This is a genomic window from Rhodococcus sp. AZ1, from assembly GCF_054979605.1.
This window is the reverse complement of the sequence record NZ_JBUEQF010000005.1, coordinates 1-115,343: the sequence shown is the minus strand read 5'-3', so window position 1 is coordinate 115,343 and position 115,343 is coordinate 1. Positions and strand designations below refer to the sequence as shown.

Sequence of the window (115,343 nt, the reverse complement as noted above, 5' to 3'; positions counted from 1 at the left end):
CGGTGGTCACCGCCGTTTCACGGGGACGCTCTTAACTATCAAGCGACAGTTACCCGGCGGCGATGGGGCCACGCGGGACCGATCGTCCTGGTTGGCAGGACAGACACGCTCGGAGCAACCATGAGCCACGCCGTACTACCACCGTCACCGGACTCGAACGACCTCGCAGAGTTCGGGTACGAGCAGCAACTGCACCGCAAACTCGGCAAGTTCGCCTCGTTCGCCGCCGGCTTCTCGTTCGTCTCGATCCTGACGACCATCTTCCAACTGTTCGGCCTGGGATTCTCCTTCGCCGGCCCGGCGTTCTTCTGGACGTGGCCACTGGTGTTCCTGGGTCAGTTCATGGTGGCGCTGTGCTTCGCCGAACTCGCCGCGCGTTATCCGATCTCGGGAGCCATCTATCAGTGGTCGCGGCGTCTCGGCGGTGAGGTGGTCGGCTGGTTCGCCGGCTGGTTCATGATCATCGCCCAGATCGTCACCGCCTCCGCCGCCGCGATCGCCCTGCAGGTGGTTCTGCCCAATGTCTGGAGCGGCTTTCAGGTGATCGGCACCGACACCGCCCTGACCTCCTCCGACGGTGCCACCAACGCCGTGCTGCTCGGCACCGTGCTGCTGGTGGTCACCACCACCATCAACTCCATCGGAGTGGACTGGATGGCACGCATCAACTCCATCGGCGTCACGTGCGAGATCGTCGGCGTGATCGCGGTGATCGGCGTCCTGTTCACCGCTGCGGTCCGTGGGCCGGACGTGGTGCTCGACACCGGTGGCGCCGCCGTCGACAGCACCTACATCAACGCCTGGGTGATCTCGGCGCTCATGGCCGCCTACGTGATGGTGGGTTTCGGCTCCGCCGGTGAACTCGCCGAGGAGACCCGCAACCCGCGACGCGTCGCACCGCGCACCATTCGCCTGGCGCTGTCGGTGTCCGCCCTCGGAGGTGGACTGATGATCCTCGGCGCGCTGATGGCCGCACCGAGCCTGACCGACGGCGAACTCGCCACCCGCGGACTGCCCTACGTGCTCGACGCCGTGCTGTCCTCGCCGTGGGGAACGCTGCTGCTCATCGACGTCGCGATCGCGGTACTCATCTGCACCCTCGCCATTCAGACGGCGGCGTCGCGGCTGATGTTCTCGATGGCACGCGATGGTCGTCTGCCCGCCTCGAAGCTGCTCGGCACCGTCAACCGCACCACGGGAACACCGATCGCCCCCGCGATCATCATCGGGGTCGGCTGCGTGCTGGTACTGGTGGTCAACGTCGGCAACTCGGCGATCTTCACCACGCTCTCGAGCGTGTGCATCGTGCTGATCTACCTCGCATACATGATGGTGACCGTTCCGATGCTGGTACAGCGATTCCGGGGATGGCCGCCGCAGACCTCCACGGTGGACTCCGACGGTAAGCCGCTGTTCGGACTCGGATGGATCGGGTTGCCCGTCAACATCATCGCCGTCGTCTACGGGGCGCTGATGGTGGTCAACCTCTCGTGGCCGCGCGCGGAGATCTTCGACCCGGCCGGTGACATGCCCCTTCTGCGGTGGTCGGCGCCCATCACCGTCGCGGTCGTCGTCGCCGTGGGCATCGCCTGCTTCCCCCGCGGGAGGACACACCCCAATCCCGTGTCCCCCGTCATGACGAGCGCGACCTCGTGACCGCGCCGGGCGATGCCGGGACGGCGACGACGGCGGCGGCTCGTGAGCACGCCCGAGCGCAGGCGCGGGCGATCACCGACTCGATGCCCGTCGTTCCGGCCTCGGCCTGGCCGCACCCGGTGGACGGGGTGGAGGCCGCAGATCTGCTGTGGGCCGAGACGGTGCCCGGCGGTCGCTACACCACCAGGGTGATCGGTCGGGGTACGCGAATCCGATTGCGGGACAGGGACGGATCGGCGTGTGCACATCTGCTCCTGCACCGAGCCGAGGCACCGTGGGAACGTCTGAATGCCGCCGACACGGTCAAGGTCCCCTGGCAGGCGTACATGGGGGTCGGGCACCCGCTGCTGTCGGACCAGGGGCGGGTGCTGGCCACCATCGTTGCCGATTCCTCCGGACACCACGACGCCCTGTGTGGCACCACCACCGCGGCCGCCAATGCCGAGAAGTACGGGGATGCAACAGTGTTCGGGGCGGCACCGTCCGGACGGGAGCTGCTGATCCTGGGTGCACTGAAGAACGGACTCGGCCCCCGCGACGTGCCGCCCAGCGTGAGCTTCTTCCACGGGGTCCGCGTCGACCCCGACGGGTCCCTGCGCAGCACGGGCTCCGCCGGGCCGGGCGCCGCCGTCGACCTGCTGGTGCACCTGCCCGTCGTGGTCACCATCGCCAACACCGCGCACCCGCTCGATCCGTCGCCCACCTTCGCCACCACCTCGCTCGAGGTGTTCGCCTGGGCGGCGGCGGACGAGTTGACCCGGCTCGACAGATCCGATCCCGAGTACGACCGCGCCGTCGCCAACACCGACGACGCCTGGAACGCCGCACGGAGTACACCATGACCACGTTCGCCGAGACCGCGTCGGCCGCCGAGATCGCCTGCGTGCCGGGTGAGGTGATCACGGACGAGATCGCCGTCGCCCGCGGCCCCTGGTCGGACGTGGTGGCCGCGGGGGACGTGCTCACCATCGTCGACCTGATGGGCAACCAGGCCGTGGACACCCTGCTCTTCGGAGCGGCCGATCACGGTGTCCGCTACAGCGCTCCCGCCACCGTCGTGGGGCAGGGCAACATCTTCCTGACCACCGGATCGGTTCTGCGCGACAGCGACTCGGGTGCCATGGCCACCATCGTCGCCGACGAGGTGGGCAATCACGACACCCTCGGCGGCGCGTGCTCGCAGGAGTCGAACACCCTGCGATACGGCCACCACACCGCCCACCAGCACGCCTGCGTGGAGAACTTCCTCATCGAGGGTGCGCGGTGGGGTCTGGGGAAGGCCGACATGGTCTCCAACATCAACTTCTTCATGAACGTGCCGGTGGATGCGGACGGCACACTCGGCATCGTGGACGGGCTGTCCGCCCCGGGTAAGCGCCTGGCGCTGCGTGCGGAGATCGACCTACTGGTCCTGGTGTCGAACTGCCCGCAGATCAACAACCCCTGCAACGGATTCGACCCCACGGCCGTGCGCATGATCGTCACCCGGCCCGCAGCGTCATGACCGCCGAACGCGCTCGGGGAGCCACCGTCACCGTTCTGCGGCCCGGCATGCTCACCACCGTCCAGGACTGGCCGGGCCGCACCGGGTACTGGCAGGTGGGTGTGCCGCCGTCGGGCCCGATGGACGATCTGTCGCTGCGCCTGATCAACGTCGCGGTCGGTAACGATCAGAGCGCCCCCGGGCTCGAGACCACGATGGCGGGACCGGCGCTGCGGTTCGACGCCGACACGGTGGTGTGCGTGGGCGGTGCGCCGGCGCGGGTGTGCGTGGACGGCACGGTGGTTGCACAGTGGCGGCCGGTGCTGGTGCGCGCGGGATCGGTTCTCGACGTCGGTGCCGTCACCGGCCCCGGTCTGCGCATGTACGTCGCGGTGCGGGGTGGGTTCGACGTGCCTGCCTACCTCGGCAGCGCCGCCACCTTCACGCTCGGGCGCTTCGGCGGACACCACGGTCGTGTGCTGGAGGAGAACGACGAGCTGATCGTCGGCGACGACTCGGGATGCTCGGCGCCGCAGGCGGTTCCGTCCGAGCACGTTCCCGCGATGGTCACCGAGTGGGACCTCGCCGTCACCGAGGGTCCGCACGGGGCGCCGGAGTTCTTCACCCGCGCCGACATCGACACCGTGCTCTCGCACCGATACCAGGTGCACTTCAACTCCGATCGCACCGGTGTGCGCCTGATCGGACCCAGGCCGGACTGGGCGCGTGGCGACGGCGGCGAGGCGGGGCTGCACCCGTCGAACATCCACGACACCGCGTACTCGGTCGGTGCGCTGGACTTCACCGGCGACACCCCTATCCTGCTCGGCCCCGACGGTCCCAGCCTCGGCGGCTTCGTCTGTCCTGTCACCGTGTTGTCCGCGGACCGGTGGAAGCTCGGGCAGCTGCGACCCGGCGACACCGTCCGCTTCGTCGCCGTGGCCGCCGCGGCGGTGGCGTCGAGGAACAGCCTCGACATCAGCCGTCGGGCCGCGTCGCCGATGGTGCTCTCCGCCGGTGGGGACGGCGACGACGGGGTGATCGCACGGCGTGAGGGTGCCACGGAGGTCACCTACCGGCGCAGCGGTGACGACAACATCCTCGTCGAATACGGCTCCATGACACTCGATCTCGCGCTGCGCGCCCGCGCGCACGCCCTGCACCGGCGGCTCGAGGAGGCGGCGCCCCGCGGACTCGTCGACCTCACGCCGGGTATCCGATCCCTCCAGGTCAAGGTCGACCCCGACGTGCTGCCGACGGCGACGGTGATGGGTCTGCTCACCGAGATCGAGGACGATCTGCCCGACACGTCGGAACTGGTGGTGCCCTCGCGGCAGGTGCGGCTGCCGCTCTCGTGGGACGACCCGTCCACCCGCGAGGCGACCGAGCGGTACATGCACGGGGTCCGCGCGGACGCGCCGTGGTGTCCGTGGAACATCGAGTTCATTCGTCGGATCAACGGGCTCGCCTCGCCCGACGAGGTGTACCGCACCGTCCACGACGCCGAGTACATGGTGCTCGGGCTCGGCGACGTGTACCTGGGTGCTCCGGTGGCCACCCCGCTCGATCCACGTCACCGGTTGGTGACCACCAAGTACAACCCCGCCCGCACGTGGACGCCCGAGAACGCCGTCGGTATCGGCGGTGCCTATCTGTGCATCTACGGCATGGAAGGGCCGGGTGGGTACCAGTTCGTCGGACGCACCACCCAGGTGTGGAGTCATCGGTTCCCCGAACCGTCCGGACCTTTCGAGGACGGCACGCCCTGGCTGCTGCGGTTCTTCGACCGGATCAGCTGGTACCCGGTCTCCACCGAGGAACTGTCGGACCTGCGCGCCGATCTGGCCGCCGGGCGCGGCGGGGGCGTCGAGATCACCGAGGGACGCTTCTCCCTGGCCGAGCACCAGCGCTTCCTCGCCGACAATTCCGGTTCCATCGCCGGCTTCCGGTCCCAGCAGGCTGCCGCGTTCGGCGCCGAGCGGGCCGCATGGTCGGCGGCGGGGGAGTTCGCGATCACCGAGCAGGCCTCGTGAGCAGCGTCGAGGCCGGTGGGCCCGCGCACAGCGCTGCAGCGAGGGTGAGCCGGGCGTACCGGGCCATCGAGGCCGCCGCGCGCCCCGAGGTGTGGATCACCCTGCGCGACGAGGCGGACGCACTCGCCGACGCCCGAGGAGTCGACGGCAAGCCCACCGACGCCGACCTTCCCCTGCGCGGGCTGGTGATCGCCGTCAAGGACAACATCGACGTGGCCGGACTGCCCACCACCGCCGCGTGCCCCGAGTTTGCGTACACCCCCGCCGCGCACGCGACGGCCGTGGCGCGACTGATCCAGGCCGGTGCGGTGGTGATCGGCAAGACGAACCTCGACCAGTTCGCCACCGGCCTCGTCGGCACCCGCAGTCCCTACGGCGCCGTGCGGCACGCGGTGCACCCGGACCGTGTGTCGGGTGGATCGAGTTCGGGGTCGGCCACCGCCGTGGCCCTCGGGCTGGTGGACGCGGCGCTCGGCACCGACACCGCCGGCTCCGGGCGCGTACCCGCGGCGCTCGCGGGGCTCGTGGGCATCAAGCCGACGCTGGGGCTCGTTCCCACCACCGGCGTCGTCCCGGCCTGCGTGGACTACGACGCCGTCACCGTGTTCGCCGCCGATCCGGCGCTCGCCGCGCGCATCGCGACGGTGCTGATCGGGCCGGATGCCGCAGATCCGCGCTCACGCTCCTGGCCGGCGGACACACCCCTCGCCGCTCCCGAGCGCCCTCGCGTGCTGGTGCCGACGGCGGAGAATCTCACCGCGCTGTGCCCGTCGTACCGGGATGCGTTCGCGCGGACCGTCGCCGGTCTCGTCGATCGGGGGATCGACCACGTGGTGGTCGACATCTCGGTGTTGCTCGATGCGGCGACACTGCTCTACGACGGTGCCCTGGTGGCTCAGCGCTACAGCGCCGTCGGTGCGTTCCTCGACACCGAGCCCGCGGGTGCGGACCCCACGGTGTCGGCGATCGTGCGTTCGGCGCGCACCCCCGCCGCCCATCGGTACGTCGACGACCTGTCCACCCTCGCCGTCGCCCGCGCGCACGTCGCGGCACTGCTGACCGATGCCGACGCGCTGCTGCTGCCCACCACCACCGAGCACCCCACCATCGCGGCGGTGCAGGCCGACCCGGTCTCGATCAACCGGCGGATGGGCACGTACACAAACTTCTGCAACCTGCTCGACCTCGCCGCCGTCGCGGTGCCCGGTGCCCCGACGGCGGCGGGTGATCCCTTCGGGGTCATGGTGGTCGGGGCGGCCTTCGGCGACCAGGTGTGCCTCGACATCGCAGTCCGCGTGTGTGCCGCGGCGGAACCGGGCTCGATGCCCTCGCCCGACGCGCTCGGTTCGGGGCCGACGCTGACCGACCTCGGAACCGACGTGCTGGTGGTCGGGGCCCACCTACGCGGGTTCCCGCTCGCGGGGCAACTGGTCGAACGGTCTGCGCGACCGCTCGGGCCCGTGCGGACCTCGGATGCGTACCGGCTCGTCGACCTGCACACCACCCCACCCAAACCCGGCCTCGTGCGGTTCGAGCCGGGGGAAGGGGCGCCCATCGACGGCGAGCTGTACCGGATGGCCCCGGCGCACCTGGGCACGTTCCTCGCGGCACTCCCGGAGCCGATGGGCCTGGGCCCCGTCGAACTCGAGGACGGCCGGTGGGTGGTCGGATTCTGCTGCGCCCGTGCCGCATCGGAGAAGGGCACCGACATCACCGAGTACGGCGGATGGCGTCGATACCGGCAGAGCGCCGCAGACGGGTAGACGGCACAGCGCTGCAGACGGCACAGCGTAGGTTCGGGGACGTGAGTTTCTCCGAGCCGAATCGCCCGGCGGCCGAGCCGAACCCCCTGGCAGCCGAGCCGAACCCCCTGGCAGCACTGGCGAGCTGGCCGGTGACGGCGGCGGCCGGAGCCGTCGTCGGTGCGTTCGAGGCCGACTTCGGTGACGGCGACACCGTGTACGACCTCGCGTCGGTGACCAAGCTGCTCACCGCGTATGCGGCGCTGGTCGCGGTGGAGGAGGGCGCGATCGACCTCGACGGCCCGGCCGGCCCGCCCGGTTCGACGGTGCGGCACCTGCTGGCCCACGCGTCGGGTCTGGCGTTCGAGGATCGCGCGGTGGTCACCGGCGTCGGCACGCAGCGCATCTATTCCAGTGCCGGATTCGAGGTGGTGGCCGAGACCATCGAGGAGGCTACCGGGATTCGGTTCGCCGACTATCTGGCCGAGTCGGTGCTCGACCCGCTGGTGATGACATCCACCGACCTGCCGGGATCGCCCGGTCATGGTGCCCGCTCGACCGTGGTCGACCTCACCCGCTTCGCCCGCGAGTTGCTCGCGCCCACGCTGATCCATCCGTCGACGCTCGCCGAGGCCACCACCGTGCAGTTCCCCGGCCTCGACGGCTTCGTCCCCGGTTACGGGCGACACCGCCCCAACGACTGGGGACTGGGTTTCGAGGTTCGGGATTCGAAGTCACCGCACTGGACCGGGACGCAGAACTCCGCCGCCACCGTCGGACACTTCGGGCAGGCCGGGACCTTCCTGTGGGTGGACCCGGCTGTCGCCACCGCGTGCGTGGTGCTGACCGATCGCCCGTTCGGCGCATGGGCGAAACCGCTGTGGCCTGCGCTCGGCGACGCCGTCGTCACCGCCGCCCGTGCTCGCGTCGGTTGACGACACGCCGATTCGGCATCACGAGTTTCTTCCGTGACTGGTGTAACAGGCGTATCTCGAGGCACACTGGTACCAGAACGCGGCATTCGGCACGGACATGAGGTCGTTGGGGAAGACGTCCCTCGTCCACGCTGGAGGAAGCTGTGCCCACAACCAACCAGTTCGCCGACATGACGTCGGGCGTGGTGTACGTTCACGCCTGCCCCGCGGCGCTGTGCCCGCACATCGAGTGGGCTCTGTCCGACGCTCTCGACTGCCGCGCAGACCTCAAGTGGACCGCCCAACCCGCCCACGACGGCCAACTGCGCGCCACCACCAACTGGAGCGGACCCGTGGGCACCGCCGGCCGGCTCGCCTCGGTCCTGCGGTCGTGGCAGACGCTGCACTTCGAGGTCACCGAGGACCCCAGCGACGGTGTCGACGGCGAACGCTTCTCCCACGTCCCCGGACTCGGCCTCTGGCACGCGATCACCGGTGCCAACGGTGACGTGGTGGTCGGTGAACAACGTCTGCGTGCCCTCCTCGACCGCGCCCAAGCCGGCCCCGGCGCCCTGACCACCGAACTTCACCACGCGCTCGGCACGGCGTGGGACACCGCCCTCGAACCCTTCCGCCTCGGCGGCGCGGGAGCCGAGGTCACCTGGCTCCGCCGTCACGTCAGCTGACGAACACCAGTCCGTCCGCGGGGGCGGTCAGCGGACGTCGAGGCGCTCGCGTCGCGCGACCACAGCGGTGAGGATCGCGATGGCGACGATCCACCCGGCCGACACCGGGCCGGTTCCCCAGCCGAGCCCGTCGTGCTTGCTGTCGGCTAGCCAGTCCGCTGCTGACGCACCCAGCGGACGGGTGAGGACGTAGGCGATCCAGAAGGCGGCCACCGGGTTCAGGCCGACGCGCCAGCCGAGCAGGGGCACGCAGATGGCGGCGGCGAAGAAGATCGTCGAGCCGAGGTACCCGAGCCGCAGTGAGGTGGCAGTCCAATCGCCGACCGCGGTGCCGAGTGCGAAGGTGGCGCAGACCGTCGCCCAGTAGTACAGCTCGGCACGTCGAGTGGTGATGTCGTGGACGTCCAGGGACCGAGTGTCGCGGCGCCACGCCGCCAGCACCGCCGCCACGGCGAGCGCGAACACAACGCTACTGACCACGTAGGGCACACCGACGGTATGGATGACGTCGGCGACGACGGTTCCGAACACGCTGACCATCGCCACCGCGAGCCAGTACTTCCCGGCGCTGAACGATCGAGCCCGCAGAACGACTACGAACGCTGCGACGAAGGCGATCAGGATCAGTCCACCGGCGATAGGCAGCGGCAGGTGCGTTCCGAGGAAGTCCGACAGCGTTTCGCCCATCCCCGTGGTCAATACCTTGATCACCCAGAACACGGCGGTTACCGCAGGCACGCGAAGCCACACTTGTCGGTTGGGCTCATCGGTCGGAGTCGCACGGGCAGCGGCGTACGATTCGTCAGGCCTGGCAGTCACAGGCGCAATGGTGCCGCACCCCCGCTGAGAGAACGCTGAAGGCCGGTGACGTCGCGGTTGCGGCCCGCACCGCTGTGCTGATCCGAGCCGACGGCTGTGCTGGCCCGAGCCGACGGTAGGGAGCAGACGGTGCGGATCCTGGTCATCGACGACGACGCGAACGGTGCAGAGACCGTGCGCCGCACCCTGGTCTCCGAGGGGTGGGTGGTCGATGTCGCCCATGACGGCGACGTCGGCTTCCTGCACGCGCTGCACGGCAGCTACCAGGCCATCGTGTGCGACATCATGATGCCCGGGTTGAACGGGTACGAGGTGGTCCGACGTCTGCGCGCCGAGCGGGTGTGGACCCCGGTGCTGATGTTGACCGCCAAGGACGGTGACTACGACCAGATCGACGCGTTCGACCTCGGCGCGGACGACTACCTGATCAAGCCGTTCTCGGTCGAGGTCCTCGTCGCGCGGCTGCGGGCGTTGATCCGCCGGGGCGCACCCGAGCGCCCGGTGGTGCTCACCGCGGGGTCGCTGACGATGGATCCGGCGGCGCACGTGGTGCACAGGCGTGGTCAGGAGGTGTCGCTGACACCGAGGGAATTCAGTGTGCTCGAGTTCCTGCTGCGTCACGTCGGGGTCGCAGTCACCAAGAACGACATCCTCGATGCCGTATGGGACAGCAGCTTCGACGGCGATCTCAACGTCGTCGAGGTCTACATCGGGTACTTACGCAAACGCGTCGATCGCCCGTTCGGATGTGCGTCCATCGAAACCGTTCGGGGGATCGGGTACCGACTAGTTGCCGTCGACTGAGGGTGTACCGCCCTCGTCCGTGTCGCGGCGAGACGTCGGAATGGTGATGGTCACGGCAGCTCCGCCGGTGGCCGGGGCCTCGGCGATGGTCACCGCTCCGCCGTGCGCGCGGACGATCTCGTCGACGATCGCCAGGCCAAGCCCGGACCCGCCGGAGCTGCGGCGTCGATCCGGGTCGAGGCGCACGAACCGGTCGAGGACTCGCTCGCGGTCCGCCTCCGGTATTCCCGGCCCGTCATCGGCGATTGTCACCACGCACGCGCCCGTCGACTCCACGGCGTGGACTGCGATGTCGATGCTCGAACGCGCGTGGCGCAGTGCGTTGTCGGCGATGTTTCGGATGGCCCGGACCAGTTTGTCGCGATCTGCGTACACCTGCACGGCATCGATGTGCGCGGTCACCGCAATCGAGCCCAGGCGCGTCATTCGCTGGGCTTCGTCGGCAACGATGTCATCGATGTCGACCACGCTGCGTCGCAACGGAATCCCGCGCTCGTCGGCCCGGGCGAGAATGAGCAGGTCGTCGACCATCGCCTGCAGCCGTGTGGCTTCGGGGTGGAGAATCGTCTCGATCGTGGCGTGATCGATGGCCTCACCCTTCACGCGTGCCAGGTCGAGTAGTCCCACCAGGGTGACCAGGGGGCTGCGCAATTCATGGGATGCGTCCCCGACGAAACGGAGTTGGGCCTCGCTCGACGCCTGCAGGCGCTGCAGCATGTGGTTCATCGTTGTTGCGAGTCTGTCGATCTCGTCCCCGCTGCGCGGTTCTGAGACGCGTCGACTCAGGTCACTGCTGCTGATCGCGGCCACCTCGGTTCGGATCCGCTCGACCGGTCGGAGCGCACGTCCGACGAAGAAGTACGTGGAGGCGGCCAACAGTACGAGGATCACCGGGAACACCGACGCGAACAGGACCGCCACGGTGACCACGACGCCCGTGATCGGACCCTCGGCGGCCGCCACCGCAACGGTGACCGGGCCTGCCGGGCCGGCGACGCCGAGAACGGAGACGCGGTACTCGGTCGGATCGGCATCGATGGTGGCGCCGTCGAGGGTGGACGTCGTATCGGGCGGTACCGGGCGGCTGAGTGGTCCCGCGCGTCCGCCCGCGGTGGCGGCGATGACCTGGCCGTCAGCGCCGATGATCTGAATGACGTCGATGTCCTTCGAGGTCGTCAGCGATGACGGGTCGACGGTGCCTGCCGAGTCGGTGCGCACGATGGTTGCAAGTTCGGCGGCGCGAGCAGAGTTGGTGGCGTCGGCGGAGTCGAGCAGAGACGTGTGCAGAACCAGCAGCATGATCCCGGCTGCGCCGGCCAGCGCCGCGGCAAGCAGCACCGTCGCGAGGATCGTGAGGCGAACCCGCACCCCGGCGGTCGACCGCCGCAGCCACGCGAAGGCTGTCCGCAGGCGGGGTGTCACCGCCCAAGCCTAGGCACCTCGACCCCCGAACGCCCGTACCCAATGTCACATTGGGTCACCGGGGGTGACCCAATGTGACATTGGGTACGGCGTGCAGGGCTTCTGTCTACGCGACAGTGCGATCGCGGTGCTGCCACACTCGACCCCATGGTGTGCAGCACTCCAGGTATCCACGATCCCGGCGCCTCGGGGTGACGACGCGCGAGGTGCTCACTCTCCTCGTGGGAGGGGGAGTGCTGCTCGGGATCACAGTCGGCGTGCTCGGCCTCTACCGGGTACCGATGAGCTGGGCCGCCACTCGCGCAGTGGCACGCGCTGCTGTCCAGCTCGCGTTCATTGCCGTGGTCCTGCGTGGCGCCATCACCTCGACCTGGGGATCTGCCGCGATTGTCGGCATCATGTTCACCGTCGCTGCGGTCACTGCATACCGGCGCATCGCGACTCTCGATCGCGCACTCTGGGCGGCGTTGCTCGGCTGCGCTGCAGGTGCGTCCACGGTGATCGCAGTGATCGTCGGAGGCGGGGTTCTCACCCGGGATCTGCGCACTCTCATCGCAGTCTCCGGGATCATCATCGGTGGCTGCATGACTGCGGTCACCCTGACCGGGCGCCATCTCGGGGAGGCACTGATCCGCCGACGCGATGAGATCGAAGGTTGGCTGGCCATCGGTGCCACACCGGTCAGGGCGCTGCGCGACGTCGCCCGCCGCGCCACCTCCGAGGCGCTGATCCCTGGCCTCGACCAGACGCGCACAGTGGGTCTGGTGGCGTTGCCCGGGGCATTCGTGGGTGCTCTCCTGGCCGGAGCCGACACCGCTGCCGCAGCACAGTTTCAGTTCGTCGTCCTCACCGGATTGATCTGCGCGCAGTCCATCACCGCCGTCGTGACCGCGATGGTACTGACCTCGACCCCTAACCTGACCCTGCCCGCCCGGCCTCGATGAACCTGCCTCCGCCCATCCAGACCCCCGAACGGCCGTACCCAATGTCACATTGGGTCACCAGGGGTGACCCAATGTGACATTGGGTACGGGTTGGAGCGACCTCCGGGCCGGGCGGGCCGGCAGGGGATCAGTATTTTCCGAAGGCGAGGGCGACGTTGTGGCCGCCGAAGCCGAAGGAGTTGTTGAGGGCGTACTGGTAGTTGCCCGGTCGAGCCTGGCCTGCTACGACGTCGAGGTCGATCTCGGGATCCATGTTCTCCAGGTTCAGGGTGGGCGGGCTGATGCCCTCCTTGAGAGCCTGAACGGTCAGAACGGATTCGAGTGCACCAACGGCGCCGATGGAGTGGCCCAGCGCGGACTTCGGTGCGTACACCGCCGCGTGGGTGCCGACGGCCGCGTTGATCGCCTTCGCCTCCGCGACGTCGCCGATGCTGGTTCCGGTCGCGTGAGCGTTGACGTAGCTGATGTCGTTCTTGGTCAGCCCGGCGGTCTCGATCGCGCGCTTCATTGCCCTCGCGGCGCCGGTGCCGTCGGGGTCGGGTGCCACGAGGTGGAACCCGTCCGAGGTGATACCGGCTCCGAGCAGGCGACCGAGGATCGTGGCGCCGCGCGCGACGGCGTGGTCCTCGGCCTCGAGAACCAGCAGCGCACCGGCCTCACCGAAGACGAAGCCGTCGCGGTCACGGTCGAACGGACGCGAGGCGCCCGCCGGATCGTCGTTGCGCATGCTCATCGCGCGCATGATGGAGAAGCACGCGATCGGGATGGCCTCGATGGCGCCCTCGGTGCCACCGGCCACGATCATGTCGGCGTCGCCCATGACGATCGAACGCCAAGCGTGCGCCAACGCTTCGGATCCGGATGCACAGGCGGAGATCGGTGTGATGACGCCGGCGCGTGCGCCGATGTGCAGGCCCACCACCGCCGACGGGCCGTTCGGCATGGTCATCTGCACCGCGAGTGGGGACACCTTGCGGTAGCCCCCCTCTTCCATCTTGTCGATGGTCTCCTTGATGATCTCGGCACCGCCGAGCCCGGTTCCGATGCACACCCCGAGGCGGTCGAGATCGACATCGGGGCTACCGATGCTCTCCCACAGACCCTTGCCCATGGTGAAGGCGAGCTGCTGGACGTAGCTCATCCGGCGCTTCTCGATGCGGCTGAGCAGCTCACCGGGCGGCGTGACCAGGTGCCCGCCGATGCGCACGGGGAGGTCGTAGCGCGAGACGAACTCGTCGTGCAGCTCGGTGATTCCACTCTTGCCGGCGAGGAGGCCCTGCCAGGTTTCTTCGATGGTGCCCGCAATCGAGGTCGTTGCGGTCATACCGGTGATCACGACGCTGCGGAAGCCGCCGTTCGCAGTCGTCGGAGCGGTCACGGGGTCTGTCGCTCGGCTTCGATACGCGCCCTGATCGCCTCGGCCGCCTCGGGGTTCTCGGCTTCGAGCTTCTGGATGTAGGCGACGGCGTCACCGACGGTGCGCAGACCGGCGAGATCCTCGTCGGGGATCTTCACGCCGTACTTGTCCTCGGTCTGGACGGCGATCTCCACCATCGAGAGCGAGTCGATGTCGAGATCGTCGACGAAGGACTTCTCCACGGTGACTTCTTCCGGCTCGATACCGGTTACCTCTTCGATGATCTCCGCGAGACCCGCGATGAGTTCTTCCTGTGTGACGGCCACTGGTGTGGTCCCTTCTTCATTGGTGCGGTGACATCGATCGATCCCGGGTGGGATCGATCCGGGCGCGCGATCCCGACGCTGCGCGACCCTACGGGCGACGGTGGGTCGCGCGCGTGTTTCCCTGTGGACGGTTACTGCGTCCCGGTCAGGTCGTGCAGTTGGTCCGGGGTCTTGAGCGCGAGCGTGGGGGTGCCCTTCATCTCGCGCTTGGCGATGCCGGCGAGGGCGCCGCTGGGCGGCAGCTCGACGACGGAGGCGACGGACGTTTCCCGCAGGTAGGCGGTGCACAGGTCCCATCGAACCGGGCTGGTGATCTGGGCCGCCAGCTTGGTCAGGGCGTCGGCCCCGTCGGTGACCGGTCGGCCGTCGCTGTTGGAGAGCAGCGTGGTGGTCGGCTGATCCGGGGTGATCGCGGCGACGGCCTCTGCGAAGGTGTCGCGGGCGGGCTCCATGTATCGGGTGTGGAATGCACCCGCCACGGCGAGTGGTCGAATGCGAGCGCGGTCCGGGGCACGCTCGGCGAGTTCGGTGAGCGCGGAGAGCGCACCGGCAGCGACTATCTGACCGGCGGCGTTGCGGTTGGCGGGCTCGAGGCCGAGTTCTGCGATGAGGTCGAGAACGGCACCCTCGTCACCGCCCAGTACGGCGGACATGCCGGTGGGTTCGGCGTCGCAGGCACGGGCCATGGCCCCGCCGCGAACGGCGGCGAGCGCGACGGCGTCGTCCGCGGAGATGACGCCGGCGATGGCGAGAGCGGCGAGTTCGCCCACCGAATGACCGGCAACCACGTCGGGAGTGGGCAGATGGCCGCGGCTGCTGATCTCCGCGTAGGCGAGAAGCGCGGCGGCCACGACGAGGGGCTGCGTGACGGCGGTGTCGGTGATCTCCTCGGCGGTGGCGGTGGTGCCCAGGCGCTCGAGATCGAGGTTGGCGGCCTTGGACCACACGGCGAGGCGGTCTGCCGTGCCGGGCAGCGTCAGCCACGGCGAGAGCATTCCCGGGGTCTGCGAGCCCTGTCCGGGCGAGAGCATAGCGATCACGGCTCTAAGGGAACACTGTCGGCGAATGGTTCGCAGATGTTTGGCACGATGAACTCTTCGCCTCGACTTTGTAGGTTTCCAACAAAAATTGGCCGTCGAGCCCTCCATCGTCGTGGCCGCCCCCAGCGTTACGTAGTCAACTTTCAGTATGTTTTGGAGGTATCGATCATGAGATAGTCCGAATAATCCGCCGTATTGCGGGTCAACCGGCCGGTAGTGGCGGCTACTCGGAGCACATAGGCGTCCCGTGCGTGAGTGGGGTCGCGACCGGTGACTTCCGTAATTCGTTTGAGGCGATAACGAACTGTGTTGGGATGAACAAACAACGATCGTGCGCACGACTCCACGGCGCCGCCGCTGTCGAGGTACGCGTCCAAGGTGTCGGTCAGGGCCGATCCCGCCATGGCAAGAGGCTTGACGATCTGCTGATCCATGGCGGCGATCGCCGCCCGGTCGCCGAGGAGGGCCCGCTCGGGCAGCAACTCCGAGGCATGGACGGGGCGGGGCGCGCCGCGCCATCCCGCCACCGCCGCCAGCCCGGCGAACGCCTCGTTGGCGCTCGAGTGGGCCGACGCCAACGTCGGTGTGGTCGGACCGATGACCACCGGCGACCGATCGAAGGTGGCGACGATGTCGTCGAGCACCCTCTCGCCGGCCGCGGACCCGGAGAGGTGACCGGAGATAACCACCACCAGGCGGGTGCCCTGGACGACCGACAGTGCGGCGCGCCCGTGCTTGCGAGCCACGCTGTGCACGGTCCCGACCACCGAGACTCCCTGTTCCGGAGGCGGTGAGCCGACCAGGACGGTGGCCGGCGCGGTGGCGTCCCAGTTCAGGGTCGCCGCGCGCGAGAGCATGTCCGCTCCCGAGTCACCTCGCACCACGGCGTCGACGACGAGGGCCTCGAGCCGTGTGTCCCATGCTCCCCGCGACTCGGCGGCTCCGGCGTACGCCGCCGCTGCGGCGAAACCGAGTTCGCGGCCGTAGCGCAGCACACCCTCGGTCAGCACCCGCAGCTGATGTTCGTCTCGTGCGAGGGCGGGCAGCCACTGCTCGTAGAACTCCATGGCCACCCGCACCATGTCGACGGTCTGGCGCAGTGTCAGCCGACGAGCCAGGTCCTGCGGGATCCACTCGATGGTGTCGATGCTGAAGCGGATCTCGGTGTCGGGGTCCTGCAGCCACTCCAGGAAGTTGAGCATGGCGGTCTGGACGACCATCTGCACGCTCGCTCGCTGAGCGGGCTCGAGTTCGGCGACGAACGGCAGCTGCCCCTGCATGGAGGTGATGGCCTCGGTGGACAGTCGACCGGAGAACTGCTTGACCCTGTTCAACAGGGCAGCGGGCAGCGGCACACGCTCTTGACCGGTGGTGCGCATCGTCCACACCAACGGTCCGTCGTCGGCGGGATGATCCGGGTTCACCGAAGAAAATCTACGCGTCGCTCCGCGGCCGGTCAGGCGACCCCGGGGTCTGCCATCGACACCGGCGCCGACATCACGTCGTCGATGCGGTACCTGGCTGCGGCTGTCACCGCGCTCGCGCGATCGAGCGCTCCGGAATCGGCGAGGGCGGTGAGCACCGCAACGGTGATCGACTCGGCGTCGACGTTGAAGTGTCGCCGCGCAGCCGAACGGGTGTCGGAGAAGCCGAACCCGTCCGTCCCCAGGGTCGTGTAGCTGCCCGGCACCCACTGACGAATCTGGTCCGGCACCGCGCGCATCCAGTCCGACGCAGCCACCACCGGCCCCTCGGCGCCGGCCAGAGCCTCGGTGACGTACGCCCGACGCTTGATCAGGTCCGGGTGACGCAGCGCCTCGGTCTCGGCGGCGATACCGTCGCGGCGGAGCTCGCCCCACGATGTCACCGACCACAGGTCCGCACTAACTCCCCACTCGGCGGCGAGCAGTTCCTGGGCCCGCAGACCGGCCACCATCCCGACTCCGGAGACCAGGATCTGGGCCCGCAGACCATCACCGGTGCCGCGCCGGAACAGGTACAGCCCGCGCAGCAGACCCTCGACATCGAGGTTCTCCGGCTCGGCCGGCTGCTGGTACGGCTCGTTGTAGAGAGTGATGTAGTAGAAGACGTTCTCGCCGCCGAATCCCGGTTCCAGGGTGCCGTCGGCCCGCACGGTGCCGCCGTACATGCGCCTCAACCCGTCCTTGACGATGTGGGCGATCTCGAAAGAGAACGCCGGGTCGTAGGTCACCGCCGCCGGGTTGGTCGAGGCCAGCAGCAGCGAGTGCCCGTCGGCGTGTTGCAGTCCCTCCCCGGTGAGTGTGGTCCGCCCCGCCGTGGCGCCGAGGACGAATCCCCGCGCCATCTGATCGGCCGCCGCCCAGAAGCTGTCGCCGGTGCGCTGGAAACCGAACATCGAGTAGAAGATGTAGAGCGGGATCATCGGCTCGCCGTGGGTGGCGTACGAGGTGCCCACCGCGGTGAACGACGACGTAGAACCGGCTTCGTTGATGCCCTCGTGCAGGATCTGGCCCGCCGTGTCCTCCTTGTAGGCGAGCATCAACTCCGAGTCGACCGACGTGTAGAGCTGGCCGTTACGGTTGTAGATCTTCAGCGACGGGAACCACGAGTCCATGCCGAAGGTGCGTGCCTCGTCGGGGATGATCGGGACGATCCGCGAACCGATCTCCTTGTCACGCAACAACTCCTTCATCACTCGCACGAAGGCCATGGTGGTGGCGACCTCCTGCTTGCCCGAGCCCTTGAGGATCGGCGCGTACGTCGAGTCCGGAGGCTGGGGGAGGGGGGCTGCATCGGTGCGTCGCTCGGGGACGAAACCGCCGAGCGCCGCCCGCCGGGCCAGCATGTACGCGATCTCGGGGGCATCGGCGCCGGGGTGGTAGTACGGGGGCAGGTACGGGTCCTTCTCGAGCTCGGCGTCCGAGATCGGGATGCGCTGGACGTCGCGGAAGGCCTTGAGGTCGTCCAGGGTCAACTTCTTCATCTGGTGCGTGGCGTTTCGGCCCTCGAAGTGCTTACCGAGTGTGTAGCCCTTGATGGTGTGGGCGAGGATCACCGTCGGCTGACCCTTGTGCGCCACCGCGGCGGCGTACGCGGCGTGCACCTTCCGGTAGTCGTGACCACCGCGCTTGAGGTTCCAGATCTGATCGTCGGTGAGATCGGCGACCAGCTCCTTGGTGCGGGGATCGCGGCCGAAGAAGTTCTCCCGCACGTAGCCGCCGTTGTTGGCCTTGTAGGTCTGGAAGTCACCGTCGGGGGTGGTGTTCATCAGGTTCACCAGCGCACCGTCGCGGTCCTTGTGCAGCAGTGCGTCCCACTCGCGTCCCCAGATCACCTTGATGACGTTCCACCCCGCTCCGCGGAAGAAGGACTCGAGTTCCTGGATGATCTTGCCGTTGCCGCGTACCGGCCCGTCGAGGCGCTGCAGATTGCAGTTGATGACGAAGGTCAGGTTGTCCAGGCCCTCGGTGGCGGCTACGTGAGCCAGGCCCCGCGATTCGGGCTCGTCCATCTCGCCGTCGCCGAGGAACGCCCACACGTGCTGATCGCTGGTGTCGGTGATGCCGCGGTCGTGCAGGTAATGGTTGAACCGTGCCTGGTAGATCGCGTTCATCGGACCCAGGCCCATCGAGACCGTGGGAAACTCCCAGAACGAGGGCAGCAACCGCGGATGGGGGTACGACGGCAGACCGCCGCCGAGGTCCGCGTGAGAGAGCTCCTGACGGAACCCGTCGAGCTGTGAGGCCGGGATGCGTCCCTCGAGGTAGGCGCGCGCATAGATGCCGGGTGAGGCGTGGCCCTGGATGAAGATGTGGTCACCGCCGCCGGGGTGGTCCTTGCCACGGAAGAAGTGGTTGAACCCCACCTCGTACAGCGCGGCGGAGGAGGCGTACGTCGAAATGTGGCCGCCCACACCCACTCCCGGGCGTTGGGCACGGTGGACCATGATCGCGGCGTTCCAGCGGATCCACGCGCGGTACTTGCGCTCGATGGACTCGTCGCCGGGGAACCACGGTTCGTTCTCGGTGGGGATGGTGTTGACGTAGTCGGTGGACGTCAGCGCCGGGATCGCCACACGCCGTTCACCGGCGCGCTCGAGCAGACGCAGCAGCAGATAGCGGGCGCGTTGCGGACCGGACCGGGCGAGCAGCTGGTCGAACGAGTCGATCCACTCGTCGGTCTCCTCGGCGTCGATGTCGGGCAGGTACGACGCCACGCCCTCACGGATGACGCGCACGCGACCGCCTCCCGACACACCGGGTGCGGCGGCGGGGTCGGTGGTGGTGTCGGCAGTGGTGTCGGTGGTCGTGGTGCCGTGGGTCGTCTCGGTCAACGCCAGCATCTCCTCGATAGGCTCGAACCCGGGGGTGACGGGCTCCGTCAGTGGCGGCGCGTGCCCGGGTGCGGGCCGAACCACCTGCTCACCTCGATGGTGTTCATGATCGACGGTGATCATGATCGATCCTGCCGCATGTTCGCGCGTGCCGGTGAGGTTCGCGCCCGAATCGAGTGCGCGAAATTTACGAAACGCTCGATCGCCGCGTCCACTTGCGCAGGGGCGCCCGAGCATGTTCGCTTCTATTACTGCACACTCGACCGTGTAGAGACGTCTGCACCGAAACCGATCGAAGGAGGACTCCACCGTGGTCGCCGCGGCCGACGCCCAGAACTACGCTCAGAAGCTCGGAATCACGCGTGAGATGGTGGTGCAGGAAATCGGTTGGGACACCGACACCGACGAGGAACTGCGCGCCGACGTCGAGGAGACCATCGGGGCCGAGACCGTCGACGAGGACTCCGACGAGGTGATCGACGTGGTGCTGCTGTGGTGGCGCGACGGCGACGGCGACCTGGTCGATGCGCTCATGGATGCCATCGCCCCGCTCTCGGACGAGGGATTCGTGTGGGTGCTCACCCCGAAGACCGGGCGTCCCGGCCACGTCGAGCCGAGCGAGATCGCGGAGTCCGCACCCACGGCGGGGTTGACACAGACCTCGGTGGCCAACCTCGGCCTGTGGTCGGGCAGTCGACTGGTTCAGCCCAGGGCACATCCGAGCAAGCGATAGGCGGTATTGCCATGCCCCTCGAAATCGGTTCCCCTGCACCGGACTTCACGTTGCGGGATCAGAACAACCAGCCCGTCACCCTCTCGAGCTACCGCGGCGAGAAGAACGTTCTCGTCGTGTTCTTCCCGCTCGCCTTCACCGGAACCTGTCAGGGTGAGCTGTGCGCGGTACGCGACGAGTTGCCCAAGTTCGAGAACGACTCCACCGCCGTCGTCGCCATCTCCGTGGGGCCGCCTCCCACGCACAAGATCTGGGCCGCGGAACAGGGCTACACCTTCCCGCTGCTCTCGGACTTCTGGCCGCACGGCGAGGTGTCGATGCGCTTCGGGGTGTTCAACGACAAGCTCGGGTTCCCCAACCGTGGCACCTTCCTGATCGACCGCGACGGCATCGTGCGTTTCGCCGAGATGATGGGCCCCGGAGAAGCACGTGACCAGCGAGCTTGGGAGAACGCGCTCGCCGCGCTAGATTCCTAGGCGCATTTCCCGCGTCCGTGCCGGACCGGGAAGATCGGGCGTATAGCTCAGCGGTAGAGCTCTGGTTTTACACACCAGCGGTCGGGGGTTCGAACCCCTCTGCGCCCACACCGGCCGCTGCGGTCAGTGCGGCAGGTACTCCTGCTCGGGCCGTCCTGTCGAGCCGTAGCGCAGCTGCATCCGCACCATCTGCTTGGACACCAACGCCGCGAGGTACCGCTGCGCGGTGGCCCGGGAGATGCCGATGCTGGTGGCCACCTCGCCGGCCGAGAGTGGATCGTCGGCGCGTCGGATCGCCTCGAGCACCAGGTCGCGGGTGACCGTGTGATGGGCAGCCGGCTCGACGCGCGGCGCCACCCGCAGTGCGTCGATGGCGGCGTCGATGGTGGGTTGGGTGAGGTCTTCGGCCGCTGCCACCGTCGAGCGGTAGCGCGCGTACGCCTGCAGGCGCTCGGTGAGCGAGTGACGCGGGAACGGCTTGATCAGGTAGGCGAAGGCACCCGCGGCAACCGCGCCGCGCACCGAGTCGGCGTCGGCGGCTGCGCTCAGCACTATCGAATCGCACCGCACGTGAGAGATGAAGTCGATTCCCGAGCCGTCGGGCAGGTACACGTCGACGAGTGCGATGTCGAAGGCGCTCTCGGCGAGGGCGTCACGTGCCGCGGAGAGGGTGTTCACCACACAGGTCACGGAGAAGTCGTCGAGTGAATCGACGAGATCGGCATGGAGATTGGCAACGCGGAAGTCGTCATCCACCACCAACGTCCTGAAGGTGCTTGCGGCACTGGGCATCACTGCTGTCCTTTCTCGACAGGGGTCAGCGTAGCGGGCAGGCGTGCCAACATCACCGCACCACCGCGGGGGTTCTCCGGCCCCGGAACACCTCCCGCAGAGGCGATCACGACGTCGCCGCCGTGCGATCGCGCAATCTGCCGGCTGAGAGCCAGACCGATTCCGCGACCACCCGGTGCGGTCGACGGCTTGGTGGTGACGCCCTCGCCGAACACCGACTCCGCATCGATCTCGATGCCGTCACCGGTGTCGGCGACCGTGATGTGCAGCGTCGTGCCCTCCTCGAGTAATTCGACCTCCACCACGGCGGGCCGGCGCGCGCCCAGTCGAGCGGCGTCGACGGCGTTGTCGACGAGGTTGCCCAGCACCGTGGTCACGTCTACGGCGGCGGTGACCGTACCCGCGACCCAGGTGTTCTCGCCGAGAACCAGCTGCACCCCGCTCTCGCGAGCGAACGCCGCCTTCGCGGTGAGGAATGCCGCGAGTGGCCGGTCGCGGACGGCGTCGATGCCGTCGAGGGTCGCCGAATGCGGACCCACGCCGAGGATCTCCTCGACGTACTCGGCGGCCTGCACGCCTCGCCCGTCGTGCAGCAGCCCGCTGATCAGGTGCAGTCGGTTCGCGAACTCGTGCCGTTGCGCTCGCAGCGCCGAACTCATCGACTGCACCGCGTCGAGTTGGCGGGTGAGGGTGTCCACATCCGTGCGATCACGCAGCGTCAGCACGGTGCCGAGCGCGGTGCCCTCCCGCACGACGGGGCGCGCGCTGGCGATCAGCACCCGGTCGCCCACGGTGGCGAGGACCGGATCGCCCGTCGCCTCGTCGAGCACCGAGCGCAGGCGCGGCGTCAGGTTCGACCGCTGCGGCGCCGAACTCCCGTCATCGGGGGGTAGGTCGAGCAGGGTGCGGGCCTCGTCGTTGACCACGGTCACCGTCCCGGACGGATCCACGGCCACCACCCCCTCACCGATCCCGTGCAGAACGGCGGTCTGTTCGCGAACCAGTTCGGCAAGCTCCTCGGGTTCGAGACCGAGAGTGAGCCGCTTCCAGCGCCGCGAGAGCGCAACGGCTCCGACGACGGCGAGCACGAGGACCACCCCGACCACACCGGACGCGGCGAGCAGGTCACGAACGAGTTCCTCGCGCACAGCGACCGTGGAGATCCCCACGCTCACCTCGCCGACCACGTTCGGCGAATCAGGCTGATAGACAGGTACTTTCGCACGCACGGAGTCGCCGAGCGTGCCGCGTTCCTGCTGCACCACCTCGTTGCCCGCCAGCGCCTGAGTGGGGTCGGTCGAAACGCGCTCGCCGAGTGCGTCCACGTCCGGGTGAGCCAGGCGAATGCCGCGATCGTCGGTGATCACCACGAACAATGCCCCCGTCCGGGTGCGAACACTCTCGGCGGCGCCCTGTACCGGACCGGCCAGCAGAGCCCCCGGCGGCGCGGACGCGGTACCGGCGGCATCGGAGAGCGCGTACTCGGCGACGTCGGCGCGCACCTGAGGATCGGCGGCGACTGCGCGGGCGATGGCGAGCGCGCGCAGCCCGTACTCCTCGGAGAGTCGGTGGCCGTTGGTGTAGGCGAACACTGCGAACGCTGCACCGAGCGCCACGGCAACCAGCGCCGCCTGCAGGAGCAGGACCTGGGTGCGTAGGCGGATGGAGCGCCTCATCCGCCGGGTTCGGCCGAGGTCATCTCGCCAGGCTAACGACCGATCGGCCATGTGTGAGCACAATGCGCAGAACTGTGCGGAAGGTGAGTTGCGCGGGTTGTGCGCACAACCGAGGAGATGTGACCGTCGCCACGTAATTTCCCTCACATCGGAAGGCCGGATACACAGACTTCGAGGAGTACGCGATGGTCGTAGCACTGGGTTTCACCATGGTGGCAGCGTTCATGTTCCTGATCCTGACCAAACGTGCCACGCCCGTGGTAGCCCTGATCACCGTGCCGGTGATCTTCGGTCTGTTCGCCGGGGCCGGACTCGGCATCGGCGACATGATCACCGACGGCATCAAGAGCCTGGCCCCCACGGCGGCGTTGCTCTTCTTCGCGATCATCTTCTTCGGGATCATGATCGACGTCGGACTGTTCGACCCGCTGGTTCGGCTCATCCTGCGCCTGGTCCGCAATGATCCGATGAAGCTCGTGGTCGGTACCGCAGTGCTGGCCATGGTGGTCTCCCTCGACGGCGACGGCTCCACCACGTTCATCATCGTGACCTCCGCCCTGCTGCCGCTCTATCTGCGGCTGAAGGTCAGCCCCGTGATCCTCACCGTGGTCGCGGGTCTGGCCAACGGAACCATGAACATCATCCCGTGGGGTGGGCCGACCGTACGCGCAGCGTCCGCGCTGGGGATCTCGCCGTCGGAGGTGTTCGTCCCGATGGTTCCGTCGCTGATCGTGGGCCTGATCATCGTGATGGCGTTCTCGGTTCATCTCGGGCTTCTCGAGCGCAAGCGACTCGACACGCTGGTTCACGATCAGCAACTGGTGGCGCACGGCTCGTCCCGTCGCGGCTCGGGTGGTGTGGGGTCGGGCGGTGTGGGCTCGGGTGGTGTGGGCTCGGGTTCGGCGGATTCCGGTGGCGCTGACGGGGACACGGGACGATTCGTCGGCACCCTCGATCCCACCCGCGCCACGCTGCGCCCGAAGCTGTTCTGGTTCAACGCAGTTCTCACGGTGTCGTTGCTGGTGGTGCTGGTGCTCGACATCCTGCCGATCCCGGTGCTGTTCATGATCGCCGCTGCGATCGCCCTCACCGTCAACTTCCCCAAGGTGAAGGAGCAGAGCGAGGCCATCACCCGGCACTCGGCGTCGATAGTTTCCGTGGTGTCGATGGTTCTCGCCGCCGCAGTACTGACCGGGGTGTTCCAGGGCACCGGGATGGTCGAGGCCATGGCCGACTGGCTGCTGGGGGTGATCCCGTCCGGTATGGGGCCCTACCTGGCGGTGATCACGGGCATCCTGAGCATCCCGTTCACCTTCTTCATGACCAACGATGCGTTCTACTTCGGCATCCTGCCCGTGCTCTCGGAGACCGCGGCCAAGTACGGCATCGAGCCGGTCGAGATGGCTCGCGCCTCCATCACCGGCCAGCCGGTGCATCTGCAGAGCCCCCTGGTGCCGGCGATCCTGCTGCTGGTCACCCTGGCGGGGGTCGGCCTCGCCGATCACCACCGCAAAGTGCTCTGGCGCGCGGCCGTGGTGTCGGTGGCGATGCTGGTGGTCGGGGTTCTGCTCGGCCAGATCCCCTTCGGCTGAGACCCCACTCCGAATGTGGAGGATAGTGCCCGCTCAGCGGGCACTGTCCTCCTCTTCTGTCAGGCGTCGACGGGAATGCGAGGGCCGTGGGCGGAGACGGTCTTGGGCAGGGTGAACACCAGGGCGAGAGATGCGACGGCGAAGGCGACGCTGACGGCCATCGCGTGGGCGGCGGCGCTGATGAATCCGGTCGCGACGGTGTCGGGACCGGTGATGGTCAGCGAGCCGAACAGCACGCTGCCGATCACGGCGATACCGATCGCGCTGCCTACGCGTTGCATCGTGGAGATGACGCCACTGGCCGCGCCCGCGTCACGCGGTTCGACGGTTGCCACGATGAACTGCGCGTTGGGGGCGATGAACAGCCCGCTGCCCAGGCCGGCCACGAACAGCGGCACCATCAGATCCCAGATGACGAGGGAATCGAGTGTCGCGAACAGCAGCCACAGCACCGCCAACCCGACCGACAGCATGCTCGTCCCGATCACCAGGACCGTGCGCCCGAGGCGTCGAGTGAGCTTGTCGCTCTGGGAGGAGCCGATGATGCTGCCCACCGCGAAGGGCAGTGACACCAACCCGGACGAGAGGGCGGAGTTGCCCAGGCCCGTCTGCCACAGGATCGAGATGGTGAAGAAGATCGAGGTGAACGCCGCGAAGTAGACCAGTGCCAGGATCGTCCCGGCGGTGAATGCGGGGTGCTGGAACAGTCGTGGCGGAACGAGGGGAGTGCCCCCACGGCGTGAGCGTGCCACCTCCCAGAAGCCGAACGCCACCAGCAGTGCCACGCCGCCCGCGAGCGTGCCGTACGTCCACAGCGGCCACCCGAGCGTCTGCCCCTCGATCAGCGGAACCAGCAGGGCCACCAGCGCCGCCGTGATCAGGACCAGACCGAGCAGGTCGACGCCTCCACCGCGACCGGGGACTTGCTGGCCCCGCGTGTTGGGCAGCGCCACAACAGCGGCGATGAGCGTCGCGACACCGATCGGGAGGTTGACGAAGAACACTCCGCGCCAGCCGTTCTCGTCACCGAAGGTCTCGATGATGATGCCGCCGATGATCGGTCCGAGTGCGGAGGAGACGCCGATGACCGCACCCATGATGGCGAACGCCTTGCCCCGCATCTGCGGCGGGAAGAGCAACTGGATGTAGGCGGTGACGGCCGGGACGAAGATGCCACCCGCGAGACCCTGGACGACGCGCGCGACGATCAGTTCGAGGTCACCCCCCGCGAAGCCGCAGGCGAGGCTCGCGACCGTGAACAGCCCGATGCCGAACACGAAGACCCATTTGTGTCCGTAGCGGTCGCCGACACGGCCCGCGGGAATCAGCGCGAGGCCGAATGCGAGCGCGTAGCCGGAGATGATCCACGAGAGCGTGGCCTCGGACGCGTCGATGCTGGTGCGGATCGTGGGCAGCGCGACGTTGACGATGGTGGTGTCGAGCAGGGCGATGAACATCCCCGCGAGCAGTACCGCGAGGGCTCGCCAGGCGTGTGCTGGAACGGTCGGGGGAGAGGCGGTGGACTTGTCGGCGGGTGCAGTGGTCACGGGATCACCTTCGGTCGGGGCACTCTCGGTATTCGGATGCCGCAACAGTGTGGATCACCTCGCCGACACTCCTCAGCGCTGGACGGACGCTCCGAACACGATGGACCCGTCGGTGATGGCCGTGCTGATCAACGGTCGTCGACCGGCCAGGTAGCCCAGCGGGCCCGACCGGTCGAACGTCCAGTCCGCACGCAAGGTCCTGAGCTGGGCGAACAAGTTGTTGCGCGCGACGATGGTGCGGCCGTCGAGATGCTGAGCAGTCACGAGCGGGATGTGCGGCATGCCGGGAACGATGCGCCGGCCATCACGTGATGTGAGAGACGCCACAGTCGAACCCTCGAGGGTCATCGACCGGGTCGTGTTCCCGGCGGCCGTCGACGTCGCGAAGCAGGCAAGGTGCTTCGGGATCCCCCACAGTTCGCGCCCGCCGGTGCGCGACTGCGGACTGTCGACCCAGATCTGGGAGATCGACACCCGCGGGGACGGCCCGCGACGCGCGGCGATCGCCACCAACAGTTCGTCGTAGGTGAGCACCCCGCCCTCGGCGTAGGTCGCGAAGGCCACGTTCACGACGAGCTTGCCGTTCACCGTCACCGCGCGGACACCGGCCGCCTCGGGGGCATCGGCCACCTCGGTGGGGAGTTCGGATCGCGGGACCAGGAACACCGAGCCGCGCAGCGAGCCGCCGAGGTACCACGGCTCCGGGGGGTAGCTCAGCCCGTCGGCGCCGATGTGCCAGTCGCGCTCGGGAACAGCGTTGAGTTCATCGGTCGGGCGTGTCATCGTTGCGCTGCTCCCTCTCGCTCCGACCACCGTCGGCGCGCTCACTGGACCCCGGCCGATAGTAGCCACCGCGACGGGCGCGTAGCGTGCGCACGGATGTCCGGTACCGCCGCCGCCGCAGTGCTGATGGGCTACCTTGCCGATCGTGCCCTCGGCGACCCCCGCAGGCACCACCCCGTCGCATGGTTCGGCTCGTGCGCCGCCGCGCTCGAACGGCGTACGTACCGCGACTCCCGCGTGGCCGGGGTGGTGCACGTGACTGCGCTGCTCGCGGTGACGACCGCCGGCTCGGCTCTTCTCGAGCGCGAGGCCCGCCGGTGGGGCCCCGCGCCCGCGGCGGCGGTGACGGCGCTGGGCGTGTGGACAGCGTTGGGGGGGACCACGCTGTGCCGCACCGGGGTTCGGATGGCCGAGGCCGTCGGTGAGGATTCCGACGGAACGTTGGATACCGCGCGTGCGGTCCTGCCGTCACTGTGCGGACGTGACGCCTCGGTTCTCGATGGGCCCGGATTGATCAGAGCGGCAACGGAATCGGTCGCCGAGAACACCTCCGACGCGACCGTGGGCGTGGTGGTGTGGGCCGCACTGTTCGGCCTTCCCGGCGCGCTGGGTTACCGGGCGGTGAACACGCTGGACTCGATGATCGGCTACCGCTCGTCTCGGTACGAGAGGTTCGGCTGGTTCGCCGCGCGCCTCGACGACGTCGTCAACTACGTCCCGGCTCGCCTGTGCGGGGTGCTGACCGTGGTGGCCGCCCCGGCCGTGGGCGGGTCACCGAGGCGCGCCCTGGCGTCGTGGCGGGCGGACGCCGCAGCGCACCCGAGCCCCAATGCCGGTGTGGCGGAAGCCTCGGCCGCGGGTGCGCTGGGGGTGAGTCTGGGCGGGCCGACGCAGTACGCGCACGGTCTCGAGATCAGACCGACGCTGGGGTCGGGGGCGCCGCCGACCGAGCAGGATCTGCGCCGGGCCGTGGCGCTCTCGGGCGTCGTGCAGGGGTTGTCGGTCCTGGTGTCAGCGCTGGGTGCCGTAGCGCTCGGCCAGGCGCGTCGGCGCGGTCGCCGTGCCCGTCGAGTCCGCTGAGCGTCGCCCGAACCCGCGGCCCCGGCGCAGGTGCGAGGCCAGGTCCGCGTCCAGATCGTCGAGATCGATGTCGGATGCGTCGGCATCGCGCGTCGACGAGCCCCGCGCCGTCCCCGGGTCGTTCGTCGCCAGGTCGTCCGCCGCCGGCTCGGCGGGTTTCTCGTCGCCTCCGCGCCGCCGCTCCTTGATCTCCGCGCGCACGAAGTAGGCGAGGGCGAGCGGGGCCATGAGGCCGAACGCCAGCCACTGCAGCCCGTACGACAGGTACGGTCCCGCGTCCAGTTGCGGTAGGTCGATGGTGCCGAGCCCGCCGGGCTGGGCGTCGGAGAGCTGAATGTAGCCGTCGACGGTCCGTACCCCGGTCAGCGCGTCGACCTGCTGCGCGGTGATCGTGTAGACCTGCGCGGGTTCGCCACCGGTGGCCGGCAGCGGAGTCTTGTCCGCGACGGCGGACTCGTCCTGGCGTACCCGCCCGTCGAGTGTGACCTGGCCGGTGGGTGCGGGGGCGATGGGCGGCGGCCGGTTGCCGTCCACGGGCAACACGTAACCGCGGTTGACCACAACGGTGGTGCCGTCGGTCGCGCGGAAGGTGGTGAGCACCTCGTAGGACGGTGTGTCCTGCACGCTGCGCAGTCGCACCAGCACGGTGGTGTCGGGCAGGTAGACGCCGCTGATGGTGACCCGTCGCCAGTCGTCGTCCGGGGCGACGGCGCCGCCGGCGAGCAGCGTCGACGCGGGCACCGGATCGGCGGTCAGCGATGCGGCGATGCGCTGATTGCGTTCGCTGGTGAAGGTGTTCTTGTGCAGCTGCCACGGCGCGAGGACCGCGAAGCACAGGTACGCGAACAGGGCCACGACGGCGGCCAGTGCCAACCATCCCGGCTTGATGAACATCGCGACGCGCTGCACGCCCTCTACGGTAGCGCGGGATCGATGGTCGCAGAGATCAGCAGATCGGTGAGCTGTGCGGGAGTGTCCACGGCCCAGCGGGCGCGTGCGTGCTCGTCTGCTCGGCCGTACCCCCAGCGCACTACGACGGTGGGGATGCCCCAGTACGCGGCGCCCTCGACGTCGTGCGCGCGATCGCCGACCATCAGCACGCCGGTCGTCGCAGCGGGTACGGGGTCGACGCCCGCGTTGTGCAGAGCGCGCTCGACCACGTCCACCTTGGCGCGACGGGTGCCGTCGTCGCTGGCCCCGGCAATGAACGCGAAGTGGGAGGCGAGGCCGAAGTGCGTGAGGATCCGACGGGCGAATCCCTCGTTCTTGGAGGTGGCCACGGCCAGGGTCACCTCACGCTCGATCAGCGCGCTCAGGGTGTCCGCGATGCCGTCGTACGGGCGGTTCTCCGCCCACCCGATCTCGTCGTACCGCGCGACGTACGCGGCCAGGGCTCGGGTGGCCCGCTCCGGCCCGAGGTTCATCGCGGCGAACGAATCGATCAGCGGTGGCCCGATGACGCCCTCGAGCATCTGCGGGGTCGGCGGCGGCGCCCCCACTTCGGCGAGGGCGTGCCGGAAACCTGCCCAGATGCCGGGGGCGGAGTCGGTGAGTGTGCCGTCGAGGTCGAACAGCACGGTGTGGAACGCCCCCGTCATCCGATGATGTGCTCCACGGCGAGCTGCTGCAGGGCGACGAAACCGTAGTCGCGGGTCGCGGCGGCATCGATGTCGAACGGCTCGTCCTCGGCGAGGAACGCCTCGAGCGTCTCGCCCTCGCCGAGGGTCGGCAGAGCCAGGTCGGCGACGCCGCTGTATCGCATGGCCTCCTGCACGCGGGGGTCGGCGCGGAAGGCTCGGGTCTTGTCCGCGAGCATCAGGTAGGTCGACATGCACGCCTTCGCCGACTCCCACACTCCGGTCATGTACTCGGTGCGCGAGGGCTTGTAGTCGAAATGACGCGCACCGGTGTAGCGCGGGCCGTCCGGAGAGGCCGGGAACCCGTTCTCGAGCAGGTCGACGGTGAAGAACGCCGACATCAGGTCGCCGTGGCCGAACACCAGGTCCTGGTCGTACTTGAGCCCGCGCTGGCCGTTGAGGTCGATGTGGAAGAGCTTGCCGGCCCACAGGGCCTGGGCGATCCCGTGGGTGAAGTTGAGCCCCGCCATCTGCTCGTGACCGGTCTCGGGGTTCAGGCCCACGAGGTCGCCGTTGTCGAGTTCGGCGATCAGTGCGAGAGCGTGGCCGATGGTGGGCAGGAAGATGTCGCCGCGGGGCTCGTTGGGCTTGGGTTCGAGTGCGATGCGCAGGTCGTAGCCCTGACTGCGGATGTGGGCGGCGACGGTGTCGATGCCCTCGCGGTACCTCTCCAGCGCCGCGTGCAGGTCCTTGGACCCGTCGTACTCGCTGCCCTCGCGTCCGCCCCACATCACGAAGGTCTGCGCGCCCATCTGCGCGGCGAGGTCGACCGCACGCAGCACCTTGCGCAGTCCGAACCGTCGCACCGAACGATCGTTGGACGTCAGCCCACCGTCCTTGAAGACCGGATGGGTGAAGGTGTTGGTGGTGACCATCTCGATGGTCAGTCCCACGCGGTCGGTCGCGGCCTTGAATCGGGTGAGGATTCGCTCGCGCTCGGCGTCGTCGGCCTCGAACGGCACCACGTCGTTGTCGTGGAAGGTCACGCCCCAGGCGCCGAGTTCGGCGAGCTTCTCGACGTATTCGACGGGGTCGAGGGCGGGACGGGTGGCGGCGCCGAAGGGGTCGTTGGCGGTCCAGCCGACGGTCCAGAGGCCGAAGGAGAAGCGATCATCGGCAGTGGGTGGGCGCGTCACGAGAACCTCCGGGTGTGCGGGAAGCAATTTGTTTGTAGGTAAAACATAACTGGCACCCGGGTTACGGTCAAGGAGTGAACAGCCAGGTCGACCGTGGACCCGTCACCGACGAGCGATCGAGCACCGGCGTGCCCGTGACCGGCGCCCGGCAGTCGACGATCCGCGGATCCAATCTCGCACTCGTCGCGCGCACCGCTCTGTCCGCGTCGCCGCCGATCTCGCGTGCCGGGATAGCTGCCCAGACCTCGATGACACGCGCGACGGCATCGCGTCTGGTCGACGACCTGGTGGCCGGCGGCGTACTCACCGAACTCGCCCCGCTGGCGAGCATCGGCCGCGGTCGACCCGCCACGCCCGTCGTCGCTGCCGACACCTACGCCGCGCTCGGTCTCGAGGTCAACGCCGGTTCGCTCGCCGGCCGCGTGATCGCCCTCGACGGCACCGTGGTGGCCGAGCGGATCGTGCACTCCGACCAGCGCGCGAGCGATCCGCTCGACGTTCTCGGCAGACTCGACGCACTGGGCCGCGAGATCATCGCGCAGTGGCGTACCGCTCGACTGGAGGCCAGGCTGCTGGGCGTGGGTCTCGCGCTGCCCGGCATCGTTTCCCGCGATTCGGGCTTCCTGCACCACGCGCCCAACCTGGGGTGGAAGAACGTGCGCCCCGCCGACCACATCACCGTCACCCACCTTCCCGAGCGCGAGCTGGACCTCACCGTCGGGAACGAGGCGGACTTCGCCGCCCGCGCCGCCGCCGAGATCTCGCCCGGGCGACCGGGGCCGCTGCGCGACTTCGTCTACCTTTCCGGTGAGATCGGCATCGGTGGCGCCGCGGTGCGCGGCGGTGTGGTCGCCACCGGCCACCACGGGTGGGCGGGCGAGATCGGCCACGTGTGCGTCGATCCCAGCGGACCTCGCTGCGGTTGCGGATCCACGGGCTGTCTCGAGCTGTACGCCGGACGCAACGCTATTCTCGACGCCGCCGCTCTGCCCGTCGGCACCACCTCCGAGGCCCTCGTCGCCGCTGCCGTCGCCGGCGACCCGACCGTGCTGTCCGCAGTCGATCGCGCCTGCTACGCGCTCGGGGTCGCGCTCGCCGGGATGATCAACCTCGTTGACATCCACACCGTGGTTCTCGGCGGACATCTCGGTGCGCTGGCCGAGTTGATCGCGCCCCGCCTGAGCGAGCACCTGGCCGAGCGCGTCCTCGCATCGGGGTGGGTGCACATCTCGGTGGTCCGCGGCAGTGTCGATCCGGCGATCGGGGCCACCGGCGCCGCGTACTACGAACTCGGTCGTCTGATCGAGGCGCCCGCGCTGTGGATCGATCGGTTCGTCGGATGAGCGCCCCGCGTCCGGTGCCCACCCTCGCCGAGGTCGTCGCCACCCTCGACCGCGCCTACCCGCCGCACCTGGCCGAGAGCTGGGACTCGGTGGGGTTGGTGTGCGGCGACCCGGCCGAGCGCGTGCGAGAGGTCGTGATCGCGGTCGATGCCACCGCCGCGGTGGTCGACGACGCCCTCGCCCGCGGCGCCGACCTGCTCCTGGTGCACCATCCGCTGCTGCTGCGCGGGGTGGACACCGTCGGCGCCCACACCCCCAAGGGAGCGCTGATCCACCGGCTGATCCGGGGCGGATGTGCGCTGCTGACCGCCCACACCAATGCCGACGCTGCCTCCCCGGGTGTCTCCGATGCCCTCGCCGCAGCACTCGGCGTGCGCGATCTGCGTCCGCTGGTCCCGCGCACCGAGACCGTCGACAAGTGGGGGGTCCACGTCCCGATCGCGGACGCCGATGCCGTGCGCGCCGCCATGTTCGCCGCGGGCGCCGGTCGCATCGGCAACTACAGCGATGTCTCGTTCAGCGTCGACGGCACCGGCCGGTTCCGGCCCGGTGACGGTGCCGTACCCGCGATCGGCACGGTGGGCGTCGACGAGAGCGTGCCAGAGACACGCGTGGAAATGGTTGCGCCCCAACGTCTCCGGGCCGACATCGCCCGTGCCCTGATCGCCGCGCACCCGTACGAGGAGGTGGCGTTCGACGTGGTCGAGACCGCACCGCTACCCACCGGCGAGGGCATCGGACGCGTCGGCACCCTCGATCGGCCGACCACCCTCGCGGAGTTCACCGCGGTGGTGGCCGCAGCGCTGCCGCCCACCGTGTGGGGGGTGCGCGCAGCGGGTGATCCCGGTGCCCGCGTGCACACGGTCGGCGTGTCCGGAGGGTCGGGCGACGGGTACCTGCAGGCCGCCACGCGTGCGGGGGCGGATGTGTTCGTCTCCTCCGACATGCGCCACCACGTGGTCGACGAGCACCTGCGCGCCGGCGGGGTGCCGGTGATCGACGTCGCGCACTACGCAGGGGAGTTCCCGTGGTGTGGGCAGGCGCGCGCCCTGCTGGAAGCGGAGTTCGGCGACCGCGACGAGTTCTCCTGTGCCGTCACCGATGTGCGCACGGATCCCTGGTCGATCGGGTCCCCACCTGTACGGTTGGCGCCGTGAGAGCCGATCGACACCAGCAGCGCAAGCTTCTCGATCTCGCCGCGCTCGACACCGAGCTGACGCAGATCGCCCACCGCCGCGCCACCTTGCCCGAACAGGCCGAATGCGACCGACTCGACGCCGAGCGGGTGGCCCGCAAGGATGCGGCCGTGGTGGTCTCGATCGCCATCGACGACCTCGATCGCGACATCGCCAAACTCGAGGGGGAGATCGACGCCGTACGGCGCCGCGAGGAGAAGGACCGCGCGGCGCTCGAGAGTGGTGCGGCACCGGCCAAGCAGCTCACCGAACTCCAGCACGAGCTCACCAGCCTGGAACGTCGCCGCGCGATCCTCGAGGACGAACTGCTCGAGGTGATGGAGCGGCGCGAGGCATCTCAGAACGATCACGACCACGCCGGTGCTCGGCTGACCGCCGTCGAGGACGAACTCGTCGACGCCCGACGCCGCCGCGACGACGCGCTCGCCGACCTCGCCTCCCGGGAAGCCGCTCGCTCCACCGCGCGCCACGAGCTCGCCGGCGCGATCGATGCGGATCTGCTCTCGATGTACCAGAACCAGCGCGAGCGCTCGGGCACCGGCGCGGCTCTGCTGCGCGCTCGGCGATGCGGTGCGTGCCGAATGGAGATCGATCGCAGCGAGATCGCTCGCATCGCCGCCACCGACGAGGACCAGGTGGTGCGGTGCCCGGAGTGCTCGGCAATCCTGGTCCGTACCACCGAGTCCGGGCTGTGAGCGTGCCCTCGTCGAGCGGTGATCGGTCCGACCTGGCGGTGATCGTCGAGGCCGACGGGGGTTCGCGCGGAAACCCCGGGCCCGCCGGCTACGGCGCGGTGGTGTGGGACGCCGACCACGCCGCCGTGCTCGCCGAGCGATTCGACTCCGTCGGGATCGCCACGAACAACCTCGCCGAGTACCGCGGGCTGATCGCCGGACTCGAGGCGGCCGCCGAGCTGGGTGCGCGCCGTGTCACCGCGCGGATGGACTCCAAACTCGTCGTCGAGCAGATGTCCGGGCGCTGGAAGATCAAGCACCCGGACATGATCGAGCTCGCGGCGCGCGCGCGTGCGATCGCCGACCGCTTCGACTCCGTGGAGTACTCGTGGATCCCACGCGAGAAGAACTCCCACGCCGACGCCCTGGCCAACCGCGCGATGGACGGTGAACAGGGCAGCTCCGGCGCGCCGCCCGCTGTCTCGGGTCCGCCGCGCACGCTACCGGCATGGCAGGCAGTCACCGGCTCGGCCACCCGTCTGATGTTGTTGCGCCACGGGCAGACTCCGCTGTCGGTGGCGCGGCGGTACTCGGGCCGCGGCAATCCCGAGCTCACCGACGCCGGTCGGGAGCAGGCTGCCGCGGCGGCCGCCCGGATCGCCCGAATGGGTGGGGTCGACGCCATCGTCTCGTCGCCGTTGGCACGCACCCGCGCCACCGCCGCGGCCGTGGCAGCGGCGACGGGTGTCGACGTCGCGATCGACGACGGTCTGATCGAGACGGACTTCGGATCGTGGGAGGGATTGTCCTTCGCCGAGGTGAACGAGCTCGATCCCGACCACCACCGCCGATGGATGGGCGATACCTCGCTGGCCCCGCCGGGTGGCGAGAGCTTCGATGCCGTACGCGATCGGGTCGCCGCGACCCGACAGGCACTGTTGGACACCTACGCCGGGCAGACGGTGGTGGTGGTCTCGCACGTGACCCCGATCAAGACCCTTCTCCAACTTGCCCTCGACTCCGGGCCCGAACTGCTCTACCGCCTGCACCTCGACCTCGCCTCGCTGTCGGTGGTCGATCACTTCGACGACGACCGCGCCTCGGTGCGGCTGGTGAACGACACGTCGTATCTGTGGGCGTGACGGCGTGACCGCGGTGTACGCACGGCGGACGCCGCATGTTCACTTTCCGGCTGCCCGACCGTTGCCCAGACCTTCAGTTGGTTCGGCCTACTAACTGCCGTGGACAGTGGGGAAGTCGGCAACAGTCCGAAGTGCTCGTGGGTGGTGGATCGACGCACGGTTCTGCGGGCAGCCGCGTCGGGCGTGGTGGCCGCACCGCTGCTGCTCGGCGAGGCCGGGTACGCGGGCGCACAACCCGCATCGGGCAGTGAGCGTTCGGTCGGAGTGAGCGCGCCCACCGGCTCGGTTCGGGTGGACGTGCACCTCGACGACGCAGGTGTCGGGTGGTTCGTCGGTTCGGCCGACGGCGTCGACGTCACCGGTCGGTGTCCGCTGGGTATCCGGCTCGACGACGGTGACTTCACGCAGGGTCTGACCATCACCGCAACGGGTGACCCGGCAGCGGTGTCGGTGGACTACGAGCTCCTGCAGGGCAAGGTCCGGCGAGTTCGCACCGACGCCACCACCCGCGAGATCACCGTGACCAACAGCGCGGGTCAGCCCATGGTGATTGCGCTGTGGGCGTCGTCGGGGGGAATTGCCGTTCGGTACCGGTTCCCGGATCGCGGCGATGGTCGGATCACCCGGGTGGTGGCCGAGCGCACCGGAATCGCGGTTCGGATCCCGGCGGACGGCGGAGCCCAGTTCACCGAGCCGTACACCCCCGGATCACCGAAGTACCAGGACTTCTACATCGACCGCAGAAACCACACGCTCCCGAAGGTCGGATCACAAGTCACCAGCGCCCTCACCGCCAGCGGTGGAGCCACGTTCCCGATGTTGCTGCGCACCGCGGCATCGGATGGCTCCGCGTGGTGGGTGTTGGCGGGCGAGTCCGGGGCGCTCGGTGGGTATCCGGGCTGTCACCTCTCGCAACCGCTGGTCGACGGCGGCCTGGCAACGTTCACCATTGCGTTCCCCACCGACGACGAGGCGCTCGGCGAGTTCGGTACCGGCGCGCCGGCGGTGTCCGGTGCGTGGAGTACCCCGTGGCGGTTCATGGCGATCTCCCGCGACCCCTGCGCGGTGGCGCAGACAACGCTGGCCACCGACCTCGCGGACCCGTGCGCGGTCGCCGACACCTCATGGATCACGCCGGGATCGGCGTCGTTCTCGTGGCTCACCGACAACGCTGCGCCGCTGAGTCTGGAGAAGACCGTTCGGTGGTTCGATCTCGCCGAGAAGTTGAACTGGCCGTACGCACTCGTCGACGTCAAGTGGGATCAGATGACGGACGCGGCCGCGACGCCCGTCCCGCTCGAACGTATTGCCCTCGAGGCGAAGGCGCGTGGGGTGAAGCTGTTCCTCTGGTACAACTCGGCCGGCCGAAACAACAACGCGAGCGGCAACACGCCACGCGATCAGTTGGCCGATCCCACCGTGCGCGCGGCAACCCTGGCCCGGCTCTCTGCACTGGGGGTCGCGGGCATCAAGGTGGACGGGTGGCAGAGCGACAAGCAGGAACTGCTCGCCCTGCAGCGAGACGTCCTCGTCGACGCGGCACGGTTCCGCATCCACGTCCTGCTCCACAACTGCAGCGTCCCGCGTGGCTGGGACCGCACCTTCCCGCACCTGCTGGGCGTGGAGGCGGGTATCGCGAGCGAGTACTACAACAACACCAAGCCCTACACCGACCAGATGGCGGAGCAGAACACCATCTCAGCGGTGGTTCGCAACGCCATCGGTCCGTTCGACTACGGCACCACGCTGTTCTCGACCCGGTTGAAGCCCGGCGCCGATCGCTACACCAGTGCTGCCCACGAGTTGGCGCTGGCCGTGATCTTCCAGTCCGGCTTCAACGGCTTCGGTGACTCCCCGGAGTCGTATCTGGGACAGACGGCCGGCGTGCAGGACGTGCTGTCCACGGTTCCGTGTAGCTGGGACGAGACCCGCTACCTCGTGGTCGATCCGGCGCGGACGGTGGTGGTCGCACGGCGGAAGGGGCGGGCGTGGTGGGTGGCAGGTATCAACGGTGTGACCACGTCGATCTCACCCGGCCTGGACACGAGCGCACCCGGCTACGTGAGGGCATCGGGCCAGGCAGTCGCGATCGGCGTCGACCTCGGCCCACTGGGTATCGGTGGCGGGCGCTCGGGGCGCCTGTTCCGTGACACCTCGGCCACCGACGCCGCGCTGATCGAAGTGGATCTGCCCGGCGACCGTTTCACCGTCGACACCGCCCCGTTCGGAGGGTTTCTCGCGGTGATCGAGGACTCGCCGCGGGCGAGTGGGCCCGGCCTCTTCGGCAGCAGCTGACCGCGGAGCCACCGGGCGGTCACACCGCCACCACCCACAGCGCCCCCACCGCCGCGGCGAGTGTGAGGGGCGTGGCGATCAGGCCGACAGCCGTGAAGGTGCCGAGCGAGGGGTTCTCGTCGTTGTCGCGGGCCACGCGGCGCCACAGCATGGTCGCGAGCGAACCGACGTAGGTGAGGTTGGGGCCGATGTTCACCCCCAGCACCACGGCCAGCACCAGTGCGGGCGGAGCGCCCGGACCGAGAGCTGCGATCAGCAGCAGGGTGGCGGGCAGGTTGTTCAGTACGTTCGCCGCCACCGCCGCGATCGCCGCCGTCACCAGCAACGCGCTCAGCGTGGTCGACGACGGCAGCGCCGCGGCGATCCCACGGCCGAGCGGACCTGCCGCCACGGCCGCGACCACCACCCCCAGTGCGATGACGAACGCGCAGAACGGCCAGTCCGCCGATCGCAGCAGCCGTCGTGCATCGGTTCTGCGGTGCCGCAGAGCCGGTACGGCCAGCACCACGGCGGCCGCCGTCGCGACCCACGCGGGCGCCACCGCGATCTGCCCCGACACCGCGAAGCCGACGAGCGCAACGACCAGGACGCCGAGCGCGAAGTACGGGGTGGCAATCGTCGCGCCGGTGTCCGTCTCTGTGTCCGGGTCGGGCATGGTCCGCGCAGCGAGGTCACGGCGGAAGAAGATCAGGAACACGGCCAGTTCCACCGCGATCGCCGCCACCCACGGGGCCGCCATCAGCGCGGTGAAGTGCGCGAACGTCAGACCCGTCGCCGAGAATGCCAGCAGGTTGGTCAGGTTCGACACCGGCAGCAGCGTCGAGGCCGAATTGCTCAGGTGCGCCACGGCATACGAGTGCGGTCGGGCGGACAACCCGGCGGCGCGAGCGGCGCCGATCACTGCCGGCGTCAGGAGAACCACGGTGGCATCGAGGCTCAGCACCGCCGTGGTGACGGCCGCCGCGGCGAAGACCAGCACGAGCAGTCGACGGGGGCGTCCGCGCGCACCGCGACGCAACACCATCGCGACCCAGTCGAACACACCGTGGACGTCGGCCAGGTGCGACAGAACGAGGATCGCCGCGAGGAAGCCCACGGTCGGGGCCAGATCGAGGATCTCCCGTCGCGCCGACTCGACACCGACGGCGCCGAGGATCACCACCAGCGCCGCCGCAGGAGCGGCCACCACGATCTCCGACAACCCCAGCGGCCGAACGATGGCGACCACCAACACCGCGGCGAGCAGGACCAGCGGGATCAGGTCGGTGACGAGGTGCACAGGGTCAGGTGTCGATCGCGAGGATCTTGTGCAGGGTTCGCAGGTTCCGGGTGGTCGTGGTGGCCTTGTACTTCGCGGACGCCGACGCCTTCCCGATCGGGCTGGTCAGTGTGTCACCGCGCGGGACCTGCCAGTAGAGCACCCGATGCGGGCCGAGTGCGCTGCGTTCGCGATCCGATCCGGGCCCGGTGACCTCGGCGAGCTCGGCCGTCGACACCCCGTCGGTGGAGAACACGACGTACGAGTGCTGATCGGGCTCGTCGGGGAAGGGGTTGTCCGCCACCACCTCCTCGAGAGCCGCGCGGTCGATCACCACGACCTTCGCGGTGTAGGAGAAGGTCTGGGTGAGGGTGGTCTCCACCCGAGCGGTCACGGCGGCGGCATCATCGGGGCCGGTCAGGATCACATTGCCCGACGCGAGCACCGTCCGGACGTCGGTGAACCCCACGTCGGTGAGCGCTGCGCGCACCGCGTCCATGGTCAGTCGCACACCCCCGACGTTGACTCCTCGGAGCAGAACCACCCAGCGCATGGGCGAACTATAGGACCCACCCGCGTAGGGTGTGCGACGCGGACGAGTCGGCCGGGCGGCCGCGGCATCGAGAACCGGTTGCGCATGCAGTCAGGCTCGAGGCCGAGGAAAGTCCGGACTCCACAGAGCAGGGCGGTTGCCAACAGCAACCCGAGGCAACTCGCGGGACAGTGCCACAGAGAACAGACCGCCGACGGTACCTTCGGGACCCGTCGGTAAGGGTGAAACGGTGCGGTAAGAGCGCACCAGCACCCCGGGTGACCGGGGTGGCTCGGTAAACCCCGCCCGGAGCAAGGTCGAAGGTCGCACCGCTCGCGGTGCGGCTGCGCAGGCGTTCGAGGGCTGCTCGCCCGAGTCTGCGGGTGGACCGCTCGAGGTACCCGGCGACGGTGTGCCCAGATGGATGGTCGCCACTCGGCGCCGAACCCTCGCGGTTCGTCGCCGAGGACAGGATCCGGCTTACACGCCGACTCGTCCGCCCGCCCCGGTCCGCCCCAGCGAGAGCGTGGGGCAGACTGGGCACCCATGAGGCGCGCGACGGTCGGTTCCCTGAATTTCGCCGATGTTCGAACCGAGTTCCGCCTCCCGGATGCCTACCCGGCCGACGCCGAGGGTGAGGCCGCGGGCGCCGTCGACGCCCACGCCGCAGGTCGCCGCGACGCCCGCGACATCGAGTTCGTCACCATCGACCCACCCGGCTCCATGGACCTCGACCAGGCGCTCCACGTGGCGCGCGATGGCGACGGTTTCGTGCTCTCGTACGCCATCGCCGACGTCGGTGCCCTGGTGGTCCCCGGCGGTGCGCTCGATGCCGAGTCCCGACGACGGGGGCAGACGGTGTACCTGCCCGACGGCACCGTGCCGCTGCACCCGCGTCCGCTCTCGGAGGGGTCGGCGAGTCTGCTGCCCGATCAGGATCGACCGGCCGCGCTGTGGACGATCGCCGTCGGCGCGGACGGCGAGCCCGGGTCGTACACCGTCGAACGCGCGACGGTCCGCTCACGGCAACGGTTCACGTACGCGCAGGTACAGGCCGATGTCGACGCCGGCCGGGTGCACCCCTCGCTCGAACAGCTGCCCGATCTCGGGGCGCTGCGCATGGCGCTCGCTCGTGCACGCGGCGCCATCGAACTTCGCGTTCCCGAGCAGGAGGTGGTGCGGGACGGGGACCGGTGGCGCGTGGACATCGCCGCGCGCACCGCCGTCGACGACTGGAACGCCCAGATGTCGCTGCTCACCGGCATGTGTGCGGCGAAGATCATGGTCGAGGCCAAGGTGGGGATCCTGCGTACCCTGCCCCCCGCGGCGCCGTCGGACGTGGCCGAACTGCGTGGCAGTGCGCTCGCCCTGGGCGTGCACTGGCCCGAGGGTGCGGCGCCCGGTGCGGTGTTGGCCGCGCTGCCGGCCAACGAGCCGGTGACTCTGGCGGTGATGACCGAGGCCACCCGGCTGCTGCGTGGCGCGTCCTACGCGTGCTTCTCCGGGCAGGTACCCGAGCATCCCGAGCACGCCGGGATCGGCGGTCTGTACGCGCACGTGACCGCGCCGTTGCGACGACTCGTCGATCGATTCGCCACCGAGATCTGCCTGGCCGCGGTGGCCGGCACTCCCGTGCCGGCGTGGGTCACCGACGCCTTCGCCGAGTTGCCCGAGACGATGCGGCGCAGCGACACCCTGGCCGGCAAGGTCGATCGCGCGTGTGTGGATCTCACCGAAGCCACCTGGCTCGCCGAACACGCCGCCGGCACCTACGACGGCGTGGTGCTCTCGGCGGCGCAGCCGGGCCGCGCCGACCGTCCGGCGCGGGTCTATGTGGCGGGCGCGGACGTGATCGCCGACTGCACCGGCGCACCGGCCGAGGGCACCCGCATCACGGTGCGGGTGAAGGTGGCCGACCCGACCACCCGGAAGGTGCTGTTCGAGCCTGCGACGCTGTCCGAACCCGCGACCTGACCTGACCTGCGCTCGCCGCGTCAGCGGTCCACAGCGGCGTCCAGCGCGGCCGCTGCGGCGTCGTAGCCGTCGAGCGAGCGTTCGGCGGCAACGCCCTCGCGCTCGTGCAGCACGCCGTAGGTGAAGGTGTCCTCCCCGCGCTCGTGGGCCGCTGCGGCCGCATCGCGCAGCGTCGCACGCGACAGCGCGGCGTCCTGGTGGTCGCCGAGAATCGTCTGCAGCGATTTCGCCGCGTCGTGGATCCGCGTTGCGCGCTTGCCGAGCACGGGAGCCGCCGCGGATGTGGTGTACCGCAACTTCTTCGCGCACTTACGCACCTCGTGCAGAAGTTCCTCCCGCTCGACTGCCTCGGCTGCCTCGGCGGCGCGGCGCGCCCGGCTCACCGCACGAACCCGCCGGTGCACCGCCGATGCCAGGAACGTCTTCGCGCGAACATCGGCGGTCTCGGTGAGCGGTGGGTCGGCGATCAGCGCGTCCAGGCGATCGAGCAGGGCGAGGTACCGCTCACCGTCGAGCTGGGCGACGATCCGCTCGTGTGCCTGCCGGTAGGTGGTGCGCGAGCCTGTCACCAGTGCCTCCCGGACGGGCCCGCGAATCAGATCCTCGTCCAGCTCGGCGAGCGCGGACTCGTAGCGATCCGCCATCACCTCGGCATCGCGAGCCTGTCCGAGAAGCGCTGCCAGCCAGGTCAACTCGCTTCGGATGTCCTGTACGGACGGGTCGAAGATCTTCCGGTAGGCGCCGAGCACGCTGCGCAGGCGTCGCGTCACCACCCGCATCGAGTGCACGGCGTCGTCGGTGTCCACCCGCACCCGCGGATCGGCGGCCAGCAGCGCGTCGACGTCCGTCGCAACGGCGTACATCGCGGCCTCCCCGGCGCGGGCCTTCCGCGGTGGTGGCGACGGTCGAGGCGTCGGCGCGGGCGCAGTGGTGGTCGACAGCGCTCGTTCGAGCTTCGACGCCGTTGTCGCCGGCCGGGCACCGCCGGCGGTCACCGCGGCGTCGATCTCCCGCAGCAGGCCGACCTCGCCGCCCCGCAGCTCGACCTCCCACTCGTGCCACTGCGTCCGCACGTTCGCCCGCAGGTCCACCGCCTCCACATGGTCGTCGCAGAACTCCGCCGCGCACGCCACCGTCTCGGTACCGACGGTGATCACCGTGCGCCGCGTGCGAATCGACGCCAGGGGGGTGAGGGCGTCACCCCGAACGAGTGAGCGAACCGGTGCCAGAACGTCCGCGGGCACCCGATCGGGCGTCTCGCCCCCGCTCGAGCCTCCTCCGTCGAGCGGGCGGCGAACCTCGATGCGTTCGTTGCCGGCCACCGGTACCTTCACGTGCCAGCCCGCATCGGCCGTGCCCGTGCGGCGGCGCAGGGTGATGTGGTGGCGGGTGAGGACGAGGTCGGCGGTGTCGTAGTACGTCGAATCCGGTTCGGAGACAGCAGGATCGGACACCGTCACCACCCCGCCGACTCGTACCAGGTCAGGCACCTGCGCGTCGACGTCCACGTCGTACTTGGTCTCGATCTCCCGGGTGACCTCGTTCTCCGCCATGGCTCCATTGGTACCAGGGCACCGATGCGCTCACGGTCGGAAGGCGTCGGTGGCCTCCACGAGGTGGTGCACGATCCCCGGTTCGGTGGAGGCGTGGCCCGCGTCGGGCACCAGGTGGAGCTGTGACCCTGGCCAGGCGCGATGGAGGTCCCACGCGTTCGACGGCGGGCACACCACGTCGTAGCGACCGTGCACGATCACGCCGGGGATGTCGGCGATCGCTGCCACGGTATCCAGCAGCGGCGACGCCAGGAAACCGCCGTTGCGGAAGTAGTGATTCTCGATGCGCGCGAAGGCCAGGGCGAACCGGGGATCGGCAGTTTCCTCGACTCGCGCCGGATTCGGCAGCAGCGAGCTGGTGGCTCCCTCCCACACCGACCAGGCGATGGCGGCGCGCTCGGCCACCGCGCGGTCGGGTGAGTGCAGCAGCTGTCCGAACGCCTCGATGGTGTCGCGACCTCGCTCGTGTTCGGGTAGGGGAGCGAGGAACTTCTCGTACTCGTCGGGGAACAGGTGTGCGGTGCCGCCGTTGTAGTACCAGTCCAGTTCGCTGCGTCGGAGCAGGAAGATCCCTCGTAGGATCAGCGCTCGAACTCGGTTCGGATGCGCCATCGCGTAGGCCAGCGACAGCGTCGAGCCCCACGATCCCCCGAACACCACCCAGGTCTCGATGCCGAGAGCGCTGCGCAGAGCCTCCATGTCCGCGATCAACTTCGGCGTGGTGTTGACCGTCAGATCCGCATCGTCGGCCACGTGCGGAGTCGACCGCCCGCACCCTCGCTGATCGAACAGCACGATGCGGTACGCGGCCGGATCGAAGTAACGCCGCTGATCGGCGTGGGTGCCTCCACCCGGCCCACCGTGCACGAAGACCACCGCCGCGCCGTCGGGATTGCCGCTGACCTCCCAGTGGATGCGTTGGCCGTCGCCGACGTCGAGCAAACCCTGCTCGTGCGGCTCGATCGGTGGGTAGAGGGTGCGCACCGTGTCAGAAACCGACGAGCGCCGACGCCAGGTCGGGCACTGCCAGGTACGACACCGCGCGGGTTCGGACGTCCGGGCAGCTCGCCGTGGTCACCCGGTCGACGATGGCTCGATCGCGCAGCACCGTGAGGTTGATCGTGCCGCTCTGCGCGGCCCACTGCTGGACCAGGATGTTGAACCCGGCGCGGCCCAGGGTCGGGCCCTGGATCGACCAGTCCGAAATCTGGCCGGCGATCTGGTCGCACAGGCTCTTGGCCGCGGCGTCGGTGACCTCCGCAGTCGGTGCCGAGCTGGTGGCACCGGGAGCGGGAGCGGGAGCCGGTGCCGGGTTCGCGCAGCCCGCCACGACAGCGGCACTAACCAGCACGGGAGCGGCGCGACGCAGCATGGACCTCGTTGTCATGTCGACTCCTGGTTCGTCGGATGTACGCCGTGCAGTCTGCCAGGTCAGAAACTGTGCTCCGGTCCGGGGAACTCCCCGGTTCGCACCTGCGCCGCGTAGGTCGACGCCGCGTGCCGCAGGGTATCGCCCACGTCGGCGAACTTCTTGACGAACTTCGCGGTGCGGCCGCTGGTGAAGCCGGCCATGTCCTGCCACACCAGGACCTGCGCGTCGCACTCGTTACCGGCGCCGATGCCCACGGTGGGAATGGTCAGCTTGCGGGTGACCTGACCGGCGAGGTCGGCGGGCACCATTTCCATCACCACTGCGAACGCACCGGCCTCCTGGACGGCGATCGCGTCCGCCACCAGCTGCTCCGAGGCGTCGCCGCGGCCCTGCACACGGAAACCGCCGAGGGTGTTCACGCTCTGGGGTGTGAATCCGATGTGCGCCATGACCGGGATTCCGGCGGCGGTGATGGCGGCGATCTGCGCGGCCACACGTTCGCCGCCCTCGAGCTTGACCGCGTGCGCCTGACCCTCCTTCATGAACCGCACCGCGGACGCCAGGGCCTGCTGCGGGGACCCCTCGTAGGTGCCGAAGGGCAGGTCCGCCACCACCAGAGCGTTGGGAGCGCCACGCACCACACCGCGCACCAGCGGGATGAGCTCGTCGACGGTGACCGGAACGGTGGTGTCGTAGCCGTAGACGACGTTGGCCGCGGAGTCGCCGACCAGCAGCACCGGTATGCCGGCCTCCTCGAAGATGCGGGCCGAGGAGTAGTCGTACGCGGTGAGCATGGCCCAGCGCTCACCTCGGGACTTCATGTCCACCAGGTGATGGGTGCGGGTCTTGCGGCCGGTGGGAGCAGCGCCGTAGAGGGCATGCTCGGGTGCCGGAGCGTGAGACGGTGCCGGAGCGTGAGACATCGGTGTCCCTTTCGTCCTCGAGGCCTCGTGGAGGTCCCCGGGTAGAGGTGATGACGGGCTCAGTCTGCCACCACGTACCACCCTCTGACGTAGTGCGCTTGATCACAGGCCTCCGCGCTGTGCGGTCGTGTGCGAAAAGCGCCGCTCAGCGGTGGATATCGCCCACATGTCGGGCGCGGGCAAGCGCGGCCTGAATCTCCGCGAGAACACCGGCGGGGTCGCCGATCAGGCGGTGCCATGTGAAGCGTAGGACGTGCCAGCCCGCGTTGACCAGTGTGTTCTGACGTTCGGCGTCGCTGTGGAACCGAGCAGCGTCGCGATGCCAGGCCCATCCGTCGACCTCGAGCGCCACCCGCTCGGCCTCGAACCCCACGTCGATCTCGTAGCCGCACGAGGACACATGGGTTCGCCAACCCGTCAGACCCGCACCGCGCAGCAGCCGGAGCAACACCCGCTCGGCCTCGGAGGCTCCGCCCTCACCCGCGGCGCGCAGCAGCGCTGCACACGCCGTGGCGCCCTCACGCCCGGCATTGGACCGATGCACCGACATCAGCGATCGCAGGCTCACCCCCTGCTGGATAGCGCGATCCATCAGCGCGGATCCGTCCGGTACCAGCACCGCGGTCTCGAGCACGGTGAGCGCTCTGGACGTCAGCGGCAGGCCTGCCACGGTGTCGACGTCTCGCGGTGCGAGGGTGCGACGGCGAACGTTGCCCATGCCGACGCGTCGAACGTTTCGCTCGCGCGGCACCGTCACCCACGTGGTCGTGGGCGCCCGATCGATCATCCCGCGCCACCACGCCGCACTCGGTCCCCACGCGCAGGCCCCGGGTCCGGCTGCGAGCACGGCTGCCCGGAGGCGGGCGCGAGGGGTCAGCGGTTGTTCGGTGCTGCGGTACACCCCCGCGAACACGGTCGACCAGACTCCCGAGGTCACCCGTCTGCGTATCGCCGACTCGCTGAGCCCGAATGCCCGCGCCTGCACCGCGCTGATGACGCCGTCCTGTCGCGCGAGGTGGCCTCGAAGGCGTGCGTTGTCCACATCAGATTGGACGCAGCGGACGGCGATCGGTTCCAGTCGGTCGACCTGTGTGCGAAAAGCGTCGCTCAGCGCTGGATATCGCCCACATGTCGGGCGAGCAGGGCCTCGACCGTCGCCGGGGGCAGGGACGTCAGCGGATGGGTGGCCGAATCGAGCACCTGCCCGTGCGAACACCCCTCGGGACGACGCAGTCCGCCCGAACCCAGCGCCTCGACGACCACCGCGCGCAGCAGGTCTGCCATCGGACCGTCCCCTGCCACGGCCACGTGGCGATGCCCGAGGCGGTGAGCGGTGTCGCGAACCAGGACCACCGCGGCCGCCCACAGGTGGTCGAGGTGATCCTGCAGCGGCGCGATGCGAGGTGCCCGCGGTGCGAACACCGGAACGGGCAGGTCCGGTATCTCGTGCTCGACATCGCCCGGTCGATCGGACACGGCGACGTCGGCGATCAGCAGGTGCTCCACGAACTGCGGGGCGCGCGCGATCAGGGTGCCGTCTGCCGCGAACACCGTGGCGCCGCCGTCGAACACCTGACCGTCGTGTCCGCCGAGGAGGTTGACGACGGCCAGCCCGGTACCCGCGGGTATGGCCACGGGCGTCGGTTCGGAGCCGTCCAGTGGTACCGGCCGCGCGGACGGGATCACCTGCACATCGACGTCCGAGTGCGTGCGATCGCCGCCGACCACCAGCCCGTCCACGCGCAATCGCTCGGCGTGCAGGCCGGTTGTCAGGACCCTGCCCGCGAACAGTGCGGCCACCCCGCCGCCGTGAACCCCACCGCCGTGACCGAGAACCACCACGCAGTCACCCGCTCCGGCCCGGTCGAGGTCGGCGGCGAGGACCTCGAGCGGACCTGCGAGTGTCGACGCGGACGGCGACGGTGCCGGCAGCACGACCACACGCGCTCCCTCCGCGGCGGCCAGCACGGACCACCGGACGGCCAGTCGACGGTTGTCCTCGTCGGCGCCGAGGGTGGGGTCGATCGTGACGAGCGCGATGCGGCACGGTCGCATGTCCTCGACGCTAGTGGTCCGGGCCGCCCCGTGACACCGGGGTGACGGGGCCGCCGTGAGAACATCGTGGTGTGAGAACTGTTTCGTGTCGCCGGGCCGCTCTGGCACCGATCGTCGCCGCCGTGCTGGTGGTGGCCGGATGTTCGGCGACAGTGGACGGCACGGCACGTGCGGTGTCCGATGCACCGGCGGCCGGTCTCGACAAGTTCTACTCGCAGAGCGTCGACTGGGGATCGTGCGACGGGTTCTCCACCGACGGTTCGGATCTGTCGGACCTGCAGTGCGCGCGGGTGAACGTTCCGCTGGACTATCAGGCGCCCGACGGGCCGACGGCGTCGCTCGCGATCTCCCGTGCGCGCGCCGGCGGTGCGAAGATCGGCTCGCTGCTGGTCAACCCCGGCGGTCCGGGGGGCTCCGGACTCGCGACAGCGGCGGTGACCAAGGGAACATCCGCAGCAGAGCGGTTCGACACCGTGGGCTTCGACCCCCGCGGGGTCGGGGCGTCGACACCGGCCGTGGTGTGCCGTACCGGCCCGGAGATCGATGCCGCTCGCGCCGACGACGACACCGAGACCGATCCGGCAGGGCTCGCCCAGACCGAGAGCGAGAACCGGGACTACGCCACCTCCTGCGGTAAGCGCGTCGATCCGGTGCTGCTGGCGCACATGGGTTCGGTGGACGTCGCGCGTGACATGGATGTGCTGCGGGCCGTGCTGGGTGACGACAAGCTCACCTACCTGGGTTTCTCCTACGGCACACGCCTGGGAACCGAGTACATCCAGCAGTTCCCCACGAAGGTGCGGGCGATGGTCCTCGACGGTGCCATCGATCCGGCGGCCGACGCGGCGGCCAGTGAGGTCGATCAGGGCCGAGGGTTCCAGGGCGCGTTCGACGCGTTCGCCGCCGACTGCGCCACACGCCCGGACTGTGCGCTCGGGACCGATCCGAAAGCGGCCGTGGGGCAGTTCCGCCGACTGGTGAACCCGCTGGTGGTCTCGCCGGTCAAGACGGCCGATCCGCGCGGGCTCAGCTATCAGGACGCGATCACCGGAACGCTGCAGGCGCTGTACCTGCCCGATTTCTGGGGTGCGCTCCGCAGCGGTCTCCGCCAGCTCGCCGCGGGTACCGGTGACACCCTGCTCCAGCTGGCCGATCTCTACTCCGGGCGCGGGCCGGACGGCAAGTACTCCAACCTCGAGGACTCGTTCAACGCCGTTCGGTGCCTGGATGACCCGCGGATCACCGACCGCGCGGCGGCCGGTCGGATCGATGCGCAGTATCGGGCTGCCGCGCCCTTCCTCGACGACGGCAAGGGCAACGGGAACGCGGCGCTGGACGTGTGTGCGTTCTGGCCGACGCCGGTGGAGGGGGTGACCACCGACGTCACCGCACAGGGATTCCCCCGGGTGGTGGTGGTCTCGACCACCAAGGACCCGGCGACTCCGTACCAGTCCGGGGTGAACCTGGCCAAGGACCTCGGCGCTGCGTTGATCACGTTCAACGGCACCCAGCACCTGGCGTCGTTCGACGGCGACAAGTGCGTGGACGACGTGGTGACGAAGTACCTGGAGAATCCGGCCTCGCCGGTGTCGGACACCACCTGCTGATCGTCGGCGGTCCGTCGAGCTCACACCCCGTGTGAGCTGGTGTGAGGTGTCCGGCAGCAAGACCGAATTAACGCTGTAACACGGATTTAACTTGGCGTGCCTAGCCTGACGACCATGGATCGCCAAAAGGAATTCGTGCTCCGTACGCTCGAGGAACGCGACATTCGTTTCGTCCGACTGTGGTTCACCGACGTCCTCGGTTACCTCAAGTCCGTGGCGATCGCACCGGCCGAACTCGAGGGTGCGTTCGAGGAGGGGATCGGCTTCGACGGCTCTGCCATCGAGGGGTTCTCGCGAGTGTCCGAGGCCGACACCGTCGCCCTTCCCGATCCGGCCACCTTCCAGGTTCTGCCCTGGACCACCAGCAAGGGACATCAGCATTCCGCGCGCATGTTCTGCGACATCGCGATGCCCGACGGGTCGCCATCGTGGGCCGACTCGCGGCACGTGCTGCGCCGCCAGCTCGCCAAGGCCGGTGACCTCGGGTTCAGCTGCTACGTGCACCCCGAGATCGAGTTCTTCCTGCTGTCCGACGCGCCCGAGGACGGCCGTACGCCCGTGCCCGCGGACAACGGTGGCTACTTCGACCAGGCCGTTCACGACGCGGCGCCCAACTTCCGGCGCCACGCCATCGACGCTCTCGAGTCGATGGGCATCTCCGTCGAGTTCTCGCATCACGAGACGGCGCCGGGGCAGCAGGAGATCGATCTGCGCTACGCCGACGCCCTGTCGATGGCCGACAACGTGATGACCTTCCGCTACCTCGTCAAGGAGGTCGCGATCCACGAGGGTGTGCGGGCGACGTTCATGCCCAAGCCGTTCTCCGACCATGCCGGCTCGGCGATGCACACCCACATGAGCCTGTTCGAGGGCGACACCAACGCCTTCCACAACCCGGTCGACCCGATGCAGCTCTCCGATACCGGCAAGGCCTTCATCGCCGGCATCCTCGAGCACGCCAACGAGATCAGCGCGGTCACCAACCAGTGGGTGAACTCCTACAAGCGTCTGGTGTACGGCGGGGAGGCACCCACCGCCGCGTCCTGGGGCCCGTCCAACCGCTCCGCGCTGGTCCGGGTGCCGATGTACACCCCGAACAAGGCCTCCTCGCGTCGGGTCGAGATTCGGAGCCCCGATTCGGCCTGCAACCCGTACCTGACCTTCGCGGTGCTGCTGGCCGCCGGCCTCAAGGGCATCAAGGAGGGGTATGCGCTGCCTCCGGAGGCCGAGGACGACGTGTTCTCCATGACCTCCGCCGAGCGTCGCACCCTCGGATACCGGGAGCTCCCCGGTGACCTCAACGAGGCGCTCAAGGCGATGGAGCGCTCCGAGCTGGTCGCCGAGGCGCTCGGTGAGCACGTCTTCGACTACTTCCTGCGCAACAAGCGTCGCGAATGGGAGTCGTACAAGGGTCACGTCACCCCGTTCGAGTTGAAGAACTACCTGGGCCTGTAGAAGCGTCGGCCGAGCGAGGCTGCGCCGAGCCGACGATGTGATCGAGCGAGGCTGCGCCGAGCCGACGATGTGATCGAGCGAGGCTGCGCCGAGCCGACCATGTGATCGAGTACCGTCGGTCGGGCCATGACCAGACTGCTGTGCCGCGGTGCTCAACTCAGGGATCAGACGCGTGCGCGAGGGCGATCGTGACCCCGCGCAGTGCGCGTTCGGTGGTGCCGGGGCCCGGGCGCCTGGGGCTGGTGGGTGACACCGCCGCTGCCGATCTCGCGCGCATCGGCTGGAACGACGCCGAGAGCATCGAGGTGATGTGGTCGCTCTCGCGTGCACCGGACGCCGACCTTGCTTTGCGCACCCTGGTCCGGTTGGCCGATGCACTCGCCGACGACTGGGGCGTGCTCGATACGGCCCTGCGCTCCGATCGAGGACTGCGGGGGCGCCTGCTGGGGTTGGTCGGCTCGTCGAGTGCTCTTGCCGATCACCTCGTCGCCGAGCCCGCGCGGTGGCGGCTGCTCGCCGATCATCGACCGACGCTGCCCACTGCCGACGAGCTGTCGGCCACCATGCTCGCGGTGGTCGACGGCACCCGCGAGCCGGGTACCGAGCCCGAGGATCGTCTCTTCCGGGCGGGTGTGGTGGGCCCGAAGGCGATCATGGCGCTGCGCGAGGCGTACCGCGATCAGGTGATGTTGTTGGCGGCGGCGGACCTCGCGGCCACCGTCGAGAACGAGCCGGTGATCGCGTACGAGGCGGTGGCCCGACACCTGGCGGACCTGGCCGATGCCGCCCTCACCGCGGCCCTCGCGGTCGCCGTCGCCACCGTGTTCCCGGACGAGCCGTGCGGGGTGCGGCTCGCGGTCATCGCGATGGGCAAGTGTGGTGCGCAGGAGCTCAACTACGTCTCGGATGTGGACGTGGTGTTCGTGTGCGAGCCGGCCACCGGCGCGGGCGCACGGCTGGCGGGGGAGATGATGCGCATCGGCTCGTCGGCGTTCTTCGAGGTCGACGCGGCGTTGCGGCCGGAGGGCAAACAGGGTGAGCTGGTACGCACCCTGGACTCGCACGTCGCGTACTACCAGCGCTGGGCCAAGACGTGGGAGTTCCAGGCGCTGCTCAAGGCACGCGCGATGACCGGAGACCTGCGCCTGGGCCGGGACTACGTTGCCGCGCTGAGCCCCATGGTGTGGACCGCGTGCGAGCGCGCGGACTTCGTTGCCGAGGTGCAGGCCATGCGGCGGCGAGTGGAGTCGATGGTTCCACCGGAGCTGCGTGAGCGGGAGATCAAGCTCGGCCGCGGCAGCCTGCGCGACGTCGAGTTCGCCGTCCAACTTCTGCAGTTGGTCCACGGACGGTCGGACACCTCCCTGCACGTGCCGGGCACCGTGGAGGCGCTCTCGGCACTGGCCGCCGGCGGGTACGTCGGGCGCGACGACGCCGCCAACCTCACCGCGTCGTACGAGTTCCTGCGTCTGATCGAGCATCGACTGCAGTTGCAGCGCATGAAGCGCACGCACACCCTGCCTCCCGACGACGACGACGAGTCGCTGCGGTGGCTCGCGCGCGCCGCTCACATGCGCCCCGACGGCAGCAACGACGCGCTGGGGGTGCTGCGCGGGGAGATCAAGCGCAACGCGGTGCGAATTCGCCGACTGCACGCGCGTCTGTTCTACCGCCCGCTGCTCGAGTCGGTGGCGCAGATGGACGCCGACCAGCTTCGGCTGAGCCCCGATTCGGCCACCCGCCAGCTCGCGGCGCTGGGTTACGCCTCGCCTCAGCACGCGCTCGGGCACCTGTCGGCGCTGGTGGAATCGGGCACCCGACGCGGACGCATCCACGCCCTGCTGCTGCCGACGCTGCTGGAATGGCTCGGCGACACACCCGACCCCGATGCGGGACTGCTGGCGTACCGGCGGTTGGCCGAGTCGCTGGCCGAGCAGACCTGGTTCCTGCGGCTGATGCGCGACGAAGGTTCGGTGGCCCAGCGGCTGATGCAGGTTCTCGGTTCCTCGGCGTACCTGCAGAACGTGCTGCTCAATGCGCCCGAGGTGATCCGGCTCTTCGCCGACGGGCCCACCGGACCGCGATTGCTCGACAGCGATCCTGCCGAGACCTACAACGCGATCCTGGCCGCTTCCGCTCGACACGAGGACCCGGTTCGGGCCGTCGCTGCGGCGCGGTCGCTGCGGCGCTACGAACTGGCGCGCATCGCCTCGGCCGACATTCTGGGTCTGCTGGACGTGCCGCAAGTGTGTCGCGCGCTGTCGTCGGTCTGGGCCGCGGTGATCAACGCCGCGCTCGATGCGGCGGTGCGAGCGAGCGAGGCCGAGCGCGGTGAGCCGGCTCCGGCGTCGATCGCGGTCATCGGCATGGGCCGACTCGGCGGTCTCGAGCTCGGCTACGGTTCCGACGCGGACGTGCTCTTCGTGTGCGAACCGACCCCTGCGTCAGAGGACGACGCTGCTGCGGTGAAGTGGGCGAACGCGATCGCCGATCGCGTTCGCACGCTTCTCGGCTCACCGAGTCAGGACCCACCACTCGAGGTGGACACCGGTCTGCGGCCCGAGGGTCGCAGCGGACCCGTCGTGCGCACGCTCTCGGCCTACGACGCGTACTACAGCCAGTGGGCGCAGCCGTGGGAGGTGCAGGCGCTGCTGCGGGCGCACCAGGTGGCCGGTGATCAGGATCTGGGCGTGCGCTTCCTGTTGATGGCGGACAAGGTGCGCTACCCGCAGGGTGGGGTGTCGCCGGAGGCCGTCCAGGAGATTCGGCGAATCAAGGCTCGCGTGGACTCGGAGCGGCTACCCAAGGGGGCCGATCCCACCACGCACACCAAGCTCGGTCGAGGCGGTCTCGCCGACGTCGAGTGGACGGTGCAGTTGGTGCAGTTGCGACATGCTCACCGGGTGCCGTCGCTGCACAACACCTCCACGCTCGAGACGCTCGACGCCATCGACGAGGCGGGTCTGCTCGAGTCCGAGGATGTCGCGCTGCTGCGCGATGCGTGGTTGACCGCCACGAAGGCGCGCAACGCGCTGGTACTGGTGAAGGGCAAGCCCACCGATCAGTTGCCCGCGTCCGGCAAGGTCCTCTCGGCGGTTGCGCAGATCGCGGGATTCGGCAGCGATTCCGGCGAGTTCCTCGACAACTATCTGCGCGTGACCAGGCGGGCCAAGCAGGTGGTGGAGACGGTGTTCGGCGGTCGGTGATCGGCCGGCGTCGGCAGCGCGCAGGACGACGACACCCACCCGCACCGAGTCGGTGCGGGTGGGTGTCGAGTGTGTCGAGGTGGCTGCGAACTCAGCAGTCGTAGTACAGCTGGAACTCGTACGGGTGCGGACGCAGGTTGACGGGCGCGATCTCGTTCTCCCGCTTGAGCGAGATCCAGGTCTCGATCAGGTCGGTGGTGAACACCCCACCGGCGGTGAGGTAGTCGTGATCCTGCTCGAGGCGATCGATCACGTCCGCCAGCGAGGTCGGTGCCTGGGGGATGTTCTTGGCCTCCTCGGGCGGCAGCTCGTAGAGGTCCTTGTCCACCGGTGCCAGCGGCTCGATTTTGTTCTTGATGCCGTCGAGTCCGGCCATCATCTGCGCGGCGAACGACAGGTACGGGTTGCCGGAGGCATCCGGTGCGCGGAACTCGAGGCGCTTGGCCTTGGGGTTGTTGCCCGTGGTGGGGATGCGCACGGCGGCGGAGCGGTTGCGGCCCGAGTACACCAGGTTGATCGGGGCCTCGTAGCCCGGCACCAGGCGGTGGTAGGAGTTGATGGTCGGGTTGGTGAACGCCAGCAGCGACGGCGCGTGGTGCAGGATGCCGCCGATGTAGTGACGTGCCAGATCCGACAGACCCGCGTAGCCCTTCTCGTCGTAGAAGAGCGGCTTGCCGTCCTTCCAGAGGGACTGGTGCACGTGCATGCCGGAGCCGTTGTCACCGAAGAGCGGCTTGGGCATGAAGGTCGCGGACTTGCCGAACTGCCAGCAGGTGTTCTTGACGATGTACTTGAACAGCTGCAGATCGTCGGCTGCCCGCAGCATGGTGTTGAACTTGTAGTTGATCTCCGTCTGACCACCGGTGCCCACCTCGTGGTGCGCGCGCTCGAGTTCGAAGCCGGCGTTCTGGAGGTTGGTGGAGATGGCGTCGCGGATGTCGACGTAGTGGTCGTAGGGGGCCACGGGGAAATACCCGCCCTTGGGGCGGACCTTGTAGCCGAGGTTGGGGGAGCCGTCGAGCTCGGCCTCCGCGCCGGTGTTCCAGGCGCCGGCGCCGGAGTCGACCTCGTAGAACGCGCCGTTCATGGCGGAGTCGTAGCGCACGGAGTCGAAGATGTAGAACTCGGCCTCCGGGCCGAAGTAGGCGGTGTCGGCGATGCCGGTGCTGGCCAGGTACTCCTCGGCCTTGCGGGCGACGTTGCGGGGATCGCGGCTGTAGGACTCGCGGGTGTAGGGGTCGTGGACGAAGAAGTCCATGTTCAGCGTCTTCGCGCGGCGGAACGGGTCGATCTGTGCGGTGCCGTAGTCGGGCAGCAGCATCATGTCGGACTCGTGGATGGACTGGAAACCGCGGACGGAGGAACCGTCGAACGCGAGCCCGTCTTCGAGGGTTTCCTTGGTGAAGGCCTTGGCTGCGATGGAGAAGTGCTGCTGGATGCCGGGGAGGTCGGTGAAGCGGATGTCGACGTACTCGACTCCCTCGTCAGCGATGTGCTTGATGACCTCTTCGGCCGTGGTGAATGCCACGCTCATGCTCCTTCTGTCGGTTGTGAACACCCTGTCGATATGAACAACTGTTCACGTGCGGGCAACGTCGGCCTCGCCGACAACACGGCAAGGTAACGCCAACTCGCACGTTATGGAGGCGGTATTGCGCCCCCGTCAATCATGTGTTTCGTCGGTGTTACGCATAGCAGCCGCGGCAGCACGCTCGCGGCACCACCGCAACCCTCCCGACGACGATACCGACGACATCTATCCTGGACCGTATGGCACGAATGACTGGGTCCTGGCTGTCCGGATCGAACTCGGCACTACCGAGCGACCATGACACCGAGCAGGCATATCAGGGTGAGAAACTCGGCCTTCCGAAGTTCGGGCCCGGCGCGTTGGCGCCGACTCCGCGACGGGTGGCGGCCCTGTTCATCGATTGGCTCATGTCGATGGGCGTCACGGCACTGATCCTCGGCGGCAACCTCGGCGGTGCGAACTTCTCGACGCTGACCCTGGCGGTGTGGTTCGTCATCGGGGTGATCACGGTGACGCTCTTCTCCTTCACCCCGGGCCAGCTGTTCATGGGAATCCGGGTCGCGCGAGTCGACGCCCCGGGCGGGGTCGGGTTCGTCCGCGCCCTCGTCCGGCAGCTGATCATCTCGTTCGTCATTCCCCCCGTCATCACCGACGTCGACAGCAGGGGCATGCAGGACAGGGCCACCGGCACCGCTCTGGTGTACGCGCGCTGAGCGTCAGCGGCGCCTGATGGTGCGCTGCATCCCCTTGGTCTTCGCGCCGCCCGGGATCGGACCCTTGGGGATGGCGGGTCCGCCGCGCGTCCCCAGCGCCGACAGGCGTGACTCGATGCTGTCCATCCGCTTGGAATTGATGTTGCGCGGCAGCTTGTTCATGTACTTCTGCAGCTGAGCGAGCGGTATCTGACCCTCGTCGTTACCGACCACCACGTCGTAGATCGGGGTGTCGCCCACCAGGCGGGCCGTCTTCTTCTTCTCCTGAGCGAGAAGGGACTTCACCCGCTGCGGTGATCCCTCGGCGACCAGGATCACGCCGGGTCGACCGATCACGCGGTGCACGGCGTCGAGCTGGGTGGTCCCGGCCACGGCCGTCGACACCCGCCACGAACCCTGCATGTTGTCCAGCGCCCACGCCGCGGCGCCGGCCTGCCCGTCGGCCTTGCGATACACCGATTTCTGCACGCGGCGACCGAAGATGATGAACGCCACCAGCACACCGATCAGCAGACCTATCGGCAGCAGGAACCACTCACCGCCGATCAGCAGCCCGAGCACGAAGAACAGGGCACCGAAGCCCACGATCGAGCCGATGATCAACGGCAGGAGGAGCTTGTCCTCCTTGCGCTGCATCTGGAACGCCTGCCACAACTGTGCGCGCCGCTCCTTGGAGGCCTTCTTGCGTGCCGCCTTCGCAGCGGCCTTGGCCTCGCTGGAGGGCTTTCCCTGGGTGCCTTTCGCCATGCCCTAAACAATAGGCCCCGACGATGCGCGCCCGTGCGGGGTGCTCAGCGAGCGAGACGGGCAATCAGTGCGCCGGCCTCCTGCGCGGACTCACCACCATCGGCGAGGTGGGCCATGTTCGGCGGGATGGGGCGTCCGTGGTGAACCATCGCCTGCGCGTAGAGTCGCCCCGCGCGGTACGACGAGCGCACCAGCGGACCGGCCATCACACCGGCGAATCCGAGGGCGCGAGCGGAGTCGGAGTGCTCGACGAACTCCTCCGGCTTGACCCACCGGTCCACCGGATGGTGGCGCGGCGACGGCCGAAGGTACTGGGTGATGGTGACGATGTCGCAGCCGGCCGTGCGCAGGTCCGACAGCGCCTCGGTGACCTCGTCGGGTCGCTCGCCCATCCCGAGGATCAGGTTGGACTTGGTGACCAGGCCTGCGTCGCGGGCCGCGGTGATCACGTCGAGGCTGCGCTGGTACCGGAACGCGGGACGAATGCGCTTGAAGATCCGCGGCACGGTTTCGACGTTGTGGGCCAGTACCTCCGGTCGCGAGGAGAACACCTCGGCAAGTTGGTCGGGGTCGGCGTTGAAATCAGGGATCAGCAATTCCACGCCGGTGTCGGGGTTGAGCCTCTTGATGTGGCGCACGGTCTCGGCGTAGAGCCAGGCACCGCCGTCGTCGAGATCGTCGCGTGCGACGCCGGTGATGGTGGAGTACCGCAGACCCATCGTGGCCACCGATTCGGCCACTCGTCGCGGCTCGTCCCGATCGAGCTCGGCGGGCTTACCGGTGTCGATCTGGCAGAAGTCGCAGCGGCGGGTGCACTGCTCACCGCCGATGAGGAACGTCGCCTCGCGGTCCTCCCAGCACTCGTAGATGTTGGGACACCCGGCCTCCTCGCACACGGTGTTCAGTCCACCGCGCTTGACCAGGTTCTTCAGCTCGGTGTACTCGGGGCCCATCTTCGCTCGCGTGCGGATCCACGACGGCTTGCGCTCGATGGGGGTCTGCGAGTTGCGAACCTCGAGACGCAGCAGTTTCCTGCCCGGCGGAACGACGGATTCGCGATGGTCGGCGGGGGAGTCGGTCACCTGTCGATCCTACGGACGCCGACCGGTCGACGCATGCGGCCCGGGACCGGTCGATGCGTGCGGTCGGTCGAGTGCATCGATCACCGCCGCCTCCACGGCGTCGATCACGTCGGCCACACCGACCGTGCGGCCGAGTTCGCGGCTCACCGAACTCACCCCCGCGTCGGCGATCCCGCAGGGGACGATGCGGTCGAACGCCGTCAGATCGGGGTCGGCGTTGAGGGCGAACCCGTGCAGGGCGACACCGCGCTGCACCCGCACCCCGATCGCCGCGATCTTGCGTTCGGGCATCGGCACACCGCCGATCACCCCGGCGGGTACCCACACTCCCGATCGGCCGTCCACCCGGCCACAGTTCAGCCCGAGGTCGCTGCACACCGCGATCAGTGCTGCTTCGAGGCGACGGACGTACGCCACCACGTCGATGGGCGACGCCAGCTTCACGATCGGGTAGCCCACCAGTTGGCCCGGGCCGTGCCAGGTGATCCGCCCGCCCCGATCGACCTCGACCACCTCGGTTCCGTCGACGGGTCGGTCGGTGTCGGCGGTGCGTCGACCGGCGGTGTACACCGACGGATGTTCGAGCAGCAGCAGAGTGTCCGGGCCCTCGTCGGCGGCGCGGGCGTCGGCGAGTTCACGCTGGAGCTCCCACGCTCGCAGGTACTCGACCACGCCGAGCCGGCGCACCTGCATCGCCTCGTCGGCCTCGCGCGCCGAGCCCACGGTCACGACCGGCCGACGGCAGCGGCGAGGGCGTCGTCGATGGTGGGGTGGGTGAAGGTGAACCCGGCCGCCTCCAGTGCGGCGGGGACCGCTCGCGGGCCGCTGAGGATCGCCTCGTCCGCGAACTCGCCGATCGCCGCCGAGATCACGAAGCCCGGTACCTTCCACGGGGCGGGCCGACCGTACGCGCGGCTCATCGCGGAGTTGAACTCGGCGAAGGTCACCGCGGTGGGGCCGGAGAGATTGATCGGCCCCGAGACGGTGTCGTGTTCGAGCGCGAAGACGATCGCATCGACCTGATCGGTGAGGGAGATCCACGGGAAGTACTGGGTGCCCTTGCCCAGCGTGCCGCCCAGCCCGAACTTGTAGAGCAGGTTCAGCTTTCCCAGCATGCCGCCGCTCGGTGCGAGCACCACCGATGTCCGCAGCAGCACCACGCGCACCCCGGCAGCTGCTGCCGGAGCGGTGGCGCCCTCCCAGTCGCGGCAGACGTCTGCGAGGAAACCCGTACCGGCAGGGGCGGTTTCGTCCACGACGCGACTGCCGGTGTCGCCGTAGAAGTTGATGCCGCTGGCACTGATGAGGGTGGGCACCCCCGACGCGACCGCAGCCCGCGCGAGAACATCGGTGGGCGTGATCCGGGAGTCACGGATGGCCTGCTTGTACGCCCCGCTCCACCGCTTGTCGCCGATGCCGACACCGCACAGGTTGACGATGGCGTCCACACCCTCGAGCGCGGACGGGTCCACGCCGGATCCTGAAGGGTCCCACCGCACTTCGTCATAACCGGACGGCGCGCGGCGCACCAGACGTACCACCTCGTGACCACCGCGACGCAGCGTGGCGGTCAATGATGTTCCGATCAGGCCGGACGATCCGGCGATGACGACGCGCATGGCAACCTCGTTCCGTCGGGCAGGGTTGTTGGAGGCAGGGTTGTGAGGTGAGGCGGCGGCCTACAGACCGAGATCGGCCTCGAAGGCGCCCTCCTCGAGCCGCTGCTTGATGGTGGTGAGGAAGCGCCCGGCGTCGGCCCCGTCGATCAGTCGGTGGTCGTAGGTCAGCGGCAGGAAGCACATGGACCGGACGCCGATCGACTCGCTGCCCGACTCGTCGGTCACCACCACCGGACGCTTGACGATCGCACCGGTGCCCAGCATCGCGGCCTGTGGCGGCACGAGGATCGGGGTGTCGAACAGAGCGCCCTGGCTGCCGATGTTGGTGATGGTGAACGTGCCCCCGGCCAGCTCGTCGGGCTTGAGGCCGTTCGAGCGGGCCCGAGCGGCAATGTCCGCGATGGCGCGGGCGAGGCCGGCCAGCGAGAGGTCGCCCGCGTTGTGGATGACGGGGGAGAGCAGACCCTGCTCGGTGTCGACGGCGATGCCGAGGTGTTCGGCGTCGTAGTAGGTGATCTCCTTGGCGTCCTCGTCGATGCTGGCGTTGACGTTGGGGTGCACCTTGAGCGCTTCGACGACGGCCTTGGCGAAGAACGGCAGGAACGTCAGGTTGACGCCCTCGCGCTCGGCGAAAGTTGCCTTGGCCCGCGCACGCAGGTTTGCGATGCGGGTGACATCGACCTCGAAGGTCTGCGTGAGCTGCGCGGACGTCTGCAGCGACTCGCGCGTCTTCTTCGCGGTGATCTGGCGAATGCGGTTGATCTTCTGCGTGGTGCCGCGCAGACCCGCCAACTCCGGGCGCGGTGTCGGGGCGGCAGCCGGAGCGGATGGGGCTGCAGCGGCGGGCGCGGGCGCCGGGGCCGGCTTTGCGGCCTCGGCAGCGGCGAGCACGTCCTGCTTGCGGACGCGGCCACCGACACCGGTGCCCTTGACGGTGGCGAGGTCGACGTTGTGCTCGGCCGCAAGCTTGCGCACCAGCGGCGTCACGTACTGCGCTGCGCCCGACGACTGCGCGGGTGCGGGTGCGGGAGCGGGAGCGGGTGCAGGCGCCGGAGTCGCGACGGGAGCGGGCGTCGGTGCAGGCGCGGGTGCGGGTGTCGGTGCAGGCGCGGGTGTCGGTGCCGGAGCCGCGACGGGTGCGGGCGGGGGCGTCGGTGCGGGCGGTGCGGGTGCGGGTGCTGCGGCAGGTGAGCCGGTGCCGACCACGGCGAGCTGCCCACCCACGGCGACGGTGTCGTCCTCCTGCGCGGTGATCTCGAGCAGGGTGCCCGCAACGGGCGAGGGGATCTCGGTGTCGACCTTGTCGGTGCTCACCTCGAGCAGCGGCTCGTCCACTGCGACGGCGTCGCCGACGGCCTTGAGCCAGCGGGTGACGGTGCCCTCGGTGACGGACTCGCCCAGCTCGGGCATCGTCACCGGCGTGCCCGACGCGGCGGGTGCGGCAGCCGGAGCTGCGGGAGCCGGGGGAGCAGAGGGCTCGGGAGCGGCAGCGGCGGGCGCGGGAGCCGGGGGAGCAGAGGGTTCGGGAGCGGCAGCGGCGGGAGCAGGCGCGGCGGGAGCAGGCGCGGCGCTCTCGCCGGCCTCACCGATCTGGGCGAGTTCCCCGCCGATCTCCACGGTGTCGTCCTCGTGGGCGATGATGCGGGTGAGCACGCCGGCGACGGGCGAGGGGATCTCGGTGTCGACCTTGTCGGTGCTCACCTCGAGGAGCGGCTCGTCGACGGCGACGGTGTCTCCCTCCTGCTTCAACCAGCGTGTGACTGTTCCCTCGGTGACGCTTTCGCCGAGGGCAGGCATCTGGACGGAGAAGGCCATCTCTGTTGACTCCTAGAGGTGTTGGTGTGGCGTCGACTCGTGGTCGTGACCGGTGTGCAGTCGTAGCGGCCCGAGGTGCGGCCGCGGCAGGTTCATCCTGTCACTTCTCCTCCGGCCGTGTTGCCATAGCCGCACCGTCGTCGCGCAGGCGTCGGGAAACTTTTTGGCACACTCGAATGTAAGCACTGTTGCGCGTCGGTCATTCCCCGCTGGTGATCGACCCATTACCGAGGAGTAGCCGATGGGCCTGTTCGACCGTCTCCGCGTGCGCAGGTCGCGCCGCACGTCGGGTCGAGCTGCTGCGACCGATCTGCAGTACCTCGAACAGTGGGCTCGGGCACGCACCGGTGTCGAGGCCTACGTCGAGCCGCAGACCACGGTGACGCCGCTGACGGTGGTGCTGATCGCCGTGGACGGAGAGTGGACGCGTCGGCCCATCGGCGGTGAGGCCGGTGCCCGACGACTAGGCAAGGACCTGAAGATCCCGGTCTACGACGTGCGCAAGACCGGTTATCCCCAACGCATGCGCGACCACGACGCCCGCGTGCGGATCCTCGAGCGGCGCCGCCGAGAGGCCGAGTAGGGCCGCCTCGGCGACCACAGGTCAGCCGTTGCTCGCAATGTCCTCCAGCGCGGCGAACATGGTTCGCACCGGCACCCCGGTGCCACCCTTGCCGGTGTGGCCGAAGGGTGCGCCGGTGTTGTACGCCGGGCCCGCGACGTCGATGTGCGCCCACTGCACGCCCTCGGCCACGAACTCCTTCAGGAAGAGCCCTGCCGCGAGCATTCCGCCCCACCGGTGATTGGTGACGTTGGCCAGATCCGCCACGGAAGAATCCAGGTCCTTGCGCAACTCGGCCGGCAACGGCATCGCCCACCCGTTCTCGCCGACGCTGCGCGAGAGCGCGGCGACCCGATCGCGGAACTCCTCGGTGCCCATCACGCCCGGTGTGCGATTGCCCAGCGCCACCATCTGCGCACCGGTCAGGGTTGCGGTGTCGATGAGGTAGTCCGGTCCCGCCTCGCAGGCCAGCACCATCGCGTCGGCGAGGATCAGGCGCCCCTCGGCGTCGGTGTTGATCACCTCGACGGTGATGCCCCCGTACTGGGTCAGCACGTCGCCGGGTCGCTGGGCGGTGGCCGACGGCATGTTCTCCGCCATCGGCACGTAGGCGGTGACCGTCAGGGGCAGTCGCAGCTGGGCGGCGAGCACGACCGTGGCGATCACCGCGGCGGCACCGGCCATGTCGGAGGTCATGTTCTCCATGCCGGCGGCGGGCTTGATCGAGATTCCGCCGGTGTCGAAGGTGATGCCCTTGCCCACCAGCGCCACCGACTTCTCGCCGCCGCCCTCGTAGCGCAGGGTGACCAGGCGCGGAGGTCGCGACGAGCCCTTGCCCACGCCGATGATGCCGCCGAAGCCGCCCGCCTCGAGTTCGGCCTCGTCCTTGACCTCGACGGTCAGACCCGCCGCCTCGCCGAGTTCGCGGGCGCGGTCGGCGAACTCGGCGGGGTACAGGTGCGAGGGCGGGGTGTTGGTGAACTCGCGAGCGGTGGCGACGGCGGTGGCGATGGCCGTCGAGCGAGCGAGGTCCGCTGCGGCGGCCTCGGTGTCGGGGACCAGCAGCACCACCCTCCCCACGCGGACGCCGTCGGGCTTCGGTGCCGACAGCTCCGACTTGAAGGAGGTGAACTGGTAGGCACCGAGAAAGAACCCCTCCGCCGCCGCGGCAAGGTCGACGGCGGACAGGGTGGTCGCCACCGCGGTCAGACCCGTGCACGAGCGGGCGACGACACCGGCGGCGCGCCGCACGGTCTCGGCATCGGGATCGGTGCCCAGACCCACCGAGATCACCAGCGGAGCGCCCGTGCCCGCCGGTGCCGGGATGCGGGTGATCTGCTCCACCGCGCCGCTCGCCCCGACCACCACGAGCGCTCGGAGGATCTCCGCCGCGGCGTCGCCGAGATGGTGCGCGCCCACCAGGGCCGGCTCGTCGCCGCCGGTGAGCCCCACCACGACGGCGTCGAGGGCTGTGTCCGCTCCAGCGAGTTCGATACTGGTCGCGGCGGCGAGGTCGGGTCCGAGGGCGTGTGTGCTCACGTGGGCAACTCCTGTGGTCGGTGTGCGGCGGTACCACGATGCTAGGCCCGACGCCGATCGGCGTCCGATACCGTGCTGGTCATGACCGACACCGACCTGCTGCAGGGACCCATCCGTGACCGGCACGAGTCGCTCGGAGCAACCTTCGCGGAGTTCGGTGGGTGGTCGATGCCGGTGTCGTACGCGGGCACCGTCACCGAACACACGGCGGTGCGCACCACCGTGGGTGTGTTCGACGTCAGCCATCTGGGCAAGGCCCTGGTTCAGGGCCCCGGTGCGGCGCGGTTCGTGAACTCCACTCTCACAGCCGATCTCGACAAGGTTGGGGCCGGCGGCGCGCAATACACGTTGTGCTGCAACGACTCCGGTGGTGTGATCGACGATCTGATCGCCTACCGGGTCGGCGACGACGAGGTGTTCCTGGTTCCCAACGCCGCCAACACCGCAGCCGTGGTGGCCGCGCTGACGGCTGCGGCCCCGGCGGGCATCACCGTCACCGACCTCCACCGTGAGTACGGAGTGCTCGCGGTGCAGGGGCCGCGGTCGACCGACGTTCTGACAGCGCTGGGTCTGCCCACCGACATGGACTACATGGGTTTCGTCGACGCCACGGTGACCCTGCCCGCGGCGCCGGGATCGACACTGCCCGCGGCGTCGGGATCACGAGTTCGGGTGTGCCGCACCGGCTACACCGGCGAGCACGGATACGAACTGCTGCCGACGTGGGCGGACACGGGAGCGGTGTTCGACGCCGTTGTGGCCGCGGTGCGCGAGATCGGCGGGGAGGTCGCCGGTCTCGGCGCCCGCGACACCCTGCGCACCGAGATGGGGTACCCGCTGCACGGGCACGAGCTGTCCCCGTCCATCACGCCGCTGGAAGCGCGCTGCGGGTGGGCCGTCGGGTGGGGCAAGGCGGAGTTCTTCGGGCGGGCGGCGTTGCTGGCGCAGAAGGGCGAGGGAGCGCCTCGCACCACCGTGGGTCTGCGGGCCACCGGTCGGGGAGTACTTCGGCCGCAGCTGACCGTGCTGCGTGACGGGGCACCCGTCGGCGTCACCACGTCGGGCACCTTCTCACCGACGCTCAAGGTGGGTATCGCTCTCGCGCTCGTCGAGGCCGGATCGCTCTCGGTGGGCGATCGCGTCGAGGTCGACGTGCGGGGCCGCGCCGTCGAAGCCGAGGTGGTACGACCGCCGTTCGTCGAGGCCCGTACCGCTGGCTGAGCAGCACCCGAAAAGCATGCTGCCTGCCCGGTAGGGGTGGATTACGATGACCGAATGATCGAGTTCACCCGAGTCCCGCACCCGTCCCCGACGTCCGACGAGGCACGCGATGCGGTACTGGCGGCACCGGGTTTCGGGGCGCACTTCACCGATCACATGGTGGTCATCGACTACACCGAGGGCGTGGGGTGGCACGACGCGGTGCTCACCCCCTACGCCCCGTTCGAGATCGACCCGGCAGCGATGGTGCTGCACTACGGCCAGGCCATCTTCGAGGGCCTCAAGGTCTACCGGCAGCCCGACGGGTCGCTGGCAGCCTTCCGTCCCGAGGCCAACGCCGAGCGCCTGCAGTCCTCGGCATCGCGGATGGCCATGCCGGCGCTGCCGGTCGAGCTCTTCCGGGAATCGATCGAGCAGCTGCTGTCGGTCGATCACGCCTGGGTGCCCGCCGCGGGCGGCGAGGAGTCGCTCTACCTGCGTCCGTTCATGTTCTCCACCGAGGTGGGCCTGGGCGTGCGGCCGGCGAAGGCCTATCGGTACATCCTCATCGCCTCCCCGGCTGGCGCGTACTTCCCGCGGGGCGTCAAGCCGGTGAGCGTGTGGTTGTCCACCGAGTACGTGCGGGCCTCACCGGGCGGCACCGGTGCGGCGAAGTTCGCCGGCAACTACGCGGCGTCGCTGCTCGCGCAGGCGCAGGCCGCGGACGAGGGCTGCGATCAGGTGGTCTGGCTCGACGCGATCGAGCGACGATACGTCGAGGAGATGGGCGGGATGAACCTGTTCTTCATCTTCGGCAACGGCCCGGACGCTCGACTGGTCACCCCGTCGCTGAGCGGTTCGCTGCTCCCCGGCATCACCCGCGCCTCGCTGCTCACCCTCGCTGCGGACGCAGGGTTCATCGTCGAGGAGCGCCGCATCGACACCGACGAGTGGCAGAAGAAGGCCGAGTCCGGTGAGATCACCGAGGTGTTCGCGTGCGGCACGGCGGCCGTGATCACCCCGGTGGGTCGCGTGAAGTCGGCCGAGGGTGAGTTCACCGTCGGTGACGGCGGCGCCGGCGAGCAGACCATGGCGCTGCGGGACACCCTCACCGGCATCCAGCGCGGCACCTTCGCCGACACCCACGGCTGGATGAGCGTCCTGCGCGTCCGCTGACGCACACCGGGGTCTCCCTCAGCGGGAAACGGTGAGGCACAGCACCAGCACAGCTGCGGTGGTCAGCTCCATCAGAGCCCCGAGAACGTCACCGACCAGCCCCCCGAACCGGCGAACGCAGTGGCGCACGAACAGTGCCCCCGCTCCGAGAATCGCCACCGCCCCGACACTGCCCACCCACCAGGTCGGTGCCGTCGCCGCACCGGCCACCACCACGGCGAGCGCGAACCACGCCAGGACGGGCAGGGGCGCGACCGTGCCCGCCACGAGGGCGCCGAAGCCGGTGTCCGCCGCCGGTGCGATACCGCGCCGACAGGCGATCACCACTGCCACCCGGGCCACGGTCGCGGCGACCACGATCGGGGCAAGCCGGTGCTCGGCGGCGAGGGTGCCGATGGTCGCCGCCTGCAGCCCGAGGACAAGTGTCAGTGCGGCCACCCCGAACGGGCCGGCGCCGCCGGACTTCATCACCTCGCGGGCACGCTCGGGACCGCCGTAACAGCCGAGACCGTCGGTGGTGTCGCTGAGCCCGTCCAGATGCATGCCGCGCGTCGACACCGCGTGAACCGCCACGGCCAGCAGGCCGACGACCATGCTCGGAAGACCCAGTGCCGCAGCCCCGTACGCCGTCGCCGCCATCACGGCGCCGAGGAGTGCACCCACGACGGGCGCGGTGACGATCACCGATCGGCCGACCGCTCTGTCGACCTCGGTGGCCCCGCGCACGGGGAGCACCGTCAACCAGGACAGTGCCGTGCGGAGCCCGCCGAGCACGCTCAGGCGCCGTCGGCCGTGCTGACGCCCGCGGAGTCGAACGTGGCCATGTACACCAGGCTGTTCACCGCGGCCGCGAGGATCGGCAGGGCCGTCAGCGCACCGGAGCCCTCACCCAGACGCATGGACAGGTCCAGGATCGGATCGAGTGAGAGATGCTCGAGCGCAAGGGAATGCGCAGGCTCGGTCGATCGGTGACCGGCCACCCACCATGCCTTGGATCCGGCGGCCGCATCCTCGGCGACGAGGGCTGCCGCGGTCACGACGACCCCGTCGAGGATCACCGGGGTGCGCCGTACCGCGGCCTGGATGAGGAAACCCGTCATGGCCGCGAGGTCCGCACCGCCGACGGTGGCCAACAGCGCCCACGGATCGCGCACCACCGGCCGAGCCCGTCGCATCGCGTCCCGGATCGCCGCGGTCTTGCGAATCCACCCGGCGTCGTCGACCCCCGTGCCGCGACCGACTGCGGCCACCGGCTCGGTGTCGGTGAGGGCGGCGATCAGCACCGTTGCCGGGGTCGTGTTGCCGATACCCATGTCGCCGGCGATCAGCAGATCGGCGCCGCTGTCGACCTCCTCGTCGCAGATCGTCCGGCCGGCTTCGAGCGCGCGGCGCACCTCGTCCACGGTCAGGGCATCCTCGCGGTCGATCGATCCGCTCGACCGGCGCACCTTCAACGTCGAGCCCGGCGCGTCGGTGTCGACGGCGATGTCCTCCACGCGCACCGTGGCGCCCATCGTCGCCGCCAGCACGTTCACCGCGGCCCCGCCCCCGGCGATGTTGGCGACCATCTGCGCGGTCACCGCAGGCGGGTAGGCCGAGACCCCGTGGTGTGCGATCCCGTGATCACCGGCGAAGACCACCACCCGCGGGCGGGCGAACTCGGCGGGCGGGCACTGGCCCTGGCACGCGGACACCCACTCGGCGAGCGCCTCGAGGCGGCCCAGTGAACCCGCGGGTTTGGTCAGGGTCAGTTGCCGGGCCCGCGCCGCCGCAGCTGCCTGCGCATCCGGTGCCACCACATCGGCGAAGAGAGGTTCGGTTGTCACCGTGGGCCTTTCGCGTTCACTTGAGGGTGGTGGTGAGCCCCGCCACCACCAGATGGACTCGATCGCACAGCGCCGCCAGGCGTGCGTTGAGCGTTCCGATCTCGTCCTGGAACAGTCTGCCCGCCCGCGTCGGCGGGATCACTCCCAGCCCCACTTCGGGCGTCACCAGCACCACGTCACCGGTGTGGCGGGTGATCGTGTCCACCAGCCGATCGACCGTCGGTGCGATGGTGCCGCGGGGCCGCTCCCACGCGTCGGCGTCGTCGATCGCGCCGGTCAGCCAGGTGCCCAGATCGTCGATCAACACCGCGGCGGCGTCGTCCGTGGCGGTAAGGACGCTCGCGACGTCGTCGGCCGCAGTGATCTCCACGGTTCTCCAGTGCTCGGGGCGAGTGCGCCGGTGGGCCTCGATGCGCGCGGTCCAGTCGGCGTCGTCGACGCGTCGGCGGCCGGTGGCGATGTAGAGCACCGGTCCCTCGCCCACGCACCGCTCACCGAGCGCGGATTTGCCCGACCGTGCGCCGCCGAGCACCAGCGTGCGCATGCTCGCCGCTCAGATCGCGTCGCCGGGGCTCACGCGCGGTTTCGGTGCGCGCATGCGACGCAGCTGTGAGGCCCGCACGAAGACGTACCAACCCAGACGCGCCCCGCCGTCGGTGGAGTCGGGGAATCGCTCGGCCACCGCGCGGTTGACCCGCCGAGCCAGCAGGACGCCGTCGATGACGAGGAAGATCATCAGGATCGTGACGGTGAGCGTGACCAGCGCCTGCAGCCGCGGCGCGAGGAACAGGGTCACGAACACCACCAGCGCGAGGGGGATGAACAGCCCCAGCAGGCTGCGGCGGGAATCGACGTAGTCACGGGCGAAGCCACGCACCGGTCCCTTGTCCCGAGCGAGGAGGAACTTCTCCTCACCGGCCATCATGCGAGCGCGGCGATCGGCGGCGTCGGACCGGCGCGCGGCGGCGGCGGCCTTGCGTTCGGCACGCGTGCCGCGGGTTGCCTTGCGCCGGGCGCGGGCCTCCTTCGCCGTCATGGGCGCGGGGGCCACCGGGCCGCGGCGCCGAGCCTGCGCGTCGCGGCGCTTGGGGGTGGGGCGACCTTTGCCCTCGCTGGGTGCGCTCGGTGCGGGATCGGTACCGGTGGCCGCTGCCGTGGACAGCTCGTCCTCCCGCGGCGCGCCGAAGCGTGGCATCTTCACGCCACCCAGGTTATTCGACGCGCACCCCCCGGCGAGCATCGAGGTGCTCGACGGACGTCGGTCCGTGCTGACGGGGCGGCCGAATCGCCCTACACTTCGGGCGGTGCGCGTGATGATCGCTCCCGATTCCTTCGGTGACACCCTCACCGCCGTCGAGGCCGCCGCCGCGATCGCCGAGGGGTGGGTTCGCGGGCGCCCTGACGACGAGATCGTCGAGCTCCCGCGATCGGACGGCGGGCCCGGCTTCGTCGACGTTCTCGCCGCCGCTCTCCCGACCTCGGTTCGCCGCACCCTCACCGTCTCCGGTCCGCTGCGAACTCCGGTCGAGGCCACCTGGCTCCAGGACGGGTCCGACGCCTATGTCGAGGCCGCAGCGGCGTGCGGTCTGCACCTGCTCGGCGGGGCGCCGAGCCGGCAGAGCAGCCTCGACGCCCACAGCACCGGTGTGGGCGACCTGATCGCCGACGCCCTCGCCCACGGTGCGCGCACCGTCGTGGTGGGGCTCGGTGGCAGCAGCTGCACCGACGGCGGTCGCGGGATGATCGATGCCCTCGGCGGTGTGGAGGCCGCCCTCGGTCGGCTGCAGGGGATCGAGCTGATCGCCGCCACCGACGTCGAGAACCCCCTGCTCGGAGAGCTGGGCGCGGCGGCGGTGTTCGGGCCGCAGAAGGGTGCCGACGTCACCGCCGTGGTCACCCTCGAACAGCGCAACGCCGATTGGGCCGCGGTGCTCGCTGCCGCGACCGGTCGTGACGTGACCGCCGAGCCCGGTGCGGGTGCGGCGGGTGGAATCGGCGCTGCCCTGCTCGCCGTGGGCGCGGAGCGGGTCTCGGGTGCGGAGGTGGTGGCGCGGCGAACGGGCCAGGATGCCACCCTGGCCGCCGCCGATCTCGTGATCACGGGCGAGGGCAGGTTCGACTCGCAGTCGCTACGCGGCAAGCTGGTCACGAGCCTGGCCGGGGCGGCGGCGCGGCACGGCGTGCCCACGGTGGTGGTGGCCGGGCAGGTGGCGCTCAGCGACGCCGAGATCGCGGGCGCGGCCATTGCCTCGGCGCACTCGCTCACCGATCACGCCGGTTCCGTCGAACTCGCGATGAGTGATGCCCGCGGCCAGCTCGTGGGCCTGGCAGCACGCATAGCCGCGGCGTACCGGCCGGGGTGAACTCGTGGAATAGTGCACCCACGGGTACCGTTGGCAGTACCGAGAAGGTCCAGGTGCTCCGGTGACCGACCGGCTGCGACCTCATCGAGAGGGAGATCCCATGACCGTTCAGAACGACGCGACCACCGATACCGCCACCAAGGTGGCCACCCACGGTGTGATCATGACCGACTCCGCCGCCTCGAAGGCCAAGGCGCTGCTCGACCAGGAAGGCCGAGACGATCTCGCCCTGCGGATCGCCGTCCAGCCCGGTGGGTGTGCGGGTCTGCGCTACCAGCTCTTCTTCGACGACCGTTCCCTGGACGGGGATCTCGTCGCCGAGTTTTCCGGTGTCAAGCTCGCGGTGGACCGGATGAGCGCCCCGTACGTCGAGGGTGCGTCCATCGACTTCGTCGACACCATCGAGAAGCAGGGCTTCACCATCGACAATCCCAACGCGACCGGCTCGTGCGCCTGCGGCGACTCGTTCAACTGACGCTCGCGCTCACCTGACCGACCGGCGACGCCGGCGCTGCTCGGCGGCGCCGGCGTCGCCGTGTGTACTCGACACGAGAGGCCCCCGGACGTGACCATCGCTGTTTCCGGCTCGATAGCCACCGACCACCTGATGCGGTTCCCCGGTCGATTCGCCGAGCAGTTCCTCGTCGACCAGCTCGCCCACGTATCCCTGAGCTTCCTCGTCGACGACCTGGTGATCCGGCGCGGCGGTGTCGGCGGCAACATCTCCTACGCGCTCGGCGTGCTCGGTGGTTCACCGCTGCTGGTGGGGGCCGTGGGGGCCGATTTCGCCACCGAGTACCAGCCGTGGCTCGAGTCCAACGGCGTCGACTGCAGCGGGGTGGCGGTCTCCACCTCCGCGCACACCGCGCGATTCGTGTGCACCACCGACGAGGACATGGCTCAGATCGCCTCGTTCTACCCGGGGGCGATGAGCGAGTCGAGGGACATCTCGATCGCCGACATCGCTGCCGACCGCGAACTCGACCTGGTGCTGATCGGCGCGCACGATCCGGACGGGATGATCGCTCACACGCAGCAGTGCCGTGACCTGGGCATCGCCTTCGCCGCCGACCCGTCCCAGCAGCTCGCCAGGCTCACCGGTGACCAGGCGCGCGCGTTGATCGGCGGCGCCACCTACCTGTTCACCAACGAGTACGAGTGGGGTCTGCTGCTGCAGAAGACGTCGCTGAGCGAGGACGAGATCCGCGCGCAGGTGGGCCTGCGGGTGACCACCCTCGGCTCGCGCGGTGTCGCCATCGTCGACAGCGACGGATCGACCGTGCACGTCGACGTGGTGCCCGAGAACGGCAAGGTCGACCCCACCGGCGTCGGGGACGGGTTCCGCGCCGGGTTCCTGCACGCCCGCTCGCGGGGCCTTAGCCTCGAGCGAGCCGCGCAGCTCGGATCGTTCGTGGCGGTGCTGGTGCTCGAGACCACGGGCACGCAGGAATGGACCCTCGTCCGCGAGGACGCCGCCAAGCGTCTGGCCGGTGCGTACGGCGACGAGGCGGCCGAGGAGATCCTCGCGGTCCTGCCCGTCTGAGCTCGCCCGCCCTACAGGCGGACGGGATAGGTGGGTTCGGCGATGGTCGGGGTGATCCGCTTCTCCACGAAGATCGCGTGCCAGATCATGAACACCAGCACCGTCCACAGTCGGCGGCTGTGATCGATCGGGCCCGCCCGGTGCTCGTCGAGCATCCGCACGATCATCGCCTTGTCCAGGAGGTGATCGGTCTGGGACTCGGCGATCTGGGTGCGGGCCCAGTCGAAGAGTTCCGGCCCGGCCAACCAGTGGCGCAGGGGCACCGGGAAGCCGAGCTTGGCGCGTTCGAGCACATGCGCCGGCACGATGCCGTCGAGTGCCCGTCGGAGAGCGAACTTGGTGGTCGCCGGAGTGATCTTCTGCTCGAGCGGCAGCTGCTCGGCCACCCGGAACACCTCGGAGTCCAGGAACGGCACCCGCAGCTCGAGCGAGTTGGCCATGGTCATCTTGTCGGCCTTGACCAGGATGTCCCCGCGCAGCCACGTGAACAGATCCAGGTGCTGCATCCGCGCCACCGGATCCCACCCCACGGACTGCGCGTAGATCGGGGCGGTGACGTCGGTGTGCGCCCATTCGGGACGGAACTCGCGCAGCACCGCACGCAGCCGCGCGTCGTCCCAACTGCGGGCGTTGCCGTAGTACCGCTCCTCGAGGGTCATCGAACCGCGGTGCAGCAGGCTCTTGCCGCGGGTTCCCTCGGGAATGATCTCGCTCACCCTCCCCGCCAGTCGACGCAGACCGCCCGGAAGCCGGTCGAACGTCGACAGTGACAGTGGCTCCCGGTAGATGGTGTAGCCGCCGAACAGCTCGTCCGCACCCTCACCGGAGAGCACCACCTTCACGTGCTTGCGGGCCTCCTTGGCCACGAAGTACAGCGGCACCAGCGCGGGGTCGGCCACGGGGTCGTCGAGGTACCACACGATCTCGGGGATCGACGCCGCGAACTCCTCGGGCCCGACCACCTTGACCACGTGCCGGGCGCCGATGGCGGCGGCCGACTCGGCGGCCACATCCACCTCCGAGTAGCCCTCGCGCTCGAAGCCCGTGGTGAACGTGATCAGGTTCGGGTTGTGCCGCATCGCGAGTGCGGCGATGGCCGTCGAGTCGATACCCCCGGACAGGAACGAGCCGACCGTCACATCGGCCCGCATGTGCTTGGCCACCGAATCCTCGAGCGCCTCCGCGATCGCCCGGTACCGGCTCTGCTCGGTGTTCGCAGCGAACGGGCTCACCGGGAACCGCGGGTGGAAGTACCTGGTCTGCACTGGTGTGCCACCAGGGGAGACGCGGGCGAAGCAACCGGATTCGAGTCGACCGATCGCCGAGTGCAGCGTCAGCGGCTCCGGCACGTACTGCAGAGCGACGTACTGAGCGATCGCGCGAGCATCGAGACCCTCACCCACCTGCAGCGTGGGCAGCAACTCCAGCAGTGACTTCTTCTCGCTCCCGAATGCCGTCCCGCCCGGACCGCTCGCCCAGAACAGCGGCTTGATACCGAACGGATCGCGCGCCAGGAACAGCTCGCGGGTGACGGTGTCCCAGATGGCGAAGGCGAACATCCCGCGTAGGCGTTGCACCGCACTGTCGCCCCAGAAGTGGAAGGCCGCCACGATGGCCTCGCCGTCGCCCTCGGTGGCGAAGGTGGCGCCGTGCTCGGCGGCCAGGGTCTCGCGGAGCTCGATGTAGTTGTAGATCTCACCGTTGAAGATCAGCGCGTAGCGGGTGGGGTCGTCCGCGGGACCCCACCGCAACGGTTGGTGCGAATGCGCGATGTCGATGATCGCGAGGCGGTTGAAGCCGAACACCACGTCGTCGTCGTTCCACGTGCCGGGATCGTCGGGACCGCGGTGTCGCATGCAGTGACACGCCCGGTCCACCGCCTCGACGACGCCGTGCGCGGAGGCGTCCGATGTCAGCAGTCCCAGCAGTCCACACACAGCGTCGAACCCCTCTTCTCTCACCCGGTCGGTCGGCCCCCGGCGCCTCGCCGATCCACGGCGGTCGGCGTCGACGATTCCGGACGAGTATGCCGCAGCGGACCCCGTCCCACCGGCATCGAGGTGCCCGCTGACACGGCGCGCGGCACCCCCGATACCCCGGGTCCGATCCCCCTCGAGTTTGGTCTACGCTGTGTAGTACACGGGCCCTCTCAGGTTTTTCCTATGCTTGGTACGCAGGGGCTCGGACGTGGCGATCAGGAAGGCGTGAACGTGGCGCAACAGGATGGTTTCGGCCGTCGATTCGTGAAGCGGACCGCATTTGCGGCGACGCTGGGCGCATCGACGCTCCTGCTCTCGGGCTGCGGCATCGACAACAGCGTGCTCCGCTTCGGTTGGCCGTCCGGTGTGACCCCGCAGGCAGACCGGATGCGTGAGCTGTGGACGTGGTCGGTCATCGCGGCGCTCGTCATGGGTGTGATCGTGTGGGGTCTGACGTTCTGGACCGTCGTCTTCCACCGGAAGAAGAAGGACTCCCCGGACTTCCCGCGGCAGACCGCGTACAACATCCCGCTCGAGCTGTTCTACACGGCAGTGCCGTTCGTGATCATCTCCGTGCTGTTCTACTTCACGGTGGTGGTGCAGAACTACGTCGACGAGAAGCAGCCGAACCCGAACGTCGTCGTCGACGTCACGGCGTACCAGTGGAACTGGAAGTTCGGCTACCGCACCATCGACATGCAGGACGGCACCCCCAAGTACGAAGGCACCGACGAGGAGAAGCAGGCCGCGGCCAAGGCCTCGGGTGGGACGCCCGAGGGCGAGGAGCCGGGCCCGGTGTTCGGTCGCTCCGACGCCGACCTGTCCTACCTGCACTACAACAAGATCGAGACCGTGGGAACCAGCAACGAGGTACCCGTGCTGGTGCTGCCCACGGGCAAGCGCATCGAGTTCCAGCTCGCCTCGGCGGACGTCATCCACTCGTTCTCGGTACCGGAGTTCCTCTTCAAGCGCGACGTGATGCCCAACCCGAAGGAGAACCACTCCGACAACGTGTTCCAGATCAGCGAGATCGACCAGACCGGCGCCTTCGTCGGGCGGTGCCAGGAAATGTGCGGCGCCTACCACTCGATGATGAACTTCGAGGTGCGCGCGGTCTCGCCGGAGGACTTCATGAAGTACATGAAGGCGCGCGAGGCGGGCCAGACAAATGGCCAGGCGCTCGAGTCCATCGGCCAGTCGCCCGTCTCCACCAGCACCAAGCCCTTCAACACCGACCGGACCGCGCGCACCGCCACGGTCGCCGAGGGCAACTGATCCATGAGCACCGCCACCCGTGAAAACTGCAGCGCGAGGAGAGACCCGAAGTGAAGATCGAAGCCAAGCTCTTCGAAGTTCTGACCGGATTCTTCGTGTTCATCGCGATCATCTACGGCATCTTCACCGGCGTATCACGCACCGGTATCGAGTGGGCCGGCCTGACGGCCATCGTCCTCACGGCGGGGCTGACGCTGATCATCGGCACGTACTTCCGCTTCGTCGCTCGGCGCCTGGATACCCGCCCGGAGGACTTCGAGGAGGCCGAGATCGCCGACGGCGCAGGTGATCTGGGCTTCTTCAGCCCCGGCAGCTTCTGGCCCATCCTCCTGGCCGCCAGCGCCGCGTTCATGGCACTGGCCTTCGCGCTCTTTCAGCCCTGGATGCTCGCCATCGGTGCTGCCACCATCATCGCGTCCGCTGCGGGTCTGGTGTTCGAGTACCACCTCGGCCCGGAGAAGCACTAGGCCTCACCGTCGGGGCTCGTCAGCGCGACCGTCGAGCCTTCGACATGGTCTTCCACTGTGCGCGCTGCTCGGCCATCGCGGCGGCGTCGCCCTTGCGCGCCTGGTGAGCCATCTCGCGGCGGATTCTGCGCCAGTTCTCCAGCCTGCGCTGGGGGATCTCGCCGGCAGCGACGCGTTCGAGAACCGCGCACCCCGGTTCGCTGACGTGTGAGCAGTCCCGGAACCGGCAGTCCTCGGCGGCGCGGGCAATCTCGACGAAGGTCTCGTCCACGCCCTCGTCACTGGCGATGAGGTCCAACGACCGGATGCCGGGCACATCGAGCAGCACACCGCCGCCGGCCAACTGATACAACCGGCGCCATGTGGTCGCGTGACGCCCCTCCCCGGACGTATCGACATCGCCTACCTTCTCGGAGCGACCGTCGAGCGCGTTGAGCAGTGAGGTCTTCCCCGCGCCACTGGCCCCGAGCATGGTCGTCGTCGTCCCGGCCGTCATCATCTCCCGCAGCCGGTCGAGCCCGACTCCGGACACCGAACTGGTGACGACGATCTCGACCCCCGGCACAGCGAGCGTCGCCGCCGTCGATGCCTGCGACGGGTCGTCGACGGTGTCCGCTTTGGTCAGCACCGTCACCGGTGTCGCGCCACTGTCCCACGCCATCACCGCCAACCGCTCCAGCAATGTGAGGTTCAACCCGTGCTCGAGGGGGAGGACGAGCATCACGTGGTCGATGTTCGCCGCGAGAACCTGAACACCGTTCCCGCTGGGGTCCGGACGAGACAGATTGGTCGTCCTGTCCCCGAGGCGGAGGATTCGTTCGTCGTCGACGACCACCCAGTCGCCCGTGACCGGAGTGGTCGCCAACGCTCTCGACAAATCCAACACGCGATGCTCGAGCTCGCGACCGTTGGCGACGATCACCTCCACCTGGTGGCCGTGCATCGCTGCGATCCTGCCCGGCAGGCCACGGTCCGACTCTGCCCACGCGAGGTCGGCGCCGTGCGGCAACCCCAATCGCCCGAGCAGTTCCGCCGTGACGGTCATGCTGCACTCCTGTCGACGTGAATTCGGCTGCGACCCAATCCCATAGCGGCGCCCAACGTCCGTTCAAGGGCACCGACGCAATAGAGCGCCGCATTAGGAACAGTGGTCTGCACAAACGTGTCGAAGAACACGGCGGCAATGGCGACCAGAATGGCGGTCTCAGCAAACGCCGCCGTGAGGAGGACGACATGCAGGCGAATGCCGAATGGCCGGCCCTACACATCGAGGAGAGCAATAGTGTCGGGACTTAGCCAATCACTATCGCTCAGCGACACCGGTGCCGGGTCGACGTCTCTCCACGAACGCCGTTCCGCAGCGTCGAGTTCCTGCTCGTTCGGCGACATTCCCATCGCCCCGGCCAGCAGGTGAACCGCGAGGCGGGGTGGGACGGCATTGCCGACCTGCTGCGCCCAATCCCGCTCGAACCATGGGTAGTTGTGTGGAAACGTCTGGAGCCGTCCCGCCTCGAACCGGTCGAGGCGCTCCAACGGGTGCCCGGTAGCGTCGACGACACGGTTCCGTGAGACTTTCCCGGTGATGGTTGCGGACGGCTGACTCGACCGTCGCCGTCCACGCAGGGTTGGGTTGCCGCCAGAGCCGTAGTTCGAGATCACCTCGAACTCGGAGGGGCGATCGAGGGCGTCGGCCATCGAGACCCATGGGCGGGGACCGATGGAATGTGGCGGCAAGCGTTGAGCGCCCTTGGCGTAGCCCTGGTGCGTCGGCCTCGGCATCCTCGGGTTCACTCTGAGGTTGGCCAGGAGGACGGCCCGACGCCGGGTTTGCGGTACCCCGAACTCCTCGGCTCGCAGAACACCGCACTGGACTCGGTAACCGATCCGCTCGAGCACGGGGCGCATCGCCTTCCAAACGGGTAGAGCGGCCTGAACCTGTTCGAGGATGATCGCCTCGAACGGGCTCCCTGCGTGTGAGCGCTCGAGCACCCACTGCAGCGGCCGCAGGATCAGCCCTGATCGTTCGTCGCCCAGGGTCTCCAGTGAGAAGCTGATGTCGTCGCCGTCGGCCATCCGGCGAGCCAGGTGGACGATGTGCGCGATCGCCCTGCGACCACTGCCTGCACCTGCCACCGTGAATGTCTGGCACGGTGGGCCGCCGGTGAGTACGGACTGCGGGAACTCTGCCGAGTTGAAGCTGCGCACATCGCCGTGATCGGTCGACAAGCCCGCGCGGCTGCGCGTCTCGCACGCAAATTCGTCCCACTCGATCCCGTGGGACTGCCAGCCCAACCAGCGCGCCGCCACGTCGAATCCGCCTGCACCTGCGAAGAGATCGACGATGCTCACTAATGAGGGGTCGCTACTGCCGGAGATCGGAGCCGCCATGCTTGGGAAGTGTACGGACCAACGGTCGGGCCGAACGAGTCGGCCACGCGGCGCGGTTGTAGGGTTCGGATCACGCAAATTGCCGCGATCCGACAGCGCCAACGAAAGTGAGATCCATGGCCCGATCGATCGCGACGATCAACCTCAAGGGGGGCGTCGGGAAATCCACCACCACCGCCGCGCTGGCAGAGTTCATGGCAGGCGAGTTCGGCAAACGGGTGCTGTTGATCGACCTGGACCCGCAGACCAACCTCACCACCATGATGATCGGCGGAGAGCGCTGGCATCAACTCAACGACACCGCCCGGACCCTCAAGGCACTCTTCGAGCAGGCGCTCGACTCCAGCGCGCCCCCGTTCGTTCTCTCGGACGCCATTCAGCGCGACGTGTCCCCGCTGGCTCGCGTCACCGGTATCGACCTGTTGGCCTCATCGCTCGACATGATCGAGATCTCCGAGGAGGTCGCCGCGTGGCAGTACGACGAACCCGATTCGATGGAACCGCTGACAGTGCTGAAGAACGCGATCGATGAGATTCGTGACAACTACGATTTCATCCTCATCGATTGCCCTCCGAATATGGGCATCGTGACCAGGAACGGCCTGATGCTCGCCGACGCGTACGTGATCCCGACGATCCCTGACATCCTGTCCACCTACGGAATCCCACAGATTCAGAAGCGAATCCGAGCCTTCTCCCAGCGAACCGGGCACACGCTCAAGCCCCTGGGGCTGGTGATCACCAAGTATCGCCGCAACACCAACCTTCACCGGGACACCATCCGGCGGCTACAGGACGCGGTGCTCGACTACGACGCCCTGCCCCCGCAAGCGCGGGCCGAGGTGGAACGGCCGCCCAATGTAATCCCCTTCTGGGTACCCGATGCGATCGCCATCGCCGGTGCGGCAGACTTCCGAGACCAGGGAACCCTGGCCAAGCGCTACGGAGGCGGCGACGCTGTCGAGACCCTGCGCGACCTGACCCATCACGTGATGACGAATGCCGAGATCTACACATGACCGCGACATCCTCCGCCTACCAGGCGGCCCGAGCCCAATTCGATGACGCCCTGGCCGCTTTGGCGGCCCACGACCAGGATGCGGCCATCACCGTCCTCACCGTGGCGCGTCACGCGGCCAGCGGAATGGCCGGGCGGACACCTGCCCGCCCGGCTCCGCCCACGCGGGCGCCGCGCTCGTCGGCCGCCCTCGATCCGTTCCAGATCTACCGAGACGAGGGCCGGGCGGTCCTCGTCTCGCGTCTGAACGCTCTCGACCTGAACCAACTCCGCGACATCCTGCATCAGTACGGAATGGACCCCGACAAGCGCGCCATGAAGTGGCGCACGGTATCCAAGGTCCGCGAGCACATTGTCGAGCGCACCGAGGCAACTCGGAACCGTGACAACGCTTTCCGCTGACGCCTCGCTGCTCGAACAGGATCACAGAATATCGGGGAACAACCCGTCCCCGTCGTGGCCGCCCTCGGGTGTACCGAACAGCAGCGCGCGATCGAGGTAGCGGTTACCCAATTCGCACGACGTTTCGGGCAGCAGCACGCAGGCGTGGCACGCGGCGAGGTTCGCCGCATCGGCACCGCCACCGCGGGACTCGATGCACACCGGATCTGCCGAGCACCACGACAGCCGCTGCAGACCCTCCGTCAGCGCCGGCCCGAGAATGTGCGGTTCCGCCTGGGCGGCAACACCGCCGAGACTGCCCGCGGAATCCGAACTCGCCGTGTAGAGAAGAACACCGGCCATATCGTCGTCGACGTACAACCGCTCGCGCAGTGAGGCAGCGGGATAGCCTGCCGTCAAGGACAATTGGTCGATCATGACGTGGGCGAACGTGTGCACGGCCATGCCGATGACACCGGTCGCCCGCGATGCCGTCGTCCACGGTGACGGCATAGTAGCCGAGCTGGCGAGCCCGTCGAGCCGCGACTTCGCAAAGGCCGACCCGGCCCACTCCGCGAGCTGATCACGATGGAACGCGAGGAAGATGCCCTCACCGATCACCTCCACCGCCGGCAGCCACCGTGTGCGCTCGGGAGAGAGCGCACACAGGTTCTCCTCGTTGGACTCGTCGGCCAGGCGGGTGAAGCCGTAGAGCGCCCGAACCTCCCGCAGCCGCGTCACCTTGCGAACATCGGAAATCAGGTGCTCCACATCGACCGGAACATCCCGTTCGAGACACACGAAGTCGTCGTCGATCGCTTCCTGCTGCCGTCCCTCGATGAGGGCGCCGTATTCCTGCTTGCGCAGGGCGGATTCACTGAGTGCCGTCGAATCGGCCGCATCTCCACGCTGACGCACCACCTCGGTCTGGATCTGCGCCGCACTGAATCGCCGTGAATCCTCGGCCAGGTTTCGCAGGAGTGCATCGGTGACGGCCTCGGGATCGCGCAGCGCCGCCCAGTGTCTGGTCACGTACTTCGCCAAGGCCTGCGAGTACGGCGGGATCGAGATCGCCGATCGCACGGCCGGAAGCCACACGTTCGACGCACCACGCTGCACGGCTCGTGGAGTGAGATCGCAGGGCTGGGTGGCGTCCGGGCCGAGCCACGGTCGCCGACCGGTGCACGTGCCGAACTCCGCCAGGGCCTTCGGGCCCGCGGACCCGTCGAGGCTGCGGGGTTGCACGCCGCACGTGCAGGTGAGCGTGAGATCCGCTAGGGACGACGTGCGCCCCTGGGCTCGCAGGTGCATGGTGTGGTCGGATCCGCTGTCCTGGCCGGCATGGAGCCACCGGTAGTACGGGAACTCGTCGATATGCCCACGTGTGCAGGCGATCACAAGACGAAAGGGACTGAGCTCGGTGCGCTTCTCGCAACTGCATAGGGAAGAGCTGGAGTCGTTGGTCAACCGGCCGATCGGGCCGATACGTCGACACGAGGGACACACCTGGGTGACGGGGAATCGGATCACCGGGATGTCCCGCTTACCCTTCGAGCCGGCGGGCGGTGCCTTCAGCTCGGCCACGCCGAGGCTGCGCGCAAGCCTCGGTTCGGATATCGCGTCACCCTCGCGCACGCGCCACTCCTGGATGCCGGCGATCATGTAGCTGGTCGTCTCCGACGGAAACAGGCTGCCCACTCCATACGTGCTCAGCAGCTGCGTGCGACGCGCCTTCGCCACACTCATCGTGCGTTGCTCCTCATCTTGATCACGTACAGGGCACTTTCGGCGTCCACGTCACGCAGGCTCGTCAGGGTCGGCCAGGGCGTCTCGGACTGGGTGTACTCGATGTCTCCGTCGGTGAGTGCCGCCGACGGGTCCACCAGGAGCGCACCGGTCGGTGAATCCCTGTTCTGGTACCGCATCGAGGAGTTCGCCTCGGCCTCGGCCAACCACAGGTCGAGCATCTCCTCGACCTGTTTGATCGTGTCGTCGGCTTCATCCGGCGCCACAGCACTCACGCGTTTCTCGATCACGTCGACGAGTGCGCGGAGTTGCCCCTCATGGTCCGGGGCCGCGCCCGCGCTCTTGTCGTCCGACAGCCCGTCGATCAGGTTGCGGGCAAGCGCAACGAACACCCCGTGCAGCCCTCTGTCTCGAGCCCGGGCAGCGAAAGGTGTTGCACTCGTTGCCTCCACCGCCCGGTACATGGCCTGGTGAAAGGGCAGGAAGTTCTCGAAGTGCGATCGATCTCGCGAGCGGGCTGAATTCAGAATTGTCACCACGAGGCCGGGATACTTCCGCCCGACACGGCTGGTTGCCTGAATGTATTCCGAACTCGATTGCGGCTGGCCCATCACGGTCATCAGCCCCAGGCGGTCGATGTCGACACCCACCGAGATCATGTTGGTCGCGAGCACCACATCATCGGCGGCCCCTGAATCAACCGTGCGTTCCAGGCTCTTCAATCGTCGAGGAATCTCGGCCGACGAGACCCGGCTGGTGAGTTCGTTGGAGGACTCCAAACGACGTGGCGTAGACCCGTGTCGGCGGGCGACCACGCCGAGCCGCTCACGGACGTCACCCTCCACCTGGAGCATGGCGCTGCCCAGCACGCGAAGGCTGTTGAAGTAGCCCAGCAGTGTCCAGTACGGGTCTCGGACATCCGTCGTCGCATCGATATCCCTGGCCGCCTGCAAGAGTGCGCCGTAGGTGCGCACCATCAACGTCGCGTGACTGGTACCGGGGCTCATCACCCCCACGTACAACCGAGTTCCGGCCACATCCGCTGGAGCGGGTTCGGCGAAGAAGGACTGATCAGGATCGATACCCGGTGGCGGGAACTGGCGCGACCGCCGATCGAAGACACTCGTGATCTGGGCGCTCGACCGACGAATGGTGGCCGTGGACGCCACGACCTTGGGTCGCGTAGGTGGTGTGCCGTCCGTCCTGGGGATGGAACATGCAGCGTCGATGGCGGTTTCGTACAGCCCGACCATCGAGCCCAGCGGCCCCGAGATGAGATGGAGCTCGTCCTGAATGATCAGATCCGGCGGTTGGCCGACGCCATCACGAGCGAAGAGCTTGCGAACGTCCCAGCGCCAGGCCATGTTCGCGAACTTGTCCACCGTCCCGAGGATCAGCTCCGGGCGGTGGTTGTACACATCCTGATCGACCACGTACACCGGCAGCCCCGTGGCGAAATCGCACGCCGAGGTTCCACAGGCGATCCTCAGCGTCTCTTCTGGTCGGGTCACCACGGTGTAGTTTTTCTCGTTCAAGTTCGTCCCGCACCAGGGGCACTGGGTCAGCTGCATCGGATTCGCCTCGACGATCTCGGTGCCGTTCCGCAACGCACGCAGGGACTTCCGTGCCTCATCGAAGGTGTTGGGTGTGCCGCCGCGCCCAACCCATAGTCCGATCGAGAAGCGGCGGGTCCCCAGGTCCGTTCGGGCTGTACGCACCCGCTCAAGGGCGCACATCAGCATCGTCGCTCGTTCGAACTGCTGAATCGTCAACAGCCGCAGAGTGTATCGCATGATCACTGCGACGCCGATCGCAGAACTGTCCCGTAGGCGGCGGAGAAGAACGATGAACGCCACCAGCCCGAGATAGGCCTCGGTCTTGCCACCACCGGTCGGAAACCAGAGCAGGTCGGCGACATCACGGTCCGGATGCGACGGGTCCACGAGACCGGGGAGATTAAGCAGAATGAAGGCGATCTGGAACGGGTACCACGCCTGTTCGAGGCCCTGATCGACCTCACCCTTCGCACCGTTGCGCACCCACACCTGGCGAGCTCGCTGGCTCTGCATCGCCGAGTTGGCCAGCTGAAATGCTCGAAACACCGTCGGGTCGCTCTCGAGCAGGCTGATTCCGGCATCGATTCGCGCGGCGGCATCGCGTGCCGCCAAGAAGTGTTCGGCCGCAGTGGGAACGAGCGTCTTCGGGACGTCGGTGGAACCGCCCCGCACCGCACCGTCACGCTCGTCGATCCACTCCCGGTACCGACCGACGAGGCGACGAAGATCAGCCACCACGTCGTCCCGGCCGGCCGTGGCGAGGTGCGACATCCGCAGATTCACGTTCTCATCGACGCTGCCGGGCCGCGCCCGCGAGACCTCACACGTGGGGAGAAGGGTGGTATCGATTCGATCGGTCACGGCACTCGACGTCGCCGTCCATGTCACCGCACACCCGTGGCCGATTCCGAAGGTACGCACATTGCGGTACATCAGGTCAGCGCTTCGCAAGTCGGCTTCTGACGCCCTTCGGTGTGGTGCGCCACGGTCGACGATCGCCGGCACTTCGGTGGACACGGCGATACCCACCTGGAACCACGATCTGTCGTCGCGCAGTTCCCCTTTCACCGATCGCTGGGTGTTGCGCAGCACGGCCGACACCGTGACAGTCCCGTCACGAGGTGCGCGGTTGAGGACGTACAATTCGAGGCCCGGTACAACCTCGAGCCGGTGTGCGCCGACTGTCGAGACGGAGTGTTCGATGGGCGCAACATCGACCGGAAGTCGAGTCCAGGAGGACGGTACGTGGCGTCGTCGTCGCGACTGCGCGGCATCCGCGTTCTCCGATGCCTCTTCGTCACCGGGCAGGTAGCGGGCTGCCGACACGACCAGATCGATCGTCTCCGACACCCGCGGATCAACCGTGAAGGTCAGACCCAGAGACGAGGGATACCGCATCAGCGATTGTGCAACCGGCGTATCGCTGACGCTGTCCACTGGATCGGACTCGGCGCTGTCCGGCTCGACCTCCTCCTGCACAGCGCCGTCCACCGGCCACAGGACACCGACGACGTACCTGTCCAGTGGAGGCTCGGTCAGGACTTCGTGCTTCCCGTCACCCGGCCCGTAAAGGTCTGCGACCAGCTCGTCCACCATTTCGGAGCGGAAGGCGTACATCTGATCCAGCTGCGATGCCTCGGTCATTTCCATCCTTCCCAGCGTATGTCCCAATCCGGCTTCACGAGCCCGGACAGGCGTGGAGCGAGCCAGATGCCCAGTTGTCCGAGGCCGGCCTCCTCGGTTGCCTCCGGTTTCCCGGCCACGGATTCCACCGTGGTGACCGTCAGGCCGTTCAAGACGGTGGGCCAATTCGGCTTGCCCATTGTGAAGCCCCTCTTGAATGCTTTGCCGAAGGCTTCGGACGTGCGTGCGATCGGTGGTCCGTCGTCGACGCCGACCAGATAGACAGGTGCCGCCTGCGAGGTCCACTCCTTGTCGAGAATCAGGGTGGCGGGGCGTCCGACGAGGTGTCCCGACTCCAGGAGTTCCTGGGACGCAACCGGGGATAGGTCGAACGGCTCGGCGGTATCGATGTCCTCGGTCCGGAACTCCATGGAGGCGGTACGAGCCTTGTAGAGGCCCTTACCTGTTGTCTTCTCGAGCCATCGGCCCGAGTAGTCGTCCTTCTTCATGTAGCCGAACTTGGTGGGCGCGAAGAGTCGGATCTCGTCTCGCGCCCGACTGAGAGCGACGTAATCGCGGCGCGCGATCGCAAAATTGTCTTCATTGGGCTCGTAATCCGAGTTCAGAACGTACACACGATCGAACTCCAAGCCCTTCGCCCGGTGAACAGTGGAGACAACTATGTCTTCGACCGTATCTGCTTGCAGCGCAGTCGGAAGACCGTAGCCGGCGATGACCCGGCGAATCCTGTCCACGTCGAGATCGTCGGGCCACTGGAATCGACCCTCCGCTTCTTTGAGAAGTGTCCACGCATGGCCGGGATCACCGACCGATGTCTCTGCGAGGCGGGCCAGTACGGCATCGCGCCTGTTGGTGACACGCGGTAGACGACGTGCTAGCTCGGCAATCCACGGGCTGGCCCCCTGCTCCTGCGCGGGTCTGCGCAGCGTGTGGCGGATCCCCTCCCTCGTAAGGATGTTCGAGACCTTGAGCGCTTCACCATTTGTTCGCGTCAGAACTGCGGTGCTGGTGCCGGCGCGGTGGACCTCGCGCAGCATGTCGGCGGTCTTGAGTGCCTCCAACCGACCCTTGAACTCGTCGACCGCTGATCGGGCCTCCGTGTCTCTCGTTGTCGACCGAAGTTGCAGACCGAGTTTCACAACTTCCTTCGGCATGACACCCCTGGCGCGGAAGTTCTGGCGCAGTTCGGTACGGCGAACATCGTCCAGTGCACACAGCTGATCGATGATGTCGACATGATTGCTCAGCTCCTCGGCAGTGAGCTGAAAGTTGTACAGCGCCTGGTTGGGGTCGCCCAGCGCTGTGAACCCGGTGTCGCGATCGAGGCGGTGGATCAACGCCATCACGAGATCCGCGCGTACCCCGACCAGGTCTTGGACCTCGTCGAGAATCACGTGACGAACATCCTCGATAGACGGCAACTCGACATTAAGGTCCGAGAGCAAACGAGTCGCGTGCCGGATACGGTCGTCGAACGTGCCGGTGGGATCCTCCTCCGCATCGATGACGACCCGGCTCGCGAACGAGTCGAACGTCCGGATCTCCGACTGAACAACCATTTTCGTCGCCAGCCTCTGGCGCACAGCGGACACCGCCGCCCGGGAGAAGCTCAGAACCAGTACCTCGGTCGACAGCGACACGTCGTGCTCACGTGCGAGGTATTCGAGCCGGGCAGCCACCACCTCGGTCTTTCCCTGCCCGGCGCCGGCAACCACGACCAGCCGCTCGGTGGGATCTGCCTCCGCCACCGCCCGCTGCAGCTCGTCCAAGTCTGCGGGACCGTCGTCGACCATGTCGGCAACGAGGGAGAGCTCGGGCTCGATCTCCGGTCGGACGAAGTCCAGATGCGCCGCCGCCGATGCCCGCCGGCGGTCTCGGAAATGAACCAACGGATCGGACGTCTCCGCCCGTTGCCGTTTGCGGTCGCGAAAGCGGCCCTCACCTGTGGCGTCGAGCTGCTGCGGTGGCTGGTCGCCCCGGGCTTCCTCGGCCTGTCCGCGGGCTCCTGCTCCTGCGCGTCCGGTCGCGTCCCGGGTCACCGCCCCGGCGAGGAGAGCGGGGCTCATCGACAACGACCACTCGACATCGGTGCCCCAGCGCGAGGCGATGTACTCCTCGACAGCAGGCCGGAGATCGGTGGTGACACGGCGTCGCACGCTTGCACCGATCGGAAGATCATTCCGCTCAGCGGAATTCGGTCGGATCAGGGCCAAATCAGAGGATCCGGCACCAGCGCCGAGTGCTGCGAACTGGTAGCTCAGCGGTTGCTCGGGGTCGACCAAGAGGCCGATCCCGGCGCGCGCCGCCTCATCCGTCGTATCCGCACCGTGCGCAGTCTCCTCGAGGCTCACCACTCGCTGGACCAGGTACTCGTCGATCCCCTCGTCAGGCACCAGCAGCCGCCAGGCTCCCACCACCAGCGCACGTGATCGCTCGAGATCCTGCGACGCCCGAATCAGTTCGACCATCGCATCGAACAACTCGACGCTGTCGAACGTCCGCGCCTGCAGCGTGGCCCACTCGTTCCACCGATGCCGGTAGTCGACGAAGCGCTCTTCGACATCGATGTGGTAGCCCTCCGCATACAGCGGAGCATTCCGACGGAGCTCGTCGAGGTCTACGGCGAGGGGACGCGCTCTCCAGTCGCTCAACTCGTCATCATCGATGTGTAGTTCGAGAGGCCACGGCAACGCCGGCGGCACCTCGTTGGCATCAAGATCCTGCCGAGTGAACCGAATGCCATCGGTTGCGGGGACCATGCCCAGCGGGAGCGCACCGACCGAGTCGGTGAGTGGGGTCAGAACAGCGAGTTGTATCTCCGCTTCGGTCCCTCGGTTACCGCGAGAGCGCGTCACCGGGTCAGAAGTCGACGACGGCACTGCTTCTTCTGATGCGGTCACACTCGGCGGCAAACCCGTTACCGGTGGATCGGGGAGGTGCTCACTCTCGTCAAGTTGTACTGCGGCCGATGAACGTTGGGCCTCGGGGCCTCTGTCATGCGGCCGCGTGCTAAAAAAATCAACACGCTCCGGGGGTTCGGCGGGCCTACTCGGCTCGGGTGGTGTGGGGGGCTCGGGTGTTGAGGTCACCGGGGTAGGCAGGACCTTCTCCAGAAGGGGCTGCGGCTCGGGGAGGAGATCGATCCCCGCGAAAAGCCCTTTGCGGGCGAGGGTTTCGAGCGTTCCGGCGTCGATTCGCACCGAGCCCGCCAGCCTGGCGGCCAGGTCCGCCGTCGGGACGACGGTACCGACGGGAAAGGGTCGAAACACATCAGCGACAGCCGCAGCAATCTCGCGTCCCTCTAGGATCGGACGCGGCTCGACCGGTTCGGGGATTGAGATCCTCGGCGGAGGATCGGGCGGTACTTCAACACTCGACGTTGGTTCCGGTTCGAGAGCGGTATCGGTGGGCGGTGCAACCGGCGTGACACTCCCCGGATGCGGCCACGCACGGCAGAAGGCGTCACCCAGCGTCAGGCTTCGCTCGAGAATCTCATCCGAGCCGAAGCGGTCGGCAAGGTCCGCGTTGATTGCCAGGCCAAGATCCCGGCCCAGTGCGGTGCGCCTGCGTAGCCATGCGCCCGCCGTGGCGTCCAGCTTCCTGCTGACCAACGTCAAGTTCCCGATAGTGTCGAATACGTTGGCCGATTCGTCCTCGGCAACCTCGTCGGGCCCATCAGCGTGAACCAGCTTCTCGACCACCAAACGACGATCAAGTGAGGTGGCCCCCCTGCTGAGCAACCGCTCGCAGCCACTCAGAATCAGCACCATCCGAGCCCGAGTCACGAGCCGGTACAGGGGCTTGGTGAGAAGCGTGTCCTGCACCTCCTCGTCGCGCGGCCAGTATGCGGACTCGGCTGTGTGCCCGCGTAGGAACTCGACGACAACGCGGTCAGCATTGGCGTCGGCGCCCTTCAGTTGCTGGAGGAGATCGAGCATCATCCGGTTGTAGTTCTTGGTGGTGAGACCGCAGACCAATCGGCGCACCAACCACGATTCCAGTGCACCATGCGCGCGAGCCCGCTCCTCAGGATCGGCGGTCACCGCGAGATGCATCAGAACGGGCGTGAGAACCGATGTGTCCAGCGAAACGATCACACGGTAGAAGCGACCGTCCGCCGAGTTCTGCGCGGGATCAACGATCGCCTCGTAGACACCCGCGAAACGGTCGATGTCCGCCAGCAACGCTAGGAGATCCACTCCACGGGCCGTGGCAACCTCGCGAAACTGCGGGAACAGAGTCGCAGACGCAACCTCCGTGCCCGTGCGCATGGTCAGGAAGTGGCCGAAGAACGCATCGAGCCGCGACCTGAGCAACCGCCCCTGACGTACCTCCGATTTCCAGAACGGTAGTTCGAGGCGGCGCCAATACTTCGAGTACGCATCCTCGGTGTCGAGGCCCGCGTTCTCTAGAAGCTGGAACAGCAAGTTCTTGATCAGGTCGCTCGGGAGCAGAGGAGTCCCGCGATCGTTGAGGCTCTCGAAGATGACCTGGGCGTTGTCGGTCTCCTCCAGGCTGATCACAACGAGGACCAACCCGCTCCGGAGCACATGAACCAGTCGGCCGATCTCGTCATCGGATCGCACAGGCCCACGTCCGGTGTCATCCACCCAACTGCAGGCCCGCTCGTAGAAGAACCTGTACGCGTCCAACAAGCGCGGATTCTCGGGCGTTTGAGAGAGCAGGTCGTCGACGTCGCCGGCGCCAGGGACATCCGTGATCGACGTGAACACCTCACGATCTGAGAGTGTCGGCCACACCTTGTATCGCGAGCGGTGGTCGGCGGACAGTTCTTCCTGGTTCAGGATGAGCTGGTTGAGTGCACGCTCGAACTTGGCGTTACGGCCTCGCGTCCTCACCATGTCGCGGACCGCGCACATCAGAACCTGCAGAGTGGTCAGCCGCTGCTGGCCGTCGACTACCTGAAAGGCGGGCAACTCGTGTCTGCCGACCTTGATGTGGTCGAGAACCACGGCACCCAGAAAGTGTGGACTGACGTCTGCGTCAACGGAGTACCGGTCGTACATCCCGATAACGTCGTTCCACAGCGGTTCCCAGTTCCGGTCCTGCGCCCACACATACGGCCGCTGGAAGATCGGCACGACGAGGCGCTGTTCGATCCCGAACAACTCCCTCATGGTTTGGGGCGAGGCGCGCACGTGAGAATCCCTGTCGGCCGGTGGTGGTATGACTTGAAGCACTTTCGAGGCTAACCGAACCGACCGACACGGAAGGGTCCAGAGTGAAAAGCACAGCTCGTCGCGTTCTCGAGTTGCTTCGAGAGGTCGGGCCGCACACCGCACACGACATCGTCGATTGCCTTCGCGACGAATCCGTCGACGCAGATCTGGTGTCGCGCGCTCTCTACGACCACCCGTCACTCTTCGACCACGACGGATCGCCGTCTCCGACGTGGCACCTGCTCGACGACGACTTCCCACTGGCCTCCGTGGTTCCGGGCCTCGTCATGCGACCGTGGCAACGAGACGCCCTGCAGGACTGGGAGGCATCGGGACGTCGGGGGGTCGTCGAAGCCGTCACGGGAACCGGGAAGACGGCCGTCGGTCTGGTGGCGATCGCGGACGCCGTTCGCCGCGGTCTCCCGGGCGTGGTGCTGGTCCCAAGCAATGCGCTGATGGATCAGTGGGCGGCGGCCATCCAGCTGCGCCTACCTCATGTCCGTGTTGGACGGCAGGGAGCAGGGTCGCGCGACAGCCTGGCAACGCACAAGGTGCTCATCGCGACCGTTCAGTCGGCATCGAATCGGGAGGCTTACCCGATGGCGGGTGGGGGACTCATCGTGGCAGACGAGGTCCACCGGTACGGCGCCACCCACTTCGCGCAAGCACTCTCCCCCGGCTTCACCGAGAGGCTGGGCCTGACAGCAACTTTCGAGCGGTCCGACGACGCATTGGAAACCGTACTCCGGCCGTACTTCGGCCCGACGATCGACGGGTGCTCGTATGCACGCGCGTACGCGGAGAAGATTCTGGCCCCTATCCGCCTGCTGACGGTTGGCGTCTCCTTCACACCGGATGAGCAGGTGCGATACGACACTGCCGATGCGACAGCCCGTCAAGCCCGATCAAGACTCGTCGAAAAGTTCGGAGTTCCCGGCGAACCATTCGGCACGTTCTTCGCCGAGGTAACCGCCCTGGCCAAAAACCTTGCAGCGGGACCGGCGTGCTTTGCGGCTCAGTCGTACATGAAGGCTTTCAACTATCGGCGATCGATCATGGCTGGGAGCAAAGCCAAGTTGCACATGCTCCGCGAAACTGCGCCGGTGTTGACAGGCCCGTCGCGCTCGATCATGTTCTCCGAGACGATCGATGCGGCCGACGCCGCATCCCGAGTCCTAGTCGATGCAGGGGTGCACGCGCAATCACTCACGTCGAACACCCCGCAGAACGAGAGGCCAGGCATTCTTCGAGGCTTCAAGGACGGGCGCTTTCCGGTGCTGTCCACCGCTAAGATGCTCGACGAGGGGATCGACATCCCCGAGGCCGAGGTGGGAATCATCCTGGCGGCGAGCCGCTCTCGCCGACAGATGATCCAACGCATGGGGCGCGTCATCCGACCCAAAGCAGATGGACGCTATGCAAACTTTGTCATTGCCTACGTTCGGGGAACATCGGAGGATCCAGCCTCGGGTGCGTACGAAACGTTCCTCCGCGAGATCGTCAACCTAGCGGACGAGAGGGTCGACACCGATCCCGAGACAGCATCAAGGCTACTGAAGCGCTGGCTCTCCGACAGCGTGGCCACACTTGAAGCCGAGTCGATCTCCGATGTTGAACTCGAAGTGGTCGGGAATGATTCGGCTGCCAACGGCGACGAAGACACCGACTGGGTGGAACGGGCAATCCTCGACATCCTGGACGAATTCGAGGGTATCGCCACATGGGCGGAGCTGGTCGAACTCCTGCCGGACCCCGAGGTCCAGGAGGCACTCATGCGAGGCGATCTCCATCCGAGGCTTACGTGGCTACCCCTTGGCTCGGAACTCGTTTGTGCGGGGGGCGAACGATTCACCTCACGCGACACCCAGATCTCGGCCCTACTGGCGGTTGCGCACGCGGACTTCATGACGAGTGGTCGGCTGAACACCGCAACAACCTCAGGGAGATCGATATCGGTGGATCGACAGGCCGCCCTGCACGCGTCCTTGACGACTTCGGGCGCGGAAATTGAACCACCGCGAAGCGCCCTTCCGCCGCATCCCGTTCGCGCCGATGAGCCCACAGAGTCGCCGCCAGACCGACAAATAAAGCAGTTCATCTCGCTGATGAGCAAACTCGGCAGCACTCCATCCGCGCGCTCAACGGACTTCGGAGCCACGGTCGATGTGCGCCATCCCGATGGACGACACATCACTGCACAGGTACTTCCTGATCACGGTGGATCCTGGTTCCTGCCCGACAGCCTGGTGCTCTCGCAGGATGCAGCCGATCCGGCAGCCGTGGTCTTCATCGACGGATCGCTAGTGCCACCCCACTCCTTCATATTTGCCGCAGCGAGCATCGCGAAGACCGTGCAGCGAGTCAGAAGTGGGCACAGTAGAGACGGATTCGCAGTCGTGGATGGCGGAATTGCCGTGGACAGGGTCTTCGTTGCACCGGAGTTGAATCGCTGGGGGCTGCTGGGATTCGCCCCGCCGCCCGGTTCAGCTCCGGCGTCATCAGCGGGGCGGATCCCAGCGCGGACGCGAATAGGCGCCGCGAGTACGTCGGGGCAGTCCGCGCATCAATCCGGCACGGCCGAGCCCGACTCGGTGCAGATGATGTTGATCTTCCAGGGTCACAGAATTGTGGGAAGATACAACCGCAGGACCAAGCGCATTCAGGTTACGAACTCAGCTCGCATGCCGACGCTTGTGGGCAGAACGTTTCCATCACTCGCGGACGCCTCGGGCGTGATCACGTCGGCAATCGCCGGTGCAGGTAAATCGTCAAAAGATCCGACACTGTGGAAGCGCCTCAGACCTGTATAGCGGTACCAAGAGCGTTGCCACTGCTGCACGCCAACGGCGGACGGTATGTCGCTCGGCAAACGAGGCCCATAAGTGGACTGGGTAGGTAGTTGTTCTCTGTGGAGATTGGGCTTAGATCCGTGGGTGGACGCGGGCGGTGTTGCTCAGTCGCCGACGGTGATCGCTGAGCGGGCCGGTTGGACGGAGTCGCAACTACCTCTTGCAGGGGTCTGCTGCCGATCCCGGTGATCATTGCGTGCGCACTACCGATTCACGTTAGAGATAATCGACACCGACCCGGACCTCTGCTGATGTAGCGCTCAGGCTTGGGTTGATGCCGCAGGTGCTGGGTCTGGTCCCGCGTTGGCTGATCTGGGACAACGAGAGCGGCATTGGTCGCGAGGAGCGGGGACGCAGAGGGGTTGGGGTAGGTTCGGCGAGACGCAGACACAGCGGGTGGTTCTGCGTCCGAACCGCGTGATCCTGAGCCAAAGGGCCTACTGGAAGGCAGGGACGGCTGCTTCGAGACGTCCTTCATGCCCTGTCGAGACTTTCGGGTTGCGCCCTCCTTGTCGGCGACCGTCGGATCACTCGCGTCACCGACGCGGGTCGGACCGTTCACCGGGGGAGGGGAGTGGACGAGAAAGGGCGCCACCCGCGAAGGATGGCGCCCTTTCTCACTCCGGCTGAGGTCAGTGGTGACCGTTGCCGTTCGTGCTGACCCCGTTGCCGTTGGACCCGTTCGAGCCATTCGCCAGCTGCAGCTGATAGTTCTTCAGCATCGTCAGCTGATCGTGCTCGCCCTGATGGGCCAGACGCTCATGAAGCTGGCTCTCCTCGAGCGGATCGGGCGTGAAGAGGCTTCCCGAGCCGGGCTTGCCGGCCAGGCCCAGCTTGTTCATCTTCTTCGGGACGGCTGCACCCTGGTACTCGAGGGGGATGGGGTGTCCGTGCTCGTCCACAGGGCCGAGGGGCTGGTGGATCTCGACGAACGCCCCGGACGGCAGGCGCTTGATGACGCCGGTCTCGATGCCGTGCTCGAGCACCTGACGGTCGCTGCGCTGCAGGCCGATGCAGAACCGGTAGGTCACGAAGTACACGATCGGCGGGACGATCAGCAGACCGATGCGTCCGGCCCACGTCATCGCGTTGAGGGAGATGTAGAACTTGTACGCGATGATGTCGTTGACGCATGAGAGCGTGAGCACCACGTAGAACGCGATCGCCATCGCACCCAGGGCGGTACGCACCGGCACGTCGCGGGGACGCTGCAGCAGGTTGTGATGCGCGTCGTCCTTGGTGAACCGCTTCTCGATCCACGGGTAGAGGGTCATCACCGCGAACGTCAGGCCCATGATGACCGCCACGGCGAACACCGCGGGCACCATGTAGTTGCCGATGTAGAGCTCCCACGCGGGCCACAGACGAGCCATGCCGTCGGTCCACATCATGTAGAAGTCCGGCTGGGATCCGGCAGCGACCTGCGACGGGTTGTACGGCCCGAGGTTCCAGACGGGGTTGATCTGGAGTACGCCACCCATGATGGCGAGGATGCCGAAGGTGACGGCGAAGAACGCGCCGGCCTTCGCGGCGAACACCGGGAGGATGCGAACGCCGACGACGTTCTCCTCGGTGCGGCCAGGGCCGGGGAACTGAGTGTGCTTCTGATACCACACCAGCGCCAGGTGCGCGGCGATCAGGCCGAGCAGGATCGCGGGAATCAGCAGTACGTGGGCGACGTAGAGACGCGGCAGGATGATGGTGCCGGGGAAGTCCCCGTCGAAGATCATCCAGTGCAGCCAGGTCCCGATCACCGGGACGGAGATGGTGATGCCGGAGAACGCGGCGCGCAGGCCCGTACCGGAGAGCAGGTCGTCCGGGAGGGAGTAACCGAAGAAGCCCTCGAACATCGCCAGGATCAGGATGAGCGAGCCCAGCACCCAGTTGGCCTCACGCGGACGGCGGAAGGCGCCGGTGAAGAACACGCGGAACATGTGGACGATGATCGCCGCGGCGAACAGCAGGGCCGCCCAGTGGTGGATCTGGCGCACGAAGAGTCCGCCGCGAACCTCGAAGGACAGGTTCAGTGCGGTCTCGTAGGCGCGTGTCATCTCGACGTTGCGCAGCGGAGCGTAGGCGCCGTTGTAGACGACCTCGGACATCGAGGGGTCGAAGAACAACGTCAGGTACACACCGGAGATCAACAGGATGACGAAGCTGTACAGCGCCACTTCACCCAGTAGGAACGACCAGTGGGTCGGGAACACCTTGTTGATGTTGCGACGTAGGCCCGAAGACAGGTGGTAGCGCGAGTCGACGCCCTCTGCCTGCTTCGATGCGAGCGTAGCGATTGCTGAACTCATATTGTTCCCTCCTCGACTAGCTGGGGGTGTGATCGCCGGCGGGTCGTTCCCAGTATGCGGGACCGAGCGGTTCGATGAAATCTCCGTTTGCCACCAGGAATCCGTCTTGATTGACGGTGATCGGTAGCTGCGGAAGGGCGCGTGCGGCGGGGCCGAACACCGGTTTGCCGTATTCCAGGGCGTTGAACTGCGACTGGTGACAGGGGCAGAGGATGCGGTTGGTCTGCTGCTCGTACAGCGACGTGGGGCAGCCCAGATGCGTGCAGATCTTCGAGTACGCGAAGTAGTCGCCGTAGTTGAAGCTCTCCTGACCCTTGCGCTTGATCACCTTCTGGGTGTCCTCGGTGCGCAGCCGAATGAGCATGACCGCGTTGCGGATTCCCTTGATCGAGTGCGAGAGGGCCTTCTCGTCGCCGCGGTCGGACTCGCGGAACGGGAACACTGTCTCCATTGCGCCCGCATCGAGATCCTCGGGGCGAACCAGCACGATGTCGTCCACCCGCCCGGTGTACCGACGCAGGTAGATCATCTCGCCGGGGTACTTCGGGGTCCAGTCCGACACCCAGAGCGGCGACTCGTCGCCCTTGGCCCAGGGGTTCTTGATCAGGCCGCCGATGGGCAGGATGGCGAGCAGACCCAGAGCGCCGCCGCCGAAGTACAGGCTGCGCTTGATCACCTTGCGACGTGCGATGGTGGTGCTGTCGAAGGAATCCGCCAGCCCGGAGACCAGGGTCTTCTTGTCCACCTCGCTGGAGCCGCCGTCGTGACGGTCCTGGATGGAGACCTCTTCGGGGACGAACTTCTTGGTGAACTGCACGGCGCCGACGCCGACCGCCAGAACCGCCAGACCGAGGGTGAGGCCGATCAGCGGGGTGTAGAGCGAGTACAGGCCGTAGTTCTCCTGGTTCGGTCCCGCGTACTGCCACGGCCAGAACAGGAAGATGGCGAAGAAGGCAACCGCGGAGACACCCGCGAGGATGAACCAGAAGGCCACCGACCGCTCGGCGCGCTTCTCGGCGCGGGTACCCGGCACGGGCCAGCGCGAGCGACGGAACGCGATGTCCACGCCGTCGAGGGCTGCGCCGAGCTTGACCAGCTCGTCGCGGGTCATACCCGCGAGTTCCTCTTCGGTGTAGGTGCGCTTGGGGTCGATGGCAACTCGCGTGGACGATCCGGCTGCCGCGTCGGCGTCGATCTCGTTGGTGTCGTTGTCGTTGCGCTCGTCACTCATGCTCGGGCTCCGATCCACACTGCAGCGCCGACCACGGCGGCGATTCCGACGATCCAGAGGGCCAGCGCTTCGGTGGCCGGACCGAAACCACCGAGGCCGTAGCCGCCGGGGGGAGTGGTCTCGCTGGACGCCTTGACGTAGGCGATGATGTCTTCCTTCTCCTCCGGCGTGAGTTGCCGGTCGGAGAACTTGGGCATGTTCTGCGGTCCGGTGACCATCGCCTGGTAGATCTGCTGCTCGTTGGCCGGATCGAGCGAGGGTGCGAACTTGCCGCTCGACAGGGCGCCGCCGCGACCCGTGAAGTTGTGGCAGGACGCGCAGTTGAGGCGGAACAGCTCGCTGCCGCGGGCCTGGTCGCCGCCACGCAGCGACGTGGTCTCGATGTTGCCGTCGGAGTCGCGCAGGACGGTGGGGCCACCGCCGTTGGCCTGAATGTAGGCGCCGAGCGCGTCGACCTGCGCCTCGTTGAACTTGGCGATCTTGCGCATGGCCTGAGCCTCGTTGCGCGCCATCGGCATACGGCCCGACGAGACCTGGAAGTAGACCGCCGCCTCGCCGACACCGATGAGGCTGGGACCGCGACCGTTCACGCCCTGCAGGTTCGCGCCGTGGCAGGTCACGCATGCGGTGTCGTAGATCTGCTTACCTTCGCGCACCAGGGCCGCCGAATCCTCGGTGGCCGTGGCGACCTGGGCGTCGGGGGTGAGGGCCGACGCGAGGAAACCGGCCGCGACCAGACCCATCATCAGCGCGAGCGCCCCCGACACGCGGCGGCGCGTACGACGGCGCCGACGGGCCTTGGCGGCGGCGGCGCTGCCGGCCTCGCCGCTGGGAGCGGGGGTGGGCGAAGAACTCATCTGTATCCCTTGTCGTGTCGGGACTGCTGGGCGGTGACGATCGGCAGGTCCGTCCCTACTTCACAGTAATCTTTAAGGTAGGTCGGCGCCATGACGATCAGCGGATGAAGTAGATCGTGGCGAACAGCGCGATCCACACGATGTCGACGAAGTGCCAGTAGTAGGACACGACGATTGCTGCCGTGGCCTGCGCCGGTGTGAACTTGCTGACCAGGGTGCGTGCGATCAGGAACACGAAGGCGATGAGGCCGCCGATCACGTGCAGACCGTGGAAGCCGGTCGTGATGTAGAAGACAGAGCCGTACACGCTGCTGGACATGGTCGTGCCTTCTTCGACCAGGTGGTAGTACTCGTAGCCCTGGCCGATCACGAACACCGTTCCCATCGCCAGGGTGATCGCGTACCAGCGTCGCAGGCCGAACACGTCGCCGCGCTCGGCCGCGAACACGCCGAGCTGGCACGTGAACGACGACGCCACGAGGATCGCGGTCACCGGTACGGCCAGGGCGAGATTGAGCTCGGTGGGCTCGGGTGGCCAGTTGCCGGCCGCCTGGGCGCGCGCGACGAAGTACATCGCGAACAGGCCCGCGAAGAACATGAGCTCGCTCGAGAGCCACACGATGGTGCCCACGCTGACCATGTTCGGTCTGTTCAGCGAGTGGACGCGCTGGGTGATGGCGGATCCTGAGGTACCTACTGCAGTCGTCACGAGAGCAAGTATGACCCCTTGTAGTACCGCAGGCATAGTCGGGGTGTTCGCGGTGCGTCGGGGGTCGACCGGGGTGCTCGATCGGGTGGCGGCGTGCCACAGTGGGGCATGCCGAAACAGCAGGGAAGAGGGTGGTTCCGACGCCTGTTCGGGCGCCGGGGGGCGAGCGTTCTCGACCCCGAACGTGACGATTTGATCGTGGTCGCGTCCTCCTTCGACGACGCGGAGGCGGCGAGCGCGGCGTTGGCCCGTGCGAAGGAGACCGAGCCGCCGTGGAGTGCCGACGATCCGGCGGTCCTGCGTCACCACCTCGTACTGCCGGCCGGGACGGTCGACGACGCGGTCGCGGTCGCCGCGCAGGACGGGTACGCGCCGCCGGCGGGCGTGATGTCCGCCCTTCCGGCGGATGCGCCCGCGCCGGACCGGGAGATCGTCGACGGGTCGCCTCTGACCCTTCAGCGGGTGCAGGTTCTCGATGCGCTGCACTGCTCGCAGGAACGGTCGCGGATGGCGGGGCTCGCCCAGCGTCGCGGGGGGATCGTCCTCGGGTGGGACGCCCTGCAGGTTCCACCGTCCCACTAGGCTCACCGGCCATGACCACACCTGCACCGACATGGCCCGCAGTGCTGTCCGAGCTGTGTGCGGGTCGAGACCTCACCGCGGCCCACGCGGCCTGGGCCATGGACGAGATCATGACCGACAACGCCACCGGCGCACAGATCGCGGCGTTCGGTGTTGCCCTGAAGATCAAGGGCCCCACGCCGATCGAGCTCGCTGCTCTCGCGGGATCGATGCTCTCGCACGCCACCGGGGTACCCGTCGACGACGATGTCGTCGACATCGTGGGTACCGGTGGTGACCGATCCAACACGGTCAACATCTCGACGATGGCGTCGATCGTGGTGGCAGCCGCCGGGATTCGTGTGGTCAAGCACGGCAACCGCGCGGCGTCCTCGGCCAGCGGCGGCGCGGACGTGCTCGAGGCGCTCGGGGTGCGTATCGACCTCGCGGCACCGGACGTGGCGCGATCGGTCGCGCAGGTGGGTATCGGGTTCTGCTTCGCGCCGGTGTTCCATCCGGCGCTGCGGTTCGCCGGTCCGCCCCGCCGGGAGATCGGCATACCCACCGTGTTCAACGTGCTCGGGCCGCTGACCAACCCGGCGCGTCCGAAGGCAGGTCTGGTCGGGTGCGCATTCGCGGATCTGATCGACGTGGTCGCGGGAGTGTTCCGCGACCGTGGGAGCTCGGTCCTGGTGGTGCGCGGAGACGATGGTCTCGACGAGATCACCACCTCGACCACCAGCGAGGTGCACGTCGTCGAGCACGGCACGGTGCGGGTGGAGCGGCTAGATCCCCGCGACCTGGGCATCGAGCGCGTACCGCTCGATGCGCTGCGCGGTGGCGACGCCGCCGCGAACGCCGAGGTGGCGCGCGCGGTGCTGGGCGGCGCCAGCGGACCGGTGCGCGATGCCGTGCTCCTGAACGCGGCGGCCGCGATCGCCGCTCACCGCGGGGTGGGCGACGACCTGCTCGGCGCCCTCGGCGGCGGCCTCACCGCCGCCGCCGCCGCAGTCGACAGCGGAGCTGCCGCCGCACTGCTCGCGCGGTGGATCGAGCACACCTCGGCGGTGTAGCGGCTATTCGCCGATCGAGAAGCCGGCGTCGACCTCGGTGCTCGAGTAGGACTTGAAGGCGATGTGTGTGTCGGTTCGCAGCACCCCGTCGAGCCGATTGATGCGTTCGGTGACCACCTCGGCGATCTCGGAGTGGCTGCGCACCTTCACCAGCGCGATGAGATCGACGTCGCCGGCGCACGAGTAGACCTCGCTCACCCCGGCGGTGTCGGCCACGGCGCGCGCGGTCTCCGGAATGCGATGCACATCGGCATGGATCAGGACGATCGCGGTGATCATGGGATCAGCTTAGGGAATCCGGCGCCCTTCGCGGCGTCCGATCGACTGCACGGCGCTCGCCCAGCTGTGCCAACGACCCGAACCACCCACCGGGAGGTGATACGGATCGCTGCAGCTGACGATCCGGACGCCGTCGGATTCGAGCCACCGCACCAGCAGGCCCAGCTCGTCCGGCGACGCTCCCCGCATCGCCGTGGTGTCCGGGACGACGGTCTCGGCGCCGGCGACGATCGCCTCGACCACCGGCATCGGGGGCACCCCGCGTGCGGACGTGCCCGCCGAGGCCAGCCGCCCCGATCGGACGACGACGAAATCCCATCCGCCGCTCGCCGAGCGACGGGCGGCCACGAGCTGCTCGACGCGAGCCAGGGCTGCGTAGCGCTGCATGCGGTGCGTGACGGTGATCAGGGCGGCGGTGCGATCGCGTAACCGGGCGGCCGATTCGAACAGTTCGGCGCGGGCTAGGTGGTCGATTCGATCGATGAGCCCTCGGACCAGGTTGTCGTCGAGCCCGGCGACGAAGTTCAGGAACTCGGCCGGGGCAGGGGCGTACTGCTCGGCGGTGGTCGGGGTCGCGGTGGCGGCGGGACATCCACCGACGGCCACCACCTCGCACGTGTGGGTGCGCTTCGCCGAGAGTCGGCGGGTGCACGTGCGTAGCCCGAGCGCGCGGGAGACGGTCTCGGCGACCTCGGCGGCAGTGGATCGATCGGTGAAGGGACCCAGCGCCCGGTCGGTGGGGGCGCGCACCACGGACAGGCGGGGGAACCCGTCGTCGGTGAGGGTGATCCACCATCCGCGTCGGGGGAACTTCGAGCGTCGGTTGTAGGGCGGGAGGTGGGCGACGATCAGTCGCAGTTCACGAACCCCGGCCTCGAGTGGATGCGCACACTCGACGTGGTCGACGCGCTCGGCGAGCGCCACCATCTCCTTCATCCGCCCGCGGGTCTCGGACCCGGTGAAGTACGAGCGCACGCGCCGATGCAGGTCGGTGGAGGTGCCGACGTAGAGGACCTCGTCACCGGGGCCGCGGAAGAGGTAGACCCCCGGCCGACGCGGAAGGCCGGCGGCGAGGGTGCGCTTCGCGCGGTGTGCTGCGGGAACGGCGGGGACGTAGTCGAGGAGTTCGGCGACGGTGTGTACCCCCTGGTTACCGACCCGCTCGATCAGGTGGTGCAGTACCTCCACGGTGGCGCGGGCGTCGTCGAGGGCACGGTGCGTGGGGCGAGTGGAGACCCCGAAGTGCAGAGCCAGGGACGAGAGCTTGGCCGACGGCGCTTCGTCCCGAGTGAGCACGCGGCGTGCCAGCCGCACGGTGCACAGCACGGTGAACTTCGGCCATGCGATGTCCATGGCAGTGGCGGCCGCGCGCAGGAAGCCGACGTCGAACCTGGCGTTGTGAGCCACCAGCACCGCGCCGCGGGCGAATTCGAGGAAGGTCGGGAGCACGCGATCGATCCGCGGGGCGTTCACCAGCATCGCGGTGGTGATCCCGGTGAGTTCGACGATGCGCGGGGGCACCGATCGGCCGGGGTCCACCAGGGTGGACATCTCGCCGATCACCTCGCCGCCGCGGATACGTACGGCGCCGATCTCGGTGATCGCGTCCTCGCCCGGTCGCCCGCCGGTGGTCTCGAGGTCCACCACGACGAACGTGGTCTCGCGCAGCGTGGGCGAGTCCGACCAACCGAATTCGGGCCAGTCGAACCCGAGCTGATCTGCCGCCCCGCGTGTCACTCCCACAGCACCGTCCTCTCACGCACCACCGTCCTCGAGTCCCCGACGCTAGGCCTCGGCACCGACAGCGCCGGATCGGAGAGTGAGACGAGGATCACAGTGCTGTGGATGACGGCTCGTCGGCTCGCTCGGCGGTGGGTGGCGCGCCGCGTGGCGACGCAGTCCCGACCGAGGCGGACGTGTCCGCGACCGGACTGTCGCCGGAGGGCGTTCGAACTCGCCGAAATCGAGTGGGAGCAGGAGGAACGCCTGGCGCCGACGCCCGCGCCGACCCGGATCGCAATTGCGGTGTCCGGGTGGTCGGCCACTCCAACGTGACCGGAGTCGGCAGGGAAGGATCCGACGGCGTCGGCGGGGTCGATCCCTGCCTCGGCCGCGTCGGAGGGGATCACGCGTGCGACACGCCCCGGCGTCGACTCGACAGCGACGTATGCCGTTTCGTAATCTTTCCGAGACCTCGCGGACTCAGGCGGATCGAACCCGAATCGCATCGCATGGTCACCGCCTAATCGGCCCGCACGGGCCGTACCGGGAACCCAACCGTTACACCGGGGTGAATCCCGATCAGATCCCTGCGATCTGCTCGGGTAGGGCTGATCTTCCCAGCCCGAACCCGTCAGCTAACTCGGTCGGCGGCGAGCAGGAAGAATGGAGCACACCTTTTCGTGGCGAAACACCGCAAGCCGAGCACCGTCTCACGGCCCGTTCGTAGCGTTCTCGTAGCCAGCGCCCTCACCACCGGCGCAATCGCGATCCCCGCAGCACCCGCATTCGCGGCACCGGTGACCATCCCCGGAGTCGGCACCTTCGACGTTCCCGATCAGATCCTCGCGGCCATCCCACAGCTCCCGGCACTGCCGGCGCTGCCCCAGATCGCTCCGCCCGCCCCGCAGCAGTCCTCGGTCGCACAGCGCGCCGTCGCCGCAGCCGAGAGCAAGGTCGGCGCCCCCTACGTCTACGGGGCACAGGGTCCGAGCGCTTTCGACTGCTCCGGCTTGATGAAGTGGGCCTACGCCCAGGCCGGATTGCAGCTCCCGCGCACCAGCTACGACCAGGCCGCGGCCGGCACCCCGGTGTCGCTGTCGGATTTGCGCCCCGGTGACGTCGTCTCCTTCTACGGCGGTTCGCACTCCGGCATGTACGTCGGCAACGGCAACGTGGTGCACGCGTCCACCGCCGGTGTCCCGGTGAAGATCGTGCCCCTGGCCTCGATGCCGGCAGACGGTGCGCGTCGCTACGCCTGAGGTATATGGTTTCGTGATGGGGGCGTAACCGCTCCGCGACACCTCGGTTCGTGATCGGAGAGTTCTGCACGTGTGGTCATGCAACCCCGTCCACAGTGGATCGGGTGCAGGTAGAAGGACTTCGGGGCTGGTCCGGCGCACCCTCCTGACCACCGTCGGAGCTGCGCTCGTACTCGCTGTACCCGGGGTGGTCACCATCGCTCACGCCGACCCCACCGCAGCACCACCCGCGGCGCCGGCAGCACCACCCGCGGCGCCGGAATCGCCGCAGCAGCGGCTCGCCGACCTCTCGCGTCAGTCGGAGGAGACCACCGAGGCCACGCACAACGCCCAGATCGATCTCGACGCCAAGAATGCGATTCTCGCGGATGCGCGGGCGAAGCTCGATCGTGACCAGGCCACACTCGCTGACGCGCAAGCGAAGATCGACGCACTCCAGCCGGTGATCGACACCGTCGCGCGCGCCAACTACCAGGGCGCCCGAACCAATCGACTGTTCGCGGTGATGGTCAGCAACTCACCTCAACAGATGCTCGACCAGATGTCGGCGCTCGACGTGATCTCCGCCGACACCAAGGCCCGCGTGGATACCTTCCTGCAGGCCAAGGAGACCGCAGCGGCGGCGCAGCGATCGTCGGAGCAGTCGGCGGAGGCCGCTCGACAGGCCGCCGAGCAGGCCAAGGCAGTGGCGGACGACCTCACTGCCAAGCAGTCGACACTGCAGGCGCAGATCGGTGACGTGCTCGCGGCGTACGCCACGCTCAGCAGCGACGACAAGACGGCCCTGGCGGGATCACCGTTCCCGCCCGGCTTCGATTCCGCGACCGTGCTGAAGAACCTGACCCCCGGGTCCGAGACCGGAGCACTGCAGGCAGCGTTCACCCAGATCGGTAAGCCCTACGTGTGGGGCGCCACCGGGCCGGACGGCTTCGACTGCTCGGGCCTGATGGTGTGGGCGTACAAGCAGGTGGGAAAGATCCTGCCCCGGTCGAGTCAGTCGCAGGCCCAGGGTGGGATCCCGGTGAACCCGGCGGATCTTCGTCCTGGCGACCTGGTGATCTTCTACCCCGACGCCTCCCACGTGGGGATGTACGTCGGGAACGGCAACATCATCCACGCCTCCACCTTCGGGGTGCCCGTACGTGTGGAATCGATGTCCCGATGGCCCATCTTCGCAGCTCGTCGCTATTGATGTCGTCGGCTCTGCGTGTGCCGGTCCTGGTGCTGGCCGCGATCCTGCTGGTCGGCGGTTGCGCCGGGAACGCTGCTCCGTCGCAGCCCCCGACGAGCACCACCCCGGCGCCGAGTCCCTTCGAGAAGCAACGCCTCGACGCGGTCACCGCGACCCTCACCGCCTGGACCACGGCGCTGCGCAACGATGACGAGACCGCGCTGCGCAGCCTCTTCGATCCGGCCGCCCCGCCGGAGTTCGTCCAGTCCGAGCTCGCGCGAGCGCGCAACCTGCAGGGCGTTCCGTTCTCGGACTTCGGCTACGAGATCGGCTCGCAGCCGGAGACCCCGGTGTCGTCCGCGCTGGCCGCGACGGTTCCCGGTGCCGTCGACCTGTGGGCGCCCGAGGTGTTGCTGAGGTACGCCATCAGCGACTCCGACATCGGGCCCACCCGCCGGCCGGTCTCCCTCCTGCTCGCCCGCCGCGGCGACAGCTGGAAGCTCGTGTCGGACAGCACGATTGCGAACTCGAACCGGGTCACCTGGCGGGGTCCGTGGGACTTCGGCCCGGTGATCGTCTCGCGGGTCGACACCGGCGGCACCACCTCGACGGTGCTCGGTCACCCGGATCGCCGCGCCTTCGTCGACGCACTGGCGGCCGAACTGCGTACCGCGGTACCGGCGGTGACCGACTACTGGGGTCAGGGCTGGTCTCGCCGGGCAGTGGTGATGGTGGCCGACTCCGATGCCGAGTTCGCCGCGGAGGTCGGATCGGCGTCACGCAATGCGGACGTGGCCGCCTCGACCATCTCCGATCCCGTCACCGGCCCGTTCGTGACCGGTCAGCGGGTGGTGTTCGGGCCCGCGGCCGCCGATCGCCTCACGAGCGATTCGCTGCGGACCGTGCTCCGGCACGAACTCACTCACGTGGCGGTGCGGTCGGCCACCGTCGACGGCGCACCGCTGTGGGTTCTCGAAGGGTTGGCCGACTACAGCGGCTATCGGGGTGACCCGCGGCCGTTCTCCACGCTCGCACCGGTGCTGACCGCCCTCGTCCGCGCCAATGGTGCGCCGACCGTTCTGCCTGCCGACGCGGACTTCGCCGCCCCCGGTGATCAGGGCGCGCTGGCGTACGAATCGGCCTATTCGGCGTGGCTCTACATCGCCACGCGGTACGGGGAGGCGTCCCAGCGAACGCTCTACCGCTCGCTCGCGACCATCACCGACGACTCGATCCGCCGCGCTCTGACCTCGGGTGCCCTCACCACCCTGCTGGGGGTCGACTACGACGCGTTCGTGGCGGGGTGGGGTGCGTGGGTCGCCCAGCAGGTCCGAACGTGATGCGTCGAACCCTGTTGGTCACCAACGACTTCCCGCCGCGCCCGGGCGGAATCCAGTCCTACCTGCACACCTTCGCCTCCCTGCTGCCCCCCGAGCAGCTCGTGGTGTACGCCCCGCGCTGGCGGGGCGACTCGCACGTGCGCTTCGACGCGCAGCAACCGTACGAGGTGGTTCGTCACCCCACCACGCTGATGGTCCCGACACCGTTCGTCGCGCGGCGCGCGCAGCAGCTGGTCCGCGCGCACGGCATCGAGACGGTGTGGTTCGGAGCCGCGGCGCCGCTGGCCCTGCTGGGTCCGGCGGTGCGGCGCAGTGGAGCTCATCGTGTCGTCGCCTCGACGCACGGTCACGAGGTGGGCTGGTCGATGCTTCCCGCGGCGCGCCAGGCACTGCGGCGTATCGGCGACACGGCGGATGTGATCACGTACGTGAGCAGGTACACGCGCTCGCGGTTCTCCTCGGCCTTCGGCCCGCGGGCAGGTCTCGAGCACGTCCCACCCGGCGTCGACACCACGGTGTTCGCTCCGGACCCGGCCGCGCGTGCCGATCTGCGGGCCCGCTACGGGCTCGGCGAGCGGCCGGTGGTGCTGTGTCTGTCGCGGCTGGTTCCGCGCAAGGGTCAGGACCAGCTGATCAGAGCACTACCGTCCATCCGCGCTCGCATCGACGGTGCCGTCCTGGTGATCGTGGGCGGAGGTCCGTACGCGGGCACCCTGCGCGAGTTGGCACGCTCGCACGGGGTGAGCGAGCACGTGCTGTTCGTGGGATCGGTGGCGGGCTCGGAACTGGCGGCCCACCACAACCTCGCCGACGTCTTCGCGATGCCCAGCCGCACCCGCGGTGGCGGTCTGGATGTGGAGGGCCTCGGGATCGTCTATCTCGAAGCCTCGGCGTCCGGGGTCCCGGTGATCGCCGGAACATCGGGGGGTGCGCCGGAGACGGTGATCGAGGGCGAGACCGGACATGTGGTCGACGGAACGTCGGTCGCCGCGGTTGCCGACGGCGTGGTCGCCGTCCTCGCCGACCCGGATCGGGCTCGGCAGATGGGGGCGGCCGGGCGTCGATTCGTCGAGTCGGCCTGGCGCTGGGACGATCTCGCGGCTCGGCTCCGTCGTCACCTCGGTGACGGCGGTATGTGACCTCGGCGAAGACGGTATGTGACAGTGGTCCCATGAGCAGCATTCAGGTCGCCGACCAGAGCTTCGTCGCCGCGCCGGCCGAACACGTGGCCGCGGCGATCGCCCAACCGCGGCGCTGGCGCGGTTGGTTCGAGGGTCTGACCCTGACCGTCGTGCAGGATCGTGGTCCGCTGGGCGTGCGGTGGTCGGTGGGGGGCGAGCTGACCGGGACCATGGAGGTGTGGCTCGAGCCATCGCTCGACGGGGTGATCGTGCACTATTTCCTGCACGCCGAGCCGACGGGGTCGACGGGGTCGACGGCCGATGTGGCGGCTCTCACACGGGCGCGTCGCGAGGCCGGCAAGGCCATGGCCTTCGAGGTCAAGGCCGAGCTCGAATCGGGCCGCGCGCCGGGCGAGCCACCGCGGTTCTGATGGAGAATTCATCGCCGCTGTTGCCGGTGCGATGGTGTGCGCGGCGCTCGAGTGCGCCAAGATGGGCGCACAGCCCGGCCCACTACCGATATCCGGCCCACTACCGATAGGGAGTCACCTCAGCATGGCAGACAGGACCACGAGGTCGATCGTCGTCAAGGCCCCTGCCTCCCGGGTGATGGACGTGATCGCCGACTTCGACGCGTATCCGGAGTGGGTGGAGGCCGCCAAGTCGGTGGAGGTGCTCGAGTCGGCCGACGACGGGCGCGCCAGCAGGGTGCGGTTCGTGCTGGACGCGGGCATGGTCAAGGACACCTACGAACTGCTCTACCAGTGGCAGGACGACGGGCTCGGTGTCTCCTGGCACCTGGTGAGCGGCACGCTGCAGAAGGCGCAGTCCGGTTCGTACGTTCTGCGCGAGAGCGGTGACGGCACCGAGGTGGTCTACGAACTCACCGTCGACCTCGCGATCCCGATGATCGGACTGTTCAAGCGCAAGGCCGAGAAGGTCATCACCGATACCGCACTGTCGGAGCTGAAGAAGCGGGTCGAGGGCTGACCGAGGGCGCCGGTGCTCGTATGCGCACGCGCGTGGAGCTCGTGGTCGGTGCCGGGGGGGTGGGCAGATCCACCGTCGCGGCGGCGATCTGCGCCCGCGCCGGCGCCGCGGGTGACCGGGTTCTGCTGATCTGCCTCGACGGGCGCCCAGCTGTTGCGGCCCGGCAGCTGCCGGGGGTCGATGTCGAGGTGGTCGATGCGGTTCACCTGCTGCGCGAGCGCTACCGCACGGTGAACACGTTCGCGCGCGCCGCGGGGATGCATCAGCACACCGGTTCGGTGTCGATGCCCGACCCCGACGAGATCACCGGCCTACCCGGCGCGGAGGAGCTTGTCGCGCTGAACCGGTTGCGGGAGGTCGTCGACACCGGGACCCACGATGTCGTCGTGGTGGACTGTCCGCCGGGACGTGCTTTCACGCGGCTGGCCGGTGTCCCCGCGCAGGTGCGGCACTACCTCGAGAGTGTGTGGCCCGAGCATGTTCGGGTGAGCGCCGCGATCGGGTCCGACGCGCGGGCTGCCACCCTGGCCGCTCTGGTCGATCGACTCGACTCGGTGGCCGCGAGGATTGCGGACATGCTCGCCGACGGCCAGTGTGTGGGGGCCACCATCGTCTCGGCAGCGGACGAGAGATCCCTCACCGTCACCCGAGAGTTGTTGGCCGCCAACGCCTTGATCGGCATCAGGACCGACCGCGTCGTGATCAACCGCGTGCTGCCCGAGTTCGGGTCCGCGCCGACCTCCGTCCTCGGCGTGCATCCGGCGGTGTACTGGTACGCAGCGGTGGGGGCGACCGAGCGCGCTGTTCTCGACCATTTCGTGGCCGAGGTCGATCCGCTGCGCGTGGTCGCGGTCGTGGACGATGTCGGCGAGCCGGTAGGATCGGCAGCCCTGGACCGGATCGGTCGGGCCGTGCAGGATCCGGACCTGGCGTGGGGGACCGAGTCGTTCCCGGCAACCGTTCCGCAGGTGAGGCTCGAGTCGGGCTCCGGTGTGGACTCCGTGTATGTGATGACAGTGCATCTGCCCTTCGTGGACGCGAACGAGGTGGGTGTCGGACGTGTGGAGGACGACGTGATCATCAGTGCCGGACACGTGCACCGACGGTTCCGTCTCGCCTCGGTCCTTCGGCGGTGCGACGTGGTCGGGGCGGAGTTCGACGATGACACGCTGATCCTTCGATTCACCCCCGACCCTGCGGTGTGGCCGCTATGACCGAACGCGACCTGGCGGGGGAGTTCCGCGCTGTCGCAGACGCTCTGCTCGATCGCCTCGAGCCGATGATCGCCCGCCTGGACGATCCCGAGGCGCCGCACTGGCAGGGCTGCTCGTGGTGCCCGCTGTGCGCGGCGGCCGCGCTGCTGCGCGGTGAGCAGCACGAGCTCCTCACGCGTGCCGGTCTCGAGCTGGACTCGGTTCTGGCGGTTCTGCGGGAACTGCTGGGCGATGCCGTGCCCGCCCCGCCGGCACCGGACACGGCCGCCACTGACACGCCCGCCACGCCCGAGCCGCCGCGCGGTCGGTACCGGCCGATTTCGGTGACCATCAACCCCCGAGCGTCCACCACGTCCGACACTGCCGGGGACTCGGACACGTGACGGGCAGAGGCCGTGGTCGCAGCCGGTTGACCATCGGTATCGATGTGGGCGGGACGAGTATTCGTGCCGCGGTGGTCGACGCCGACGGCCAGGTCGTCGACTCGGCGCAGGCCCCCACCCCGCAGGCATCGCGTGCACTCGAGGATGGAATCGACCGTGCCGTGCGCGAACTCGCGTCCCGGCACGAGGTTGCTGCCGTCGGGCTCGCGGTGGCCGGGTTCATCAACTCCGACCGCACCGTCGTTCGATTCGCGCCCCACCTGCCGTGGGTCAACCGTCCCGTCGCGCGCGAGATGACGGCACGTCTGGGGCTTCCGGTGATCCTCGAGCACGACGCCAACGCAGCGGCATGGGCCGAGCACCGCTTCGGCGCGGCTGCCGGTGCGGGCAACGTGGTGGTGGTTGCGATCGGCACCGGCATCGGAGCGGCGCTGCTCGTGGACGGTGTCATCTATCGCGGGTCGTACGGGATCGCGCCCGAGCTCGGTCACCTGCAGGTGGTGCCCAACGGGCGGTCCTGCTCGTGTGGCAAGCAGGGGTGCTGGGAGCGTTACTGCAGTGGCACGGCGCTGGTGGACACCGCGACCGAGCTGCTGGCCGCGGACCCGACCGGCTCGACGGTGCTCGCCCGCGAAGCTCAGCTCGACCCCGGGTCCCTGACCGGACGGCGCATCGCCGGGGCGGCCCAGGACGGTGACGTGGTGGCGATCGCGACCATGGCGGAGTTCGCGCGCTGGCTGGGGATCGGTTTGGCGTTGGTCTCCGATGTCTACGACCCCGATCGGATCGTGATTGCCGGGGGTGTCGCGAGTTCGGCAGCGCTCTATCTCGATGCTGCGCGCGATCACTACGCGAGCACCATCACCGGGGCCGGGCAACGGCCCCTCGCGCGGATCCGCGCCACACAGCTCGGTGAGGCGGCGGGCATGATCGGCGCGGCGGAACTCGCGCGAATGGAGATCGGTGCGTCCTCGCGCGTGTGACCTGTGTCGGTGCGCCGGTTCTGAATGTGGCTACAGTCATATTGCCCTTGTAGAGTCACCATCACGGCACGTCGTGCCGTAACTGTTGTTCCCATCGAGGGGGTTGCGGCGAGCATGTGGTACTGGCTGTTCAAGTACGTCCTGCTCGGACCGCTGCTGCACCTGATCGGCCGTCCTGCCGTCGTCGGACTCGAGAACGTCCCCACGGACGGATCCGCAATCCTGGCCAGCAACCACCAGGCGGTCACAGATTCCTTCTTCCTTCCGCTCGTGGTCACGCGCCGCATCACCTTCCTGGCCAAGAGCGAGTACTTCACGGGAACCGGTCTCAAGGGTGCGTTCCAGCGGTGGTTCTTCTCGTCGGTGGGCCAGGTGCCCATCGATCGCACCGGTGCGGACGCGGCTCAGAACGCCCTCGACGCCGGTAAGCGCGTGCTGCGGGACGGCAAGTTGCTCGGCATCTACCCGGAGGGCACCCGTTCACCCGATGGCCGCCTCTACAAGGGCAAGACCGGGTTGGCCCGTCTGGCCCTCGAGTCGGGCGCGCCGGTGATCCCCGTGGCGATGATCGGAACCGAGAAGGTCAATCCCATCGGGTCGCGCATCTGGCGTCCGGGCAAGGTGGTCGTCAAGATCGGCACCCCCCTCGACTTCTCCCGGTACGAGGGGATGGCGGGGAACCGCTTCGTCGAGCGGGCAGTCGCGGACGAGGTGATGTACGAACTGATGAAGCTCAGCGGTCAGGAGTACGTCGACGTCTACGCGGCCAGCGTCAAGGACGCGGCGGCCGCAGGTGGGGAGGCGGGCACCGCCCGACCTCCCGCCCGATTTCCCGACACACGCGCCGGCTGATCCGCCGAACGACCCTCGCTAGCGTCGCGTACCCCACCGCGCCCAGAACGCGATAACTCCGAGGGTGACGAGCCCCCACCACAGGTACGACGACGCGACGATCTGATCCCACAGGGGAAGGCCCAGACCCTCCGCGCGGTCACCGGCTCCGATCCTCCAGTGCTCGGCGGCGCGGAAGACGACGACACCCGCTGCCGTCAGCACCGCCAGGGTGACGCTGCGACGGGTGAGCGCGGCCCAACCGAGGGCGGCCAGCATCGGCACCGTCCACACCCAGTGGTGCGACCACGACACCGGCGAGACGACGAGCCCCAGCATCGCGGTGGTGCACACGGCCACGACGACGTCCCGCCGAGCGAGCGCGGCGCGAATTCCCACGGCGGCGACAGCCAGGACCACCGCCGAGAGTAGAACCCACAGCACGGTCCGCGTGGTGGGGTCCAGGCCCGTACGCGCCAGCATCCCGGTCATCGACAGGTTGGAGATGTAGGCGGGGTTGCCAATGCGGTCGGAATCGGTGATGACGGTGAACCAGTAGGTGACCGAGTCCGAGAAGGTCAGAGCGAATCCCAGGGCCGTGAAGGCGAGGAAGCTCAACGCGGACACCACTGCGGCGCGATGGTCGCGGCGCAGCAGGAAGTAGAGCACGAACACCGCCGGTGTCAGCTTGATGGCGGTGACCAGCCCGATCAGCGTTCCGCGTGGCCACGGGGTGCGCGGGAGCAGCGTGTCGAGTACCACCAGGGCCATCAGGATGATGTTGATCTGGCCGTAGTCCAGGGTCGATGTCACCGGTTCGAGTGCGAAACCGCCCGCGGTCACCGCCCCGGTCACCAGCAACCGCGTGCGCAACGTGAACTGGCCGACCGCGCCCGTCCCGCCCGGCTCGCCGTTGCTCATCAGGGCACCGATGGTCACGAAGACCGTGACCGACAGCAGGAGAATCGACGCGATCGTCGTGATCGTGGATGCGGCCGTCAGACCGATCAGCGCCATCGGGGCGAAGGCGAGCGCCGCGGTCGGGGGATAGGTGAAGGGCAGTGCGATGTCGTAGAACGTCGCCGGGAGTACGCCGTAGAGATCGCGCCCGTCGAGCACTGCGCGGCCACCGATTCGGTAGACGTCGAGATCGAGCCGATAGTGCAGCCCGAACTCCCGCCACGGTGGGAGTCCGACGAGGTAGTAGGTGACCGACGCCGCCAACGCGATCAGCACCAGTACCTCGAGGATCGGGCGAAGCCGCGACGGGATCCGCGGCACGGTGCCCGGGGTGAGGTTCATTCGGTGCTGCGTGTCCCGTCTGCGGTTGGCACCGCTCGTTCCGTCTGCTGTCCCGGCCGCTGTAGCCTCGCTCGCGTGCGCTACTTCTACGACTGCGAGTTCATCGAAGATGGTCGCACAATCGATCTGGTGTCCATCGGTGTGGCCGCCGAGGACGGTCGGGAGTACTACGCGGTGTCCACCGAGTTCGACCCCGATCGGGCCGGGCCCTGGGTGCGCCGCAACGTCCTACCCCGGTTGCCGCCGCCGTCGTCACCGCTGTGGCGTTCTCGCGCCCGGATTCGCGACGAGTTGCTCGACTTCCTCGCCGTCGGCGACGGTCCGACGGAGCTGTGGGCCTGGGTCGGTGCGTACGACCACGTGGCTCTCTGCCAGCTGTGGGGCCCGATGACAGCCCTGCCGCGCGCGGTGCCGCGCTACACCCGAGAACTCAAGCAGCTGTGGGAGGACCGGGGGAGTCCCCACATCCCGCCTGTTCCCGACGATGCCCACGACGCCCTGGCCGACGCGCGCCACAACCTTGCGAAGTATCGGGCGATCACGGCCGGTGACCAGCACTGAGCACCCATTGGTGCGGGGCCCCGCGCGCAACACTTACCCTTGACCGGTGAACTGGACAGTCGACGTTCCGATCGAGCGCCTCCCCGAATTGCCCCCACTGCCGGACGACATGCGCGAGCAACTGGCCAGGGCACTGGCCAAGCCCGCAGCACAGCAGCCCAACTGGGCGGCCGACCAGGCCGAGGCGATGCGCAAGGTGCTCGAGAGTGTCCCGCCGATCACCGTTGCCAGTGAGGTCGAGATCCTCTCCGACAAGCTCGCGGCCGTCGCGCGGGGCGAGGCGTTCCTCCTGCAGGGCGGAGACTGCGCCGAGACCTTCTTCGACAACACCGAGCCGCACATCAAGGGCAACATTCGCACCTTGTTGCAGATGGCCGTGGTGCTCACGTACGGCGCGTCGATGCCGGTGGTGAAGGTGGCCCGCATTGCCGGGCAGTACGCCAAGCCGCGCTCGTCGAACACCGATGCTCTCGGGTTGCAGTCCTACCGCGGCGACATGATCAATTCGATCGTCGCCGAGGAATCGGTGCGCACCCACGATCCGTCACGACTGGTGCGTGCGTACGCCAACGCGAGCGCCGCGATGAACCTGGTGCGCGCACTCACCGGGGCGGGTATGGCCGACCTTCACCGCGTGCACGACTGGAACCGTGAGTTCGTGCAGAGTTCGCCGGCCGGCGCCCGGTACGAGCAGTTGGCGTCGGAGATCGACCGGGGCTTGAAGTTCATGGACGCCTGCGGTGTCACGGACCCGAATCTGCACCAGGCCACCATCTTTGCCAGCCACGAGGCGCTGGTCCTGGACTACGAGCGCGCGATGCTGCGCCTGGACACCGATTCCGAGCATCCCAAGCTCTACGACCTCTCGGCGCACTTCCTCTGGATCGGTGACCGCACCCGCCAGCTCGACGGTGCCCACATTGCCTTCGCGGAACTGGTGTCCAACCCGATCGGGCTCAAGATCGGCCCGACCACCACGCCCGAGATGGCGGTGGAGTACGTCGAGCGTCTCGATCCCACCAACAAGCCCGGCCGGTTGACCCTGATCTCACGTATGGGCAACAGCAAGGTTCGCGATCTGTTGCCCGCGATCATCGAGAAGGTCGAGGCCACCGGGCACCGCGTCATCTGGCAGTGCGACCCGATGCACGGCAACACGCACGAGGCGTCCACCGGCTACAAGACGCGCCACTTCGACCGCATCGTCGACGAGGTCCAGGGCTTCTTCGAGGTTCACCACCGGCTCGGAACGCACCCCGGTGGTATCCACGTCGAGCTCACCGGGGAGAACGTCACCGAGTGCCTCGGTGGTGCGCAGGACATCTCCGACATCGATCTCTCCGGCCGTTACGAGACCGCCTGCGACCCGCGTCTGAACACCATGCAGTCCCTCGAGTTGGCGTTCCTGGTGGCGGAGATGCTCCGCGGCTGACCGCTCAGGGCAGGGCGGTGATGGTGACCGTGCTGCCGGGCTCAACCCGCTGACCAGAGCTCGGGTTCTGATTGATCACCAGCGAGCGCTTGGACGAGCTCACCTGCTGCACCACCACCTGCAGGCCCAGGTCGGAGAGTGTGCTGGTGGCGGATTCGACCGTTCTCGCCAACACCATCGGGACGGGCACGGCGTTCGACAGCTTCAGTGTGACGGGGGTACCGGCGGGCAGCGTGGTGCCCACCGCGGGGTCGGTCGCGCTGACGTTGCCGGCGTCGACGGCGGCGTCGAACACCGTCTGCACCGTCGACACACTCAGGCCGGCCGCGCTCAGCGCCGCGCGAGCATCGGCCTCCGACCGGCCCACCACCGACGGCACCTGCACCGGCGGTGAGCCCTTGCTGACCACGAGGTCCACGCGGCTTCCGACGGCCACTGTCGCATTCGGTGCCGGGGACAGCCGCACCACCGTTCCCAGCGGCGCCTGTGTGCTGAACTCCTCGGGCGCACGGCCAGGGGTCAGGGTGCGTTCCCGCAGCGCGGTTTCCACGTCGGCGATCGAACTGCCCACAGTGATGGTGGGGACCGTCGGTCGACCGAGCGAATACACGACCGTGACGGTGCCCCCGCGCGAGACTCGACTGCCCGCGGGTGGATCGGTGCCGAGCGGAGCGTCGGCGGGAACGGCGTCCGAATAGTCGCCGCGCTCCACAGCGGAGAACCCCGCCGCCTCGATGGTGGTCACCGCCGTGCCGCGGTCCATGCCGGTGGTGTCGGGTACGGCGCCGAATCTGCCCGCTGCCAGCCACCAGCCGGTGGCCCCGAGCGCCGCGGCGAGCAGCACGATCGCGACGAGCCAGATCAGAACCGTACGACGCGACCTGCGCCGATCGGCCTCGAAGTCGGGAAACTCGAAGCTCTTGCGCGGCTGTGCCGTTCGGACGACATGCTGCGCCGGTGGTACCTGCTCCATGTAGCTGGTCGGCTCGGCCTCGCGCTCGGTGGCGACGGTGACCACCCGCGTGGGGTTGGGCTGCGGCACGGGATCGGGCCGGAGCGCGGGGGTGGCAAGCGGTGCGGGGTCCTGCGCAGCGGGGGTCATCCGCGGAGCTGCGAGGGTGCGTGCGCTGAGGTGTTCGGCAGAGCTGGCCGGTGCGGGAACCCGGTAGCGCGGCAGCGCGAGATCGACGCTGATGTCGGCGAGAGCCGCGCTCATCGCAGCTGCGTTGGGGAAGCGTTGTGCGGGATCGCGTGAGGTGGCGCCCCGAACCAGCGCGTCGAACTCCGGTGGCACGCCCTCGATGCGTGAGCTCGGCGCGGGCACGTCGTGGTCGATCCTCTGGTAGGCGATCGACAACGACGTATCACCGGTGAACGGTGTTGTGCCGGTGAGGATCTCGAACAGGAGGATGCCTGCCGAATAGACGTCGCTGCGTGCGTCGCCGCGACCGTCGGTGACCTGTTCGGGGGAGAGGTACGCCGCCGTTCCCAGGATCACACTGTTCGAGGTGACGGTCGTCGCGGCCACTGCCCGGACCAGCCCGAAGTCGGCGATCTTGACGTCGCCGTCATCGGAGATCAGTACGTTCTCGGGCTTGATGTCCCGATGAACCAGGCCCGCCCGGTGCGCGACACCGAGAGCATCGAGCACCGGTTGCATCACCGCCGCCGCAGCGTGCGCGGGCATGGGACCGCGCTCGCGCAACAGTTCGCGCAACGTTCCGCCGATCACCAGCTCCATCACCAGGAACGCCACGTCGCCGTCGCTGCCATGGTCGTACACAGCCACCAGGCCGGGGTTGTTCAGTCGCGCCACCGCCCGAGCCTCGAAGGCGAACCGCTGTACGAACGCGGGATCCGCGGCGTACTGCGGGTCCATGATCTTGATCGCGACCGGTCGATCCAGTCGAATATCGAGCCCGCGGTACACCGTCGACATGCCGCCACGCGCGATCGGAGCCTCGACCCGATACCGCCGATCGATCAGCGCTCCGACAAGCGCGGTGCTCGATGCACTCACCCTGCGCCTGCTCTCATTGGCCGTGCCCTCACTGGTCCCACTCTCGCTCTGCCCACCGTGTGCGGGCTGCACACGATGGTAACCAGCGGGCGTTGGAGCACGCCGTCACGATCAGAACGGGGGTGGGTCGTGTGGGGTGGGTGTGTGGAGGGCGTCGAGTGCGGCGCGGTTGTGGGCGCGTTGGGTGCGGCGGCGTGCGTGTTTGTCGGCGAGGCGGCTGCGTA

The 115,343-nt window shown here is 68.4% G+C and carries 95 protein-coding genes, 1 tRNA gene, 1 other RNA gene and 1 riboswitch; of the genes, 50 read left to right on the top strand and 47 right to left on the bottom strand.

What is annotated here, in order from left to right; genetic code table 11:
• The first annotated feature begins 120 nt into the window (after positions 1–120).
• From ACY48E_RS08105 to ACY48E_RS08075, 7 genes are all read left to right on the top strand, one after another.
• The gene (locus ACY48E_RS08105) at positions 121–1,656 is read left to right on the top strand and encodes an amino acid permease (protein WP_462871635.1); all 1,536 of its coding nucleotides are present in this window, start codon (positions 121–123) and stop codon (positions 1,654–1,656) included.
• Entirely contained in the window at positions 1,653–2,498 is an 846-nt protein-coding gene (locus ACY48E_RS08100) for an urea amidolyase associated protein UAAP1 (RefSeq protein ID WP_462871634.1), read from the top strand. The genes ACY48E_RS08105 and ACY48E_RS08100 overlap by 4 nt, the downstream gene beginning before the upstream one ends.
• Positions 2,495–3,160, top strand: a complete 666-nt coding sequence (locus tag ACY48E_RS08095) for an urea amidolyase associated protein UAAP2 (RefSeq protein WP_462871633.1) — start codon at positions 2,495–2,497, stop codon at positions 3,158–3,160. The genes ACY48E_RS08100 and ACY48E_RS08095 overlap by 4 nt, the downstream gene beginning before the upstream one ends.
• Entirely contained in the window at positions 3,157–5,172 is a 2,016-nt protein-coding gene (locus tag ACY48E_RS08090; RefSeq protein WP_462871632.1) for a 5-oxoprolinase/urea amidolyase family protein, read from the top strand. The genes ACY48E_RS08095 and ACY48E_RS08090 overlap by 4 nt, the downstream gene beginning before the upstream one ends.
• On the top strand, positions 5,127–6,935 hold the full coding sequence (gene atzF, locus ACY48E_RS08085) for an allophanate hydrolase (RefSeq protein WP_462871631.1): 1,809 nt from the start codon (positions 5,127–5,129) through the stop codon (positions 6,933–6,935). Before ACY48E_RS08090 ends, atzF begins: the two co-directional genes overlap by 46 nt.
• A gap of 86 nt (positions 6,936–7,021) precedes the next feature.
• Positions 7,022–7,849, top strand: coding sequence for a serine hydrolase domain-containing protein (locus ACY48E_RS08080; protein WP_462871812.1), 828 nt, complete (start codon positions 7,022–7,024; stop codon positions 7,847–7,849).
• A gap of 143 nt (positions 7,850–7,992) precedes the next feature.
• Positions 7,993–8,514 carry a DUF3145 domain-containing protein gene (locus ACY48E_RS08075; RefSeq protein WP_462871630.1) on the top strand — a complete coding sequence of 174 codons (522 nt, stop codon included), beginning with the start codon at positions 7,993–7,995 and terminating at the stop codon, positions 8,512–8,514.
• A 27-nt stretch (positions 8,515–8,541) separates the two neighbouring features.
• Here the strand turns inward: ACY48E_RS08075 and ACY48E_RS08070 are convergent, their stop codons facing one another.
• Positions 8,542–9,252, bottom strand: coding sequence for a COG4705 family protein (locus ACY48E_RS08070; RefSeq protein ID WP_462871629.1), 711 nt, complete (start codon positions 9,250–9,252; stop codon positions 8,542–8,544).
• Between the two features lie 210 nt (positions 9,253–9,462).
• Between ACY48E_RS08070 and ACY48E_RS08065 the strand changes: the two genes are divergently transcribed.
• Entirely contained in the window at positions 9,463–10,137 is a 675-nt protein-coding gene (locus tag ACY48E_RS08065) for a response regulator transcription factor (RefSeq protein WP_462871628.1), read from the top strand.
• Here ACY48E_RS08065 and ACY48E_RS08060 read toward each other — a convergent pair.
• Entirely contained in the window at positions 10,120–11,559 is a 1,440-nt protein-coding gene (locus ACY48E_RS08060; RefSeq protein ID WP_462871627.1) for a sensor histidine kinase, read from the bottom strand. The genes ACY48E_RS08065 and ACY48E_RS08060 overlap by 18 nt on opposite strands.
• Positions 11,560–11,750: 191 nt before the next feature.
• Between ACY48E_RS08060 and ACY48E_RS08055 the strand changes: the two genes are divergently transcribed.
• Positions 11,751–12,503: an ABC transporter permease gene (locus ACY48E_RS08055; RefSeq protein ID WP_462871626.1), complete on the top strand. Its 753-nt coding sequence runs from the start codon at positions 11,751–11,753 to the stop codon at positions 12,501–12,503.
• 127 nt (positions 12,504–12,630) lie between these two features.
• Here the strand turns inward: ACY48E_RS08055 and ACY48E_RS08050 are convergent, their stop codons facing one another.
• The 5 genes from ACY48E_RS08050 to aceE all read right to left on the bottom strand — a co-directional run bounded on the left by ACY48E_RS08050 (position 12,631) and on the right by aceE (position 19,550).
• The gene (locus ACY48E_RS08050; RefSeq protein WP_462871625.1) at positions 12,631–13,881 is read right to left on the bottom strand and encodes a KasA/KasB family beta-ketoacyl-ACP synthase; all 1,251 of its coding nucleotides are present in this window, start codon (positions 13,879–13,881) and stop codon (positions 12,631–12,633) included.
• Entirely contained in the window at positions 13,878–14,186 is a 309-nt protein-coding gene (gene acpM, locus ACY48E_RS08045) for a meromycolate extension acyl carrier protein AcpM (RefSeq protein WP_462871624.1), read from the bottom strand. The genes ACY48E_RS08050 and acpM overlap by 4 nt, the downstream gene beginning before the upstream one ends.
• A 131-nt stretch (positions 14,187–14,317) precedes the next feature.
• A complete protein-coding gene (locus ACY48E_RS08040) occupies positions 14,318–15,226 on the bottom strand; it encodes an ACP S-malonyltransferase (protein ID WP_462871623.1) in 909 nt (302 codons plus the stop codon).
• A 143-nt stretch (positions 15,227–15,369) separates the two neighbouring features.
• Positions 15,370–16,605 (bottom strand): PucR family transcriptional regulator, encoded by a 1,236-nt coding sequence (locus tag ACY48E_RS08035; protein ID WP_462871811.1) that lies wholly within the window; start codon positions 16,603–16,605, stop codon positions 15,370–15,372.
• Positions 16,606–16,682: 77 nt separating this feature from the next.
• Entirely contained in the window at positions 16,683–19,550 is a 2,868-nt protein-coding gene (gene aceE, locus ACY48E_RS08030) for a pyruvate dehydrogenase (acetyl-transferring), homodimeric type (protein ID WP_462871810.1), read from the bottom strand.
• A gap of 301 nt (positions 19,551–19,851) precedes the next feature.
• Between aceE and ACY48E_RS08025 the strand changes: the two genes are divergently transcribed.
• The 3 genes from ACY48E_RS08025 (at position 19,852) to ACY48E_RS08015 (ending at position 20,858) form a co-directional block, all read left to right on the top strand.
• Positions 19,852–20,274, top strand: a complete 423-nt coding sequence (locus ACY48E_RS08025) for a DUF3052 domain-containing protein (RefSeq protein ID WP_462871622.1) — start codon at positions 19,852–19,854, stop codon at positions 20,272–20,274.
• 11 nt (positions 20,275–20,285) lie between these two features.
• Positions 20,286–20,750, top strand: a complete 465-nt coding sequence (locus ACY48E_RS08020; RefSeq protein ID WP_462871621.1) for a peroxiredoxin — start codon at positions 20,286–20,288, stop codon at positions 20,748–20,750.
• A gap of 36 nt (positions 20,751–20,786) precedes the next feature.
• Positions 20,787–20,858 (top strand) — tRNA-Val (locus ACY48E_RS08015).
• 15 nt (positions 20,859–20,873) lie between these two features.
• On the opposite strand, the gene ACY48E_RS08010 is transcribed toward ACY48E_RS08015, so the two are convergent.
• Together ACY48E_RS08010 and ACY48E_RS08005 are read right to left on the bottom strand one after the other, a co-directional pair.
• The gene (locus ACY48E_RS08010) at positions 20,874–21,542 is read right to left on the bottom strand and encodes a response regulator (protein ID WP_462871620.1); all 669 of its coding nucleotides are present in this window, start codon (positions 21,540–21,542) and stop codon (positions 20,874–20,876) included.
• Entirely contained in the window at positions 21,542–23,218 is a 1,677-nt protein-coding gene (locus tag ACY48E_RS08005) for a sensor histidine kinase (RefSeq protein WP_462871619.1), read from the bottom strand. The genes ACY48E_RS08010 and ACY48E_RS08005 overlap by 1 nt, the downstream gene beginning before the upstream one ends.
• Before the next feature lie 185 nt (positions 23,219–23,403).
• Here ACY48E_RS08005 and ACY48E_RS08000 point away from each other — a divergent pair, with 185 nt between their 5' ends.
• On the top strand, positions 23,404–24,810 hold the full coding sequence (locus ACY48E_RS08000) for a CitMHS family transporter (RefSeq protein WP_462871618.1): 1,407 nt from the start codon (positions 23,404–23,406) through the stop codon (positions 24,808–24,810).
• A 59-nt stretch (positions 24,811–24,869) separates the two neighbouring features.
• On the opposite strand, the gene ACY48E_RS07995 is transcribed toward ACY48E_RS08000, so the two are convergent.
• Both ACY48E_RS07995 and ACY48E_RS07990 read right to left on the bottom strand, forming a co-directional pair.
• The gene (locus tag ACY48E_RS07995) at positions 24,870–26,357 is read right to left on the bottom strand and encodes an MFS transporter (RefSeq protein ID WP_462871617.1); all 1,488 of its coding nucleotides are present in this window, start codon (positions 26,355–26,357) and stop codon (positions 24,870–24,872) included.
• A 72-nt stretch (positions 26,358–26,429) separates the two neighbouring features.
• The gene (locus ACY48E_RS07990) at positions 26,430–27,140 is read right to left on the bottom strand and encodes an acetoacetate decarboxylase family protein (RefSeq protein WP_462871616.1); all 711 of its coding nucleotides are present in this window, start codon (positions 27,138–27,140) and stop codon (positions 26,430–26,432) included.
• Positions 27,141–27,236: 96 nt separating this feature from the next.
• Between ACY48E_RS07990 and ACY48E_RS07985 the strand changes: the two genes are divergently transcribed.
• Positions 27,237–28,220 carry a cobalamin biosynthesis protein gene (locus tag ACY48E_RS07985; RefSeq protein WP_462871615.1) on the top strand — a complete coding sequence of 328 codons (984 nt, stop codon included), beginning with the start codon at positions 27,237–27,239 and terminating at the stop codon, positions 28,218–28,220.
• Here ACY48E_RS07985 and ACY48E_RS07980 read toward each other — a convergent pair.
• The 3 genes from ACY48E_RS07980 to xylA are packed head-to-tail and all read right to left on the bottom strand — an operon-like array spanning position 28,152 to position 30,993.
• The gene (locus ACY48E_RS07980; protein ID WP_462871614.1) at positions 28,152–29,129 is read right to left on the bottom strand and encodes an SURF1 family cytochrome oxidase biogenesis protein; all 978 of its coding nucleotides are present in this window, start codon (positions 29,127–29,129) and stop codon (positions 28,152–28,154) included. The genes ACY48E_RS07985 and ACY48E_RS07980 overlap by 69 nt on opposite strands.
• A gap of 5 nt (positions 29,130–29,134) precedes the next feature.
• Positions 29,135–29,818: an HAD hydrolase-like protein gene (locus tag ACY48E_RS07975; protein WP_462871613.1), complete on the bottom strand. Its 684-nt coding sequence runs from the start codon at positions 29,816–29,818 to the stop codon at positions 29,135–29,137.
• Positions 29,815–30,993, bottom strand: coding sequence for a xylose isomerase (gene xylA / locus ACY48E_RS07970; RefSeq protein ID WP_462871612.1), 1,179 nt, complete (start codon positions 30,991–30,993; stop codon positions 29,815–29,817). Before xylA ends, ACY48E_RS07975 begins: the two co-directional genes overlap by 4 nt.
• Before the next feature lie 74 nt (positions 30,994–31,067).
• On the opposite strand from xylA, the gene ACY48E_RS07965 reads away from it, so the two are divergent.
• The 5 genes from ACY48E_RS07965 (at position 31,068) to ACY48E_RS07945 (ending at position 37,643) form a co-directional block, all read left to right on the top strand.
• Positions 31,068–32,336 carry an ROK family protein gene (locus ACY48E_RS07965; protein WP_462871611.1) on the top strand — a complete coding sequence of 423 codons (1,269 nt, stop codon included), beginning with the start codon at positions 31,068–31,070 and terminating at the stop codon, positions 32,334–32,336.
• The gene (locus tag ACY48E_RS07960) at positions 32,333–33,493 is read left to right on the top strand and encodes a Nif3-like dinuclear metal center hexameric protein (RefSeq protein ID WP_462871610.1); all 1,161 of its coding nucleotides are present in this window, start codon (positions 32,333–32,335) and stop codon (positions 33,491–33,493) included. Before ACY48E_RS07965 ends, ACY48E_RS07960 begins: the two co-directional genes overlap by 4 nt.
• A complete protein-coding gene (locus ACY48E_RS07955) occupies positions 33,490–34,227 on the top strand; it encodes a zinc ribbon domain-containing protein (protein ID WP_462871609.1) in 738 nt (245 codons plus the stop codon). The genes ACY48E_RS07960 and ACY48E_RS07955 overlap by 4 nt, the downstream gene beginning before the upstream one ends.
• Positions 34,228–34,259: 32 nt before the next feature.
• Entirely contained in the window at positions 34,260–35,348 is a 1,089-nt protein-coding gene (locus ACY48E_RS07950; protein WP_462871809.1) for a bifunctional RNase H/acid phosphatase, read from the top strand.
• Positions 35,349–35,447: 99 nt separating this feature from the next.
• Positions 35,448–37,643: a glycoside hydrolase family 97 catalytic domain-containing protein gene (locus tag ACY48E_RS07945; RefSeq protein WP_462871608.1), complete on the top strand. Its 2,196-nt coding sequence runs from the start codon at positions 35,448–35,450 to the stop codon at positions 37,641–37,643.
• A gap of 19 nt (positions 37,644–37,662) precedes the next feature.
• Here the strand turns inward: ACY48E_RS07945 and ACY48E_RS07940 are convergent, their stop codons facing one another.
• Positions 37,663–38,922 carry an SLC13 family permease gene (locus ACY48E_RS07940; protein ID WP_462871607.1) on the bottom strand — a complete coding sequence of 420 codons (1,260 nt, stop codon included), beginning with the start codon at positions 38,920–38,922 and terminating at the stop codon, positions 37,663–37,665.
• A gap of 4 nt (positions 38,923–38,926) precedes the next feature.
• Entirely contained in the window at positions 38,927–39,454 is a 528-nt protein-coding gene (locus ACY48E_RS07935; RefSeq protein WP_462871606.1) for a DUF1697 domain-containing protein, read from the bottom strand.
• Positions 39,455–39,497: 43 nt separating this feature from the next.
• On the opposite strand from ACY48E_RS07935, the gene rnpB reads away from it, so the two are divergent.
• Positions 39,498–39,932, top strand: an RNA gene (gene rnpB / locus ACY48E_RS07930) — RNase P RNA component class A.
• 47 nt (positions 39,933–39,979) lie between these two features.
• On the top strand, positions 39,980–41,407 hold the full coding sequence (locus tag ACY48E_RS07925) for an RNB domain-containing ribonuclease (RefSeq protein WP_462871605.1): 1,428 nt from the start codon (positions 39,980–39,982) through the stop codon (positions 41,405–41,407).
• A 20-nt stretch (positions 41,408–41,427) separates the two neighbouring features.
• Here ACY48E_RS07925 and ACY48E_RS07920 read toward each other — a convergent pair whose 3' ends face one another.
• The 6 genes from ACY48E_RS07920 to ACY48E_RS07895 form a co-directional block, all read right to left on the bottom strand.
• Positions 41,428–42,960 carry a CYTH and CHAD domain-containing protein gene (locus tag ACY48E_RS07920; RefSeq protein WP_462871604.1) on the bottom strand — a complete coding sequence of 511 codons (1,533 nt, stop codon included), beginning with the start codon at positions 42,958–42,960 and terminating at the stop codon, positions 41,428–41,430.
• A 30-nt stretch (positions 42,961–42,990) separates the two neighbouring features.
• Entirely contained in the window at positions 42,991–43,944 is a 954-nt protein-coding gene (gene pip / locus ACY48E_RS07915; protein WP_462871603.1) for a prolyl aminopeptidase, read from the bottom strand.
• A gap of 4 nt (positions 43,945–43,948) precedes the next feature.
• Positions 43,949–44,347 carry a hypothetical protein gene (locus ACY48E_RS07910; protein ID WP_462871602.1) on the bottom strand — a complete coding sequence of 133 codons (399 nt, stop codon included), beginning with the start codon at positions 44,345–44,347 and terminating at the stop codon, positions 43,949–43,951.
• A gap of 44 nt (positions 44,348–44,391) precedes the next feature.
• Positions 44,392–45,255 carry a 3-methyl-2-oxobutanoate hydroxymethyltransferase gene (gene panB / locus ACY48E_RS07905; RefSeq protein WP_462871601.1) on the bottom strand — a complete coding sequence of 288 codons (864 nt, stop codon included), beginning with the start codon at positions 45,253–45,255 and terminating at the stop codon, positions 44,392–44,394.
• Between the two features lie 145 nt (positions 45,256–45,400).
• Positions 45,401–46,297, bottom strand: coding sequence for a DUF559 domain-containing protein (locus tag ACY48E_RS07900; RefSeq protein ID WP_462871600.1), 897 nt, complete (start codon positions 46,295–46,297; stop codon positions 45,401–45,403).
• A 65-nt stretch (positions 46,298–46,362) separates the two neighbouring features.
• A complete protein-coding gene (locus ACY48E_RS07895; protein ID WP_462871599.1) occupies positions 46,363–47,310 on the bottom strand; it encodes a hypothetical protein in 948 nt (315 codons plus the stop codon).
• 71 nt (positions 47,311–47,381) lie between these two features.
• Here ACY48E_RS07895 and ACY48E_RS07890 point away from each other — a divergent pair, with 71 nt between their 5' ends.
• The 3 genes from ACY48E_RS07890 (at position 47,382) to ACY48E_RS07880 (ending at position 53,578) form a co-directional block, all read left to right on the top strand.
• Complete coding sequence (locus ACY48E_RS07890) at positions 47,382–48,917, top strand: alpha/beta hydrolase (RefSeq protein ID WP_462871598.1); 1,536 nt, start codon at positions 47,382–47,384, stop codon at positions 48,915–48,917.
• A gap of 114 nt (positions 48,918–49,031) precedes the next feature.
• Positions 49,032–50,372 (top strand): glutamine synthetase family protein, encoded by a 1,341-nt coding sequence (locus ACY48E_RS07885; RefSeq protein ID WP_462871597.1) that lies wholly within the window; start codon positions 49,032–49,034, stop codon positions 50,370–50,372.
• Positions 50,373–50,557: 185 nt separating this feature from the next.
• Positions 50,558–53,578, top strand: coding sequence for a bifunctional [glutamine synthetase] adenylyltransferase/[glutamine synthetase]-adenylyl-L-tyrosine phosphorylase (locus ACY48E_RS07880; RefSeq protein WP_462871808.1), 3,021 nt, complete (start codon positions 50,558–50,560; stop codon positions 53,576–53,578).
• A gap of 91 nt (positions 53,579–53,669) precedes the next feature.
• On the opposite strand, the gene glnA is transcribed toward ACY48E_RS07880, so the two are convergent.
• Positions 53,670–55,106, bottom strand: coding sequence for a type I glutamate--ammonia ligase (glnA, locus tag ACY48E_RS07875; RefSeq protein ID WP_462871596.1), 1,437 nt, complete (start codon positions 55,104–55,106; stop codon positions 53,670–53,672).
• A 242-nt stretch (positions 55,107–55,348) separates the two neighbouring features.
• Here glnA and ACY48E_RS07870 point away from each other — a divergent pair, with 242 nt between their 5' ends.
• Positions 55,349–55,822 carry an RDD family protein gene (locus ACY48E_RS07870; RefSeq protein ID WP_462871595.1) on the top strand — a complete coding sequence of 158 codons (474 nt, stop codon included), beginning with the start codon at positions 55,349–55,351 and terminating at the stop codon, positions 55,820–55,822.
• Positions 55,823–55,825: 3 nt separating this feature from the next.
• Here ACY48E_RS07870 and ACY48E_RS07865 read toward each other — a convergent pair whose 3' ends face one another.
• The 5 genes from ACY48E_RS07865 to sucB are packed head-to-tail and all read right to left on the bottom strand — an operon-like array spanning position 55,826 to position 61,085.
• Positions 55,826–56,569, bottom strand: a complete 744-nt coding sequence (locus tag ACY48E_RS07865; RefSeq protein WP_462871594.1) for a DUF4191 domain-containing protein — start codon at positions 56,567–56,569, stop codon at positions 55,826–55,828.
• A 44-nt stretch (positions 56,570–56,613) separates the two neighbouring features.
• Entirely contained in the window at positions 56,614–57,651 is a 1,038-nt protein-coding gene (lipA, locus tag ACY48E_RS07860; RefSeq protein ID WP_462871593.1) for a lipoyl synthase, read from the bottom strand.
• A gap of 9 nt (positions 57,652–57,660) precedes the next feature.
• Positions 57,661–58,380: a lipoyl(octanoyl) transferase LipB gene (lipB, locus tag ACY48E_RS07855; RefSeq protein WP_462871592.1), complete on the bottom strand. Its 720-nt coding sequence runs from the start codon at positions 58,378–58,380 to the stop codon at positions 57,661–57,663.
• Entirely contained in the window at positions 58,377–59,270 is an 894-nt protein-coding gene (locus ACY48E_RS07850) for a TIGR01777 family oxidoreductase (RefSeq protein ID WP_462871591.1), read from the bottom strand. The genes lipB and ACY48E_RS07850 overlap by 4 nt, the downstream gene beginning before the upstream one ends.
• Before the next feature lie 60 nt (positions 59,271–59,330).
• Complete coding sequence (gene sucB, locus ACY48E_RS07845) at positions 59,331–61,085, bottom strand: 2-oxoglutarate dehydrogenase, E2 component, dihydrolipoamide succinyltransferase (RefSeq protein WP_462871590.1); 1,755 nt, start codon at positions 61,083–61,085, stop codon at positions 59,331–59,333.
• A gap of 241 nt (positions 61,086–61,326) precedes the next feature.
• On the opposite strand from sucB, the gene ACY48E_RS07840 reads away from it, so the two are divergent.
• Positions 61,327–61,668 (top strand): oxidoreductase, encoded by a 342-nt coding sequence (locus ACY48E_RS07840; protein WP_462871589.1) that lies wholly within the window; start codon positions 61,327–61,329, stop codon positions 61,666–61,668.
• Between the two features lie 21 nt (positions 61,669–61,689).
• Here ACY48E_RS07840 and ACY48E_RS07835 read toward each other — a convergent pair whose 3' ends face one another.
• Positions 61,690–63,186, bottom strand: coding sequence for a leucyl aminopeptidase (locus ACY48E_RS07835; RefSeq protein ID WP_462871588.1), 1,497 nt, complete (start codon positions 63,184–63,186; stop codon positions 61,690–61,692).
• An 81-nt stretch (positions 63,187–63,267) separates the two neighbouring features.
• Between ACY48E_RS07835 and gcvT the strand changes: the two genes are divergently transcribed.
• Together gcvT and ACY48E_RS07825 are read left to right on the top strand one after the other, a co-directional pair.
• Positions 63,268–64,407 carry a glycine cleavage system aminomethyltransferase GcvT gene (gene gcvT, locus ACY48E_RS07830; protein WP_462871587.1) on the top strand — a complete coding sequence of 380 codons (1,140 nt, stop codon included), beginning with the start codon at positions 63,268–63,270 and terminating at the stop codon, positions 64,405–64,407.
• Between the two features lie 54 nt (positions 64,408–64,461).
• Entirely contained in the window at positions 64,462–65,562 is a 1,101-nt protein-coding gene (locus tag ACY48E_RS07825) for a branched-chain amino acid aminotransferase (RefSeq protein WP_462871586.1), read from the top strand.
• Positions 65,563–65,580: 18 nt separating this feature from the next.
• On the opposite strand, the gene ACY48E_RS07820 is transcribed toward ACY48E_RS07825, so the two are convergent.
• From ACY48E_RS07820 to ACY48E_RS07805, 4 genes are read right to left on the bottom strand one after another with little or no spacing between them, the layout of a single operon-like run.
• The gene (locus ACY48E_RS07820) at positions 65,581–66,336 is read right to left on the bottom strand and encodes an adenosylcobinamide-GDP ribazoletransferase (RefSeq protein ID WP_462871585.1); all 756 of its coding nucleotides are present in this window, start codon (positions 66,334–66,336) and stop codon (positions 65,581–65,583) included.
• A gap of 2 nt (positions 66,337–66,338) precedes the next feature.
• Positions 66,339–67,388 (bottom strand): nicotinate-nucleotide--dimethylbenzimidazole phosphoribosyltransferase, encoded by a 1,050-nt coding sequence (cobT, locus tag ACY48E_RS07815; protein WP_462871584.1) that lies wholly within the window; start codon positions 67,386–67,388, stop codon positions 66,339–66,341.
• Between the two features lie 16 nt (positions 67,389–67,404).
• Positions 67,405–67,932: a bifunctional adenosylcobinamide kinase/adenosylcobinamide-phosphate guanylyltransferase gene (locus ACY48E_RS07810; protein WP_462871583.1), complete on the bottom strand. Its 528-nt coding sequence runs from the start codon at positions 67,930–67,932 to the stop codon at positions 67,405–67,407.
• 9 nt (positions 67,933–67,941) lie between these two features.
• Positions 67,942–68,589: a DUF3043 domain-containing protein gene (locus ACY48E_RS07805; protein ID WP_462871582.1), complete on the bottom strand. Its 648-nt coding sequence runs from the start codon at positions 68,587–68,589 to the stop codon at positions 67,942–67,944.
• A 103-nt stretch (positions 68,590–68,692) separates the two neighbouring features.
• Between ACY48E_RS07805 and ACY48E_RS07800 the strand changes: the two genes are divergently transcribed.
• The 3 genes from ACY48E_RS07800 (at position 68,693) to ACY48E_RS07790 (ending at position 71,294) form a co-directional block, all read left to right on the top strand.
• Entirely contained in the window at positions 68,693–69,751 is a 1,059-nt protein-coding gene (locus ACY48E_RS07800; protein WP_462871581.1) for a glycerate kinase family protein, read from the top strand.
• A gap of 100 nt (positions 69,752–69,851) precedes the next feature.
• Positions 69,852–70,226, top strand: coding sequence for a HesB/IscA family protein (locus tag ACY48E_RS07795; protein WP_462871580.1), 375 nt, complete (start codon positions 69,852–69,854; stop codon positions 70,224–70,226).
• A 90-nt stretch (positions 70,227–70,316) separates the two neighbouring features.
• Positions 70,317–71,294, top strand: a complete 978-nt coding sequence (locus ACY48E_RS07790; RefSeq protein ID WP_462871579.1) for a carbohydrate kinase family protein — start codon at positions 70,317–70,319, stop codon at positions 71,292–71,294.
• Positions 71,295–71,305: 11 nt separating this feature from the next.
• Here the strand turns inward: ACY48E_RS07790 and asnB are convergent, their stop codons facing one another.
• Positions 71,306–73,231: an asparagine synthase (glutamine-hydrolyzing) gene (gene asnB / locus ACY48E_RS07785; RefSeq protein ID WP_462871578.1), complete on the bottom strand. Its 1,926-nt coding sequence runs from the start codon at positions 73,229–73,231 to the stop codon at positions 71,306–71,308.
• Positions 73,232–73,498: 267 nt separating this feature from the next.
• Between asnB and ctaC the strand changes: the two genes are divergently transcribed.
• Positions 73,499–74,548 carry an aa3-type cytochrome oxidase subunit II gene (ctaC, locus tag ACY48E_RS07780; RefSeq protein WP_462871807.1) on the top strand — a complete coding sequence of 350 codons (1,050 nt, stop codon included), beginning with the start codon at positions 73,499–73,501 and terminating at the stop codon, positions 74,546–74,548.
• Between the two features lie 50 nt (positions 74,549–74,598).
• On the top strand, positions 74,599–75,015 hold the full coding sequence (locus ACY48E_RS07775) for a cytochrome c oxidase subunit 4 (protein WP_462871577.1): 417 nt from the start codon (positions 74,599–74,601) through the stop codon (positions 75,013–75,015).
• 19 nt (positions 75,016–75,034) lie between these two features.
• Here ACY48E_RS07775 and rsgA read toward each other — a convergent pair whose 3' ends face one another.
• Both rsgA and ACY48E_RS07765 read right to left on the bottom strand, forming a co-directional pair.
• Positions 75,035–76,060 (bottom strand): ribosome small subunit-dependent GTPase A, encoded by a 1,026-nt coding sequence (gene rsgA / locus ACY48E_RS07770; RefSeq protein ID WP_462871576.1) that lies wholly within the window; start codon positions 76,058–76,060, stop codon positions 75,035–75,037.
• A 215-nt stretch (positions 76,061–76,275) separates the two neighbouring features.
• Complete coding sequence (locus ACY48E_RS07765) at positions 76,276–77,403, bottom strand: DNA cytosine methyltransferase (protein WP_462871575.1); 1,128 nt, start codon at positions 77,401–77,403, stop codon at positions 76,276–76,278.
• 116 nt (positions 77,404–77,519) lie between these two features.
• Between ACY48E_RS07765 and ACY48E_RS07760 the strand changes: the two genes are divergently transcribed.
• Both ACY48E_RS07760 and ACY48E_RS07755 read left to right on the top strand, forming a co-directional pair.
• A complete protein-coding gene (locus ACY48E_RS07760; RefSeq protein ID WP_462871574.1) occupies positions 77,520–78,422 on the top strand; it encodes a ParA family protein in 903 nt (300 codons plus the stop codon).
• Positions 78,419–78,823 (top strand): hypothetical protein, encoded by a 405-nt coding sequence (locus ACY48E_RS07755; RefSeq protein WP_462871573.1) that lies wholly within the window; start codon positions 78,419–78,421, stop codon positions 78,821–78,823. The genes ACY48E_RS07760 and ACY48E_RS07755 overlap by 4 nt, the downstream gene beginning before the upstream one ends.
• Before the next feature lie 21 nt (positions 78,824–78,844).
• Here ACY48E_RS07755 and drmB read toward each other — a convergent pair whose 3' ends face one another.
• From drmB to ACY48E_RS07740, 3 genes are read right to left on the bottom strand one after another with little or no spacing between them, the layout of a single operon-like run.
• Entirely contained in the window at positions 78,845–80,548 is a 1,704-nt protein-coding gene (drmB, locus tag ACY48E_RS07750) for a DrmB family protein (RefSeq protein ID WP_462871572.1), read from the bottom strand.
• Complete coding sequence (locus ACY48E_RS07745) at positions 80,545–83,748, bottom strand: helicase-related protein (protein WP_462871571.1); 3,204 nt, start codon at positions 83,746–83,748, stop codon at positions 80,545–80,547. The genes drmB and ACY48E_RS07745 overlap by 4 nt, the downstream gene beginning before the upstream one ends.
• Positions 83,745–89,051, bottom strand: a complete 5,307-nt coding sequence (locus ACY48E_RS07740) for a GmrSD restriction endonuclease domain-containing protein (RefSeq protein ID WP_462871570.1) — start codon at positions 89,049–89,051, stop codon at positions 83,745–83,747. Before ACY48E_RS07740 ends, ACY48E_RS07745 begins: the two co-directional genes overlap by 4 nt.
• On the opposite strand from ACY48E_RS07740, the gene ACY48E_RS07735 reads away from it, so the two are divergent.
• Complete coding sequence (locus tag ACY48E_RS07735) at positions 88,991–91,738, top strand: DEAD/DEAH box helicase (protein ID WP_462871569.1); 2,748 nt, start codon at positions 88,991–88,993, stop codon at positions 91,736–91,738. The two genes, ACY48E_RS07740 and ACY48E_RS07735, sit on opposite strands and share 61 nt — an antisense overlap.
• Before the next feature lie 671 nt (positions 91,739–92,409).
• Here the strand turns inward: ACY48E_RS07735 and qcrB are convergent.
• The 4 genes from qcrB to ctaE all read right to left on the bottom strand — a co-directional run bounded on the left by qcrB (position 92,410) and on the right by ctaE (position 96,877).
• On the bottom strand, positions 92,410–94,080 hold the full coding sequence (gene qcrB / locus ACY48E_RS07730; RefSeq protein WP_462871568.1) for a cytochrome bc1 complex cytochrome b subunit: 1,671 nt from the start codon (positions 94,078–94,080) through the stop codon (positions 92,410–92,412).
• 16 nt (positions 94,081–94,096) lie between these two features.
• Positions 94,097–95,311: a cytochrome bc1 complex Rieske iron-sulfur subunit gene (gene qcrA, locus ACY48E_RS07725; RefSeq protein ID WP_462871567.1), complete on the bottom strand. Its 1,215-nt coding sequence runs from the start codon at positions 95,309–95,311 to the stop codon at positions 94,097–94,099.
• On the bottom strand, positions 95,308–96,168 hold the full coding sequence (qcrC, locus tag ACY48E_RS07720) for a cytochrome bc1 complex diheme cytochrome c subunit (protein ID WP_462871566.1): 861 nt from the start codon (positions 96,166–96,168) through the stop codon (positions 95,308–95,310). The genes qcrA and qcrC overlap by 4 nt, the downstream gene beginning before the upstream one ends.
• 97 nt (positions 96,169–96,265) lie before the next feature.
• Positions 96,266–96,877 carry an aa3-type cytochrome oxidase subunit III gene (gene ctaE / locus ACY48E_RS07715; protein ID WP_462871565.1) on the bottom strand — a complete coding sequence of 204 codons (612 nt, stop codon included), beginning with the start codon at positions 96,875–96,877 and terminating at the stop codon, positions 96,266–96,268.
• Between the two features lie 108 nt (positions 96,878–96,985).
• Here ctaE and ACY48E_RS07710 point away from each other — a divergent pair, with 108 nt between their 5' ends.
• Together ACY48E_RS07710 and trpD are read left to right on the top strand one after the other, a co-directional pair.
• Positions 96,986–97,459, top strand: coding sequence for a hypothetical protein (locus ACY48E_RS07710; protein ID WP_462871564.1), 474 nt, complete (start codon positions 96,986–96,988; stop codon positions 97,457–97,459).
• Positions 97,460–97,470: 11 nt separating this feature from the next.
• Positions 97,471–98,511, top strand: a complete 1,041-nt coding sequence (gene trpD / locus ACY48E_RS07705) for an anthranilate phosphoribosyltransferase (RefSeq protein WP_462871563.1) — start codon at positions 97,471–97,473, stop codon at positions 98,509–98,511.
• A 3-nt stretch (positions 98,512–98,514) separates the two neighbouring features.
• Here the strand turns inward: trpD and ACY48E_RS07700 are convergent, their stop codons facing one another.
• Both ACY48E_RS07700 and ACY48E_RS07695 read right to left on the bottom strand, forming a co-directional pair.
• Positions 98,515–98,790 (bottom strand): Lrp/AsnC family transcriptional regulator, encoded by a 276-nt coding sequence (locus ACY48E_RS07700; protein ID WP_462871562.1) that lies wholly within the window; start codon positions 98,788–98,790, stop codon positions 98,515–98,517.
• 9 nt (positions 98,791–98,799) lie between these two features.
• Positions 98,800–100,527, bottom strand: coding sequence for a DEDD exonuclease domain-containing protein (locus tag ACY48E_RS07695; RefSeq protein ID WP_462871806.1), 1,728 nt, complete (start codon positions 100,525–100,527; stop codon positions 98,800–98,802).
• A 492-nt stretch (positions 100,528–101,019) separates the two neighbouring features.
• A riboswitch (cyclic di-AMP (ydaO/yuaA leader) is annotated at positions 101,020–101,177 on the top strand.
• 15 nt (positions 101,178–101,192) lie between these two features.
• Here ACY48E_RS07695 and ACY48E_RS07690 point away from each other — a divergent pair.
• The 10 genes from ACY48E_RS07690 to ACY48E_RS07645 all read left to right on the top strand — a co-directional run bounded on the left by ACY48E_RS07690 (position 101,193) and on the right by ACY48E_RS07645 (position 109,825).
• Positions 101,193–101,771, top strand: a complete 579-nt coding sequence (locus ACY48E_RS07690; RefSeq protein ID WP_462871561.1) for a C40 family peptidase — start codon at positions 101,193–101,195, stop codon at positions 101,769–101,771.
• A 127-nt stretch (positions 101,772–101,898) separates the two neighbouring features.
• Positions 101,899–102,963 carry a C40 family peptidase gene (locus tag ACY48E_RS07685; protein WP_462871805.1) on the top strand — a complete coding sequence of 355 codons (1,065 nt, stop codon included), beginning with the start codon at positions 101,899–101,901 and terminating at the stop codon, positions 102,961–102,963.
• Positions 102,933–104,282, top strand: a complete 1,350-nt coding sequence (locus ACY48E_RS07680; RefSeq protein ID WP_462871560.1) for a hypothetical protein — start codon at positions 102,933–102,935, stop codon at positions 104,280–104,282. The genes ACY48E_RS07685 and ACY48E_RS07680 overlap by 31 nt, the downstream gene beginning before the upstream one ends.
• Positions 104,282–105,421 carry a glycosyltransferase family 4 protein gene (locus ACY48E_RS07675; RefSeq protein ID WP_462871804.1) on the top strand — a complete coding sequence of 380 codons (1,140 nt, stop codon included), beginning with the start codon at positions 104,282–104,284 and terminating at the stop codon, positions 105,419–105,421. Before ACY48E_RS07680 ends, ACY48E_RS07675 begins: the two co-directional genes overlap by 1 nt.
• Positions 105,422–105,453: 32 nt before the next feature.
• Positions 105,454–105,834 (top strand): polyketide cyclase / dehydrase and lipid transport, encoded by a 381-nt coding sequence (locus ACY48E_RS07670; protein WP_462871559.1) that lies wholly within the window; start codon positions 105,454–105,456, stop codon positions 105,832–105,834.
• 124 nt (positions 105,835–105,958) lie between these two features.
• On the top strand, positions 105,959–106,393 hold the full coding sequence (locus ACY48E_RS07665; protein WP_462871558.1) for an SRPBCC family protein: 435 nt from the start codon (positions 105,959–105,961) through the stop codon (positions 106,391–106,393).
• A gap of 20 nt (positions 106,394–106,413) precedes the next feature.
• Positions 106,414–107,607 carry an ArsA family ATPase gene (locus ACY48E_RS07660; protein ID WP_462871557.1) on the top strand — a complete coding sequence of 398 codons (1,194 nt, stop codon included), beginning with the start codon at positions 106,414–106,416 and terminating at the stop codon, positions 107,605–107,607.
• Complete coding sequence (locus ACY48E_RS07655; RefSeq protein WP_462871556.1) at positions 107,604–107,990, top strand: hypothetical protein; 387 nt, start codon at positions 107,604–107,606, stop codon at positions 107,988–107,990. The genes ACY48E_RS07660 and ACY48E_RS07655 overlap by 4 nt, the downstream gene beginning before the upstream one ends.
• Positions 107,987–108,973, top strand: coding sequence for an ROK family protein (locus ACY48E_RS07650; RefSeq protein ID WP_462871555.1), 987 nt, complete (start codon positions 107,987–107,989; stop codon positions 108,971–108,973). The genes ACY48E_RS07655 and ACY48E_RS07650 overlap by 4 nt, the downstream gene beginning before the upstream one ends.
• Before the next feature lie 114 nt (positions 108,974–109,087).
• A complete protein-coding gene (locus ACY48E_RS07645; RefSeq protein ID WP_462871554.1) occupies positions 109,088–109,825 on the top strand; it encodes a lysophospholipid acyltransferase family protein in 738 nt (245 codons plus the stop codon).
• Positions 109,826–109,843: 18 nt separating this feature from the next.
• Here the strand turns inward: ACY48E_RS07645 and ACY48E_RS07640 are convergent, their stop codons facing one another.
• Entirely contained in the window at positions 109,844–111,106 is a 1,263-nt protein-coding gene (locus tag ACY48E_RS07640) for a glycosyltransferase 87 family protein (protein ID WP_462871553.1), read from the bottom strand.
• A gap of 75 nt (positions 111,107–111,181) precedes the next feature.
• Here ACY48E_RS07640 and ACY48E_RS07635 point away from each other — a divergent pair, with 75 nt between their 5' ends.
• Together ACY48E_RS07635 and ACY48E_RS07630 are read left to right on the top strand one after the other, a co-directional pair.
• Complete coding sequence (locus ACY48E_RS07635) at positions 111,182–111,667, top strand: polyadenylate-specific 3'-exoribonuclease AS (RefSeq protein ID WP_462871552.1); 486 nt, start codon at positions 111,182–111,184, stop codon at positions 111,665–111,667.
• A gap of 46 nt (positions 111,668–111,713) precedes the next feature.
• Positions 111,714–113,099 (top strand): class II 3-deoxy-7-phosphoheptulonate synthase, encoded by a 1,386-nt coding sequence (locus tag ACY48E_RS07630; protein WP_462871551.1) that lies wholly within the window; start codon positions 111,714–111,716, stop codon positions 113,097–113,099.
• A gap of 4 nt (positions 113,100–113,103) precedes the next feature.
• Here ACY48E_RS07630 and pknB read toward each other — a convergent pair whose 3' ends face one another.
• Positions 113,104–115,119: a Stk1 family PASTA domain-containing Ser/Thr kinase gene (gene pknB / locus ACY48E_RS07625; RefSeq protein ID WP_462871550.1), complete on the bottom strand. Its 2,016-nt coding sequence runs from the start codon at positions 115,117–115,119 to the stop codon at positions 113,104–113,106.
• Positions 115,120–115,343 lie beyond the last annotated feature (224 nt).

Coding starts and splice junctions, on each gene's coding strand:
- ACY48E_RS07895 (WP_462871599.1), bottom strand. CDS start 47,310: ATGCGACCGTGCCGCATCGCGCTCGTCACGATCGACCCCACCCTCGGC.
- ACY48E_RS07660 (WP_462871557.1), top strand. CDS start 106,414: ATGCGCACGCGCGTGGAGCTCGTGGTCGGTGCCGGGGGGGTGGGCAGA.
- ACY48E_RS07960 (WP_462871610.1), top strand. CDS start 32,333: ATGAGCGCCCCGCGTCCGGTGCCCACCCTCGCCGAGGTCGTCGCCACC.
- ACY48E_RS08010 (WP_462871620.1), bottom strand. CDS start 21,542: ATGCCCAGTGCCGCAAGCACCTTCAGGACGTTGGTGGTGGATGACGAC.
- ACY48E_RS07885 (WP_462871597.1), top strand. CDS start 49,032: ATGGATCGCCAAAAGGAATTCGTGCTCCGTACGCTCGAGGAACGCGAC.
- ACY48E_RS08095 (WP_462871633.1), top strand. CDS start 2,495: ATGACCACGTTCGCCGAGACCGCGTCGGCCGCCGAGATCGCCTGCGTG.
- ACY48E_RS08090 (WP_462871632.1), top strand. CDS start 3,157: ATGACCGCCGAACGCGCTCGGGGAGCCACCGTCACCGTTCTGCGGCCC.
- ACY48E_RS07870 (WP_462871595.1), top strand. CDS start 55,349: ATGGCACGAATGACTGGGTCCTGGCTGTCCGGATCGAACTCGGCACTA.
- ACY48E_RS07840 (WP_462871589.1), top strand. CDS start 61,327: ATGGGCCTGTTCGACCGTCTCCGCGTGCGCAGGTCGCGCCGCACGTCG.
- panB (WP_462871601.1), bottom strand. CDS start 45,255: ATGTCTCACGCTCCGGCACCGTCTCACGCTCCGGCACCCGAGCATGCC.
- trpD (WP_462871563.1), top strand. CDS start 97,471: ATGACCACACCTGCACCGACATGGCCCGCAGTGCTGTCCGAGCTGTGT.
- ACY48E_RS07710 (WP_462871564.1), top strand. CDS start 96,986: ATGCCGAAACAGCAGGGAAGAGGGTGGTTCCGACGCCTGTTCGGGCGC.
- ACY48E_RS07935 (WP_462871606.1), bottom strand. CDS start 39,454: ATGCGCTGGGTGGTTCTGCTCCGAGGAGTCAACGTCGGGGGTGTGCGA.
- ACY48E_RS07975 (WP_462871613.1), bottom strand. CDS start 29,818: ATGACGGGGGCGTTCCACACCGTGCTGTTCGACCTCGACGGCACACTC.
- ACY48E_RS08035 (WP_462871811.1), bottom strand. CDS start 16,605: ATGCGCACCACCGGTCAAGAGCGTGTGCCGCTGCCCGCTGCCCTGTTG.
- ACY48E_RS07990 (WP_462871616.1), bottom strand. CDS start 27,140: ATGACACGCCCGACCGATGAACTCAACGCTGTTCCCGAGCGCGACTGG.
- ACY48E_RS07755 (WP_462871573.1), top strand. CDS start 78,419: ATGACCGCGACATCCTCCGCCTACCAGGCGGCCCGAGCCCAATTCGAT.
- ACY48E_RS07795 (WP_462871580.1), top strand. CDS start 69,852: ATGACCGTTCAGAACGACGCGACCACCGATACCGCCACCAAGGTGGCC.
- ACY48E_RS07920 (WP_462871604.1), bottom strand. CDS start 42,960: ATGGCGGAGAACGAGGTCACCCGGGAGATCGAGACCAAGTACGACGTG.
- ACY48E_RS07825 (WP_462871586.1), top strand. CDS start 64,462: ATGATCGAGTTCACCCGAGTCCCGCACCCGTCCCCGACGTCCGACGAG.
- ACY48E_RS07760 (WP_462871574.1), top strand. CDS start 77,520: ATGGCCCGATCGATCGCGACGATCAACCTCAAGGGGGGCGTCGGGAAA.
- ACY48E_RS07865 (WP_462871594.1), bottom strand. CDS start 56,569: ATGGCGAAAGGCACCCAGGGAAAGCCCTCCAGCGAGGCCAAGGCCGCT.
- ACY48E_RS07645 (WP_462871554.1), top strand. CDS start 109,088: ATGTGGTACTGGCTGTTCAAGTACGTCCTGCTCGGACCGCTGCTGCAC.
- gcvT (WP_462871587.1), top strand. CDS start 63,268: ATGACCGACACCGACCTGCTGCAGGGACCCATCCGTGACCGGCACGAG.
- qcrB (WP_462871568.1), bottom strand. CDS start 94,080: ATGAGTTCAGCAATCGCTACGCTCGCATCGAAGCAGGCAGAGGGCGTC.
- ACY48E_RS08105 (WP_462871635.1), top strand. CDS start 121: ATGAGCCACGCCGTACTACCACCGTCACCGGACTCGAACGACCTCGCA.
- ACY48E_RS07765 (WP_462871575.1), bottom strand. CDS start 77,403: ATGGCGGCTCCGATCTCCGGCAGTAGCGACCCCTCATTAGTGAGCATC.
- ACY48E_RS07745 (WP_462871571.1), bottom strand. CDS start 83,748: ATGACCGAGGCATCGCAGCTGGATCAGATGTACGCCTTCCGCTCCGAA.
- ACY48E_RS07925 (WP_462871605.1), top strand. CDS start 39,980: ATGAGGCGCGCGACGGTCGGTTCCCTGAATTTCGCCGATGTTCGAACC.
- ACY48E_RS07700 (WP_462871562.1), bottom strand. CDS start 98,790: ATGATCACCGCGATCGTCCTGATCCATGCCGATGTGCATCGCATTCCG.
- ACY48E_RS07640 (WP_462871553.1), bottom strand. CDS start 111,106: ATGAACCTCACCCCGGGCACCGTGCCGCGGATCCCGTCGCGGCTTCGC.
- ACY48E_RS07810 (WP_462871583.1), bottom strand. CDS start 67,932: ATGCGCACGCTGGTGCTCGGCGGCGCACGGTCGGGCAAATCCGCGCTC.
- ACY48E_RS07665 (WP_462871558.1), top strand. CDS start 105,959: ATGGCAGACAGGACCACGAGGTCGATCGTCGTCAAGGCCCCTGCCTCC.
- rsgA (WP_462871576.1), bottom strand. CDS start 76,060: ATGACCGTCACGGCGGAACTGCTCGGGCGATTGGGGTTGCCGCACGGC.
- ACY48E_RS07675 (WP_462871804.1), top strand. CDS start 104,282: ATGCGTCGAACCCTGTTGGTCACCAACGACTTCCCGCCGCGCCCGGGC.
- ACY48E_RS08020 (WP_462871621.1), top strand. CDS start 20,286: ATGCCCCTCGAAATCGGTTCCCCTGCACCGGACTTCACGTTGCGGGAT.
- ACY48E_RS07670 (WP_462871559.1), top strand. CDS start 105,454: ATGAGCAGCATTCAGGTCGCCGACCAGAGCTTCGTCGCCGCGCCGGCC.
- qcrC (WP_462871566.1), bottom strand. CDS start 96,168: ATGAGTTCTTCGCCCACCCCCGCTCCCAGCGGCGAGGCCGGCAGCGCC.
- ACY48E_RS07655 (WP_462871556.1), top strand. CDS start 107,604: ATGACCGAACGCGACCTGGCGGGGGAGTTCCGCGCTGTCGCAGACGCT.
- drmB (WP_462871572.1), bottom strand. CDS start 80,548: ATGAGTGTGGCGAAGGCGCGTCGCACGCAGCTGCTGAGCACGTATGGA.
- ACY48E_RS07850 (WP_462871591.1), bottom strand. CDS start 59,270: ATGCGCGTCGTCATCGCCGGATCGTCCGGCCTGATCGGAACATCATTG.
- ACY48E_RS08005 (WP_462871619.1), bottom strand. CDS start 23,218: ATGAGGCGCTCCATCCGCCTACGCACCCAGGTCCTGCTCCTGCAGGCG.
- ACY48E_RS07985 (WP_462871615.1), top strand. CDS start 27,237: ATGTCCGGTACCGCCGCCGCCGCAGTGCTGATGGGCTACCTTGCCGAT.
- ACY48E_RS08000 (WP_462871618.1), top strand. CDS start 23,404: ATGGTCGTAGCACTGGGTTTCACCATGGTGGCAGCGTTCATGTTCCTG.
- qcrA (WP_462871567.1), bottom strand. CDS start 95,311: ATGAGTGACGAGCGCAACGACAACGACACCAACGAGATCGACGCCGAC.
- ACY48E_RS07680 (WP_462871560.1), top strand. CDS start 102,933: ATGGCCCATCTTCGCAGCTCGTCGCTATTGATGTCGTCGGCTCTGCGT.
- aceE (WP_462871810.1), bottom strand. CDS start 19,550: ATGCTGGCGTTGACCGAGACGACCCACGGCACCACGACCACCGACACC.
- ACY48E_RS07910 (WP_462871602.1), bottom strand. CDS start 44,347: ATGACAACGAGGTCCATGCTGCGTCGCGCCGCTCCCGTGCTGGTTAGT.
- atzF (WP_462871631.1), top strand. CDS start 5,127: ATGGTCGGCGGCGGGGGAGTTCGCGATCACCGAGCAGGCCTCGTGAGC.
- sucB (WP_462871590.1), bottom strand. CDS start 61,085: ATGGCCTTCTCCGTCCAGATGCCTGCCCTCGGCGAAAGCGTCACCGAG.